We start from the raw sequence: 115,343 nt of genomic DNA, 5'->3' as shown, positions 1-115,343 counted from the left end.
CAGTTAGATTAGAAATTTGAGTAGTATTTGATGTGGGGCTGCTGATTGTTGGTGTATTTGGGCCGCTTACGAATGTCCATAATCCGCCTTGTCCATTTAATCCGCATCCGCCATATGTACCACTTAAATTGGTACTTTGAGTAGTAGTATAACAATTGCTTAATGTTTGGTCTGGTCCTGCCGAAATAGGCTTAACACCGCCATAGTTGGTTACGGTAATTTGTGAGGTAGTTCTGCAACGAATTCCAGGAGCAAGTTCTGGACCTTCAATGACCCATTGTAAGGTAGTTACCCCGCAGCTTGTTGCAGGCAGATTTATGGTCGAAGTAGGTAAATCGGGAAAATTGATTACAACACCTGCATTATTATTGCCTACAATTTCCCAGTAACCATTTTCTCCTGTATTCTGAGGTGTGTTTGCCGTAATAGTTAATGTTCCTGCACTGTTAGGGCAGCTTGCTACGTCTCCGCCAGCTTGTGCTCGAGTGATAGGAGCAACATTAACGACCTTATCTTGATAGGTTGAGATACCATCTCCGCAGACTGCGCTGTATCTAAAAACATAAGTATTTCCTCCTGTATAACCAGATACAGTAGTACTCGTATTTTCTGGAGAGTTTATAACAACCGCAGGGCCTGAAATTTGAGACCACATAACAGTACCTATAATTGGTGAAGGTGTGCTTCCTTCTAAAACTAATGCATCAGTTTCACAAATTGTGACATTTAAAACTCCAGCGTTAACGGTACAGTTTTGAGCGTATGAATTTATAGTGTGAGAAAGAACTATAAATAATGCCAAAATGAGTTTTTTGAAATACTTCTTAGTTTGTAAAGATTGTCCCATAGGCTTCGAGATTGCAAAGTGGATACGAACAATTTATAACCACATTAAATTAAAATTTATGCTGTTCGTTAGTTTCGAAAAGGAATGATTGGTATTTGTAAACAGAGGGTACTCAAATTTATGAAAAGTTAGCTTTAAGAGGCTTTTTTATATGTTGCAAGTTAGAATTTGCAACAAGAAAACAGAATCATTTAAGTTTTATAAAAGATTATTTTGAGTGTAAATACTTACGATTAATACAATTTTGTGTTTTGTAACGTGTTGATATTGTGATATTTGGTATTTTGTGTTTTTAGAGTTAGATATAAAGCTGCTTTATCAATCGATTTGTCGTAAATATTTGATTAAAGTTTTTTTCTTGAATTAAGAAACTGGTTGCATATTATAATTTGAAACGTTGTTGTGAAGTATTTCCTTATGAACGCTCTTAATATTATTTAAATTTGAGAATCAATCTTAAGCTGATAATCTTCAGCAGACAATTAAAAAGTACTTCCATACAATTTCATTTATAAATTCTAATCCTTAAAATTTTAAACTATGAAAAAAAATGCCTTACGAATATTTTTTGCGTGTTTGTTCAGCATAGCTTCGATAGGAGTAATTAATGCACAAACTAAAAAGAAGCCAAATATCATTATGGTAATTTCTGATGATACAGGCTGGGGAGATTTAGGAGTTTATGGCGGTGGTGTCGGCCGCGGAATGCCGACTCCAAATTTGGACAGAATGGCTAAAGAAGGTATGCAGTTTTGGTCGTTTTACGGACAGCCAAGTTGTACTCCGGGAAGAGCGGCCATGATTACGGGCAGAATTCCAAACCGAAGCGGTATGACGACTGTTGCTTTTCAAGGTGAAGGAGGCGGACTTCCTGCTGCTGAATGGACATTGGCATCTATTTTGAAAAAGGCAAATTATAAAACTTACTTTTCTGGAAAATGGCATTTGGGTGAAGCAGATTATGCGATGCCAATTGCACATGGATTTGATAAAATGCAAAATGTGGTACTATATCACTTAAATGCGTATACCTATTGTTTTCCTTCATGGAATCCTGATATGGCACCAGAAATATCTGATTTCATTAAAAAAGCGACTAAAGGTATTCTTGAAGGAGAAGCAGGAAAACCAGCACGTGATACAGGTCCTGTAACAGAAGAAAATATTGCCGAATTAGATATTAATATGGTAGATAATAATCTAAAACAGCTTGATGAATATGGAAAATCAAAAGATCCATTTTTTATGTGTATCAATTTTGCCAAAAATCACCAGCCAAATTTACCTTCAAAACAATTTAAAGGAAAATCGCCAGCTAAAAGCAAATATGGTGATGCAGTTGTAGAAATGGATTATAACGTTGGACGAATTATGGATAAAATTCGTCAGCTTGGAATTGCAGATAATACTATTGTAATTTATACAGTTGATAACGGAGCATGGCAAGACGTTCACCCTGATTCTGGATATACGCCATTTAGAGGATCAAAAGGAACAGATAGAGAAGGAGGAAGCCGAGTTCCAGCTATTGCTTGGTGGCCGGGTCAAATTGAAGCAGGAAGCCAAAGTCATGATATCGTGGGAGGTTTAGATTTGATGGCAACTTTTGCAAGTCTTGCAGGAGTTGAACTGCCTAAAAATGATAGAGAAGGTAAACCAATGGTTTTTGACAGTTATGATATGTCGAATGTATTATTCAAAAAAGGAAAACCACTTCGTGACAGATGGTTTTATTTTACAGAAAATGAGCTATCTCCTGGAGCCGCACGTATAGGAAAATGGAAGGCAGTATTTAATACACGTGGTGATAATGGTGCGCAGGCAGGAAGTGATACACCAGGACAGCAATTGGGTTGGAGAGGTGATCAAACTTATGTAGCAACTGTTCCCGCTGTATATGATTTATGGCAGGATCCACAAGAACGCTATGATCTTTTCATGAACAGCTTTACAGAAAAGACTTGGACAATGGTAATTTTTGATCAAGTTATTCTTGAACTGATGAAGACTTATGCAGCAGTACCGCCAAGACCACAACAAAGTGGTTCTTATGGAGGACCTATGGAAATTGGCAGATACAGAACCATTGAGCAGGCTAAACAGTTACTAAATAGCAAGCAGTTGTCGATGCCGGCTTTGAGTGTCGATCCAAAAAACTAAATAATTCTATCTTACTTTATACCATTAAGCCCGATTTGCGTCGGGCTTTTTTTATGGAATAAAATCAATTGTATTGACAATATATAAAAAAGAAAGCCTTTAAAGTTGTAGCTAAAAAGGCTTTTCTCTTCTTCAAAAAATCAATTTAATTGTAGTTTTCTTAGGTGTTTTTCTTTCTGTCGATAGAAAGACTGGTATACAATCCTATTATTACAAAGATTACACCAAAAAGGGTATACAAAGTAAGCGGTTCATTTACCATAAAATAGGCAATTAAAAACCCAAAAATTGGACATAGAAAAAGCCAATAAGAGGCTTTTATTGGATTAATCTTTAATAAATACAACCAAAACTGAACTGCTCCGATAGAAACAGCAATGGCAAGCCACGAGGTCGAAAACCAGAAATCACTGTTAAAAACATTTTGATCAGATTGATAGGTAATCCATAATACTGGAATCAGAAACACAGCCCCAATAATGGTTTGCCACCCATTTATGGTAAGAATGTGTAATCCGTTCCAGTTTTGTTTAGAATAATAAATAGTGCCTAACGAATAGGCGATCATGCTTGCAACCAAAATAAGTATGCCGCCGGGAGTTGCAAAACTGCTTTGCAATAAAGGATATGCCGCTAAAAACACACCAATAAAACAAAGAAACAGACTAATTATGTTTTTAATTTTAATTTTATGAGATAACCAAATCGCCGAGATCAAAACAATAAAAACAGGATTAGTCGCAACAGCCAAACTCCCTAAACCGGCAGATACTTTTTGCATAGCAACAACATATAAGCCTAAATAAAAAGTAATATTAAACAAACCGTAAATACTAATTTGAATCCACTCTTTTTTTTGAGGCAGTCGTTTTGCCATTAAAATATGAGAAATTAAAAGCATAATGCTTCCGGCTATTACAAACCTAAAAATAGAAATCACAAAAGGCTGCGCAGCATGAAGACCTATTTTGGTAGCAGTCGATGCTGATGCCCATAAAAAGGCAAATAATATTCCAGCAAAAATGATTTTAAATTCTTTGATTTTGGCAGTAATCGGAAGCAGCTTTTCTTTAATCATTTTATAAAACTGCTGTTGAGGTTTTAGAAAAATGAAGCGTTTCGATATGTGATAAATCAGCATTGAATTGAACAAAACTTGCAGGAAAACCTGTTTTTATTTTTCCAAATTTCTCTCCTAAACCAATCGCATTTGCAACACGTGTTGTTCCCATTTTTACCGCTTCATCTGCAGAAACATTCAAATGATTATAAGCATTTTGAACCGCTTCTAACATAGAGATTGTGGCTCCAGCCAAATTGCCTTCGTCATTTCTATAAAAGCCATTTACAAGATGAGCATCAAAATTATCCCATTTAAAACTTTCTACTTTTCGCCCTAAAAATGTGGCATCACTGATCAAAAAGAATTTGTCTTGTTTTAGTTTATAAGCCAACCTTGCGGCTGCATAATCACAATGTGCTCCATCTAAAATTACGGGAGCATAAACATTTTCATTTTCAAAAACAGCACCAACTAATCCTGGTTCACGATGACCAAATTGAGTCATAGCATTAAACAAATGTGTTACAAGGTTTATGCCTTTTGAAAAATAATGCTGTGCCTCTTTATAACCTATTGTAGAATGTCCTGCCGAAATTGTAATACCGCTTTCTAAAAGCATATTTAATTGCTCGTCAGTAAAACATTCAGGTGCGATTGTAATTACTTTTATCACATCTTTTCCGTATCTAATAATTTCTTCAAGTTCACTATTTGTTGGTTTGCGAACCTGATCGATACTGTGAGCGCCTCGTTTTAAAGGATTTAAGAACGGACCTTCTAAATGCATTCCAATTACACCATTATTGTGTTTTTGGATGTAATTTTTAGTCGCTTCAATTCCTTGCAGAATTGTTTCATTAGACGATGAAATTAAACAAGGTAAAACATGAGTTGTACCATATTTTAAACTTGAATCATAAATATCCTGAATCGTTTCTTCAGTAGGCGTCTGGCTAAAATAAAGTTTTTCACCTCCATTTATCTGAATATCTATAAATCCTGCTGCTATATGCTTTCCTTTTAAATCGAGTTGAGGTAGATCATTTGGAACCTCTTTTTGAACCGAAAGAACAGCTCCATTTTCTACGATAATCACTCCGTTATCAATTATCTCATCACCTGTATGCACAATAGCATTGACAATAGCTTGTTTCATTGTTTTTGTTATGTAAATTAAACTATCCAGTAAACTTTGAATCTACATTGGTTTAAGCCGTTTTTTATTTCTTTGATTTTCCTTTTTGAGAAGGTTTCTTATAATTGTCCTTCCCGTCTGTAAGCCATTTTAATGAAAAGCTTACGAAAGTATTTTGAGTATAGTCGTCTTTTTCAAAAAACACTCCAATATCTCCATTCTCAAGTATTGTAAGAGACGAATAAGCCGATCCGCCGCCATATATAGTTTTTCCTTCCGTCCATGTTTTTCCTTCATCATAACTAATACGAACTGTTAGATTCATTCTATCCTTTTCCATTTTAGCATTCGAAAACAGAATTCTATTCTTATCATAACCATCAGCTTTAGCTGTGTATCGAATAATTTCAGCATTACAGCCTGGATCTATCAATTTAGGTTCTGGTTTAGTGCTCCAAGTTTTTCCCTCATCAGTAGAAGTATGTACATATCGCATTCCGCCTTTGTTTACCCTTGCATTAACCATCCAGCTTCCGTCAGCCAATTCAATAATTTTTGATTCGTCCGCAGGTTTTATAGGTGTGTCAATAAAGAACCATGTTTTTCCATGATCATTACTTCCAAAAATATACAAGCCGCTCGTTAAATTTACTAAAGTATGCAACAACTTTCCGTTTTTTGTTTGTATTCCGCGTCCAGAAGTTATAAACTTAAAATCTTTATGCCATTCCGGTTTCGCAATTTGGCTCGTAATATCTTGAGCTTTACTCCAAGTTTTACCATTGTCACTGCTTTTTACAACATGCAAATAATAAACATCTTTTTCCTTATCCAAGTCCATAAAATTATAGAACAAAAAGATTTCATTAGTTTGTTTGTCAACAATCATCGAAGGATCTGACGCAGATTGCCCAAAAGGAAAATCGGCTACCTTTTCAATCTCTGACCATGTTTTTCCATTATCAGCGCTTCTGCGAATAACAATATTAATGTCTTTGCTCCATTTTAAATCACCGCACGAAGGAACACGTTCATCGATAGCAGCAATCAAATCGCCATTTGGAGCCGTTACTATAGACGGAATCCTAAAACAGGAAACATCTTTAACCATCGATTTATTAAATAAATCCTGACTAGTAATTACGCCATCTGCGATTTTATAAGTTTCCTTCTGTGCATAAATCATTGTCGCAGAAGTTAATAATAGTAGTGTGAAATATTTTTTCATAATTAGAATAAAAATAGATTTTTGAATTTTATGTTTCAGAAACACTTAATCAAATTCGAATAGTTGTTGCTAATATATTTAAATTAACTCGTTGAGTGTAATTAATTTTAACACATAGTCCCCATAGCTTTCGGGATTTACTTTTGCTTCTTAAAAAAGGCGTTTCACTTAATTAAAATACATAAAGCATATCTATGTGAAAGAAATGGGTTTCTTTTTGTATTCTTTTTAGGTATACAATCTATGTTTCTATGTGTTTAAATTTAATATTTTAACCCAGTTAATTATTGGTTTAAAGTTTCATTTAGAAGCTGCAGGCAGTACCATTCTTGGCGTGGTAAATGAAAAGGTCCTTTATAAAGATTTCCTTTTGCAGTTTGTGCAACGCTTCCGTCTCGATGCAGATAACCAAACCATTCTCCGTTTTCTTTATCATGAAACTTACTGTAAGAGTAGTCATGAATCATTTTGTGCCATTTTGCATATTTTTCATTTCCAGTCATCGTGTAGGCGAGAAGTGTCGCAATAATTACTTCATTATGAGGCCACCAAAATTTCATGTCCTGCCAATATTCCTGTACAGGATTTCCGTATACATCAAGAAAATACAAAATTCCTCCATGTTCTTTATCCCAGCCGCGTTCCCACATATAATCGAGCATTTTGCACCCCAATTCAATTAAATGCGGATCATTATTTCTATATTTTGCCTCATGCAAGATAAACCATGCACCTTCAATTGCATGTCCGGGATTCAAAGTTCGTCCGTCGATATGATCAATTATAGAACCGTCTGGCGCAACCTGTTCCATTACACATTCAATATCATGTTTAACAAAATCATTTTCGATTTCAGCAATCCATTTAGTAATCCATTCATCACATCTAGGATCACCAATAGTTTCTCTTATCTGTTGTGCAGTGTTAATCATAATCATTGGAGAACCAATTCCTTTTGCCGGACGTACAGCAGTATATTTTGGTTCTAACAATCCTGGTGTAGTCGCATATTTAATACATTCTCCAAATAAATGACGCGCTTGTTCAGCGACCTTTTCGTCACCGCTTGCTTTAGCATAAGCACTCATTGCGATAACAGCGAAAGTCTCAGAAAAATAATAACGGCGTTTACGAATAGGACTTCCATCGCGCGTTACATGAAAAAACATTCTTCCATCCGTATCAAAACAATGTTTGTTTATAAAATCGATACCAGATTTTGCGCCGTCCAGCCATTCTTGTTTAGGTTCAATTGTATTATAAAGTGTTGAAAGAAGCCATGCTGTACGTCCTTGAAACCAAACCGATTTATCATCATCTATTAATTCACCTGTTTGATTTCGCATTAACAAATAACCGCCATGAACAGTGTCAATAGAGCGAGGAAACCAGAAAGGAATGGTGTTTTTAAGTAATTGCTTCTGATAAAAATCTTTTAAATCTATCAGGTCTGTCGTTGTATAACTCATTTTTTAAGTATTTTTTTATACCTACCAATATCGTTAGGCTTTGATTTACTATGTTTTACTTTTTGTATCGTATTTTCAATGCGTAAAAGTTTTATATGTTTTTTGGGAGATGTATTCTAATTTGTGCTTGAAGAAATTATTTCTGTTTGAAAAGTCGAGCAAGGCAGATTTTCCTCATTTACCAAATTGGCTTTCGTATAAGGTTTCCAAGCATAAAAGACCGTTTTAATCTTTTCGGTTTTCGGAATAGTAATTTTGACTTGATTATTGACTATTTCAGCTTTACATTCCATTCTGTTTCCTTTTTCGGTTACTAATTCAAAACCGATTAACTCTTTTTTATCTGCAGTTTGTAATTGTTTTGCATTTGAAAAAGAAACTAGAATTGCATCTCCTTTTTGTATCGCTTTTAAAACAGCTGGACCGTTTGCGGTTATATTTTTGCCATAAGTATATTTTAAGGCTAGAAGAGCCAGTCTGTCTCCAATTTGTTTTTTCCTTATCGGATGTACATTTGTCGAATCGCCAAGATCCATACTAACTGCCATACCGCTGTTTGGAATTTCTTTCTGGATTCTGTTTTGCATAGCTCTAAATGAGGGCCAAGACGGACGATCGATACTCGATAATTGCACGTAGTAAAAAGGAAGGGAAGCTCCCCAAGCTTTTCGCCAGCTTTGAACCATTACAGGCATTAAATGTTCGTATAATTCAATATTGTGTGCATTGCTTTCGCCTTGATACCACAGAAATCCTTTTATGGGAAATTCTGTAAAATGTGCAACTCCTGCCTCATAGTTGTAGCTTGGTGCGTACGGATGACGTTGTTTTGGGTTTACAGCATTTTTTAAATTTTCATCTGAACGTGATCTTACCCAAGGCATTATAAAATCAGATTTTCGCCAATTCGTCAAAACATCTACAACTTTATCGTCGTGTTCTAAAGTATATCTGTCTATCCAGGATTCGATCGGAGATCCGCCAACAGCAACTTCTATTAAGCCAATAGGTACATTTTCTTCTCTAGTAATATTTTGACCAAAATAAAAGGCAATTGCCGAAAAGTTTTTGGCACTTATAGAATCGCAGACTTTCCATTTTCCTGAAAAGTATTGTAATTGATTGGTTTTTTCTAAAACTGTAGAGTCCCAAGCTTTTTCATCTGTTTCCTGAAGAACTTCAAAATTAAAAAGACGTAATGTTGTATTGCTTTGCGCGTTTTTAATGACCGAAGTCCCGTTTTCGGCATTTTTCAGTGGAAATGCCATATTCGATTGTCCCGAGCAAAACCATATATCTCCAATTAAAATATTCTTTAAAACAATGCTTTTTTTGTCAGATGAAATTTTAATTTGATGTGTTCCGCCAGATTTCATTGCAGGAAAAATGGTTTTCCATTTTCCATATTCATTTGTGGTTACGATTTCTTTTTGATTGGCAAAAAGTACTTCAACTTTACTGCCTCCATTTGCATTTCCGTAAATTACAATTGGCTGTTCACGCTGAAGTATCATATTATCGCTGAAAACGGCGCCAAGTTTTAAACCTCCAAAATTTTGAGAAATATTTTCGTAAACAGTCTGCGCTAGGATCGCTGCACCTTCTTTTATTGGATGTAAAGCATCTGGAAAAAGATCTGGACGATTGTATAATTTTTCATGAAGATCAATGAGTTTTACATCATTTGCCGCTGCAATTTCAGAGATATGCTTCTGAATCTGCCAAAACCAATCGCGTGTTCCCGATTTAAAACGATTGTGTTCGTTAAAAATGGGTGTCATGCGGCAGATGTATATTTTTACTTTTGGATTTTGCTTTTTTAAAGTATCGATAATCCAAGAATAATCAGCATTAAAATCTTCTCTATAATTTGGCCAGTTTCTAGGATCAGTATCGTTTAAACCTAAATGAATAATTGCAATATCTGGTTTATAGGCAATAGCTTTGGCACATTCTTCTGTTTTATAATAAGGCTTACTTCCTTTTTTTAAGAGTGTTGCACCGCTGTGCCCAAAATTTTGAACTTCAAATTTATTACCCAGTAAAATTTGCAGCTGCGAAGGATATGATTCTGTTTTTGAATTGGCTAGAAGATATCCAGCTGTCACAGAATCTCCGATACAGGCAACTTTTACGGTGTTTTGCTGCGCATTTATTTTAGTGTGAACGAGCACAAAAATAAGCAAGGCGAGCAGAAGTAAATTTCGATTCAGTATTCTCATTTTCTAATTAAATTTTTAAAACTTAATACATTATAAGCTGGGCAGAGCGCAAGGCTCCGCCCTGACTTATAAAACCAAAAGCCAACTAATTAATTTTCAGGATAAATAAATTAAGGGATTACGCTACGCTTTATGCATCGGCAAAATCATTTACTTTAGGACGTAAAAAGCTGATTTGAGCGATCAATGCAATCAGAACGACACCAGCCATTAAGGAAAAACCATAACCTAAGCTGCCGGTATCGGCTGATTTACCAAGCAAAGAAGTGACTAATGCACCGCAGGCAACGCCTGTCATATTCAAAACGCCGTATGCGGTGGCTCTGTGTTTTGAAGAAACAAACTGACAGATAATGGGCATATTATTGGCATCAAACATTCCGTATCCTATACCAAAACATAAAACTGCACCAACCACGTGCCATAATGAATGTCCAAAACCAATTAACATTAATGCGGGAATTGTTAAGCTTAAACCTATTGCACTGGTATAAACTCTTCCTCTTATATTTTTTTGAACCCATTTGTCTGATAAAATACCTCCAAATAGAACTCCTAATAATGATGAAAATGAAATGGTGATTGTTGCTAAAGGTCCAGCCTGATCCATTGAAATACCCAAGTTGTCCGAGAATAGGGTAGGAAGCCAGTTTTTAGTTGCCCAGCCCGGTAAACTTATGATAGCAAAATAAAACAGAATTACCCAAAATGAAATATTGGTAAATAGTAACGCCAGACCTTTGAACAATGGATCTTTTTCATGCGTTTTATTAAATTCAGAATCTATAGTTTTAGTTTCGACTTTTTTCTCACTTAATAAGAAAACTAAAATGAATGAATATACAATACCCACAATACCAAAATGATGAAAAGTAGTATGCCAAGAAAATTTAGCCGCAATCGTAGCGCCAAAACCACCCAATGCCGAACCTACATATAAACCGGTCATATGAATACCAATGGCAAGTGATCTCGTTTTTTGCTGATGAAAATCGGCAATTAAAGATAAACCAGCTGGAATATATAAAGCCTCACTCACACCCATAACAGCTCGAAGCCAATAAATTTGATTATACGTTGTGGCGTAGCCCATTGCATAAGTAACCGCAGACCAAACAAACAAACTGCCTATAATAAGCCATTTTCTATTTAACTTATCGGCAATAATCCCTGATATGGGACTCATTAAAGCATAAATCCAAAGAAAAATAGCCATTAAACGTCCAAAGTTTTCACCTGACACTAATTCTGGAATATCATTTTCCATCGATGGTCTCATAGTAGCAAGCATTTGCCTGTCCATGTAATTTAGTAACGCTACAATCCAAAGTAAGGCGACTACTAACCAAGGATAATATTTAGAGTTTTTCATTTTATTTGATGTGGTTTTTTTTTGATTGTGTTTTGGTAGATCTAGCAGTTTTTAAAAACGTATTAGATTTTAAGCTTAAAATATATTATTTGATACTTCCTATCATAACATTTGGCGTACGTATTCCGGGTTTGATTTCTCCATTCGATAAAACAATTTTATTGTTCCATAACACTGCCGGTGTCGTTACATGCGCAAGAAAGGGAAGTTCTCCAATTTTTGACCATTTATTTGTTTGTGTGTTGTAAAGTAAAACAGCATTGTAAAAACCTTTATGCGTTGTATTTAATATGTTTTTCTCTGCAATAAGCTTTGATTTTTCTTCTTCCGAAGAAGCTTTTGAAATTTGCGATAAATACGTTTCGATTTTATGAAAAGTAGTTCCGTTATCTCCGCCGGTAATCAAAATGTATTGATTTCCTAAAGCGACACCTGCACCAGCAGAAAAATTAGTCGTGTTTTTACCGTCAGTAATTATAGCTTTACTTTCCCAAGTTTGACTTTTTAAATTAAAAGCCAATGTAGTATTGTGTAAATCACTTATTCCTGATGGTGTTTTTGTTCTTCCGCCAATGATATAAATATTGGTTTCGTTTTTATCTTTCTGAATTACTGCAACTGAATTCGCCAAAGCAAATGGCAATTTAGGAAGTGATTTCCATTCAGATTCAGCAGCATTTAAATCAATACTAAAAACCAAATCAGATGATTTTGCAGCTTCGTCTCCGCCAATCGCATATACTATATTATTTAAACTAGTCAAGGCAATATTGGTAACGGCGATTGGAAAATCGGGCAGTGATTGTAGTTCGATTTCATTTAGCTTGCTGTTCCATTTTAAAAGATATGCTTTTTTAGAAAGTCCGTTTTCATTTTCTCCTCCCACATATACAATTCCAAGACTTGTCGATGTACTTCCTGAATAAGCAATAGGTTCTGGCAATGAAAAAGAATTTTTCTTATTCCATTGATATTGGTCTTTGATTTTTTCTAAAACATGAATTTCTTTCGAATAGTGTTTTTTTCCTCCTTCCCAAGGCATTTTATCTGGAAAATTTGCTCCGCCTGCCGTAATAAAAACGTCATTATAAACTCCGTTAATCGGACCTGCAAAACCTAAAGACAGGCTTCCGTCTTCATTTTGTAATTGCGCGGCTTTTTGCCATTCGACGCTTTTTATAGTTGTTTTTTGCGCTGAACCTATTGTTGTCGACATCATAAAAAAGGTAAAAATTAAAGAAGAAAATACAGTATTCATAAAGGCTTGTTTTAGAAAAACGAACTTAATTATTTTGATTTAAATTCATCAAAATTTAAACCTTCAACATCTTTTTTGAATAACTCAAATTGTGCCGCGCTCATGTTTTTAACTGGTAATCTAAATTCGCCTAAATCATGTCCAACCAATTTCATGTAGGCTTTTCCAACAGAAATTCCGCCGTATTTCCCTAAGAAACGAATCATATCAATAGATTTTTGCTGCAGTTTACGTGCCTTCACCAAATCGTTTGCATTAAAAGCGTCGATTAAATCATAGTACAATGGAGCAGCGTAGTTAAACGTACTTCCTACAGCACCTTTTGCGCCTAAAACTAATGCAGAAAGCATATTTTCGTCACGTCCCCAAAGCATATCAAACTTTCCATCAGCATAACTCATGCAGCTTTGAAAATCCATGAAATCTTCATGTGTATATTTCACGCCTGCGAAGTTTGGCAGTTTTCCGTCTAATGCTCTAACTAAATCATACATTGCAATATTTACTCCTGTTAATACTGGAATATGATAATAGTACAAAGGCATATTTGGAACACTTTCTCCAACTTTAATACAAATTTCTGCCAATGTATCAACGCTTGATGGTTTGAAATAAAATGGTGCAGTTATAGAAACGGCATATAAACCAATTTCATAAGAGTGTTTTGCTAATTCGATGCAGTCAGTAAGCGAAGTTCCTCCAAGAAAAACCATTACTTTAAAATCGGCATCGTGATTAGAGCAATCAGCCCAAGCCTGTGCTACAGCTTTCTTTTCTTCAAGCGAAATAGAAACACCTTCTCCAGTTGAACCAATAATGAATGCACCGGTAACTCCGTTTCTTTTTAAGAAAGCGTAATAAGGAGGAATCAAGCTTAAATCTAATTTTCCGCTGCTGTCGAATGGAGTAAAAGGGGCAGAGATAAGACCTTGTAAATGTTCAATTTTCATGATTGTATTTTTTTATTATTGATGTATTTTGTTTGAATCAGACTGAGAACATTTTAGATTCTCAGCCTGATTTTAAACTTATATTTTTTAAATTTTATTTGCTAAGCGGATTTTGAACAATTTTTGGATTGAAATTGATTGTATTCTGAGAGATTGGGAACAAAACTTCTTTGCCAGCTGTCATAGATGATACTAGGTTTGTTTTGTTGAAACGAACTAAATCCCACCATGATTTACCTTCAAAAGCCAATTCTTTTAAACGTTCTTTTAAAATAAGATCATCATTTGCTGTTTGTGAACCATTTGTAAAAGAGGCTGTTACATCGGCTCTTTTCATAACCAAATTCATTTCTGTTGATGGATCTTGACCTAATGCATTTTTAATTTCAGCTTTCATTAATAAAACATCAGCCCAGCGGTAAATGATAATATCACTTACAAATCGTCTAATTGTACCGTCAACAGTTCCGTTGTATTTCACTAATCCTGTAACAACAGGAGTTGCACCATTGTATAAAGTTAAATAAGTTGCTGCTTTTCTAGTATCTGTAGAAGCAAAATTAAATTTGGTAATATCTGGCTGTACTCTCGAAATACCTGCATTTCCAGATCCTGTTCCCAGTGTTCCAAAAACTGCAGTTGCCTGCGCAGCTGTTAATGGAGCAAAATCACTTGGACCAACAAACATAAATTGATTCCAGTTGTCTAACAATGAAGACGGTAAATCTGCAAGTGAATAACGAACTGCAAAAAGTACTTCGGCATTTCCTTTTTTGTCATAAGCAAAAACATCTTTAAAGTTAGGCAATAAAGTTGGAGTTCCTGGTATGGCATTCACAGAAGCTAAAGCAGTGTTTAAATCTGCTGTTCCGCCGCTTAATTGTTTTGCTGTCCATAAATAGACATCCGCTTTTAAGGCTTGTACGGATGGAAGCGCTAATTGAGTTGTATTATTTGCTGTATCAGGGAAGTTTGCAATTGCTTTATCAATGTCTGATTTAATAAAAGCAAATGTTTCTTCGATTGTGTTACGCGGAATAATATACTGTGATTGATTTGTGTTTTCTGTAGGTTCTGTTACAATTGGAACACCTCCCCACGAACGCGCCATGATAAAGTAGCATAAAGCACGCATTGTATACGCTTGTGCAATGTATCTTTTTTGCTCTTTTACCGTACTTGGACTAAATGGAATTTGCGGTACATACTTTAAAATCAAATTTGCCTGATGTATTGTAGTGTACAATCCAGCCCAATCAACATCGATGTTTTGGGGTGTAAGGTTGTTATTGTAATAATTTGCTAATGTTAATGGAGATTGAACTCCTCCAGTTATTTCGGCACTTCTTGCACCTCCAAGAAGATAATAGTTTTGCTGTGTTTGGATTCTGAAGTTAACATACATACCGTTTACACCAGCCTTTGCGTCGTCTTCTGTTTTCCAAAAACTATCTGAGGTAATGACACTATCAGATGTTAATTCTAGTTCGTCCTGACAAGAGGTGAATAGAGAGAAACCAGCAAATAGTATAGAATATAAAAGAAATTTCTTTTTCATGATTTTAGTATTAAAAATTTACAAACCGATATTTAAACCAAGTATAATGTTTCTAGGTACTGGATATGTACCAGTAGATCCTGCAGCGTTTAATCCTAAACTAGATCCTCCGTCGATACCTTGCACTTCAGGGCTTAATCCTTTGTATTTAGTAAAGTAGTATAAATTGCTTCCGGTTACGTACAAACGAAATGATGTTAATCTTGCTTTTTCGACTAACGATTTTGGAAAGTTGTAACTGAATGTGATTTCTCTAATACATAAGTAATCTCCGCTTTCGTAGTAACGGCTGTTACCTTGAAACATATTGGTGTTGTAAGCAGCACCGCTTGCTTCTGATCTAAATAAGTTATTTTGATTCGTTTGATCTGCCCAACGGTAACGAGGAACATCAGTAATATCACCTTCTTTTTGCCAAGCTTGTGCACTTTCGGCTAATAAGCCATAGTTTCCTTGAAACTGACCTAAGAAACGTGCTCTTGCTTCGTTGTAAATTGTAGCTCCTAACGAATAATCTGTTCTAACTGTTAAAGAGAATCCTTTGTAAGCAGCATCAAAATTAAAACCTCCCACAAATGTTGGGAACATATTCCCCATATATTGTCTGTCTCGGCTGTCGATTACACCATTATTATCAGTATCTTCAAATACGGCATCTCCAGCGAATTTTTTACCAGTTGGGTTTCCACCGTTTGCAGCTGTTTTTGTTACGTACGTATCTTTAACTTTTAAGTTGTATGCATCGGCTTCAGCTTGAGTAGAAAGAATGTATAGTTGTTTGTGCGCATAGAAATCTCCAATTTTTTGACCTTCCTGCAATCCGCCTACATATTTATAAGTTCCGCTTTTTACATCGTAAATTTCAGTTCCGCCAATTCTGTTATTTGTGTTTCCATTAAATGGAAGTTTTTCAACCGTGTTTGTATTGTGCGAAACGTTTGCTCCAACATTGATTTTCCAATCGTTTTGATTGTAAACATTTGCTTGTACTTCAAGCTCAAAACCTTTACTTCTTAATCCTCCTAAATTGGTTAAAACGGTAGAGAAACCACTATTTGAAGGTAAAGTCAAATTCGTTAATAAATCTGAAGTTAACTTGTTGTAGAAATCTCCAATAATTCTAATCTTATCACCATTAAATCCGATATCAAAACCACCGTTGATTGTTTCAGATTGTTCCCATTTTAAACCTGGATTTGCAATTTGAGAATTAATAATTGCCGATTGTCCGTTGTAGCTGTTCGGAAGTCCGTTTGTTGTACCAGCATACAATCCGCCAGCCTGAAAATCTCCCAGAGTTCCTAAGTTACCATTTACTCCATAACTACCGCGAAGTTTAAGAGATGAGAAGAATTTAGGCATTACATTTGCCCAGAATTTTTCTTCCTGCATATTCCATCCTGCAGATATTCCAGGGAAAAATCCATATCTATTATCTGGACCTAAACTTGATGAACCGTCATAACGGAAAGAAGCTGTAGCAAAATATCTGTTTTTGTAATCATAGTTTAAACGGCCAAATACACTGTTTAAAACTAATTTAGTATTGTTGCTGTAAACCGAAACAGGAACTGGAGACGAATCTAAAGTTTGTGCTAAATCAGAAGGACTTCCTTTTCCTGAAGCATTAAAAGCTTTAATTGTTCTGTCGTATTTTGAAGCTCCTAATTTTGCATCAAAATCACCAATCGCATCCCATCCTTTTTTATAAGCAAAAACTCCTTCGTATTGTACTTGATAAATTTGATTGCTTAATCGAGTTGCTGTACGTGTATTATCTACCAATCCGCTGCTGCCGCTTAAAAAAGCCTGTTGAAAAGTATTGTCATTTTCGTTTTCGCTGTAAAGAGACATAGAAGGAGTGAAGGTAAAGTCTGTTGCCAGTTTTAATTCACCGTCTACACTCATTTGCAGTTTATTGTTTTCGTTGATTCCTTTTACTTTACCCATTTGATATAATGGATTTCCGTTGATGTTGTTTTGACCTGGAGCCAATGAACCATCTTCTAAATACATTTTTGTTGTAGGGGAGTTTCCTAAATATCTGTTGAAAACAACACTATTAGCAACAACTTGATTATTACTCGATTTAGAAAATAACACACGTCCGTTTAAAGTAAAATTATCAGCAACTTTTAATGATGCATTCAATTTACTTGTAAATCTTTGATACCCTGTAAAAATGGTAATTCCATCGCCTTTTAAATAACCAAGGCTCAAATCGAATACGCCGGTATCAGTACCTCCGCTGAAACCAAGATTATGATTTTGCGTTACAGCACTCTGAAATAAAACATCGTTCCAATCCGTACTTTTGTAGATAATGGTATTACTTGGATTTAATGGATCTGCGATTTCCTGCCAGCCTTTTGCCTGTAGTTGACTAACGGTATCTGCAGATAAATTAGACTTTAGTAAGGTTGCAAAAGGAGTATTACTTTGTAAATTATTTCCTGTTCCTGCTGGCGTAGCACCAGTTAATTGTCCTAATCTCGCAATACCAGTAGTTGTTGAAAGTCCAGCAAGTTCTGCAGCATTATACAAACCTTGACGTTGAAATTTAATATAATCTCCGCCATCCATAAAGTTATATTTTTTTGCAACATGACTGATTTGCGTAGAGGCATTATAAGTAACTTTTAGTTTACCTGCTTTTCCTGTTGTAGTAGTAATGATAATTACACCATTTGAAGCTCTTGCACCGTAAATAGAAGTAGCAGCAGCATCTTTTAAAACTTGAAGAGAAGCTATATCAGCTGAATTTATATCATCAATCTGCGTACGAATTACACCGTCAACAATATATAAAGGTGTTGCTCCAGAAGGGTTGTCGATAGATGTACCTCCTCGGACTATCACATTGGATGCTTTTCCGGGCTGACCAGATGAAGTTTTAACCACCAAACCAGTTACACTTCCTTGCAATGACTGCGTTACGTTCGAATATGGAACATTTTCTAAAACTTTTTTGTCCAGTTTAGAAACGGCAGTACTCAAAGTTCTTCTGTTTTGAGAACCATATCCTACTACAATTACCTCATTCATCTGCTGTCCAATTTCTTTCAAAACAATGTTAAGAGAACCTCCTGTTATTGTTACTTCCTGATCTTGTAAACCTATATAGGTAACAATTAAAGTTGTAGCATTATCTGGAACTTCAAAAGCAAAGTTTCCGTCAAAATCTGTTTGTGTGCTTACATTAGTTCCTTTAGCAACGATATTTACACCCGGCAGTGATTCTCCTTTTTCATTGGTCACTTTTCCGGTTACTTTCTTTTGAATAGGGTCGTTCTTTTTTACATTTTTATCTGTAAAAACAATACTTCTTTCCGTTTTTGCATCTGCTAACTGCATAGTAAAAACTAAAAGTAACGTAGATGTTAATTTAATAACTTTTACGTGTTTAGGAATAAACCTATAATTTTTAGGTTTACTTTTAGGCAATAATTTCATACTTTTGTAATGGTTTGGTTAATAATAACTTTGTTAAAGGTCTATATGTTTATTCTCCAATCATTGTTCCTTACAGGAACTTGCCAGCTATGTTTCCAGCATTAGCTGGCTTTTTTATGACTAGAAAATAAATGGGGTATGCAATTGGTTCTATTGATAATTCTCTATGATCTTTAATTCTATTGTTACGTATAAAAATTTGTATTCTCCTTTTTCTCCTTCCTGTTTTTGTTTTTTTTGAGGATTTTGTAAACCTCTAGTTTAATGAATTGTTTATGCTGCGCGCTTCATAACAATAAAATCAATATTCATTTTTTTTAGTTATTATAGATTGATTAAATTTTAACAGCTTAATCAAGGTTATGATAACTTTATGAATAAATTATTTTATTATTATGAAGTAAAGATATAAAATATTTTAATATAACAACTTTAGTTATTAAAATATTTTAATAATTAAGAAGAAAAACTAAAAATTAGTTGTTGATTAGAGGAAATAACATCTTTTCCTTTATAACGCAGCAAGCGCCAATAACGCCTGCACGACGGCCTAAAGTAGACTTTTTAAGCTTCATATCACGGTTAACTAAACCTAATGAATATTTTTTTAATGCAGACTGAATAGGCAGTAAAGAATAGTCGCCTAACTGTGCGAAATCTCCTCCAATTACCAGTAGATCAGGATTGAAGATGTTAAGCAGAATAGATAAATAACGTCCCATTTTTTCGCTTTGCTGTGTTACAAGGTCAACACAAAGCGTATCTTCTAGATTTATGGCTCCTTTTATAATAGTGTGATGCTGCAGTTCTGATGAAGAATCGTCAAGAACTACTTTAGATTGTTTGCCTTCTTTTACGGCTTCTTTAAATTGGTTTACAAGTGACCAACCCGATATTTCGGTTTCTAAACAACCTAATTTTCCGCATTTGCACATGATTTCATTATTAAAAATAGTACTATGTCCAAACTCTCCAGAATAGCCTGATTTACCATAATAAAGTTTTCCATCTGTAATCATCCCAATAGCAACTCCCCAGCTGTAATTTACAAAGATTATGTTTTGCTCATCGTCGACAACACCCTCACAATATTCACCAAACGCCATTGCACGAGTATCATTTTCTAAATGAACGGGAAGATCTAATTGTTCAGATATTATCTCTGTTAAAGGTCTATTTTCACTAAAGAAGTAATTATAACTAAAACCTTCCATTGAATTGATTCGGCCAGAAAAGTTGATGCAGACTCCTACAATCAATTTTTTCTCAACAGAGCTGTCCTCGATAAAAGAATTGATAAGATTGCAAAATTGTAATAAAGATTCTTGCGTGTTTTCTAAAGTAAAAGAGGTGCCAAGTTCTATACTTACTAACTCATTTTTAATATTTTGAAGTCCGATCGACATACTTGTCAATCCTACTTCAACCCCAAGAAAATAAGCACAAGTTGGATTAATGCTAAACAATGAAGGTCGCCTTCCGCCGCTGTTTGTAATTTTACCCATATCAACAACATAACCTTCAGCCAATAATTCGTTAACAGCTTTAGTCACCGTTGGAACGCTCGATTGTATTTCAGCACTTAATTCGGCAATGGTTGCATTTCCGCCAGTAAGTAAACGTTTAGTGATAAATTGTCTTAACATATGCCACTTTTGTTCTGACAGACTTTTGTCTTTACTATTGTCTAATAAATCTTTTAAACTCATTGCTTTGTGTTTTATGGGTTGACACAAATTTAATTTATTTTTTAAATTAGAATTAAAAAACAGCAGACAATATTAAATTTATTTAAAATAGCGTATAGGGATTTTAAATTTCTAACTTTTTTAATAAAATAGGAAGAACTCATAAGATGACGTTTTCAAATTGTCAATTAATTTGTAAATTTATAGAATGAGGTGTTATTGCTGCTGTTTCTGATTTTTTGTTTCTAATAAATAATGAAGGATCAGCTGCAAAAGAAGCTAATAAAAATGAAGACTATAATTATAAAAAGGGTTTATGATAATAAAACAAGTGACGGAACGTACCGAATACTTGTTGACCGATTATGGCCGCGAGGACTTAGTAAAACAGATTTAAGTTTTGATGAATGGGATATAGAAATTACACCATCGACAGAATTACGTAAATGGTTTGCTCATAAGGAGGAACGTTACGCAGAATTTAGTAAACGTTACATTCAAGAATTGAATCTAAAAAGTGAAGAAACGATGCGTTTAAGAAATATGGCAGAAAAGAAATCTTTGACATTATTATATGCCGCAAAAGATCCTGCAATAAATCATGCAGTAATTTTGAGAGATTTTTTGCTCAACAATAAATAACCTGAGTTTTGATTATAGATAGAAAGAGTATTTGCTTTACTGTTATATACAACGGTGCAATTCGTACAATTGAAACTTATGTACACGAATATCCCAATTTGATGTTTTTGCTTCGAGATAAGCTTTTTTTAGATGATTTTGGCGAATGCGGCGGCGTTGGCAGATGTGCCACTTGCATCATCAAATTAAATGGTGTTGAAGGAAATGCGTTAAAAAAAGATCGAAACGAACCAGCGACATTATCTAAACTTGGACATACGGCGGAGAATATTCGGCTTTCCTGTCAATTGTACGTTACAAGTGATATTGATGGTTCGCAGATCGAAATTCTGGAATTGTAATTTGTAAAAGTTAGTTAGCAGAATTTAAAATTCTTTGTTTTACATGCTCCATATACGATCTGCCAATTACATATCTCAAGCCTTCGATTTCTACACTGTTTCCTTCAACAGCGTCGATTTTATCAATGGCAACAGTATACGATCTATGTATTCTTAGAAAATTTCTTTCAGGAAGTAAATCGGTAAAGTCAGATAAGGTGCTGTGTATAATGTATTTCCCCGTTAAGGTGCTTATTTTTAAATAATCTTTTAAGCTTTCGATAACCAAAATCTCATTCAGGAAAATCTTCTTCATTCTTTTCTTATCTATTTTGATAAAAATAAAAGGATTTTCAGCAGAATTTTCAGGAGTCGGATTGGTTTTACTTTCCAGTCTTTTACTGATTTTATTCAACGCTTTCATTAACCTCGGAAACTCGATAGGTTTTACTAAGAAATCCAATACATCAAGTTCGTAAGTTTCTATTGCAAATTGACTGTACGCACTTGTAATAATAAGCAAAGGCGGATCTTCCAGGCTTTTTATAAAATTAATACCATCAAGAACTGGCATATTAATGTCTAGAAAAATGACATCAACTTTGTTGTTTTTTACAAAATTTAAACCTTCTATTGGGTTACTAAAAGTATTTATGACCTCAAAATTTTCAAGTGGTTCTAAATAATTTTTAATAACATTAATAGCCAACGGCTCATCATCTATAATCAAACAATTTATTTTCATTTCTCTATTATTACTTTTTAAGCAAAATAATGCAGCGTATAAAATTTAATATAAGAAAAGTCGTCTTAAGTGACTTTAATTACAAGCTTTACGACAAAAATATTCTTTTTCTTCTTAAATGAAAGGTTATACTCGTTTTTATTATAACCCAGTTCTAACCTTTTTTTGACATTCTCGATACCTATACCGCTTGATACATTAAAATTGTCTTCAAGAGCAGTGATTTCAGGCTGTGGGTTTGAAACTGTAAAATGCAGGAAATTACCTTTTACCTTAAAATTTATATCAATTACAACCTTTCCAGTGTTCTTGTTTACGCCATGTTTAAAAGCATTTTCGATAAAAGTCAATAATATAATAGGTGCAATTTCTTTGTCATGAATATCGCCAGAAACAGACATGTTTATTACCAATCGATCGTCATTTCTAATTCGTTCCAGATCAAGATAATTCTGAATACATAATATTTCATTCTCCAGCGATTGTCGAGTGTTTTTTGTGTCATACAACATATAACGCATTAACTCTGAAAGCTTAAGAACAATTTTAGGTGCTTTGTTTGACTTTTCGACAGACAGCGAATAAATATTGTTAAGTGTATTGAAGAGAAAATGCGGCGATATTTGAGATTTCAAAAACAATAATTCTGTTTCTAATTGTGATTTTTCAAGATCAGTTACACGTTTTTGCTCCTTCATGAAATCTAATGTAATCTTAATAGCCGTAACAAAAGTGATTACATACAATTCGCCAATCATCATATCAATCGTGTAGTTGAGCGAAAGTTTATCGATAGTTTCTGGTCCTTCCGGCCAAACATCATGATTTATTAATAAATACGTAAGGTTGAACTTTATGATAACCATTATAAATATCGAAGACAATACCGCAAGGATATACAAAAGATACTTTTTTCGATAAACCAAATAAGGCATGAAGACAAGAATATTCAAGTAACACAAGGTCATGTGAATAGGAAAGCCCAGTAAATTAGTCTTGAAAGAGTAGCCGTAATCATTAAAATAAATTCCCCAGCGAAAAGTATTAAACAAGAAATAAGTAAGCCAAAAAAGGATATGATATTGTAATGGTATTCGATATAATTTGCTTGTACTAAAATTCATAATTCAAAGTATATTTTGCGGCCTTTTTTGATGTTTGTCTTTGTTTAGATGTCGTTTGTCTAAAATAATTTAAGTAAAATTCAATTTTGTATAAATTTAAAGTTAAATTATTATTTTTTTTAATGAATGGCTTTACTTGTAGGTTTTGTTTTCAATTCTAATAGTAAGCTGTAAAATAAAGCAAATTAAAAATAATAGTCAACAAGCTTTCTTTGTAAAACAAACAGTAATTAGTGATTTGAGAAATTTTTTATTTAAAACCGCTGGAAAAAAACTTGATTTTACCACAAAGAAAGCCACTCAACTTTATAAAATATCAAGTCATGCTTACAAAAGATCAATACCGTGTTATTACCAAGTTTTTCTTAAAGATTCTAAAATCTATGTAGGATCAACATCTTCAAATCCTGAGGCTTTACATGGCAGTCCATGTCGTAAAAGCCAGAACAATAGATCAACGTTATTGGTCTAAAATTACCACGAATAAAAACTGAAAACCAACATAAATTTAACTAACCCCAAAAATCAATATTATAATTAATGAATATCATTGACATATCAATCATCATAGCATACATTGTGCTATCAGTAGGAATAGGAATCTGGATTTCCAGAAAAGCTTCAAAAGGTTTAGATGATTATTTCCTTGGCGGAAAAACAATCAAATGGTATTTTTTAGGTTTAAGCAACGGATCAGGAATGTTTGATGTTTCAGGAACTTCCTGGATGATTGGAGTACTGTTTTTATACGGCGTAAAAAGTTTTATGTTTATGTGGCTTTGGCCAATTTGGAATCAGATTTTTGTAATGATGTTTCTCGCCGTTTGGATACGAAGGTCAAAAGTAATGACGGGTTCTGAATGGATTTTAACTCGTTTTGGAAATGATAAAGCCGGAAAAGCATCTCATATTATTGTCGCAATTTTTGCTATTATTTCTACAATAGGTTTCATTGCCTACTTTTTTGAAGGAATTGGGAAATTTATAACCATTATTCTTCCTTGGGATTTAACGCTTCATTCTGGCGATTTAATTCTACTAACTTCTGAGCGATCTTATGCTTTAATAATCATATTTTTAACTACAATTTATACTGTAAAAGGTGGGATGTTCTCTGTCGTTGCAACTGAAGTTGTGCAATATTTAATTATGATTATTGCCAGTGTTTTAATTGCAGGTTACGCTTTTGTAAATTACACCGATATTCAAATAAACTCCGTAATTACCGAAGAATGGAAAAACGTCTTCTTTGGATGGCAGTTTGAAACGCAGTGGAGCGAAAAGTTTCAAACCTTCAATAATTTAATTGATTCTGAAGGTTATAAAATGTTTGGCGCTTTTATCGGAATGACATTGTTTAAAGGTTTCTTCGCTAGTGTTGCGGGACCAACGCCAAGTTACGATTTACAAAGAATCTTGTCTACAAAATCTGTAAAAGAAGCTGCTTATATGAGTGGTTTTACCAACTTGATTTTATTTATTCCAAGATATTTATTAATTACAGGAATTGTTGTAATCGCCTTGATAAATTTAGCGCCGGAATTAAATGCTAATTTAAATTTAACTGGAGCCGATTTAGAATTATTAATGCCAAAAGTGGTTAATTTATATCTTCCAGTAGGTATTAAAGGACTTTTATTAGCAGGTTTATTAGCTGCTTTTATGTCTGGATTCTCTGCTTTTGTAAATGCGGGACCAGCTTATATTGTAAATGATATTTATAAAAAATACTTCAAGCCTGTTGCATCAAATGCACATTATATAAAAGTAAGTCAGATATCTTCTTTCGTAGTCGTTGGTTTGGGAGTTTTTATGGGATTCTTCGCAGAATCGATAAATTCGTTAACCTTATGGATTACAAGTGCATTGTACGGCGGTTATGTGGCGGCAAATTTCCTAAAATGGATTTGGTGGCGTTTTAACGGTTGGGGATATTTCTGGGGAATGTTTGCAGGTTTAATTGTGGCTTCTTTACAGTTTGTTCTAGGACAGTATAAAGGGACATTTGCAGAAGGAACATTTTTGTATGATTTATCACAAGTACAGGCAATTTACTTATTTCCAGCAATATTTGGATTCTCAATTTTAGGCTGTCTTTTAGGAACGTTTTTAAGTAAACCTACAGATATGGAAGTTTTAAGATCTTTCTATACCAATGTTAGACCTTGGGGATGGTGGGGACCAGTTTATAAAACATTAAAAGCAGAAGATCAAAAATTCGAAAAGAACAACGATTTCTGGAAAGATATGCTAAATTGTGTAATCGGAATTGTGTGGCAGTCAAGTATGATTTTACTTCCAATTTATTTTGTTATCAGAGATTATCCAAAAGCCTTTGTTGCGTTATTGGTATTTTTAGTAACAATGATAATTTTAAAATTCACATGGCTGGATAAAGTTCGAAAAATAACAGATTAAGAAAAATAGTAAACACAATAGAAACATAGATTTTTACGATTAGAAAAGAAAAATTACAAAAGATAAGGTTCCACACATATAGCTGCATCTTTTGAACTAACCAAAACCACTTTTTAAATTTTAAAAACTATGTTTCTATGTGTTTAAAAATAGAAAACTTTGCGCCGCAGTTTGTCATTCCGTGGAACGAGGAATCACACTCGGGAATTAACAAAGATTGACGATTTTGATAACGGAGCTTCTATTGTGATTTTCTCTTTCAGTCGAAGGGACAAAATTGAGCGTAACAAGAAGAACCAAGTCTTTACAACAAACAACAGAAAAAAACAATAAACAAAAAATATAAAAATGAGCACTATTCCTTGGCAAGACAGACCTGAAAACAGTAATGATGTAATGTGGAGATACACTGAAAATCCAATTATTGAAAGATATGCTATTCCATCATCAAACAGTATTTTTAATAGTGCTGTTGTTCCTTTTGAAGATGGGTTTGCGGGAGTTTTCCGATGTGATAATAAAGCAGTTCAAATGAACATTTTTGCCGGTTTTAGTAAAAACGGAATCGACTGGGAAATTAATCACGAACCAATCGAAATGAAAGCAGGTAATACAGATATGATCGAATCTGCTTATAAATATGATCCACGTGTTGTTTTTATCGAAGATCGTTACTGGATTACTTGGTGTAATGGTTACAACGGACCAACGATTGGTATTGGATATACATTTGATTTTAAAGAGTTTTTTCAATGCGAAAATGCTTATTTACCATTCAATAGAAATGGTGTTTTGTTCCCGCAAAAAATTAACGGAAAATATGCTATGTTAAGCCGTCCAAGTGATAACGGACATACACCTTTTGGAGATATTTGGATTAGTTACAGTCCGGATATGAAATACTGGGGAGAACACCGTTTGGTAATGAAACCAACTCCTTTTGAAGATAGTGCTTGGCAGTGTACCAAAATTGGAGCAGGACCAATTCCAATTCTTACGAACGAAGGCTGGCTGATGATCTACCACGGAGTTATTAATACTTGCAACGGTTTCCGTTATGCAATGGGTTCAGCACTTTTAGATGTTGATTCTCCAGACAAAGTTAAATACAGAACACAACCTTATTTATTAGGACCTGCAGAACTTTATGAAATGGTTGGAGATGTACCAAACGTAGTTTTCCCATGTGCAGCTTTGCATGACACAGAAGAAGATAAATTAGCCGTTTATTACGGTGCAGCTGATACAGTAGTTGCAATTGCATTTGGTAAATTAAGTGAAGTAGTTCAGTTTACAAAAGATAACAGTTTATAAAAAAGAGATGGTTTTAAAACTTAAATGGCTTGCTGTTGCTTTAGGCTTGATTTCGATAACTGCGTATTCGCAGTCAAAGAAACCAGTTATTCCTAAAACGTATGTTGCGGCAAAAACAACCAAACCAATCGTAATTGACGGAGACGAATCTGATGCTTCGTGGAGTAAAGCAGATTGGACAGATCTTTTTGAAGATATTGAAAATGGTGTTAAACCAAAGTATGCAACCAAAGTAAAAATGCTTTGGGATGAAACCAATTTCTATATATTAGCAAAAATGGAAGAACCGCACGTTTGGGCAAATTTAAAACAACGCGATACCATTATTTTTTACAACAATGATTTTGAAGTTTTTGTTGATCCAGACAGTGATACTTTTAACTATTACGAATTAGAAATAAACGCTTTAAATACAGCTTGGGATTTGTTCCTGACAAAACCTTATAGAGAAAGCGATATTGTCGTGGCAAACGATTGGAATATTCCAGGTTTAAAGTCCGCAGTAAAAGTTAACGGAACACTTAATAATCCAAATGATACAGATGAAGGCTGGGTTTTAGAAATGGCCATTCCGTGGGCAGCTTACAAAACCACATTCTTTGATCAAAACGTTCCAGTAGATAAATTTTGGAGAGTCAATTTTTCGAGAGTCAACTGGCAGCACAGTGTTAAAAATGGAACTTATGAGCGAAAGAAAGATGCCGAAGGAAAATTTTTGCCTGAGTACAACTGGGTTTGGTCGCCAATGGGTGTAATCAACATGCATGAGCCAGAAAAATGGGGTTATGTTTATTTCTCCTCTAAAGAAGGAAAAGATAGCTTTACAATTCCGCAAGACGAAAAAGTAAGATGGGAATTGTATTCTTTATACCGTGCTCAAAAAGGATATTTTGAAAAACATAAAACTTGGGCAAAGTCTATCGCAGATCTTACCACAAAAAGCATTAGTGTTGATGGCAAAATTTTAAAACCAACAATAGAAAATCACTCATCAGGATATAATATTTTAGTAAAAAGTCCATTCACCAATACAACATTTGTAATAAGGCAGGATGGAAAAATAATCACAAAATAAACCACTATGAAACTACCAAAACTATTACTTTTTTTATTAGCATTTAGTATTTTTTCATGTACTAAAAAAGAAGAACAAACCACTTTTAAATTTGGAGTATGGACTACAGCCGATGCCAAAAAATCGGATGCAGATTATACTAAAGAGTTTAAAAAATACAAAGATGGAGGAATTGATGAAGTACTGATAAACACTTCGACAGATCCAAAGCTTTTAAGCCGCTTAGTGCCTTTAGCTACAAAAGAAGGTTTAAAAGTACATGCTTGGATTATGGCAATGAACAGACCTGGAGACTCAATTGCATTGCAGCATCCAGAATGGTATCAAGTAAGCAAAGAAGGTAAATCCTGCTTTGATACACGCCCTTATGTAGATTATTACCAATGGTTATGCCCAACTAGAAAAGAATCTAGAGAGCACGTTTTAAAATTAGTTGAAGAATTAGCAAAAGTTGACGGAATCGAAAGTGTTCACTTAGATTATATTCGTTTTCCAGACATCTTTTTACCAATTAGTTTATTGCCAAAATATAACTTAGTTCAAGATGTAGAATTACCTCAATTTGACTTTTGTTACTGTGATGAATGTGTAAAAGCATTCGAAAAAATTCACCATAAAAACCCGAAAGAAAGCCACAACACTTCAATCGATATGGAGTGGAAAAACTTTAGATTAAATGCTATTCAAGCTGTGGTTAATGATGCTTATGATATTGTGCATAAACACAACAAAAACCTTACGGCAGCAGTATTTCCTTATCCAGAAATGGCAGATCATATGGTACGCCAGCGTTGGGACAAATGGAATATCGATCAAGTGTATCCAATGATTTACAACAGTTTTTATGATGAAGAAATTGACTGGGTTGGTTATGCTACAAAACAAGGTGTTGCGGACTTAAAAGATAAAAAAACAAAAATCAACACAGGAATTTATGTTCCAGGCTTAAAGACAGATAAAGAACTGAAAGAAGCTATTTTATATGCAAAAGAAAATGGAGCAGTAGGAGTTTCTTTCTTTGATGGAAATGCTTTGTCTGAAAGTAACTTTAAAACAATTAAAGAAACAAAAGCAAGTTTAAAATAATCAAAACTTTATTTAGAACAAAAGCATAGTATCATTACAAATTACTTCAATAATAGCTGCGAGCGTATACCAAACGTTTTGACAGAATTATAAAATAAAGGAATATAATAGGGAGCCCATAAATGCTTCCTATTATGTTTTTTAAGAATGCTGCAATGACACAGAAAAATGTATAACGTTTTCTAAAAAAGAGTATCTTTTGAAGGATAAAAAAATATACCAGTTTAAAATCATATCCTAATTAAAATAATAATTATGAGAACATTAAAACCCTTATTCACCTTACTATTTTTAGCCGTTTTAAGTTCGGGTTACAGTCAAAAAGTTTTTACAGAAAAAGACATTCAAATCATTCCAAAACCTAATCAGCTGGTTTTACAATCAGGATCATTTGAGTTTTCTAAGAATACCGTATTTGTTGCTGCAACAGATTTTCAAAAAGACATTTCAAACGCTTTAATAAACAAATTTGGAGCTGCAGCTGGCTGGCGCCCAATTATTGGAACAAAAGCACCAAAGAACAATTACATACAGTTTAAAGTTGATTCAAACCTTCATAACGAAGCCTATAAATTAGAAATCAATAACAATACAATTACTGTTACAGCAAAAGGTAACGCAGGTTTTATCTACGGATTAGAAACGATTAGACAATTACTTCCAACTGCAATCGAAAGTAAAAATGCTGTAACTCTTGTAAAATGGGAAATTCCGAATGTAACGATTACTGACGAACCTCGTTTTCAATGGAGAGGATTAATGTTGGATTTATCACGTCATTTCTTTGATAAAAATTATATTCTGGCAACAATCGATCGTTTGGCAATGCACAAAATGAACGTTTTACATTTGCATTTAGTAGACGATCAAGGCTGGAGAATTGAAATTAAAAAATACCCAAAACTAACAGAAGTTGGTTCGTGGAGAGTCGATCAGGAAAATTTAGCATGGAATGCAAGATTGCTTACAAACCCTGACCAAAAAGGTACTTACGGCGGATTTTTAACACAAGAAGAATTAAAAGAAATCGTAAAATATGCTGCTGCAAAAAATGTAGAAGTTGTTCCAGAAATCGAAATGCCGGCACACGTAAGCAGTGCAATTGCTGCGTACCCAGAATTGGCTTGTTTTGATCAGCGTATTGGAGTGCCGTCTGGTGGATTATGGCCTATAACGGATATTTACTGTGCAGGAAAAGAATCTACATTTGAGTTTCTTCAGAACGTAATTGATGAAGTAATTACAATATTCCCTTCAAAATATATTCATATCGGCGGTGATGAGGCAACAAAAACAAATTGGGAAAAATGTCCGCATTGCCAAAAAAGAATGAAAGAACACGGCTTAAAAAATGTTCATGAACTGCAAAGTTATTTTGTAAAAAGAATGGAGAAATACATCAATTCTAAAGGCAAAAAACTTATTGGCTGGGATGAAATTTTAGAAGGCGGATTAGCTCCAGAAGCTACAGTAATGAGCTGGAGAGGAACTAAAGGAGGAACAGAAGCAGCACAGCAAGGTCATGATGTTATTATGACTCCAGAATCTCCTTGTTATTTTAATTTCTACCAAGGTCCTCAAAATGAAGAACCATTAGCTTTTGATGCTTACAATCCTTTAAATAAAGTTTACGAGTTTGATCCTGTTGTATCTGGAATGACACCGCAAGAAGCGGCACATGTTTTGGGCGGGCAAGCTAATTTATGGGCCGAATTCCTTTCGGCACCAAAAGACTCGGAGTATATGATTTTTCCAAGATTAGCTGCTTTATCCGAAGTTTTATGGAGTTCTAAAGAAAGTCGTAATTGGAATGACTTTACAACCAGACTAGCACCGTTATTAAAACGATACGATTATTTGGGAATCAATTATGCAAAAAGTGCTTATTTAGTTACAGCAGTTTCAAGTGCAGATATAGTGAAGAAACAAATTAATGTGACTTTAAAAAATGAATTTCCAAATCCAGATATTCGATATGTATTAGGTAATAAAACGTTGGATATAAACGCTCTGAAATATACAAATCCAATTCAGTTTAATCAAACAACAGTTTTAAAAGCTTCTTTATTTCAGAATGACAAACCGGTTGGAAAAACCTTTATAGACACTATTGTATTCCACAAAGCAGTAGCGCATAAAGTCAATTACTTAACACCATTTAACAACAGTTATAAAGGTGACGGTCCTTTTACAATGGTAAATACAATTCGCGGATCTAAGAATTTTCATGATGGACAATGGCAGGCTTGGCTTGTTAACGACATGGAACTTGTTATTGATCTAGAGAAGCAGGAAAGTGTACAAGAAGTGATTATTGGAACTTTAGAAAGTCAAGGTGCAGGTATCTTTTTTCCAGTACAAGTAAAAGTTTTAGTTTCAAACGATGGCATCAAATACAAAGAAGCAGGTAAAGTATCGCGTCCTTATGCCTCTAATCCTACTTCAGAGTTAAAAGATTTTAAAATCAATTTTGAAAAAACCAATGTTCGATTCATAAAAATAATTGCGTCAAATTTAAAGAAAAGTCCAAGAGGCGAAAGTTCTTGGTTGTTTGTTGATGAAATTCTAGTGAATTAAATAATAAGAAATAAACTATGTCAAAGTTTTAAACCAAAGATGTAAGGAACTTTGATAAAAGCTTAAGATTGAAGTTAGTTTGCGCATTTTTGTCATTTCGACGAAGGAGAAATCTTCGCGAGTAGCTCTACAAAGATTGTCGCTTTTGATTGTGGAGTTTCTTTCTAAGATTTCTCCTTCGTCGAAATGACAATGATCGTGGTTATTTAGTGTAAAACTAAAGTTCCTTGCAATCTAAGTTCAAATTTTTGCAGTAAAACCAAACCAAAAAAAAACAAACCAAAGATGAAAAAAGTAATAGTATTAATCGCAGTATTATTTTCTGTACAAATGTTCTCTCAGGCTATTTATGAAGACGAACGTTACGTGCCGGAAACAGATCCATTAGTTTTAAAAAATCTAGAGCAATGGCAAGGTAAAAAGTTTGGATTGTTGATGCACTGGGGAACATATAGTCAATGGGGAATTGTAGAATCATGGTCAATTTGTCCTGAAGATTATGGATGGTGTGAACGTAAAAAAGGAAGCAATCCGGGTAATTACAGTCAATATGTAAAAGAATACGAAGGTTTAAAGAAAACCTTTAATCCAACAAAGTTTGATCCTGTAAAATGGGCAAAAGCAGCAAAAGGAGCGGGAATGAAATACATGGTTTTTACCACGAAACATCATGACGGATTTTCGATGTATGATTCTAAATATACTGATTATAAAGTAACTGATAAAGAATGCGCTTTCAGCAGTAACCCAAAAGCGGATATTTTGAAAGAGGTTTTTAATGCTTTTAGAAATGAAAGTATTTCTACAGGAGCCTATTTCTCTAAGCCGGACTGGCACAACGAAAACTACTGGGATCCTTATTTTCCTCCATTTGACAGAAACGTAAATTATGATCCAGCGTTATATCCTGAAAAATGGCAGAAATATGTTGATTTCACCCATAATCAAATTTTAGAAATTTTAACCAATTATGGAAAAGTTGATATTTTATGGCTTGATGGCGGCTGGGTAGAAAAAGGAGATCAGAAAAGTATAAATGAATATTATAAATCAAAGTTTTTAGAAAACACTTCTAAAAACGGATTTATAAAACATAGAGTGGTAAGCCAAGATGTTAAAATGGATGAATTGGTTGTAAAAGCGCGTCAGAAACAGCCTGGTTTAATAGTGGTTGACAGAGCTGTTCACGGCAAAAATCAAAACTACTTAACACCTGAAAATCGTGTTCCTGAAAAAACACTTCCTTATCCTTGGGAATCTTGTATTACTTCTGGCGGCGGATGGTCATACACGCCTGATGCAAAATATATGACAGGCAGACAAGGAATTCATATGCTTATTGATGTCGTTGCAAAAGGCGGGAATTTATTGTTGAATGTTGCTCCAAGTCCAGAAGGAGAATGGCAGCAGGGCGCTTATGATTTGTTAGCTTCTTTTGGAGACTGGATGAAAGTTAACAGCTCTGCAATTTATGATACAAAACCTATCGCACCTTATAAAGAAGATAATATTTGCATGACACAAAATAAAGCCGGAAACGTTTTCTTGTTTTATTTAGCCAAAGAAGGAGAACAGAAAATTCCTTCAGAAGTTGTTGTAAAATCTATAAATCCAAAAAAAGGTACAAAAATCTCGATGTTAGGTTTTAATAAACCATTAAAATGGACGAAATTAGCGGACGGATTTAAAGTTGCAATTCCAGAAAGTTTAAGTACTAATTTACCGTGTAAAGAAGCGTGGACTTTAAAGATTGAAGCGATTAACAAATAAGAATATGTTTTTAAGAAAAAAGAGAATAACACAAGCAGCATGCTTTTTTAGTATGCTGTTTTTTAGCATAAATACTTTTGCACAGCAACCTGCAGATTTTGTAAATCCGCTTATTGGAACTTCCAATTATGGAGCTACTTTTCCTGGGCCTATTGCGCCAAGAGGAATGGCTAGTATCAGCCCGTTTAATGTGGCAGGATCTCAAAATCCGTTAGAAAAGGACAGTCAATGGTTGTCGAATCCTTATGTAAATGAGAATACATTTTTAACAGGATTTAGTCAAGTAAACTTAAGTGGTGTAGGCTGTCCAGATTTGGGTGTTATTATGTTAATGCCAACAACAGGAGCAGTAGAAACCAATCATTTAAAATACGGTTCAACGTATTCTAAAGAAGTGGCGAAAACAGCATACTATAGTGTAAACTTAGACAAATATAATGTTAAGGGGGAATTTACGGCTTCAAAAAGAGTGGGAGTAAGCAAATTCACTTTCCCAAAAGGGCAATCTAATATTTTGTTGAATCTAGGTTTAGGATTGACAAATGAAGAAGGTGCAATGGTCAAAGTAGTTTCATCGACAGAAATTGAAGGAATGCGTTCTGTTGGATCATTTTGTTATAATAGTCCTGAAGATGCTTATCCGGTTTATTTCGTAGCTAAATTTTCTAAGCCAGCAGACCATTTTGGTGTTTGGAAAAATACAACAAAATACAAAGGTGTCGAAGCGCAATGGATGGGATATAATGGTAAAACCCGAATAATGAAAAATACAGTTAAGACCGTTGTTGGAGACAGCATTGGAACTTATTTTTCGTATAATTTTGACAAAACTGAAACAGTCGAAGTTAAAATTGGAATTTCTTATGTAAGTGTTGCAAATGCCCGCGAGAATCTGGAAAAAGAAACAGCGTATAAATCATTTGATGATGTTTATAAAGAAACATTTAACGATTGGAACGAAGAACTTTCTAAAATTTTGGTAGAAGGCGGTTCGTATCAGGATAAAGTTATTTTTTACAGCGCATTATATCATACTTTAATTCATCCAAATACATTAAATGATATTAATGGCGAGTATCCCAAAATAAAAAGAACAAAGGTTGGAAGAACCAATGATACACGTTATACAGTGTTTTCGTTATGGGATACCTATCGAAATATGCATCCGTTAACTTCATTAGTTTATCCAAAACAGCAATCTGATATGATAAAGAGCATGCTGCAGATGTATGATGAAAATGGATGGCTGCCTAAATGGGAATTAAACTCGACAGAAACATTTACAATGGTTGGAGATCCAGCTAGTATTGTTATAGCAGATGCTTGTTTAAAAGGTATTCAGGATTTTGATATTTACAAAGCATATCACGCCATGCTGAAAGGAGCAGATCAAATTGAAGAAAATCCGCTGCGACCTGGGCTTAAAGAATACATTCAAAAAGGATATTTGTCTACAAATTATCATGGATCAGTTTCTACAACAGAAGAATATAATGTTTCAGATTATGCGATTGCACTTATGGCAAAAGCTTTAGGAGAAAAAGAAGATTATAAGCGTTTTTATAAACGATCATTATCGTACCAAAAGTTATATGATAAAGACTTAAAATTACTTCGACCAAGAACACCAGACGGAAAATGGTACGAACCTTTTGATCCTAACGCAGGAGCTAATTTTCAGGAAAATGTTGGCTTCATAGAAGGTAACGCGTGGCAATATGCTTTTATGGTGCCGCATGATATAAGGGGACTTATTAAATTAATGGGCGGAGATAAAGTTTTTTCGGAACAATTGCAAAAAGTGTTTGACATAAAGCAATTTGATATGGCAAACGAACCAGATATCGCATATCCTTATTTGTTTAACTATGTAAAAGGTGAGGAGTGGAAGAGTCAGGAAATGGTTAAGAAATTGGTCAGAGAATATTTTAAAAATGAACCAAAAGGATTACCTGGAAATGACGATACAGGAACTATGTCAGCTTGGCTGGTTTATTCTATGATGGGAATTTATCCAATATCACCAGGAGATCCAATTTACACTATTACAACACCAATGTTTGATAAAGTAACAATTAAACTAGATTCAAGGTATTATAAAAAAGATAATGTTGTAATTGAAAGGGTAATGAATACAGATGGAAAAATCAAAGAAATTCAGTTAAACGGAAAAACATTAAATAGCTTTTTTATGAATCACGATGATTTTGTAAACGGAACAACATTAAAAGTAATTCAGGAATAAGAGGAATAAAAAGTTTAATTAACCCATTGAGTGTAATTGTTAGAAAAGCAATCTAAGACATAGAAATACCGTTCCAATCTCGAATAGGATTATGTATAAAAAGAAGACAAAAACATGTTTCTTTCAGGTAGCATAATCTCGAAGCCCAATGTCATTAAGAGAGGCTTTTTTGAGTATTAAATTAATTGAATAGCCTCCGGCTTTAGCTGGAGTTGCTTAATATCATAAAAATAAGGCTTTAGCCAAATCACGCATTTTGGCTAAAGCCTTTCTGGTTGATTTTATATAAACTCCAGCTAAAGCTGGAGCCAATTCAGGAAATGTAATTACAATTAAAAAAAAGGACTTTCAATTTTGAAAGTCCTTTTTTGGTTCTATTAATTTATGTAAAAGAAAACTGGATTATTTCGTTTTTACACCAATTTCAGCAACAGTAATATATCTGCCGTCTACAGTTGTTTTTCCTGTAAATTTAATATATCTGGCTTTGGCTGATGCTTTTAAAGTAATGTTTTGCTCAACAAGATTGCTTTTGATATTAGCAAATTCACCTTCAGCAATGGTAGTCCAATTTGTATTGTCGCTGCTTAGTTGCCATTGGTAATCTTTCACAATTCCGCCAGTTCCGTTTTGGCGAGGTAAATACGATAAAGATTTGATTTCCAATTCTTGTCCCATATCAATAACTATGAATTGCGGCAGAGGCATTAACGATGTGTTGTCTGCGGTACTCCAAATAGTTTCTGCATTTTCATCAATAGCATTTGATGTTTGTTCATTTTCGAAAGAAGCTGTAACTATTTTCCAGTCCTTTTTACAAACATTAAAGGATTGAATTGCAGTTTCACCAGATTTCATATCTATTCCGAAAGATTTGGCTTTAATATCGCCAGAAGTTAAAAACGGAAAAGCTTCTTTATAAATTGGTGAATGCATAGTAGGTTCAGTTCCGTCAGTTGTATAATGAATTTGGTGTACAGCAGATTCTGTTGCAATCGAAACCATTCCGTCTCTGCTTCTTTTAATTTTTGGTACAGCCAGCTGTTCAGGTTCTTTAAATACACCAATATCACTTAAAGTAATGCAAACAGGAGATTCTACAATGCGAATTCTCAATTTTAAAGTTGAGATATAATTAGGTAAACGCACCAGTCTGTTAGCACCAATACTTGTAGCTTCGCTTATTTTTTTCCATTTTCCATTGACAAAAGCGTCAATTTCGATTTTTTCAATACGTTGTCCAAGTTTAATATTTTCTCTTAGACGAATGATATTAAAAGTTTGTTCTTTATCCCATTCTAAAATTACAGAAGCTTTTTTTACATCATCACTTGTAGCCCAATACGAATAACGATCGTTATCAGTAAGATTTTTAGGTCCGTAAAATATTTGATTGTCACCTCGAATTTCCGAAGGAGTAACTACAGCAGATTGTGCAAGGTTATTAGAAAATGTCTGCTTTAAGAAATCTCCAAAATCTTTTAATGCTTTAACATCATTTGGATGCAATATGCCTTCTGTAGTTGGCGCAAGACCAATATCCATACCAGCACCACGACCTACAGATTTACAATAAATCTCAAACAACTCCGAAACTGATTTTACGTGATTATCTTCGTTAGCATGATAAAACCAGCCATTCCTAAGCGGTACATCACACTCAGCAGGTTTCCAATACTTACCATTTCGAGTTCCAGTTGGTGCTTTCTCGTAATTAGTTTCTCCAGGAACAGCCACTGTTTTTCCAGCTATTGGTTCTGGAGTAAAAGTGGCCCATGAAGTTTCATCTGCAAAACCTCTTTCGTTTCCTACCCAGCGTACTTCGCCGTTATCAGAGAAGATAACAGCTTCTGGCTGCAATTCTTTAGAAATCGCCCATGTTTTATCCCAATCATAATAAGTAGCACGGTCGATACTTCGGCTTTCTTTTTTGCCTCCGTAATAACCGTCGCCGCCATTTGCACCATCGAACCAAGTGATGAATAACTTACCGTAGTTCGTGTATAATTCTCTTAACTGATTTCGGTATTTAGTAACATACTCAGGTTTTCCATAATCTTCATTATTTCTGTCCCAAGGCGAGCAATAAAGTCCGAATTTCATTCCTGCATTACGTGTTGCCGTTTCAAATTCTTTTACCATGTCGCCTTTTCCATTACGAAACGGACTTGCACTAATGTTGTAAGCAGTTGTTTTTGTCGGCCATAAACAAAATCCATCATGATGTTTAGCCACAAAAATAACGCCCTTAAAACCACCAGATTTTGCTGCGTTTACAATTTGACTGGCATCAAATTTTGTTGGATTAAATATTTTAGGATCAGCGTCTCCATAACCCCATTCTTTATTTTGGAAAGTTGTGGGTGTAAAATGGACTAAAACATATTGTTCTATTTCATGCCAGCGCAGTTGCGGTTCGCTTGGCAGCGCGCCGTAAGGTGCTGGAGCACTTACTTTTTGAGCTGTCACAGATAAAAAGGCAAGACATCCCAAAATTGTTATTAATTGTTTTTTCATCTTTAGAATTTAATAAATTTAACCCATTGGGCGTTATTGTTTTTAACACATGGTCCCGATGCTTCGGGATAGATTTGTTACTTTAAAAAAATGCATTTCGGTAATTTAAATGACATATAGGCATCTATATGGGAGAAACGTGTTTCTTTTTTGTATTCTTTGGTCGAAACCTAATATCTATGTTTCTATGTGTTAAATAAAATTATAATGAATTATAAGTATTTATATGTTTAGCTGTTAAATCACTTTAATTACAACAGCTTCTTGTGCTGCTAAAGAAGTTCTAAGTTCTTGCGGAATTGTAACTTCAATACCGCCGTTTACTTTTTTACCAGTCAGTTTTTGTTTAGAACCCAATAAAGAGACTTTTAAACCGCCTTTTTTATCCGTTTTAATAGTGATTGATGCTGGCAGTTCTTTTTCCTCTTTTGCTGGCATATAAATACCGTAAACAGCATTTCCTTTTTGCGTATATCCAACTTTTCCATCTAGGTAAGGTGCAACAGGTTTAGTATCGTAAATAGCTTCGCCGTTTGCAGTTAACCATTTTCCAACATTAGCTAAAGTAGTTTCAATTTTTGGATCAAATTCTCCTTTGGCATCTGGACCAACGCCTAATAATAAATTTCCGCCTTTAACAACAATGCTCGTCATTAATTGAACTACTTCTTTTGAAGATTTATAATGATCATTTGGCACCCATCCCCAAGCTCCGCCAAGTGTAATACAGCTTTCCCAAGGCACGCTTAATGGTTTTTCAGGTGTTTTTTGTTCGGGCGTTAAATAGTTTTCATATTCACTCGGAACCCAGCGGTCTACCACTAACATTCCCGGTTGTTTCTTGCGGGCTGTTTCTGAGACTAGTTTCATATCAATATCCATATCATAAGGATATTTGCAAAACTCTTCTACTTTTTTATTTATAGTTGAAAGCGGTCGAACCCAGCAGCCGTCAAGCCATAGTATATCAACTTTACCATAATTTGTGGTCAATTCGTTCAGCTGATTTTGGGTGTATTGTACATAACTTTTCCATCTTTCTGGAAATTTAGTAATGTCATAAGTTGGGTTTCTGTCTTTTGGCGGATAATAAGGCCACCAAAAAGTTTCAGTTGTCCAGTCAGGCTTAGAGAAATAAACACCAACAGCCAAACCTTCTTTTCTTGAAGCATCTAAAACATCTTTCAGCACATCGGCTTTTGCGTTTTTGCTATAAGGCAATTCTGGATTTGTGATTTTAAAATCAGTAAATTTCGAATCATACATACAAAATCCATCATGATGTTTGGAGGTAAATATCATATATTTTGCCCCGGCATTCTTGAACATTTTAGCCCACTTTTCTGAATTTAGATTCGTAGGATTCAGTTTGTATTTTGTGTTTCTATAATCAGTTGCATATTTGTAGTAATCGTTGTAACCATCTCTAGTTACCCAGTCTTCTGGAGCTAATCCCCAAGATTCAACCGTTCCTAACTGAGTGTAAAGTCCCATGTGGATTAATACACCAAATTTGTAACCCTGCCATTTGTCAAGATTGGCTTTTACCAATGGATCTTTTGGTGCAATATAACCTGCTTCTTCAGATTTGTTTGCTTCCATACTGAAATCACCTTGGGCATGCAGAGAAAAAGCGCTGGCACAGACTAATGCTGTAAATAATAACTGGAATTTATTTTTCATTGTGGTTGTTTGTTTTATCTATATTTGGTTAGATAGCTTTTTATTTAATACTCGTTGGATGTTATTAATTTCAACACATAGTTCTGAAGTTTCGGGACTATGTGTTGAAGAAATTTATAGTATGCAGAAGAGATACTTAGAAACGAATCAATAACAAGTAGTATGTTATTTAAGATAAAAATCAGGATCGATTAAGCGATTCCCGGTTTCGTCATAAACGGCGTAGTTAAAACCGCTTTGAACGCAGTATGAACCGTAATCTCCTTTTTTATTCAAGGCAATAAAACCAACCTGAATATCTTTTAGATTTTTATTTCGGTTTTTCATCAATTTTACAACTCTTGAAACAGCTTCTTCACAAGCTTTTTGTGGTGATCTTCCTTGGCGCATTAATTCAACAACCAAGTGGCAGCCTGAAATTCTAATTACTTCTTCGCCATGACCAGTTGCTGTTGCGGCACCAATTTCATTATCGACATATAAACCAGCACCAATAATAGGAGAGTCGCCTAAACGTCCGTGCATTTTAAATGCCATACCGCTTGTCGTGCAGGCACCTGAAAGATTTCCTGCTGCATCGAGTGCAATCATACCAATAGTATCGTGATTTTCGATATTTGCAATTGGTTTATATTCGGATGTTTTTAACCATTCTTTCCATTCACGTTCTGAATCTGGAAGTAATAAATTTTCTTTAGGGAAACCTTGAGACAATGCAAATTGAAGCGCTCCATCGCCAACAAGCATAACGTGAGGTGTTTTTTCCATCACAGCACGAGCAACAGAAATAGGATGTTTTATATACTCAAGACAACCCACAGAGCCAATATTAGACATTTCATCCATAATACAAGCATCGAGAGTTACACGTCCGTCACGATCAGGTCTTCCGCCGTAACCAACACTTCTTTCTTTTGGATCAGCTTCAGGAACTTTTACACCTGCTTCTACGGCATCTAAAGCGCGTCCTCCTTTTTTCAACACTTCCCAAGCAGCTTCATTGGCCTGCAGACCAAAACGCCAAGTCGAAAGCACAATTGGCTTTCTTACTTTTCCGTCAGTAACTTCATTTTGTTCCTCAAGTTCTCCCGCTCTTCCAGCAAAAGAACCAAATGCAACAGCCGCAGATGCCATTGCCGTTTTTTTTAGAAAATTTCTACGATTTGTCATTATTATCTATTTTTTGAATCTGATTGTTGAAAATCAGAAATGGGTTTATTTTTAAGCTTCATAAAGTAAGCTTGCAGCTCCTAATAAAGCGGTAGTTTCATTATCTGTCGAAATAACCAGTTCAATTTCAATTCCTGATTCTTCTAATTTTTCTCTAAGAACATTTAAAAACAAGTCTCCTGCATTTGCAATTTTCCCTCCAATAACCAACATACTAACGTTAAAACTTTTCAACCACGGAATTATAATTTCGGCAAGATCCTCACCAAATTCAGTAAAAGCCTGAATCGCTTTTTGATCTCCATCAACAGCCAAAAGATACAAGTCCAATCCGCTATTAACATGTACACCGGTCAAATTATGATAGCCGGAAAGTAATGCTCTTAAAGAAACAGCATCTTCCGCCATTCCGTTTTTATAAGCAAGATTCCATATTTCTCCATTTGGCGGTACTTTTTGACCAGTGCTTACAATTTTTCCTTTTTTTATAAAACAGGCACCAAGACCAGTTCCTAAAGTAACTGCCATAACATTTTTAGGCAGGTTTTCCATGTTTTTGTAAACTTCTCCTTTGCCAAAGCTTTTAGCATCATTTTCAAAAACAATAGGAAGGTTTTGATCAAAATCAAAACGTTCTCTCAAAAGGTCTTTTATATTTAGACCATAAAAGTTTTCATATTTATCTTGGTCTTTAATCCAGCAGGTTCCTTCTTCATAATCAAACGGACCAGGAATTGCCATGGCTATTCCAGATAAATTCTCTAGTTGTGGTTTTTCTAAAACTGCACGAATGGCATTTTCCCAGAAATCCATTACTTCATTGGTAGGCAGATTTGAATCAAAAGAAACCTTAAAAAGGGATTCTTTAAAAACTTTCATCTCATTAAGATCAACAACTGCAGAAGTAATATGTGAACCGCCGACATCCATCGCTATTGCAAATCTTTTTTCCATTTTTTTAGTTTTGTTCTATGTTATTTTTCGTTTTAGTTTTTATACTCAAAAAGTATTGGCATCCTAGAAATTGTTTATTCTTTTTTTGAATACTAATTTGCAGTTCATGCATTGCAAACTAATTAACAGGGTTGCCAAAAGGTTGTTTATTCTGTGTTAAACGATTACCGTTTGTTTTGTATTCTTTAATTTTTCGTTAAAAGTAATTGTTTTTTGTCGAAATACTAAATCGTATTAGTAAATAAATACCAGTCTTTCTTTTTTGAGTCTAAAATCATGATTTTGCGGTTTTTAAATTGCTGTTTGCTGTTTATTTTTGAAAAAATTCAAGCGTTTTCGCAGACCAGTCATTGTCGAAGAAACCGCTTACTTTCATATTAGGTAAACCATTCAAAAGTAAATCAGTTTTAAAGATCATTACATCAGGAAAACCAGTAATTCCAGAAATATAATTATTTGCCCAAGTTGCTTTCATTCCTTTTTCTGAAGTTCCAGCCACAACACCGATCATAGCAGTTTTACTGTCATTTCTAGGTACCACAAAATAAGCAGCTAAATCGGATCCTTTCAATACTTTACTGCCTATTTTTACCTGCTGATTGTCAATTTGAATAGGAGCGTTTTTTAGTACTAATTTCCAAGCGCTATTATTAGAAGCATTACCATAAATAATTACGTTTCTATCTTTGTATTTATCCAATGAAAACTCGCGGTCGGCAATCACATCAATACTTCCGTTTCCTCTATAATAAAAAGTTTCGGCATCAAAACGAGCTCTGTTTAAGTACCATTCGCGTTCAGAAGCTGATCCGCCTGTAGCATAAACAAAAACCACATTGTTATTAAAAGCAAATTTGAAACCGCCTTGACGATCACCATATTTTTGATTCGTATTGATTTCGTTAATCAAAGACCATTTCTCATCTTTTAAAGCCAGAATTGCTTTCTTGTCAGTTGCTGCTTTTAAGATTTGATCGTTGATGTTGATTGTGATTTCACCTTTTAAATCTAACGAAACCAAGTCAAGTTCCATTATAGAAACATTTTTCGTTTTAATCGCAATTTGATCTTTTTCTATTTTTGCATTAATATTAGAAAAATCAAACGGAAGAATCTGCTGTTGCAGTTTTATCCAATAATCAGTCGAAGAAACAGCAGGAGAAGCGGTATGAAAATCAATTTCTTTAACTTCTTTATTTGCTGGAATTGTTTGACGTTTGAAAAACTCGAAAATAGGGAACCAATCTACAGAATGATCTCCATACCAGTGTTCTCCGCCTGGATATTCATAATAACAAAAGTTGGGATGGAAAGTTCCTAGAATTTCTCGCATTTCTCGCACTTGCGAAATCGGAACAGTCGAATCGGCATCGCCATGCAGCATATAAACACCAGATTGTTTTAAGTTTTGAACAAGACTTCTAACGCGACCTGAGTTAGCAGAACGTTTGATAGGTTCATATGCTTTAAACATATCATGCATTTCATCGCCTTTATCAAAACCATAAGTTGCGATATCAGGATAAGAAGCACAAGGCGCAATTGCGGCAAATTTACTTGGATATGTAGTTCCTAGAAACCAAGTTCCGTGACCACCCATTGAGTGACCTGTTAAGTAAGTTTGAGCTGGAATAGTATTGAATACTTTTTTAGCTTCGGCCAAAACTTCCATTGCATCGATTCTTCCCCAATCTTCCCAGTTAAAACCAAACGGACGACGGTTTGTTGCAGCAACAATATGCGCCCAGTCTTTTTGTTTGTAAGCTCTTGCTTGATTTCTAGCTTCAACAGAAGCGCCATGAACCGAAAGTATTAAAGCTTTTGGACCGCTTTCTAGTGCAGGAGCGATACTGTAATATTGTACGCTGTTGTCGACCTTACTTACAAAAGTACGCTCATGGTGCACCGTTGCAGATCGCTGTTGAATCGGGAATTCGGTTTTATCGATTACTTTTCCGCTTTTATCTGTAAGTGTTAATTCGATTTTTAATTCGCCCGTAAAATTGGCTTTTGCGGCAGGAACTTTAAACTTGACTTTTCTAACAAACAAAGGCATAATAGCATCTGTTGCATAATTTGCAGTTTCGCCGCTTGATAATTTTGCTTTGATAACAAGGTTTTTTAACTCTTTTTCCGTTGCATTTATAACACGTACAGAAGCCCATTTTTCGTCATTTTCACCATTAATAACATCCGGAAGAGTTAAGTCACGTTTGGTAAATTGTATGCTTTTTGAAGGTACTACAAGTTTTGATTTCACGCGTCCAAATCGACCTTTTGTGTACACAAATTCATTTATGCCTTTACGAAGTTTAAACGGAATCAATGTATAACCAAAATCGTAATGATCACCTTCATGCGGGAAACCATTTATATAAGTACGCGTGCCGCCGGTTGTTTCGAGCAGTACGATTTGTTCTTTTGGAGAATTATATTCCGTAAATAAAAATGCCGATCTCATATCCTTGCCGCTAAAAACGCCGGAAGAATCAACTTTAATAGGCTGCCAATCTCCTTTTTGTTTGTTCGGATTTACAAATTTTCCAACCGAATACTGCCAAGCTACAGGATCTTGTCCGTTAAAAAGTGTTCCTGATTTTTTATCAGCGGGAAGCGTAAAACCAGTACTGAAATTATATAGAACGTTCCCCTCAGCGGTTGTAACAATTTTTTCTTTTCCAAAATATTCAACAACGTTACCAGTAGTTTTGGTTTGTGCGACAGCGTTTGCACTCAAACCAATAAGGAAAATCACGAGGGCTTTTTTCATTTTTTTTAGTTTTAGTTTTTTCAATTTTACTCCAAAATCACTTCAAAAGAAATTTTACCTAAAAAATTAAATTTGAGGAGTAAAAAACGATGAATTGTATGGTATTAATGAAAGGTTTTGTTTTAAAAGAAAGCCTTTCTTTAATTTATTTTTTTAGTTTTTTTTGTGTTTTTGAGAAATCTCTGCCTAATTATTAACTCCATTTTTTTTATATAATCACCTCTATTTTATCTTTGATTATTTGCATAATCTGCCAATAGATCAAGGTAAAGCATAGAAAAAATAGTGCTGTTTTTTTGTAATAAATGAAAATTAATTACTCATTTTCATCTTTAATTTTTATATTTTTCAAACTTAGTAAATCGATTTAGTATTCTCGTATGAATTTTTTATTATTTTTGTTTTTTGGGAAATTTAAAATTATATCTAAAAAAAATAAGTGATTAATTCGATTTTATCCTTATTTAATTATTAATTATCATTACTATTCTGAAAATGAAAATTGTAAAGACTAACATTGCTTCTTATACCAATACATCGCTGTCTGTATTCTCGCGTGAAGAATCTTTTTTTCAGTCACCTTTTCATTCACATCCAGAATTTGAGTTGGTATATATTTTAGAAAGCCACGGGAAAAGAATTATCGGAAATTCTGTTGAATCGTTTGAATCTGGCGATATGGTTTTTTTGGGAGATGATATTCCGCACGTTTGGCTTAATGATGAAATTTTCTATAAAGGAATTAATAGTTTAAAGGCGAAAGCGATTGTAATCTATTTTAGTAGAGATCTTTTTGGAACGTCTTTTTATGAACTTCCCGAAGCGCAGGAAATTAAGAAGTTTTTTTCGCAAGCAATAAAAGGAGTTTCAATTACTGGACAAACAAACGCTGTTGTTTCTAAAAAGTTAGAGAAACTGCTTAAGAAAAAAGGCTTTGAAGTGGTTATGGGACTAATCGAGATTATTTTTCTTTTGTCAAAAAGTAAAGATTTAAGATTTATCAATGACAGTTCGTATGTTTCGGTAAGCGATGATAATAAAAATGACCGCCTGGCGGAGGTTTTTAAATACGTAAAATCGAATTTTAAAGAAGAAATATCACTCGACGAAATTTCTAAAATTGCCAATTTAACGCCTACATCGTTTTGTAGAATGTTTAAGGCTAAAACTAAAAAACCTTTTGTAGAATATCTTAATGAAATTCGAGTTTCTAATGCTTGCAAATATTTAATCGAAACAGATTTAGGCGTTTCTGAAATTGCCTATGAGTGCGGTTATAAAACAGCTTCAAACTTCAATAAGCTGTTTAAAAAATTAATTGGTACAACGCCAAAGGAATATAGAAAAAAGGCATTAGTCTAGTTTTAAGATTCTACAATTTGTAAATACGGGCAAAATTTATCTAGTTCTTAAAAAGAAAAAGGTAAATGCATTCTTTTTTATTAAAGCTGTTTTATTTCTGCAAGAAAATAGAAACAAACAGTTTGAATTTATAAAGAATAAAAAGCAAATATTCTTTTAAAAGGCTAAAAAAATCTTGATTGCATTATTTTTTCTTTCTTTTTTTATGAAATTAATTGTAAAGATAATAAATGCTTAATTAATGATAATTTTGGAGTAATATAAGACTTAATAATACGATAATTTTATTTTTTTGAGATTGCATCAAAAAAGAGTGTCAAAATATATAAAACGATTTAGTAAATAAGTTAGTTTTTGCTTCAAAGAAAGACACTCTGTTTTATAATAAGGTATAAGTTTAGAAAGAGGTATAATTCGTTTGGATGCAGCTTTTTATTTTAACACATAGTCTGGATAACTGTCAGGATAGATTTATATATATAAGAAGAAGTACAAAGAGAAACACATTTTTTTTACATAGGTGTATTCTGTGTATTTTGATTATGTGAAACGCCTTTTTTAAAGAATTAGAGTCTATGTTTTTATGTGTTAAATTAATTGCACTCAATTGGTAAAAATATAATTATAGAATATGAAAAGCAGATTAAAACTAGTATTATCCGTTTGTTGTTTTGCCGTAGGAACTTTGTCTCAGGCGCAAGGAGATATTATGCCGGAAAATGAAAAAACACCTGCAGATACTTATATTGCTCCAAAGGATAAAGCTGTAAAAGAAAACTTGGCCAAATGGCAGGATTATAAGTTTGGAGTGCTTATTCATATGGGATTATACAGTCAGCTTGGAATTTGCGAATCGTGGGGATTGGCTCCAGAAGATTGGGTGACCCGTAACGGTTATGATGATTATGATTCTTTTGCTTCAGATTATCGCGGAGCACGATTTAGCTTGAATCCTGTAAATCTAGATTCGGAGAAATGGGCAAAAATGTTTAAAAGTGCCGGTGCAAAATATTTGATTTTTACATCAAAACACCACGATGGATTTTGTATGTACGATTCAAAATTTACCGATTTTAAGATCACAAATCCGAATTTGCCAAATGCTAAGAATGCAAAACCAGACGTATTAAGAAATGTTTTGGATGCTTCTAGAAAAGAGGGATTGTCGGTTGGAATTTATTTTTCGAAACCAGACTGGACTTCACAAGATTTTTGGTGGAAGTATTATCCGCCAAAAGATCGAAATCCAAACTATGATATAAAAGCGCATCCTGAAAGATGGCAGAACTTTGTAAAATATACCCAAAATCAGTTAAACGAATTAACAACAGATTATGGTAAAGTTGATATTCTTTGGCTTGACGGAGGCTGGGTTCGTCCAGCAAAACAAATTGAAGGAAAAAAGAACCGTCAGAACTTAGATATCGATATGAAATTAATTGCCGAAACGGCACGTAAAAAACAGCCGGGACTTATTGTTGTTGATCGCTGGGTGCCGGGTGAATATGAAGATTATCTAACTCCTGAACGCAAAGTACTCGAAAAACCAATTGCGGTTCCATGGGAAAGCTGTGTAACACTTGGCAATGATTGGGGCTGGGTGCCAAATGATAAATATAAATCAGGAACAGAAGTAATTCAATTACTAACAGGAATTGTGGCTAAAGGCGGTAATTTACTGCTTGGTGTTGGTCCTGACGGAAAAGGCGATTTTGAGCCTAAAGTACAAAAGGCATTAGCCGAAGTTGGAAAATGGCTGGATGTAAACGGCGAGGCGATTTATGCTACAAAACCAATCGCCCCTTATTCGGAAGGTAATTTGTATTATACTTCAAAAGGAGAAAAGACAGTTTTTGGAATTTATCTTCCATCAGCAAATGAAAAAGAAATCCCTTCTGAAATTATTATCAAGAATGATTTAAAAGGCAAATTAAATGTTGTGCTTTTAGGAAGTAAAACAAAGTTAAGTTATAAAAAAGTAAGCGGTGGAATCAGCGTTTCGGTTCCTAAATCGCAGCGTGCAGAATTAGCAAAACAAGCTGGTATTGTTATTAAAGTAAGCGCTTAATAAGTAGTTTTATTTTAATTGTTTTTAATTGAAAATAAATGAATTTAGATGTTTTATCTAAAGTTTTAAATAAAGTATATGGTAACTCAAAAATATTGTCTCGCATTAGATTTAACTGAAGATCCGATTTTAATGGCAGAATACAAAAAGTATCACGAAAAAATCTGGCCGGAAATTACAGAAAGCATCACCAATTCTGGTATTGAGAATCTGGATATTTATTGTGTTGGCAACAGGATGTTTATGATTATTGAGGCGAATGAAACTTTTACTTTTGAAAGAAAAGGAGAAATGGATGCTAATAATCCTGTAGTGCAAAAATGGGAAGAATTGATGTGGAAATATCAAAAAGCACTGCCTTGGGCAAAAGAGGGTGAAAAATGGATGTTGATGGATAAAATATTCGATTTGCATGAAAATAGATAGTCATCAGCATTTTTGGAAATACCATCCTATAAAAGACGCTTGGATTACTGACGATATGAAAGTGATCCAGCAGGATTTTATGCCTTCAGATTTGGAACCTTTATTGATAAAAAATCAGTTCGAGGGCTGTGTGGCAGTTCAGGCAGATCAAAGTGAAGAGGAAACACGTTTTCTTTTAGATCTTGCTAAAGAAAATGTTTTTATAAAAGGTGTTGTTGGCTGGGTGGATTTATGTGCTGAAAAGATTGATGAACGTTTAGAATATTATACTCAGTATGAAAAATTAAAGGGATTCAGACACATTGTTCAAGCTGAAGCGGATCTTGATTTTATGCTTCAGGAAAAATTTCAAAACGGAATTTCGAAATTGATAAAACACAATTTCACTTATGATATTTTGATTTTTCCTAAACATTTGGAGAATGCTGCAAAATTAGTTGAGAAGTTTCCAAAACAAAAATTTGTTATCGATCATTTGGCTAAACCAGATTTCAAAAATAAAGAGTTCAACGAGTGGGAGAAAGGAATTCGAGCAATTGCAAAATTTCCTAATGTAATGTGTAAGGTTTCAGGTTTGGTAACTGAGGCTGACTGGAGTAATTGGACGCGTGAGGATTTTACATATTGCTTAGATGTAGTTACTGAAGTATTTGGAATTGATCGCTTGATGTTTGGCAGTGACTGGCCTGTGAGTTTGCTTGCGGCTTCGTATTCGTCTTCCTGCGATATTGTTGAAGATTATTTTTCGAAGTTTTCGAGAGCAGATCAAGATAAATTTTGGAGCAGTAACGCTATTAACTTTTATCAGTTACAAAAATAATGTAAGACTCGGATGAAAATATTTAACACATAGAAACATAGTCCCTATCCCGAACCGTCGGGACGGGATGCGTTTTAAAAAGTGAAACGCTTTTTTGTGTAGAGCTCAAAAACTATCCCGATAGCTATTGGAACTATGTGTTTAAATTGAAATTCTGATTAAAGGGTTTCGCAAAAACAACAACAAAAACTAACTACCTAACTAACCAAAATAAAGAATAAATGAACCTTAATCTAAAAGACAAAATAATTATCGTAACCGGCGGGGCAAAAGGAATTGGACTAGGAATCTGCAAGGTTCTGGCTGGTGAGGGAGCTATTCCTGTGATAATTGGAAGAGATGATGACGACAATCAAGCTGCTATAAGACAAATAGAAGCGGAGAACGGAAAAGCCTTGTCTGTAGTAGCAGAATTAACTAATCCAGAGGCTTGTAAAACGGCTATAGATCAAATTATTGCTTTATACGGCCGCATTGATGGATTGGTGAATAATGCAGGTGTAAATGATGGCGTTGGTTTAGAAAGCGGTAATTATGAAAAGTTTATTGCCTCAATTCACAAAAACCTAACGCATTATTATTTGATTGCGCAGCACGCTTTGCCGGAATTGAAAAAAACAAAAGGGGCAATTGTAAATATAGGTTCAAAAACTGCCGATACTGGACAGGGAAATACATCGGCTTACGCGGCTTCAAATGGCGGTCGTAATGCTTTGACTCGTGAATGGGCGGTTGAATTATTAAAATATGGAATACGTGTTAACTCGGTTATTGTGGCTGAATGTTATACGCCATTATACGAAACATGGATTAATACGCTTGAAAATCCAGAGCAAAAATTAAAAGAAATCACAGCCAAAATTCCGTTAGAAAACAGAATGACAACTGCAGAAGAAATTGCAAATATGACCGTATTCTTATTGTCTGATAAATCAAGTCATACAACAGGGCAGCTTATTTATGTTGACGGTGGATATACACATTTAGACCGTTCCTTGTAGCGAAGCAAATTTGCTTTAACAACAAGAATTTTTGCATATGCAAGCAAACAATATTGCCTTAACAATACCAAAAAAACTGAATAACTAAATAAACCAAACATGAACAAAAAGATGTTTTCGATAAGCAGAAGCCTAGTAGTAGTGCTTTGTTTAATCATGGGATCGTCTGTGTTTTCGCAGCAAGCAGCCATAAAGAGAATGGGATCAACGGATACACAGTCTTTTGATGACAATTGGCTTTTTTCAAGATACGGATCTCTAGCGGATGGATTAGTAAAAGAAGAACCTAAAAATTTAGAAGCTGTTTCTTTAAACGAATCTAATTGGGAAAAATTAAATCTGCCGCACGATTGGGCTATAAAAGGACCTTTTAGAATTGAATTAAGAGGCGAAACTGGAAAATTGCCTTGGAAAGGAATTGGCTGGTATCGTAAGCATTTTACGGTTCCTGCTTCAGATTCTGGAAAACAAATTTTTGTTGATTTTGACGGTGCAATGGCTAATGCTAAAATTTATTTAAACGGAAATTATGTAGGAACTTGGCCGTTTGGTTATAATTCATTTCGTATGAATTTGACTCCGTTTTTAAAATTTGGTCAAGAGAACATTCTAGCTGTTCGTTTAGATACTGAAAATTGGGATTCTCGCTGGTATCCAGGTGCCGGAATTTATCGTCATGTCTGGTTGGTAAAAACAAGTCCAGTGCATGTTGCACATTGGGGAACTTTTGTGACAACTCCTAATATTACCAAAGAAGCGGCTGATATCAAAGTATTGGTAAACGTACAAAACGCTTCAAATAAAGCTGTAAAAGCTGTTGTTACAACTGATTTGTACGAAATAGATATCAATGATAACCTGAAAGCAAAAGTAGGTTCATTAATCACTTCAACACTTGATATTAAGGCAAAAGGAAGTGAAGAAGCCGAAACACATTCGGTTTTGAACAATCCTAAATTATGGGATTTAAAAACGCCAAATCGTTATGTTGCGCAAACTAAAATCAGCGTTGATGGGAAAGTAGTTGATACTTATAACACTCCTTTTGGTATTAGAACGATAGAATTTACACCAAGAAACGGGTTTTTATTAAATGGTAAAAGAGTTGAAATATTTGGAACCTGTAACCATCATGACTTAGGGGCGCTGGGAGCTGCTATCAATACATCGGCATTAAAAAGACAATTAGTAATGTTGAAAGAAATGGGTTGTAATTCATTAAGAACTTCTCATAATCCACCTGCTCCAGAATTGTTAGAATTGGCTGATAAAATGGGATTCTTAGTTTGGGATGAAGCTTTTGACGCTTGGAGAATCGGAAAAAAGAAATTTGATTACAATGTAATTTTCGACGAATGGCATGAGAGAGATTTAATGGCATTGGTTCGCAGAGACAGAAACAATCCGTCGGTATTTATTTGGTCAATTGGAAACGAAGTTCCAGATCAGCAAAACGTAAAATTAACCAAAGAACTGGCTGATATTATGCGTAGAGAAGATCCAACACGCCCAATTTCTAACGGTTACAATGATCCTGACGGCGGTAGAGGTTCAGGTGCAGCTATGGCACTTGACATTATGGGAGTAAATTACTTTTTTGACCAGCAGCCAAAATGGGATGTTGATCCGAGATATGCAAATAAACCAACGCTTGGAAGTGAAACTGCTTCAACTGTAAGTTCAAGAGGAGAATATTTCTTTGATGATAAATTCGATAAAAAATCTTGGCAGATTTCCTCTTATGATGATGCTTTTCCAGGATGGGGATGTTCGCCAGATACACAATTTCGTACCAACGCAAAATATCCGCATTTATTAGGAGAATATGTTTGGACAGGTTTTGATTATTTGGGAGAACCAACGCCATACAATTCAGATGAAACAAATTTGTTGAATTTTAGAACGGATCCTTCTAAACAAAAGGAACTGGAAGCAAAATTAGCAGAATTGCAAAAAAGTAATCCGCCGTCAAGAAGCAGTTATTTTGGAATTATCGATTTGGCTGGATTTCCAAAAGACCGCTATTACAGCTACAAATCACATTGGAGACCAGACGTTCCTACTGCGCACATTCTGCCTCATTGGAATTGGAGTGAAAGAGTTGGGAAAGTTGTTCCTGTACACGTTTATACTTCTGGAAATGAAGGCGAATTATTCTTAAATGGAGAAAGTCTTGGAAGAAAGAAAATGGAAACTGGAAAAGACTTCCGTTTAACTTGGGATGATGTTGTTTATACACCTGGTGAGCTGAAAGTGGTTTGTTATAAAAACGGTAAAGTATGGGCTACAGATATTGTTAAAACTACTGGAACTGAAGCAAAATTAAAAATGGCCGCAGATAGAACAGAAGTTCTTGCAGATGATGTTGATCTGGTTTTTGTAACGGTTGATGTTACAGATAATAATGGTTTAGTAGTTCCGCGTTCAAATCCATTAGTGAAATTTTCAATTGAAGGAGCTGGAGAAATTGTAGCCACAGATAATGGTGATGCAACTAGTTTTGTGCCATTTCAAAGTACAGAAAGACCTGCTTTTAATGGAAAAGTGTTAGTAATTGTTAAAGCTAAAAAAGGGCAGAAAGGACAATTTACAGTAAAAGCAGAAAGTGCAGGATTACAAGGTGCTTCTACAACAATTAGAATTAAATAATAAACAATCCGTAGAGTGTGTTAAAAAAGATATTAAACACATAGAAACATAGATTTTGTTTTAAAAAGACTGTAAAAAAAGAAACTCATTTCTTTCACATAGCTAGAGCTATGTGTGTTCGAAAAAAGTGAAACGCCTTCTTTTACACGTACAAAAGCTATGTTCCTATGTGTTAGAATTAATTACAAACAGTTTAATAAATAATAAAAAATAGAGATGATTAAAAAGATAATCTTAACCGCTTTGTTCGTAGGAACATCTATTGCGGGCAGTGCGCAGAACAAAATTGCTGCAAAAGATATTGCCGAAAAAATGAAATGGTTTGAAGATGCTAAGCTTGGAATTTTTATTCATGCAGGAATTTATTCGGTTGCTGATGTTTCTGAATCTTGGAGTTTTCACAATGGAAAAATTTCGGTAGAAGATTATATGAAACAGCAAAAAAGCTACACTTTGAGTAAATACGATCCTGCAGCTTGGGCTGATATGATCAAAGATTCAGGTGCTAAGTACGCTGTAATTACAACAAAACACCACGATGGTGTGGCAATGTACGATACTAAATTGGGTAAGTTGAGTTCAGTAAAAACTACTCCTGCCAAAAAAGATATGATTAAACCATTCTTTGAAGAATTGCGTAAAAGAGACATTAAATGCGGTGCTTATTTTTCATTAATCGATTGGACACACAACGATTATCCAGGTTTCTTGAAGGATAAAGCACGTTACGATATTAAAAAAGAACCAGCTCGCTGGGAGCGTTTTCAGAAATTCTTTCAAGGGCAAATTAAAGAAATTTCAGATTGGTACAACCCAGATTTATGGTGGTTTGACGGTGATTGGGAACATAGTGCTGATGAATGGCAGGCTGAGAAAACTCGTAAAATGATGTTAGATAGAAATCCAAACACAATCATTAACGGACGTTTGCAGGGTTATGGCGATTATGATACTCCAGAACAAAACTTTCCAGTTGTGCGTCCAGCATTCAAATGGTGGGAATTATGTATGACTATGAATGAAAACTGGGGATATCGTGTGAGCGATAACAATTGGAAAACGCCTTACGAGATCATTACTATTTTTGTTGATGCAGTTTCAAACGGAGGAAATTTATTACTTGACATAGGACCAAAACCTGATGGAACATATCCAGATACAGTTGTTTCGACATTGAAAGAACTTGGAGATTGGAACAGAAGAAATGGTGAAGGTATTTTTGGAACTATTCCAGGAATTCCGTTAGGACATTTTTACGGACCAACTACGCTTTCTAAAGATTCAAAAACACTTTACTTATTTGTACACGGAAAAACTTCGGGACAATTGATGTTAAAAGGTCTTGATAACAAAATTCAAGATATTACAGTTTTGGGATCAAATGTAAAATTAACGCACAAAGTAGTAGGGAAAATTTCTTGGAGCGCAGTTCCAGGATTGGTTTATATCGATTTACCAGAGAATACAGCAGATAAATATGTGACTTGTATTAAAGTAACATTAGATGCGCCAATAAAATTATACAGAGGTCAAGGAGGTTTCTTGACAAATTAATAAAGACAATAAAAATGTCATCTTCATCTTTTTGAGGATGGCATTTTTTATAAAGAATACATTCAATCCATTCAGCATAACAGCAGTAATAGATTTTTTAAAAATAACCTGTATTAAGTAGAAAAAATATTTAACACATAGGAACATAGATTTTCGATATAGGAAAGAAATACTAAAAGAAACATATTTCTTTCGCATAGTAGAGTATGTGTGTTTTAAATAAGTGAAAAGCCTTTTTTAGTTTGCAATTCCTATTCCGATAGCTGTCGGGACTATGTGTTTAAAATTATTACAATAAACAGGGTTACTTATAATATAATTTACGATTTAGCAGCAATACAAAGTATAATCATGAACAAAAAAGCACTTTTAATAGTTTTATTTCTTGGAGCTCAAACCATTTTTTCACAAAATACTCCAAAGTATAAAAATCCAAAATTACCCGTAGACGAACGCGTTCAGGATTTATTATCCCGAATGACAGTTGAGGAAAAATTTTGGCAGATGTTTATGATTCCCGGCGATTTGTCTGATGGAGCACAGAATTATAAAAACGGAATTTTTGGCTTTCAAGTAAGTGCTAAAGGAAGCACCGATGCAAGCAATCAAATTTTAGATTACAGTGCAGCAAGCAACGCAAAAGAAACCGTAAAATTAATCAACAAAATGCAGAAGTATTTTGTCGAAAAAACACGTTTAGGAATTCCTATTATTGCTTTTGATGAAGCATTACACGGATTAGTAAGAGATGGAGCAACAGCATTCCCACAATCTATTTCATTGGCAGCAACATTTGATCCCGGATTAATGAAAAGAGTTTCGACTGCTATTGCATTAGAATCAAAAAGCCGCGGAATTCGTCAGATTTTATCGCCTGTAGTAAATTTAGCTTCAGATGTTCGCTGGGGAAGAGTAGAGGAAACGTATGGTGAAGATCCTTTTCTTTCTTCAAAAATGGGAGTCGCTTATGTGTCGTCTTTTGAGGAAAGAGGAGTAATCACAACTCCAAAACATTTCCTTGCAAACAGCGGAGACGGCGGCCGAGATAGTTATCCAATTGATTATAATGAGCGTTATTTAGAAGAATACCAGTTTCCTCCATTCCGTGCCTGCTTTAATGAAGGCGGAAGTCGAAGCGTTATGACTTCATATAATACAATAAACGGAAGTCCTTGTACAGCAAATGACTGGCTGTTGAATAAGAAACTAAAGGGCGAAATGAATTTTAAAGGATTCATTATTTCAGATGCAAATGCTGTTGGAGGCGGAAATGTATTGCATTATACAGCAAAAGATTATCCGGAATCAAGTGCAAATGCGATCAATAATGGTTTAGATGTTATTTTTCAAACTGCTTACGATCACTATAAATTATTCCAGCCGCCTTTCTTAGATGGAAGAATAGATATGAAAAATATTGACGAAGCTGTAACGAGAGTTTTGAGATTAAAATTTGAGTTAGGATTGTTCGAGAATCCATATGCTGATGAAAGGGAAACTAATAAATGGAATGGAAATCCTGCTCATAAATTATTAGCAAGGGAAGCTGCCGAAAAAGGAATGGTTTTGTTGAAAAATGAGAATAATGTACTGCCTCTTAAAAAATCAATACAATCAATTGCTTTAATAGGAAATGATATTACCGAGGCACGTTTAGGCGGTTACAGCGGACCAGGAAATGGAAAAGTCAGCATGCTTGATGGCATAAAAGCAAAGCTAGGTTCGTCGGCAGTGATTAATTTGGCTGAAGGCTGTGCAAGAAGAAATAAAGAATATACTGTTGTTCCGTCTGCTAATTTATTCAGCGTTGAAAATGGGAAAACCGTAAACGGATTATCTGCAGAATATTTCAACAATGTGCAATTAAGCGGAAAACCTGCTTTAACAAGATTAGACAATGCAATTAGTTTTGATTGGACATTATATTCTCCAGATCAAGAAAAAATAAATTATGATTTTTATTCTGCAAAATGGACGGGAAAAATCAAATCGCCATCATCAGGAACTTATAAAATTGGTTTTGAAGGCAATGATGGTTATCGTTTGTATTTGAACGGAAAACTAATTATTGACAACTGGAAAAGCCAAACGTATTCGACAAAATTGGTTGATTTTAATTTTGAGAAAGATAAAGAATATGATATCAAAATTGAGTTTTTTGAATCGCAGGGTTATGCTAAATTCAAATTAGTTTGGAATGTAGGAATTGATAATGATTGGCAAAAGAAGATTGAAGAAGCTGTTGCAGCTGCTAAAAAATCTGATGTTGCCGTAATTGCTGCGGGAATTGAAGAAGGAGAATTTAATGATAGAGCTTATTTAGGTTTGCTGGGACATCAGGAAGAATTAATCAATGCCGTTGCTGCAACAGGAAAACCAGTTGTTGTAGTTTTAGTAGGCGGGAGTGCCATTACAATGGATAAATGGATCAATAATGTGCCTTCGATTTTAGATGTTTGGTATCCTGGTGAAGATGGTGGTCATGCCGTTGCCAATATTTTGTTTGGAGATAAAAATCCTGCAGGACGTTTACCAATTACTTTCCCTGTTTTTGAAGGGCAATTGCCATTAGTTTATAATCATAAGCCAACAGGACGTTCTGATGATTATACAAATTTGAACGGAGCGCCTTTATTTCCATTTGGCTTCGGACTAAGTTATTCGACTTTTGAATACAGTAATTTACGATTCGACAAAAAACAAATAGGAAAATCGGAAACTACAAAAGTGTATTGCACGATAAAAAATACGAGTAAAGTTGATGGTGACGAAGTGGTTCAGTTGTATGTAAGAGATCTTTTATCATCAATTGCACAGCCAATAAAACAAATGAAAGGCTTTAAGAGAATTTCGCTTAAAGCAGGAGAATCAAAAGAAGTTTCGTTTGAGATTAACAAAGAAGTATTACAAATGTTAAACGAAGATATGAAATGGGTTGTTGAACCAGGAGATTTCAGAATTATGATTGGCGCATCTTCTAGAGATATTCGATTAAGAGAAATTATTACAGTTACCCAATAATTAAGGATTTTTAGTTAAGAGGATTTAGACCTCTGAATAAAAAAGGCGATAAAAAGAATACAAAAGAAATTTATAGAATATGAAAAAAATAATTTTTGCAATACTGTTAAGTACATTACTATTTAGTAATCATGTTACAGGGCAAAAACTTGAAATTTTTAATCAGGTAAGAGTACAGCATGATGATAAATGCAAAGATTTTTCGACTGATGCAAATGGGAATGTTTATTATGGCGGAGGACAATACGTTTTTAAAAAGCTGACTTTTCCAAAGCAAAAAGTAAATACTAAATACGAAATTAATGTAAGTGTTATTTCGGGCGGCGATCGTTACGATAGAGCAGGGTCAATTTTTGTTCTTCCAGTTGATAAAAATAATTCACTAGAAGAAGTTGTGAAAGGAAAAAAGTTTGCTTCTAATGAGTATACTAAAATAAAAATGATAGTCCCAGAAGGTAATTTTGCACCAACGGTAGAATTAATGCGTTTTATGACCACTTTTGGTATTGGCTTTTTTAGTAATGATTCATTACAGCGCAAACCAGTTTATATTCCGTATTGGGAAAAAGAAGTTAGATGGAAAGAAGATATTTCACAATTTTCAACCTTGCTTCAAGGTGAAGTTTGGGTTGGCGTTCATATAGGGAATTATACTAAAGGAGGACATATTGTAAACGCATCTATTAATCTTACTCCAAGCGAATTAAGCTGTGATTTGCCTAAGAATAAAATGGTTGTTCCAATTTTGAACACAGAACCATTTGGAACAAATCAAGGTAACGATGAATTATTTGCTTACAAAGATTTTCAAGCAGAGTTCAATCTGCCAAAAGGAGCAAAGAACCTAAAACTATATTATATCACAACAGGTCATGGTGGTCATGGCGAAGGTGATGAATTTGTTAAGAAACAGAATATTGTAAAAATAGATGGAAAAAAAGTAATTGATTTTATTCCGTGGAGAGATGATTGCGCTAGTTTTCGTCGATTCAATCCAGGAACAGGAGTTTGGCTGAAGAAAAGAAAAGCGCCTTATATTCAGGATGATAAAGGAACTTATGCCGTAAAAGAAATTGAAGAACCAATTGCAAGCAGTGATTTAAGCCGTTCAAATTGGTGTCCCGGAAGTAATGTTCCTCCTATGATTGTTCCATTAGAATTAAATGAAGGAAAACATACAGCCGTTTTTAGTATTCCAGAAGCTCAAAAAAATGCTAACGGAACTTCAAATCATTGGATGGTAAGTGCTTATGTTGTTTACGAACTTTAGTAATAAAAGCTAAAACTAGCCTTTTTTTATGCTGAAAACAAGAAAATTACAATGAAAAAAGGCTGTATTTTATGAGAAAAAAATCACTCCATAAAACAAATGCAAATAAAAGCTTACAACTTTTAAAATTGAAGAAATTGAGACTGTAAACTTTTAAATGGAAGTAATCGTTTTTTGATGAAGCAGATAAAATAATGAAAATGAAATCTTCAAAAAAAATTACATTTATTACATAATAGGAATTTGTTAAGCAGAATTTGGATTAACATATATTTATGTTAAATAATTCACAATAACACTGATTTTTTTCTTCATTTTTTTGAAGTTTTAATTTTTCTCAAATTTTGATGTTTTTTAAGTGTTTGTCAGAAAAATAATATTCATTTAATCTATTGTGTTTGTTTTATTTGAGGGCAATTAGGAGTAAAATTAAGTTATACTTTTTTTAAATGTTAAAAAAGTCATTTTGCTGCAAAAAAAAATACTAAAACGTTTTTGTAAATCGTTTTATTAAAATATATTTGTTTTAATAAATTAACTAAGGTTTAAGATAAACTTAACGTTTTATGAAAAAAAAGATCACTATCAAAGATATCGCTAAGGCGGCAAATGTATCGGTAACTACGGTTTCATTTGTTCTTAATGATAAAGGTGAGAAGATGGGGATAAGCAAAGAAGTGATCAAAAAAGTTATTAAGGTTAGTGAAGAAATGAAATTTAAACTCAATATGATCGCCAGCAGTTTGAGAACTGGTAAAACAAGATCGATTGGGCTTATTGTAGAAGATATTTCAAATCAGTTTTTTTCTGATTTAGCAAGAGTAATAGAGAGAGAAGCAATAGATTTAAATTATAGAGTTTTTTATTGCAGTACAGGTGGGAATGATGAACGTGCGGTTGAATTGGTTAATAGTTTATTGCAGGCAAATGTTGACGGTTTTATTATCACACCAACCGAGAATATGAAATCTACTATAGATAGATTGTTAGAATTACAATGTCCGGTGGTTTTGGTCGATCGTTATTTTGAAGAGCAGGATGTGAGCCATGTAGTACTTGATAATTTTGAAGGAGCAGAGACGGCAACGCATTATCTATTAAAAAAAGGATTTAGAAAAATTGCATTTGTAACCAATTCTTCGCAATTGATTCAGATGAGTTTGAGAAAGCAAGGTTATACCAAAGCATTAAAAGAAGTAGGATTATATGATGAATCTAAAATTCTAGACTTAGAGTATCATATTAGTGAAGAAGAACGAATTGAAAAGATCTCAGATTTTTTGAGTAATACAAGTGAAATTGATGCTGTTTTGTTTGGAGCAAATTATCTGCTTCTTGCTGGATTACAGTCATTAAGTAAGCTTGGATTGAAAATTCCTGTTGATAAAGCAGTTATTAGTTTTGATGATCATGACAGTTTTAGACTTCATTCTCCATCAATTACTGTTTTATCACAGCCAATTGAAGAGATGGGAAAAAAAACAATCAAATTGTTGATGAAGCAAATGAGTGACGGCAGCAATTATAAGGTTGTAAAAGAAAAGAAAAAAGGAAGTTTGACAATAAGGGAATCGGTTTAAAAATTGCACCCTTTTTTTTAAAGAATATCACTAAAACGATATAGTTGAATTAGTAAGCAACTCAAGAGAGCTAAACAAATTATTAAATAAAAAAAAGACGCTTATGATGTAAAAGAAATAGAAAAATGTTATTCAGGAAACTTAAATTATTACTAAATGCTGAAAGGGTAAATTAAGTAATATAGAATTAAAGGTTTTAGTATTTACTATTTTTTTAAAATTCGGAACCTTTCAATTTAAACAAAAATTAAAACCAAACCAAACTAATATTAATTATGAGAAAACTGTTATACAAATCACTGTTAGTTTTTCTAATGGTATTGTGCTACGAAGGAGTTAGTGCACAAAATAAAACAATCTCCGGTGTAATTACAGACAACGCAAATCTTCCTATTCCTTCTGTTATTGTTAAGGAAAAAGGAACGAAACAAGAAACGCTTACTGATGAGAATGGAGCATTCAAGATTTCAGTAAAAGAAGGTGCCACAATCATCGTAAGTTCGATTGGGTTTAAAACAACAGAATTAAAGGCTGTTGACGGAATGCAAGTTAAGCTGGCAAGCGCAACAAATGAACTTGAAGGAGTTACAGTTACCGCTTTAGGGCAGACTAAAAAGAATAAAGCAATTGGTTATGCAACAAGTATAATTAAAGCTGATGCGATCACAAAAACAGCATCTCCAACGATTGCTAACTCTTTATATGGTAAAGCGCCGGGTGTTCGTATTACATCTACACCGGGAGGAGCTGGAGCAATCAATATCCAGATTCGTGGAATCAACTCTATTACAGGTAGAAATCAGCCGCTTATCATTTTAGATGGTGTGCCTATTCGTGATGGTGAGGTTAATAACAATGACTACTGGAATCAACAACGTATAAAAAATAATGGTTTAGCAGATATTAACCCTGAAGATATTGAAAATATCTCTATTCTTAAAGGTGCATCTGCAGCTGCATTATACGGTTCTGAAGCTGTAAATGGTGTTGTATTGATTACTTCTAAAACTGGTAAAGGAAAAAAAGGATTAGGTGTTGATTTTAATACTAGTTATTCTGGTAATGAAATTGCATACTTACCAAGATTTCAATATGAAAGAGGTCCAGGATGGGCAAATCCGAGTTTTTCTTCAGGATATTTAGCACCGGACGGTTTTGCTCATTATCCAGATTCAACTGTTAGAGGAGTTTCTAATAGTGGTAATAATTACGGTCCTTGGTTTGATGGTCAGCCTGTTTTGAGCTGGGATGGTGTTGTACGTCCATATTCTGCCCAGAAAGATGGATACAAAAATATGTTCCAAAACGCTTGGGATGCCACAACAAACATTGCGCTTACAAATAATACTGAAAATAGCAGTACTCGTTTTTCTTACACACATATTGAATCAGAAGGTTTGAGTATGGGAAATAACAATAAGAAAAACAACTTTAACTTAAATGCATCATTCAAAACTGGTAAATTGAAAACGGATGTTATTGTAAGTTATATGAATCAAAATATTACGAACCGTACTTTTGCTATGGATCGTTTGGTTAATAATTTTACTGGTATGCTTAGTCCATTTGATAATGGAGATTGGTATAAAGCTAAATATAAAACAAGTTTAGGGTATAAATATGTTACGGGTGAAAAAACTCAAAGTTTAACTCCAGGCGAAAATATTTATCGTAATGGTTTCAGATCTGATATTGCTGATTATTTTTGGAATACAAATGCTAAAAGACAAACTGAGGTTACAAATCGTTTGATTGCTAGTGTTACTGAAACGCTTTCTATTACTAAAGATTTATCATTACGTGGTCGTATTTCGACTGATTTAAGTTCTGTAAATATTGAAAACAAAAATCCGGTAGAAATACCTTTGATTTATGAATTTGGGAACGAAGGAGATCGTTCAGGTTCTTTTGCGATGGAGGGACAAGATTATAATATTCTTTATGGTGATTTATTGGCGACCTACAATAAAAAAATTAATGAGGATTTTGGTGTAAATGCTGTTCTTGGTTATTCTGGTTCAAGAGAAACTTATAGAATGTTATCTCGCTATACAGATGGAGGTTTAAGTGTTGAAGGATGGTATGATCCCAAATCATCTATAGGTATAGCTAAAAGCGATTCAAGAAGGGAAGAGACTGTAAAAGACGCTATATTTGGAACCTTGAGCGGTAGCTTTAGAAATTATTTGTTCATTGAAGGAACAATCAGAAGAGACCGTACTTCTACAATGAACCCAGACAACAATGCCTTTACTTATCCTTCGGTAAACACAAGTTTTGTATTGTCTGATGCAGTTACATTACCAGAATTTATCAGTTATGCAAAAATGCGTGGTTCTTGGGGTATTGTGGGTAACTACCCAGATCGTTATCGAGCAAACGTTGCTTTCGATCAAAATACTTTAGGGACGCAAGGAACTCCAAAACCAGTATTAATTACAACTTCTCAGTTTGATAAATATGGAAATGAAGGAATTAAGCCTGAAATGAAAAACGAGTTTGAGGTTGGTTTTGAAACTAAGTTCTTTGACAGAAGATTAGGGTTAGACTTTTCTTATTACAATGCAAAAATCAAAGATCAAATTCTTGATATGACTTTAGCGCCAACCACTGGAGCAAGTAAGATATTAGCAAACGTTGGAGAGTTGAGTAACAAAGGATTTGAAATTGCTTTAACAGGTTCTCCTTTCAGAACTCAAGATTTTTCTTGGGACGTAACTTTAAACTGGGCTAAAAACATCAATAAAATTGTAAAATTAGCTAATGGTGCAAGTGAATTATTACATGCTGATTATGATGGATCTGCAGCTCAATTAAAATCTGTTGTAGGTGATCCAATGGGAGGTATTTATGCGCACCCAATCAAAACAGATGCAAGTGGTAAAAAAATGGTAGACTCTGATGGTTATTATATGCTTGATGGTGACAAATGGGAAAAATACGGATCAGCAATGGCTAAAGGTGTTGGAGGTTTGTTAAATTCATTTACGTACAAAAACTTCACATTAGATGTAAATATTGATTATTCTTACGGAGGTTATTTGATGCCGACAGGTATTAATTGGATGACCGCTAGAGGTTTAACAGAGGAATCGTTGAATTATAGTACAAATGAACGTGGAGGTTTAACTTACTACAATGTTTTTGATAGTAACGGTAATAGAACTGGAGGAGTTCAGGTTCCAAATTCTGCAACTACAGGTCCTGCTGGGCAAACATTATACCGTGATGGTATGTTAATGGATGGTGTAACTGCAGATGGTACGCAAAATTCGAATGTAGTTTCTCAGGCAGGTTATTATGCTTTAACTTATAACTGGGGTGGTCCGCAATACAGCAGCTCTCGTTATGAATTGTATATTCAAAAGAATGATTATGTGAAGTTAAGAGAGTTATCTCTTGGGTTTAATGTGCCAGCTAGTTATGCAAGTAAAATTGGAGCTACTAAATTAAGTTTGTCTTTCTTCGGACGTAATTTATTTTATATCTACAGAACCATTAAAGATATGGATGCTGAAGCAACTACTTCTGCATCTAGATGGGATAAAAACGTAAACAATGCAGGATTGACTCCGTCAACCAGAAGTTACGGAGTAATGTTGAGAGCATCTTTCTAATGCATAACTTATAATTAAAAAACAGACAACATGAGAAAATTATTATATATATCATTAACAACAGCAGCGATTTTCTTGGGCTCTTGTTCAGACAGTGATTTTGAAAATGCATACAGAGATCCATCTACAGTGACAACGACAACTGTACCAAAGCAATTTGCTGGATTCATGAAAATTAACTTTGAGGATGTTATCCCATCGTATTGGAACTACTTTACAGTAATTAGAACTACTTCTTTAAGTTATACTCAGGCTCACGCCGTTATTAATGGAACTGGCCGTTATGTTCCAGGGCCTGCCGTAAACGACAGATGGGTGAGGTATTACAAATTTATTGCCCAATATAGGGAGTTAGAAAAAGTAATGGCATCTTTACCTGCAGCTGAGCAAGCAGCAAATAGGATTTACAAAGTTACTTCTACTATTTATTTGTACGATCATACTTCAAAAATGATCGATAATTTTGGAGATATTCCTTTTTCTGAAGCAGGTAAGATTAGTTTGACTGGTGGTGATTATGACGCTGCTTTAGCTAAATATGATAACCAGACAGAGCTTTACATTAAGATGTTGGATGAATTGAAAGGTTTTTCTACTGAACTGAATACAATTACCTTGGCTGCTGGAATCGAAACGACATTTAAAAACCAAGATTTGATTAACAAAGGAAATCTGGTAATGTGGAAGAATTATTGTAACTCTTTACGTTTGAAATTGTTAAACAGAGTTTCTGCTGTTCCAGCATTTACAGCTAGAGCTAATTCAGAAATTGCAGAAATCATTGCAGAAGCAAAAATTGTTGATGAAAATTCAGAGAATATTGCCTTTAGAGTTTATAATCAAGATACTGATTTGGATACTTCGGGCTTCTTTGATGCTTTAGAGTCAGGAAATAATAATGTTGCTCCAAAACCAATGATCGATCATATGAATACAAACAATGATCCACGTAAGCCTTGGTTATTTGAAAAAGGAGCAAGTGCAACAACTTATGTAGGTCTTGATCCAATGTTGGCATCAGGAGCTCAAGATCAACTAATTTCTACTACGCAAATTGCAATTTACAATAGATCTGTGATCAGTAAAAACAAATGGTTACCTGGAACATTGATTAATGCTGCCGAAGTAAACTTGCTTCTTGCTGAGTACTATTCAAGAAATGGAAACGGTGCTGTAGCAAAAACGTACTTCGAAAAAGCGATTAGACAATCAGTTGAATACTATGTAAGATTAGGAGATAAAGCTGATGTTTTGACTTGGAAACCAACTACAGAACCTACAGCAGCTGAAGTTGATGCTTACATTACAAAAATTAATTTTGCAGGAGCAACAACAGCAGCAGATCAATTGAAGTTAATTGCTTTCCAAAAGTACATTCACTACAACATCATGCAGGCCGATGAATCTTGGGCTGAACAAAGAAGATTAAAACTTCCAGCACTTAGTTTCATGGAAGATGAAACAAGTACGATCAGAAAGACACCTCCAACTCGTTGGACATATCCAAACTCTGAGCGTGTTTATAATACAACAAATTACAATACTGTTAAAGACAAAGATAATTTAAGTACCAAAATTTTCTGGGACGTAAAATAATTTCATTTTTAATGTTTGGTTAGTAATTGGTAAACCCCAGATTCAGTGCAATACTGAAGCTGGGGTTTTTGTTTGAGGGAAATAGTGTTAAGCTATTGTTTGAAACTTAGAGAATAATATTGATAAAAAAATCATTGCTTTTAGAGACTATGTTTTTTTAACTATTAAATTCTTTTTTGAAATTTATTAAGTCCTAAACATGATTTGTTAATCTATTGGTTTGTAGTAAGATGATTTTTTTTAATGTAAGAATAGTTTTCTTTTTGTTTTTTTTATACAGAAAAGTTTTTTATCTTAGTTATGGATATTTTATTAACTAAAAACTTATTAAATTATGAAGTTATTTGCAAAATTTAAAGGATTAATGTTGTTTTTATTGTTGAGTTTTACATCAGTTTTTGCCTCTCCTCCTTCACCAAAAAATAGTAGGGACAAGGTAGAAAAAACGCCAATGAGTGTAATTGTTAAATTAGTCGATCTGGCTTATAATGACTCAATTAGTAAATTGTTGTTTGAGTATGAAGTTAAAAGAGTACAATCTGAGTTCGATACAAGTACTTCAGAAAGAGAAAATAGAATAAAAAACTTTCTCGAATTATCGAAAAAAGAAAAACTATCAGATGATGATATAAAGTATGTAGCTACCGAATTAGGTTTTAGTAATGTTGAAGAGTATACAAAATATTTAGATTTAGCTGCTGAACTGATTGCTAAATATGAAATAATGAAATTAGATAAAGAGAGCCAATTGGTTTTTTGTGAATTATTTTTTCACAAGCTAGTTGAAGAAATGAAAGGAAAAGGAAGTATTGTTTTCATTAAATTCAATAAAAACATGGAAGCTATAGAAAGATTATTCCCACCAGCATGTAAGAAATGTGCTTGGGATTATGGGGAATGTATGAAAGGTTCTACATATAGCTTAAATACAAGTTTTTCTTTTTCTCAGGCAAGGACCATGGGAAGTATTATTAGTAGTGGAGATCAGCTTACTACTACTGCAACCTCGACAACTCAAGGTATTTTTTTATATACGAGTTGGTCGTCATCAGCCTGTAGTGGTCTTTATCATAATTGCTTAGCAGGCTGTGACTACAACAACTAGACCTAAATAAACAATAGAGTTTTTAAATAGAGATGATTCAGCGGTTACAAGTTATTCTTGTCGCCGCTTTTTTGTTTTTAAAAACAGTATGATAATCTATTACATTAATTAAGTATGCTATTATTTAGAAATACATTTTAAACTAAATTTGTTTAATGTCAAAAAAATCTGATGAGAAAAAAAAAACATTTTATTTTACGTAATCTAAAGATTAAAAGTATAGATTATAAAAAAAATTAATTCTGCTTAATAAAAGTTAAAGGCTGTTCGTAATTTGCAATCGAAACCAGCGCATTATAAATGTATTTAGAAACTAAAGCGCCGCCTTCGCTGTTAATTAAAGCAGTATCGTCTTCTGGTGTGTGATATTGTGGATGCCCGCCTGTATGTAAACCTACAGCCGAAATATCATTTTTGTAGAATGTAACATGATCAGAACCGCCAACATCACCGGCAAAGACAACTGGATTTAGTCCGCTGCCTTCACCTAGTTTTTTCATCAATTCAACTCCATCAGGAAAAGTTCCTGCACCGCCCATATAGAGTTCTTTTTTATCGTTTAATCTTCCAACCATATCCATGTTGATCATTACTTTAACAGCATTTTTAGCTACAGGTAAGTGATTTACAAAGTATTTTGAGCCCAATAAACCTTCTTCTTCAGCGCTGAAAGAAATAAAAATAATACTTCTTTTAGGAGCAGTTTTACTATGGTGAAATTCTTCTAATATCGACAAAAGTGCCGAAACACCAGAAGCATTATCATCAGCTCCATTGTGAATCGCCAGCGTATCTTTTTTCTTGCTGCCAGAACCTTTTCCGCCCCATCCCCAATGGTCGTAGTGCGCACCAATAACGATATATTCGTTCTTCAAATTTTCATCTGAACCTTCAAGATATCCAACAACATTTTGTGTAGATACACTGTCTGATTTTATTTTATTAATATCAGGTTTCATGAATATCTTAAAAGGCTGATAATAGCTGTTATTGAATTTTTTTAATCCAAATTTTTTGAAATACTTTTTAATGTAAGCTGCAGCTTCGTTGTTGCCTTTTGTTCCTGCAAGACGACCTTCCAGTTTATCTGAAGCCAAATAAGTATCGTGCTTAAGAAATTTCTCAGCAGAAAATGTAGATTGTGCAGTTCCTTTTTCAGCCGCTATAAAAGCAACTGCAGTAAAGAGAATAACTTTTTTAAACATGTTTGTAATAATTAATTTTTATGATATTGAAAATAAGCCCATAAAATTCAATGATCTTATGAGCTTATCGAATTATTGTATCTGTATTTCGATTATAGTATCAATTGCATCGATTTTTACACCATTTAAATACACAAATGTTCCTTCAGGTTGCTGTTTGAATTTCAGTTCTTTTTTGCTGTCCATCAAATAACACTTTTTAATTTTTTGCTTCATTTCAGGAATAAAAATATAATCAGCTTGATTAGGAGCTTTGATAATGTGTGCAAACCAAGTTTTATCTTTCGCAGTAAATACACCCCAATCCTGTGGCTTCATTACGTTGCCTCTCGTTCCGTAAATTGTATGTCCGTTTTTACTCATCCAAACTCCAATTTCTTTTAATGTTTCTACGAATTCAGGCTGAATAGTTCCATCTGCCATTGGTCCAACATTCAAAAGGAAATTAGCATTCAAACTAGCAGCATTGATTAAGTAGTGAATCAAATCTTTAGTCGATTTGTATTTTCGGTCATTGATATTAAATCCCCAAGAATTATTCATCGTTTCGCAAGTTTCCAAAGGTAATTGAGAAACGGATTGTCCGCCAAATCCTGTCGAATTTCCACCTGGTAAATCTTTCTCAAAAGCTTGAAAATCTTCGCCCTGAATAGGCGTAAGATGATGATTGTTTGAAATTAAACAATTAGGCTGCAAAGTATGAATCAGTTTGTAAATATCGTCGTAATGCCAGTTTACTTTCGATTGTAATGTTTTATCAGTATCATTATCCAATTGATCCCAATGACCATCAAACCAAATACCGCCAATTTCTCCATAATTAGTCAGCAATTCTGTTAATTGACCTTTCATAAAGCGAATATAGCTTTCCCAATCACTTTTTTGAGTTCTGCCTGTTCCTTTTCCTGTTTTTCCTGTTTCGTATTGATAATCAGATCTAGTCCAGTCTAAAAGCGAATAATAGCAAAATAATTTGATTCCTTCCTTATGGCACTCATCTGCCAGTTCTTTTAATAAATCTCTTTTAAAATGCGTATTTGTAATTTTCCAATCCGATAATTTAGTGTCAAAATTGCTAAAACCATCGTGGTGACGCGTAGTAAAAGTAATGTATTTCATTCCCGCACTTTTCGCAATGCCCACCCATTTTTTGGCATCAAAATCCTGTGGATTAAAAACATTAACCAACCTTCCGTATTCAGTTACTTTGATATTTTGATTGTTCATAATCCATTCGCCGTTGCCCAAAACGCTGTATGGACCAAAGTGAATAAACATACCAAATTTATCGTCCTGAAATTCTTTCCTGTTTTTTAGATTTCCTTCAGTAGGAGTGTAGGTTTGAGCCATTATTGGCGTTAAGCTCATCGAGAAAAACAGCAGACAAAGTGTGATTTTTTTCATGTTTTTTGAAGTTAGGTGGTTTGATAGTAAAGTTTTAATAGTAAAAAATAGAATTAACTCGTTTGGCGTAATTGTTTTAACACATAGAAACATAGTTTTGGAGTACTTAAAAAAGGCGTTTCACTTATTTAAAATGCACATAGTTGTTCTATGTGAAAGAAATGTATTTCTTTTTTGTCACCTCTTGTAGATATAAAATCTATGTTTCTATGTGTTTAATTTTTTAGGAGTTACATCCAACGAGTTAATTTTAATTTCTTTAAGTTTAAATATAGAAAGACTTCCCTTTAATCAGTAAGTCGATATTATCTAAGTTTAACTATCAATTACCTCTCTCCAACCAAAAATCCCGAAACATTCCATGCGCTGCTGCTCGTTCCTTCTGGTTTTCCCATCGGAATAGAAACACGAATAGTGTGTTTTCCAGGTGTAAGATTTCCTAAATCAATTAAATTCGGATTAGTTGTTGTTCCCGGACACCAGTTAGAACGGCTTAAATCTGATGATGATAAACCATTGCCAAAATTACCCGAAGCAGGATTACTCAATCGGTAAGAGCCACAATCGGTACGCCAAGGTGTGAATGCAAACACTTCTTTGCCATCAATAAAAATAGAGTTCTTTTTCTGTAAAAACTCATCACCGTTTTCCCAACCGCCATGACCAGTTGTGGTGTAACTTAATTTAAAGTTTTTATATCCTTGCGGAACTTCAAATGACATTTCGAGACCTTTTTCAGTATCAAACATAGTAGCATAATCTTGTCCAGCCATTTCCATCACATTAAGTGTATTGAATAAAGGCAGGATAAAATCGCCTTTTTCATTATTATCTTCTCCCTCATGAATCGAAATATTCAAACTCGCTTTGTGTCCGCCCGCATCATAATTACCAATAAACATTCCAATGTAAACCTCCTGATTGCTCAATTTTGGCTGTAATAATGAAATGTCTTGACGATAGAAAACACTGTCTTGCCAAACCTTATTTTTAAGCTGCAAATAGTTGAAGTGTTTGACACCAAACGGAGTAAAAAAGCGCATCAATTCTAGCAATGGCGCATATTCATCTGTAGCTGCAACACCTTGGTATTTTTTACCATTTCCGTTTTCATAAACTGGCAGCGTTTTAGCGCCATTCTTTAATCCGTCAAGAAAAGAACTTTTTTTATCCATTGGAATCATAAAAACAGAGCCGGTTCTGTCGTAAGCATCACCATTAGATTGCTGTGTTACATCAACAAAAATGGCGCTTCCGTTTTTTATTTCTGGAAATTTTACTTTTCGAACAATAATAGTACCGCTTGCAAATCGGAGAATGCTGTCATTTGATTTTGAATCAGACGAAAAGTTTATTTGCTCTTTTTCGAAAACTGGAATATTAGTAAAGCGGCTTTTCCATAATAAGTCTTTATATGTCAGCTGATCAACAGTTTGTACAGCTGGTATTTTTAAAATAGCAGGAACAGTTTTTAGAATCTCGATTTTTGAAGCTGTAACAATAGAATTACCGTTACGATTAGTTTCTAGAACCAAACCTAAATCCTGTCCAAGAACACTTGGTCCGCCTTTTAAACCTAATTCATTCGTATACCAAATTTCTATTTTATTTGAGTTTACAGATGTTGTAGCTTTTTTGCACGTATAATTCAGGATTTTTTTAGTTTCATTGCTAAACTCAAATTTTTGTTTTCCCAACGCTTCACTGTCTTGACCAAGAATTGATTTATTTGCTTTAAGCTGCGCCCATTGCAAAATAGTTTTAGAATTGAAATTTACAAAAGTCTGCTCAAAAGGTAAATCTGCTTTTTGCTGCGTAATCTTATCAGATGTTACTAAACTTAAGTCTTTAGAAGCAAACAAAAGTAAAGCATCTTGGTTTTCGCTGATTTTTCCGTTATAGCTTCTTTGGTAAGTAACTTTAATTGCTTTGGCTGTTTTTTGAGCAAAAGACATAGTGGTTGTACAAAAGATAAAGAGAGCAAATAATGTTTTTTTCATGTTATGGTTTGTTTGGTTTATTTGTGCTTCTGGTTTAATCCTGAGGAACTGAAATGGTTAGTTTAAAAATGAAATAAAGGACAGTTTACTAAATCGATTTAATGAAAATCACAAATAGATAATGAAAACAGGAGTGAAATTGTAGTTTCATTGTGTGTTGTGAAAGTGGAAAATAGAGAAGTATAACTGAACTTATATCGTTTTTTGCAAGAAGCTAAGATAGAAAATTTTAGGTTCTAATAGGAACATACTAACTTTTTTTAGTAAAAAAATGTTCAAATTTAGATTCATTACTTGATAATCAGTGAATTTGCTATATCGTTTTAGGAGAAAAGACTTTTTACTAAAAATGTTTAGTAATCAATTAATTACATTTTTTAGAAAATAATTTTGTTCGTAATAAAAAACTATTACATTTGTCATATGTATGAACATATGAACAAAATACCGTTATTAGATCACGACAGTAAAATTCCGTTGCACAAACAAGTGGAAGAACTGCTTCGCGAATTGATCAAACATCCCGATTTTAAAGATGGAGAGTTATTTCCAAAAGAAGTGGATTTGGCTAAACGCTGGGGGATTTCTCGTAATACGCTTCGTCAGGCAATTGCAATTTTGGTAAATGAAAAGCTGTTAGTGCGAAAAAAAGGCTCAGGAACGCGAGTTTCTCAAAATCGAATCACCACCAATCTAAACAACTGGATGAGTTTTACTCACGAGATGGAGGATATGGGATTAGAGTTTAAGAATCTTTCTTTGAATGTAGAGATGGTTAAAGCTACTGCCAAAGTTGCTAAATATCTGCAAATTAATGAAGGTGACGAAGTCTTGCTATTACAGCGTACAAGAAGTATTGATGATAGTCCGATGGTTTATTTCGAATCTTATTTTCATCCAAGAATTGGACTTTCTGTTGATGAGAATTTTGAAACGCCATTATACGAGATATTAGGTAATAAGTACAATGTAGTTCCTGTGTATTCGCAAGAAGAATTAAAAGCTATTGCGGCAAGTAAACGTATTGCAAGTCTATTAAAAATTGAGAAAAATCAGCCTGTTTTAGAAAGAAAGAGAGCTGTTCTTGACACTGCCAGAAAACCAATTGAGTACAACATTTGTTACTACCGAAACGACTGGTTTACCTATACAATAGAAATCAAACGTACGATTTAAGACAGAATGAAGCAGATAGGAATTGATGTAGGCGGAAGTCATGTTACAGTAAGCGTTATCGATAAGAGTATTGTTAACGAACAAACGCAGACTTTAATTAGAAAGGAAATCAATTCAAAAGAAAATGCATCCAGTATTATTTCTGTGCTTAGCAGTTCGATAGAAGAAGCTTTGATTGAATCCAATAATATTGATACGATTGGAATTGCTTTTCCAGGACCTTTTAATTATGAAAAAGGGGTGAGCGAAGTTTTGGGAGTTGGCGGAAAGTTTGAAACCACTTTTGGAATCCATATTCAGCAGGCACTAAAAAATAGTACAGGTTTAAAAAATGTTCCTTTTGTTTTTGCAAACGATGCAGATTGTTTTGCCGAAGGTGCTTATTTCCGTCACAACTTAAGCAGCGCAAGAACTGTTTTTGTGACTTTAGGAACTGGATTTGGTTCTGCTATAATGTTAGATGGCGAGCTAATTAAAAAACATGCTGACATTCCAGAAGGCGGCGCTTTTTATAATCAGCCTTTTTTAGAACAAAAAGCCGATGATTATTTCTCAGTCCGCTGGCTTTTGGCAGAATACAAAAGACTTTCTGGCGAAAATATCAAATCGGTAAAAGCAATTGCAAATTTAAATACTGAAATTTCAAAAACAGTTTTTGCCAATTTCGGTCGAAATATGGGAACATTTCTTTTTCCTTGGTTTGAAAAATTTCGATGCGAAGAACTGGTAATCGGCGGTAATATTTCTAAAGCAAAAGCACTATTTATGCCCGCTTTAGAAGAAGCCTTTAAAGAATTAAAAATAAAAGTAAATATTATTTTCTGTGATGATGCCGAACTGAGTATTCTTAGAGGAGCGACAATTATTGCAGATAAGAAAAATAAAATACAAATGGAAAAATCTATTCAATCTAAAAGAAAAACCACACAACCTTTATTGCCTGTACAAGCTGTTATAAAAGAAAATGGAGAATACAATGTTTTTCCTTCTTTCCCTTCAAAATCTGAAGTTTTTGTTGGATTTGAGAGTTTGGCGAATCAAATAGCAGGACAAAAGATTGTTGTTATTGATGGATTTGGCGGCGTTCTTTGGGAAAATTTCAGACATCATTTAAATTCGGCTTTGATCGAAAAACAGAAAAATGTGCTTTGGTACGATATTGATTCCTGCTTAAAATCAAGTGAAGAAATTAATAAAATGATTGAGCCAAACCTTAATGGAAATGATCCTGTTTTTGGAAAAAAATATTTGGGAGAACTTTCTGATTTCTTCGAAGCCGAAAAATTAAATAAACTAAAGCCAGACACAAGTGCTGATATATGTATAGTTTACGGAACTGGAGCTTCATTGTCAAATTGGGAAGGACAGCTGATTTATGTTGACGTTCCAAAAAATGAAATTCAGTATCGAATGAGAGCGGGTTCTGCAAAAAATATTGGCAATAACGACACTTTAGCTTATTCTCAGATTTATAAAAGAATGTATTTTATAGAATGGCCTGTTTTGAATATTCACAAAGAACATTTACTTCCAAAAATCGACATTATTATTGACGAACAACGTATTGATGAAATCACTTGGATGAAAGGAAGTGATTTTAGAAACGCATTGAATCTAATGCTCGAAAGTCCGCTTCGTGCGCGTCCGTGGTTCGAAGCAGGAGTTTGGGGCGGCGATTGGATGAAAAAGAATATTACTGATCTAAATCAGGACGAAGTAAATTATGCGTGGTCTTTTGAATTAATTAGTCCAGAAAACGGAATTGTGTTTGAGGGAAACAACCATTTGTTAGAAGTTTCTTTTGATTTTTTACTGTTTCAGGACAATAAAAAAGTGTTAGGAAAAGCCGCTGACCGTTTTGGGAATTATTTCCCCATTCGTTTCGATTATCTAGACACTTTCGATGGTGGGAATCTTTCTGTACAATGTCATCCGCGTCCAGAATACATTAAAGAAAATTTTGGAGAAGAATTTACACAGGACGAAACTTATTATATTTTGGATTGTGAAGATGATGCCGAAGTGTATTTGGGTTTTCAAGAAGATATTAATCCAGACGAATTTAAACAAGCATTAATAGAATCTCAAGAAAAAGCAGAAGAAATTGATATTGTAAAATACGTGCAAAAATTCAAAGCGCAAAAGCACGATTTATATTTAATTCCGAACGGAACTATTCATGCTTCGGGCAAGAATAATATGGTATTAGAAATAAGCAGTACGCCTTATATTTTCACCTTTAAAATGTACGATTGGGTTCGTCCCGGTTTAGACGGAAAACCTCGTCCGATCAATGTAGAACACGGATTCAAAAACGTTTATTTTGATAGAAAAGGAGAAAGAGTTGAAAGAGAGTTTATTTCGAAACCAACTGTAAGTAAAGAATTTCCGAATGGCAAAAAAGTAAGTCTGCCTACTCACGAAGAACATTTTTATGCTGTTGACCGCTACGAATTTACAGGAGAAATAGAAATCGAAACTTTAGGACAGTGTCATATTTGTATGCTTGTAGAAGGTGATATTGCTGAAGTAAGCGCAGGACAAAACAGCCAAAAATTCAAATATGCCGAAACTTTTGTCATTCCGGCAAATGTTCCAAAATACAAAATCAATCATATAAGCAGTAAAAAAGCTTTTGTAGTGGTTTCGTATGTAAAAGATAACTGGTGTTAACACAATTGGCTTTGTGAATTGTCACCCTGAGCGAAGTCGAAGGGCGTTCTAATTGGCACGTGGGCTTCGACTCCGCTCAGCCTGACAATGACTTCGCCTGACAAATGAATATCTAAAATCTATGTTTCTATGTGTTTAAAATTTATTTGTTGAATTAAGAACTCAACATCAACTATAACTACTATCAAAGAACCAAAACTATTATGAAAACCAAAGGAACCAATTATTTCATATCGCTCATAACGCTCATTGCAGCATTAGGAGGTTTTTTATTCGGTTTTGATATGGCCGTTGTCAGCGGAATTATCGAACCATTAAAAATGCAGTACAACTTATCATCAGCACAAGAAGGATTGTTTGTTTCCTGTGCTTTATTAGGTTGTATTGTCGGCGTGGCTTTTTCAGGTTATTTAAGTGACAAAATTGGAAGAAAAAAAGTATTGTTCGTTTCAGCCATATTGTTTTTAATCAGTGCAGTAGGCTTTGCATTTTCAGAAGAATATCCAATATTAATTTTATTTCGTGTTCTTGCCGGAATGGGCGTAGGAGTAGCCTCGAATGTTTCACCGCTTTATATTTCAGAAGTAGCTCCTTCTCATAAACGCGGACAATTGGTTGTATTTTATCAACTAGCCATAACCGTTGGAGTTTTAGCAGCATATATCAGCAATTTTTTCCTTCAAAAGTATGCAGTCTCACATTCCGCAGAAGGTCATGGTTTACTTCATTGGTTGTTTGTTGAAAATGTCTGGCGCGGAATGTTTATTGTTGGTGTAATTCCTGCCGGAGCATTTTGCTTGTTATTACTTATAGTTCCAGAAAGCCCGCGCTGGTTGGTGCAATTCGGACTCGATGAAGAGGCTTTTAAAATACTAAATAAAATAAATGGAAACGAAAAGGCTCAATTAGAACTGCATTCTATTAAAGAAATGGCCAGTCAAAAATCTGGAGGTTACAAAGAATTACTGCGGCTGCCTTTGCGTAAATTATTGGTTTTGGCGATGGTGCTTACAGCGTTATCACAATTTAGCGGTATTAACGGAGTAATTTTTTACGGGCCTACAATTTTAAAATCAGCTGGAATTGTAACTAGTGATGCATTGTTTTACCAAGTAATATTAGGGTCGGCGAATGTACTTTTTACATTTGTAGCCATTTTTAAAGTCGACAGCTGGGGACGAAGACCGTTGTATATTGTTGGTTCATTGTGTGCTGCCTTTGCATTGGCTTTAACAGGTTTTTGCTTTATGATGAATATTACAGGATGGTTTATGCTGTTTTGTATCATCTTATTTCTTTTGTTTTTTGCCTTCTCTCTTGGACCATTAAAATTTGTAATCTCAACCGAAATTTTTCCAACACATATTAGAGGAACAGCCTTGTCAATATGTATTATGACGATGTGGGTTTCTGACTGGATTGTAAATCTGTTGTTTCCTATAATGAGAGACGGATTGGGTATAGCAGCAACATTTTTTATCTTCTCATTCTTCTGTATTCTTTCTTTCGCTTATGCAAAAAAGAAACTATTTGAAACCAAAGGAAAAAGCCTAGAAGAAATTGAAAAATCTTGGAATTTAGATGTAAAAGCAGAAGGGCTCAAAGAAATTGAGAAAGCATAAATTGTATTTAGAAAAATATTAAACACATAGAGATATAGATTCTATGTATAAAAAGGGGGGACAAAGAAAAAAACATTTCTTTCACATAGTCACCAGCTATGTATGTTTTTAATAAGTGAAACGCCTTTTTTAAGTAATCAATCCCGATAGCTATCGGGAATGTCTCTATGTGTTTAGAAGAATTGCACGCAACGGGTTAAATCAATAATTTACTATTTACAGTCTCATTTTATACTTTAAATATTATGAAAAAGAACGTACTACTATTTATACTTTTAGTTTTTAACCTTACAACTTGGGCGCAGCAAAAGCCCAACATAATTGTAATTTATGCAGACGATTTGGGTTATGGTGATTTAAGCTGCTACGGCATGTCGAAAATCAGCACTCCAAATATTGATAAACTGGCAAAACAAGGATTGCAATTTTCTAATGCACATTCGACTTCAGCAACTTGTACACCTTCTAGATTTGGATTGCTTACAGGCAAATATCCGTGGAAACAAAAAGGAACTGGAATAGCTCCAGGAGACGCTTCATTAATTATTCCCACGAATAAAGCGACTCTTCCCTCAATGCTTCAAAAGGCAGGTTATACTACGGCTGTAATTGGTAAATGGCATTTAGGATTGGGAAAGAACGGAATTGATTGGAATAAAGAAATTAAACCCGGACCAAAAGAAGTTGGTTTTGATTACTCGTTTATTATGCCTGCTACTTTAGATAGAGTTCCGTGTGTTTACGTAGAAAACGGAAGAGTAGTAAATCTTGATCCAAAAGATCCAATAACGGTTAGCTATAAAGAAAAAGTTGGCAATGATCCAACAGGTAAAGAAAACCCAGAACAATTGCGAATGAAACCTTATCCAAATCAAGGACATAACGAAACAATCGTAGACAGTATTAGCCGAATTGGATATATGAGCGGCGGTCATAGTGCATACTGGAAAGATGCTGATATTGCTGGTGATATTACAAAAAAGGCAATCAGTTTTATATCAAAAAATGCTTCAAATCCTTTTTTCCTGTATTTCGCAACCGGCGATATACATGTACCTCGTTATCCTCATAGTATGTTTCGCGGTAAAAGCGGAATGGGACTTAGAGGTGATGCCATATTACAACTGGATTGGACAGTAGGCGAAATAGTGAAGGCATTAGAAAGTTTGAAACTTACCCAAAATACGCTGATAATTTTCAGCAGTGATAACGGACCTGTAGTAAATGACGGTTATATGGATAAAGCGGTTGAAATGTTAGGAAGTCATAAACCTGCAGGACCATTACGCGGAGGAAAATACAGTGCGTTTGAAGCAGGAACTACAGTTCCGTTTATCGTAAAATGGCCTGAAAATGTACAGGCTGATAAAAAGACATCTGTATTGTTAAGTCATGTAGATCTATTTTCTTCGTTAGCAAAACTCACAGGACAACCATTGCAAAACGATGATGCTCCAGATAGTTTTGATATGTTGACACAACTAACAGGGAAATCTAAAAAAAATCGATCTTATTTAATTGAACAAGGAGGGCCGTTATCGATCATTCAAGGAAAGTGGAAGTATATCGAACCTTCAAAAGGACCTCGTGTTGATCATGATGTAAATATTGAATTAGGCAATGATCCACTGCCTCAGTTGTATGATTTGAGTAAAGATAAAGGAGAGAATAACAATCTTGTATCTCAATATCCTGATGTGGCGGCAAATCTTTCGGCGTTACTAAAATCCAGTAAAGAATTGGAAATAACAAGACCATAATTGATTAAAACATATGAATTTTAGAAAACAAAATAGCAGTAAATTATTCCTTTACCTTTCACTGATTTTCGCCGCGCAATCTCTTTTTGCTCAAAAAGAAGTTCCTTTTTTTGGAAAAATTAATTGGGTTAATGGTTTTGCAAAAGAAATTACAGGAGAGAATATTACGTATAATTCGGCTTTTCAAGATTATGCAACTGTTGCACTTTTAACGAGAACGACAGACGGAAATAAAACAATAGAATGGGAAACAGCTTCTGCTCCAAAAGTTATAAAAGACGATTACGTATATTTCAGCTGGGTGGCAGGACATTCGTCAGGATCAAGCAGCGGAGACAGAAATTTTGATTTGTACGTGGACGGAAAAAAGATTCTGACTTTTACAACGTTACCTAAAAATCAAAAGACAAACTGGATTTTTAAAGCAGATGATGGATCGGCATTAGCATTTCAACAAATAAAATTAGATGGTGCAAGCGATTCTCAAGGATATGCATTCTTGCGTCTTCCTGTCAATAAAGTAAAACCTGGACAATCTGTTCGAATAAAAATTGTTGGTCAAAAGCAAAACAGCAACGATTGGTTTATGACTTTCAAATTTGCATTTGAAGAAAATGTAAAAGTTACTCCAATGCCTTTTCTTCTAAAAAATGGCACACAAACGCTTGCTTTAAGTGTCTTGCATTTTGGTAAAGACGAAACTGTAAATGTAAAAATCAACGAAAGAGAAAACTATACCTATACGGCAAAAGACGGAATGAACAATTTTGATATTCCGATTGCGGCAGTTACAAAAGGCGAAAATATAAAAGTTCAGGTAAAGCTTGCAGGCAAAACTTTTATAGATGACTTTTTTGTTGTTAAACCTATTGTTTACAGAGAATTTCACTTACTGCATCATTCACATACTGATATTGGTTATTCGCATTTACAGCCTGAGATTGTAAAAGTGCACAATAAAAATATTGATGATGCACTCGAAATGATCGAAAAAACAAAATCATATCCAGAAGAAGCAAAATTTAAATGGAATATTGAATCAATTTGGGCAGTCGAAAATTATTTGAAAATTGCGACACCGCTTCAAAAAGAGAAATTTACAGCGGCTGTAAAAAATGGCGACATTCTGCTTTCGGCATTATATGTAAATATGCTTACCGGAATGAGTCAGGCCGAAGAAATGTTTCATTACACAGATTATGCGGCTAAACTTCGTAAAGACTTTGGTTTTACGATAAACAGCGCAATGATTTCTGATGTACCTGGATTTGCTTGGTCAACCGTAACGGCACTTTCAAAAGGAGGCGTAAAATATTTCTCTATAGGTTCGAATTTTATGGGATTAGATCATCCGTATAGAGGAGACAGAGCGGGTCATTTTCTTAAAAACTGGGGAGACAAACCTGTTTGGTGGACGTCGCCTTCTGGACAAGATAAAGTATTGTTTTGGGCTGGAGCCAAAGGATATTCGTCATGGCACGGTATGCAGCCGGGCGATATTTATGAAAGAGGAGCCAAGAAAATTGCAGATTACTTAAATGAATTAACCGCCAATAATTATCCATACGATATGGTGCAATGGCGTTTTAATATTATTGCAGACAATGCTCCAATCGAACCTAATGCTTCTGATTTTGTAAAGAAATGGAATGAAAAATATGCTTCTCCAAAACTAATTCTCAACACTGCCGATAAAATGTTTGAAGCATTTGAGAAAAAATACGGCGATAAAATACCAACTGTAAAAGGTGATTTGACGCCTTATTGGGAAGATGGAGCACTTTCGACCGCTGAGGAAGAAGGAAAAAACAGAATCAACAGTTTACGTTTGCAGCAGTTAACGACGCTTTATACCATGTTGCGGCCTAAAAAGTACGATCAACAGAGTTTTTATGAAGCTTGGAGAAATATTATAATGTTTCACGAACATACTTGGGGAGCACACAATAGTATATCTGACCCAGATTCTCACTTTGTAACCGAACAATGGCGTATAAAAAAACAATTTATGCTTGACGCAGATGCAGAGATCAATGCATTAGAGAAAAACTTGTTTGAAACCATAAGCAATTCAAAATCCAAGAAAATTGCAGTTTTCAATTCATCATCTTGGAAAAGAACAGGATTAGTGCTTATTGAAACAACTGTAAAAGGAAAATCTGTAAAAGATGCAAACGGAAAAATTACACCATTACAGCAATTAAGCAACGGAAAATATGCTTTTATTGCTAGTGATGTTCCAGCTTTAGGAACTGCATTTTATGAAATTACAGATAAAACAAAATCGGACTTCATCAATCAATTTATTTTAGGAGATCATTCTTTGTCTAACGGAAAAATTGAGTTTGGCTGGGATAAAACCAACGGAAGTATTACAAATTTAAAAACGATTTCAGATTATAACTATGCGGGAGATTTCAATAAACAAGGTTTAAATAGTTACTGGTACGTTCCTGGTTTAAATCCAGAAGAAGTTCAAACAAATACAAATGTTCAGGTTAAAACGTTGGAAAACGGACCTGTAGTAACATCAGTTTCGATTACTTCTGATGCACCTGGAGCTAATAAATTGGAACGAATTATTTCGCTTTACAGCGGAAGTAATCAAGTATTAATACATAATATTTTAGACAAGAAAGCAATTCGTACCAAAGAAGGCGTTCATTTTGGATATCCATTCAATGCGCAATTGACAAAAACTACGCTTGATGCTGGTTACGGAACAATTGAGTTTTTGAAAGATCAATTGGCAGGATCAAATATGGATTTTCTTTATGGAAGAAGATGGCTGGATGTTTCTTCAGGAGATAAAGGAGTGCAATGGATGCTTTTAGAATCTCCTTTGGTCGAACCAAACAGTATGGTTGACGAACGAAAAGAGGTTGTTCCTAATTATAAAGAATGGAAAAAGACGGAGAAACCAACTTCTACATGGTTTTCATATGTAATGAATAATTATTGGCACACCAATTATAAAGCTGATCAAAGCGGCATTGTAAACTTTAAATACGCACTTCGACCTCATGAAACGACAGATAGAGCAGTAATGGAAAAAGAAGCGTCAGAGTTTACACAGCCATTGATTGCCATGACTGTAAAAGAAGATGTAAAACTGCCTGCAAATTTATTCGAGTTAACCAATTCTAGAATAGTAGTTACCAGTTTAACACCAAATCAAGATGGCACAATATTGATGCGTTTGTTCAATCCAGAACAATCAGAACAGCAAACCAAGTTTGTATGGAAATCTTTGCAGCCAAAAACAATAATAGATAAAACAACTGGTGAAGAAAAAGCAAATTCAGTTGAAATTAAAATGACTGGAAGCGGAGTTTCAGAGTTTATAGTGAAGATATAAAATTAACCCGCTGGGTTTAATTGCAAAAAAAATAATAATCCAACACATAGAAACATAGATTTTATGTCTAAAAAGGGAGATGAAAAGAAACATGTTTCTTTCACATAATTGGCTTTGTGAATTGTCACCCTGAGCGAAGTCGAAGGGCTTTCCAATTGGCACATGGGCTTCTCTCGAAGCCTCGGGATCGCTCAGCCTGACAAATGGTTATAAAAAACTATGTTTCTATGTGTTGGAAATAATTGCACACAACAGGTTAAAATCAGTTTAAACCAGCGTCTTTGCGACAGCGAATCCGCTTAATCCGTGTCAAAAATTAACCGTTGCAATTAAAAAAAATGCCTTGATATTAAATTTAAGATATATGAAAACAATTTCAAAGACAATACTATTGTTCGCAATGGTCATTTCGCTTTTTTCTTGCTCGGAGAAAAAGGATGATTTTAATGCAACAGCTTGGGTCGATCCGCAGATTGGTTCCGTGCACGGACGTTGGTTTTTTTATACGCCGGCTTCTCTGCCTTTTGGAATGGCGAAATTGGCTCCGCATACTAATGCGTATGGAAGCGGCGGAAGCTGGGCACCTTGCGGTTATGACGATAGACATAATTCGATTGAAGGATTTGGACATTTTCATGAGTTTCAAATTGGCGGTTTGGTGGCAATGCCAATAACTGGAAAATTACAGACTACGCCGGGAACTTTAGAAAAACCAGAAACAGGATATCGATCATTATTTGATAAAGAAGAAGAATATGCAGAACCGGGATATTATTCTGTTTTCTTAAAAGAATATGGAATAAAAGCAGAGTTGACAGCGACAGAAAGAGTTGGTTTTCACCGCTACACTTTCCCAGAATCTGCGGCATCACATATTATTTTTGATATTGGACATCGTCAAGGTGAAAGCAGCGGTGTTACCGAAGCCACGATGAAACTTTCTGGAAAAAATACATTAGAAGGAACAATAGAAACTTTTCCCGAGTATTTGAAATTCTGCGATCCTGAAAAGCGTGTAAAAATGTATTTTGTAATTCAGCTTAATAAAACGCCGCAGTCTTATGGTTCATTTGTAGAAGATAAAACGTTTGACGGTCAAAAGGAAACTAAGGGAATTGGAAACGGAATGTATATCAATTTCGCTACTAAAAAAGGAGAAGTTGTCGAGATGCAAGTGGGACTTTCGTACACAAGTATCGAAAATGCAAAATTGAATTTGAAAGCCGAAGCAACAGAACAAACTTTTGATGCCGTAAAAGAAACGGCTCACGAAAAATGGAATGAAAAGTTAGGTCGAATTAAAGTAGAAACGAAAGACAGTATTAATAAAGTAAAATTCTACACAGGTTTATATCACGCTCTTCTAGGACGTGGATTAGCTAGTGATGCTAACGGAAGTTATCCGAGACATGATGGCAAAATTGGTAAAATTCCGCTAGATGGAAACGGAAAACCAAAATACAATCATTACAACACAGACGGAATCTGGGGCGGATTCTGGAATTTAGGACAGCTTTGGGCATTGGCATATCCAGATTATTTGAGTGAATATCTTCAATCGAATATTGATTTCGCAAAAGAAACAGGTTGGTTACACGACGGAACAGCAGCTGGAGCGCACGCAAATGGCGTACAAACAAATTGTTTTGGTTTGATGATTGCGGCAGCTTATAATAGCGGAATTCGAGATTTTGATGTAGAAGAAGCTTATAAAATTGCCTATAAAAACGAAACAGGTTACAGCAAACGTCCTTTTGGTTCAGGAAAATACGACTTGGCTTATTTTGTAAAAGACGGATATATTCCTGCAAAAGATACCACACTTGCAAATGGCTGGGTGTTTAATTTTGGTGCCTCTCACACATTGGAATTTGCGTACACTTCTTACGGAGTTTCTCAATTTGCAAAAGCTCTAGGTAAGACCGAAGATTATAAAAAACTAACAAAACAAGCAGGAAACTGGAAGAATATTTTTGATCCTGAAACCAAGTTTATTCGTCCAAAGTATGAAAACGGAAAATTCATTGAAAACTTCAATCCAATGCAGGCTTGGAGAGGATTTCAAGAAGCAAATGCCTATCAATATACTTGGTATGTACCACAAGATCCTGCAGGATTAATCAAGGTTTTAGGTTTAGATTTGTTCAACAAACGTTTGGAAACTACGTTTAACGAAAGTCAAAAATCGACTTTTGGCGGAGGAAACGGAATTGATAGTTTTTCAGGATTAGAAATGCTTTACAATCACGGAAATCAGCCTTGTCTGCATCATTCATTTCTATTTAATTATTCAGGTAAACCTTGGCTTACACAAAAATGGTCACGCGCCATTTGCGAAGAATTTTATGGCGCTGAACCACTTCACGGTTACGGATTTGGACAAGATGAAGATCAAGGACAATTAGGAGCTTGGTTTGTAATGGCTTCAATGGGATTGTTTGATGTTCAGGGACATGCGGCAATGAATCCCACGTTTCAGTTTGGAAGTCCATTATTTGATAAAGTGACCATTAAACTCGATTCAAAATATTATAAAGGCGAAGAACTGATAATAGAAACAAAAAATAATTCGAAGAAAAACAAATATATCCAGTCAGCATCTTTCAACGGAGAGAAAATAGAAAATGCTTGGATTGATCGCAAAAAACTAACAGACGGCGGAACCTTATTTTTTGAAATGGGAGCAAAACCAAATACTAAATGGGGAACTATGACACCGCCGCCGTCAATGAATACAAGTGAATTTGGATCATAATTTTTTTTAAACACATAGAAACATAGTTTCTTTTTGGTTGTGTAAAGAAGGATACAAAAAGAAGCATGTTTCTAACAGATAGTACCGAAGCTTCGGGATCGCTCAGGGTGACAATTCACAAAGCAATTATGTAAAAAATATGTGTTTCTTTTTGTACACTTTATTTACAATTAAAATCTATCCTGAAGCGTCGGGACTATGTGTTAAAAAAAACGAATCGCAACGAACTAAAAACAATAAACAATAATTCCAATTTAAATAAACATGAAAAAAATACTTTCGTCAGCAGCGGCACTTGCTTTTATGCTGACTCTTACAGCACAGCCAAAAATGCCGATTGACAAAAAAATGTCGGAGAAAATCAAGAACGATCAAAATATGGCGTTCGTAAAAAAGAAAGCTTTAGAAGTAATTAAAACTGGTGTAAATGCTGGTGATGGTTACCGTGAAGTGTGGATTCGTGATTATAATACTTTTGTTGAATTAGCAGCACAAGTCACTAAAAAAGAAGATATAAAAGAGAATCTGTTAGTGTTTTTTAGAATGCAGGGCGATGACGGAAACATTATTGACGGCTATACTCCTAAAGAGCAAATTGGAGCTGGAGAAACAGATTTCTCTTATTCAAAATTAGAACCAAGATATGCAGCACATAAAAACACTGTTGAAACAGATCAAGAAACTTCATTGGTGCAAGCCGTTTACAAGTATATTCAATTAACAGGTGATAAATCAATTTTAGCAGAAAAAGTAGGTGATAAAACCGTTGCAAAAAGGTTAGAATGGTCTATGGACTTTTTAATGAAAAACCGCTATACCACAAAATACGGCTTAATTACAGGTGCAACAACAGCAGATTGGGGCGATGTGCAGCCAGAAGATGGTTACGGAGTTGATCTTGATGGAAATACGCATATGGCTTGCGATATTTATGACAATGCTATGTTTATTGTGGCGTTGAATAATTTAATGGAAATGATTCCGTCAACAAAAAACAAATGGCAGAAAATTAAAACAGACGTTGCTAAAAACACAAGAACATATCTTTGGGATACTAAAAATCAAAAATATATTCCGCATTTATATTTAAATGGATCACCTTTTCCTGCAGATTTTGATGAGAATAATATTTACTATTTCGGAGGAACAACAGTTGCAATGGAAGCTGGATTATTGAGTAAAGCAGAAGTAAAAGCTTCGCTTGACGAAATGGTAAAAAGAGTAAAAGAAGCTGGAGCGCCATCTATAGGCTTAACGCTTTATCCGCCATATCCAAATGGTTATTTTGTAAACAAAATTATGAATCCAATTTACAGTTATCAAAACGGCGGCGATTGGACTTGGTTTGGAGCACGAACAATTCAGCAATTAATTAAATACGGATATGTAGAAGAAGCATATAGAGAAGTACAGCCAATGCTTAAACGAGTAAAAGACAATAACGGTTTCTACGAATGGTATTCGATAAAAAATGAGCCAAGAGGATCGGGAACTTTTAGAGGTGAGGCAGGAGTTTTATACACTGCAATCGTAATGTTCGAAAATCTGAATAAATAAGAAAATCCACAGAAGGGTGAAGCAGATAAGGTAATTATCAACTTCACCTTTTTTATGGAGTAGGTTTTTATATAACCTTAACTTAAGACTGCGTTTATGTAAGTGAGATATTTCGGAAGAAATATCTCTTTTTTATTTTTTAACTTAAAGTATGGGCAATTGTAAATTAAATTTAGATAAAATCGGAGTATTATTTAATCAAAAAGATATTCTATCTTTAAATTTCTGAAATATTTCAAATAAAGTAGTAAAGAAGAATGTTTATTCTTTGAAGTAAAGTAAGTTATGGTTTTTTAAAACAATTGGCTTAACTGAATTATACAGTCATTTGCTTTAATTGATAAAACGATTTAGTAAAAAAGAAACTCGATAATAAAATTTAAAATCTCAATAATGAATTGCTTAAAAAATTACCGATTTGTACTGTTTTTTTGTTTCTGTGTCGGAATTACTTCTGCACAGCAAAAAACATATCCTTATAAAAATCCAAACTTATCAATAGATAAAAGAGTAGACGATTTACTAAAACAATTGACGATTGAAGAGAAAATTTCTTTATTAGGATTCGAAAGCAAAGCCGTTAAACGATTAGATATTCCGCAGTATAATTGGTGGAACGAATCATTGCACGGAGTAGCACGAGCAGGAAAAGCAACCGTTTTTCCGCAAGCTTTAGGAATGGCAGCCTCTTTTAATGATAACTTATTAAATGAAGTGGCAAATGCAATCTCAACCGAAGCCAGAGCTAAAAATAATATGGCTGTAGCCAAAGATCGTCGTTTACAATATATGGGACTAAATTTCTGGTCGCCAAACATCAATATTTTCAGAGACCCGCGTTGGGGAAGAGGACAAGAAACGTACGGTGAAGATCCGTTTTTAACTGGAAAAATGGGAACGGCTTATGTAAAAGGTTTACAAGGAACAGATCCTAAATATATGAAAGCGGCAGCTTGTGCCAAACATTTTGCGGTGCATAGCGGTCCTGAAAAAAACAGACATTCGATTGATGTGATTGTAGATGAAAAAGATTTGAGAGAAACTTATTTATACGCTTTCAAAAAATTAGTTGATGCAAAAGTAGAAACGGTAATGTGCGCTTATAATCGTGTAAATTCTGAGCCATGTTGTACAGGTAAAACATTATTAAAAGATATTTTACGAAATGAATGGAAGTTTGGCGGTCACGTTGTTACCGATTGTTGGGCACTTCAGGATATTTACGAAAGCCATAAAACCCTGCCAAACAGCATAACTGTTGCTGCAGAAGCAATTAAAGCGGGAGTAAATATGGATTGCAGCGGATTATTGCAAAAAGACGCTATCAATGCACTAAATCAAAAATTAATTACTCAAAAAGATATTGACAATGCGTTAGCACCAACATTGCGTACACAGTTTAAACTTGGATTTTACGACAAAGCAGAAGATAATCCGTATAGAAAATATGGAATAGACAGTATTGCAAATACGTATCACAGAAATCTAAGCCGAAAAATGGCTGAGCAAAGCATGGTTTTGTTGAAGAATGGTGAAGTGGGAGAAAAGAAAACAAAATTGCTTCCGCTGAAAAAAGACGATTATAAATCGATGGTTGTGGTTGGGCCAAATGCAGCTTCACTAGATGCTTTGTTAGGTAATTATCACGGAATTACAGATAAAGCTGTAAATTTTGTAGAAGGTATTGCGGGAGCTGTTGATCCTGATACTCGTGTAGAATATGATATGGGATGCGACTTTACCGATACAAAGAATTTTGGTGGTGTTTGGGCAGCTTCTATGGCTGATTTGACGATCGCCGTAATTGGTTTCACTCCAGTTTATGAAGGTGAAGAAGGTGATGCTTTTCTAGCAGATGGAAAAGGAGACAGAAAAAACATGGATTTACCGGCTTCTCATATTGCGTACATAAAAGCGCTTCGTAAAGGAACTAAATCACCTCTTATAGCAGTAGTAACAGGCGGAAGTGCGGTTGATATTTCGGCAATTGAGCCTTATGTAGATGCAATTGTTTTTGCGTGGTATCCTGGAGAGCAAGGCGGAACTGCTTTGGCAAATCTTCTTTTTGGAAAAGTATCTCCATCAGGACATTTACCGGTTAGCTTTTACAAATCGTTCAGCGATTTACCAGATTATAACAGTTATGCAATGGCAGGAAGAACGTATCGCTATTCTGATAAAGAGGTACAATATCCGTTTGGTTTTGGATTAAGTTACAGCACTTTTGGCTACAATTGGGTTAAACGACCTACGAGAGTCACAATGAGTTCAGACGAAATTTCAATGCAAATCGAAATTTTTAATACAGGTCAATATGATGCTGATGAAGTAGCTCAGGTATATGTAGAATATCCAAACGTTGATAGAATGCCGTTGAAAGAACTGAAAGCTTTTAAACGTGTTTCGTTGGTTAAAGGAAAATCAAAAACAATCACATTGCAAATTCCATTGAAAGAGCTTCAAAAATGGGACGAGACTACAAAACAATTTAAGATCTATGAAGGAAACTACACATTGAAAATCGGATCGAATTCAAGAGATACAATGTTGGAAGGTAGTTTTGAGATTGTGAAGTAGAGATAAGTAAGAAGAAAGAGTGTAGATGAAAGAGTATAGATGAAAGAGTGTAGAGGAAAGAGTGTAGAAGAAAGAGTGTAGAAGAAAGAGTGTAGAGGAAAGAGTGTAGAGGAAAGAGTGTAGAGGAAAGAGTAAAGATTATAGAGTAAAGATTATAGTGTAAAGATTATAGTGTAAAGATTATAGAGTAAAGATTATAGAGTAAAGAAGCTCAGGTTTGCTCCGCTAGAGATTAGTGAAAATTCGTGTAATTCGTGGCAAAAAAACTTTTCAGATTACAATAGATATATCAAATTAAAAAAAAATATGAATAAAAATTTAAAATCAACATTTTTTGCAATTTTAGGACTTTGCTGCCTGCAAATGCAAAGCCAGATTGGGAAACAAAATTTGACACAATATGTAGATCCGTTTATTGGAACGGGATTTCATGGACACGTTTTTATGGGAGCAAATGTTCCTTTTGGAGCAGTTCAGTTAGGACCGGTTAATATCTCACAAGGTTGGGATTGGTGTTCTGGTTATCATTATTCTGATCCAACAATTATTGGGTTTTCACACACACATTTAAGCGGAACTGGAATTGGTGATCTTGGGGATTTACTTTTTATGCCTGCGGTTGGTAAAATCAATCTGAAAAAAGGAACTGCCAAAGACATGGAAAACGGTTATATCTCAGGTTTCGATCATAAAGATGAAGTTGCAAAACCGGGTTATTACTCTGTTGTTTTAAAGAAAAATGGAATCAAAGCGGAAATGACGGCTTCGGAGCGAGTTGGATTTCAAAAATATACTTTTCCTGCTTCAGATAAATCACATATCGTTCTAGATTTAGTTGAAGGAATTGGCTGGGACAAAGCAGTAGATACTTATATCAGAGTAAAAAATGATACATTGATTGAAGGATATCGTTTTTCGAAAGGCTGGGCGCCGGATCAACGTATTTATTTTGCAGCAATTTTGTCAAAACCTGCTAAGAAAATCCAATTGTACAACAATACTAAAGAGATGATCAATAAAGTGGTTTTAGGAGATAGTGCCAAAGCAGTGCTTCAGTTTTCAACTTTAAAAGATGAAGTGATTAAAATTAAAGTGGGAATTTCGGCAGTAAGTACAGAAAACGCTTTAATGAATATTAAAAAAGAAATTTCAGGCTGGAACTTTGAAAAAGTTGCTGTTCAAGCAGATGAAAAATGGAATAAAGAGTTGAATAAAATTGAGGTAAAATCGAAAGATATTGCTAAAATGAGAACATTTTATACAGCATTATATCACACCATGATTGCGCCGTCGACTTACAACGACAGTAATGGCGATTATTACGGTTCAGACAAACAAGTGCATAGAGCGGCAGGATTTACCAATTTAACTACATTTTCGTTGTGGGATACTTACAGAGGGGCAAATCCTTTGCTTACGCTAACACAAACGGATAAAGTTTCGGATATTATTAATTCGATGCTGGCGATTTATAAAGAAACAGGGCATCTTCCAGTTTGGCATTTAATGGGGAATGAAACCTATTGTATGCCCGGAAACAGTGCAATTCAGATTGTTGTTGATGCGTATTTAAAAGGAATAAAAGGAATTGACGGAGAATTAGCTTTTGAAGCTGTAAAAGCTACAGCAATGCAAGACGACCGCGGACTGAATTTCGTGAAAAAAATAGGCTACATTCCTGCAGATAGTTTAAGAGAATCAGTAGCTATTGGTATGGAGTATTCTATCTCAGATGGAGCAATTGCAATGATGGCAAAAAAAATGGGCAAAACTGAAGATTATAATTATTTCATTAATCGCTCAAAAGCCTACAAAAAATATTACGATCCTTCGACAACTTTTGTACGTGGAAAAGTAAGTGATACGCAATGGAGAACACCTTTTGATCCGTTTAAATCAGCACATATGAAAGATGATTTTGCCGAAGGAAATGCATGGCAGTATACTTGGTTAGTTCCTCACGATGTAGAAGGATTAATTGCTATGCTTGGCGGTGAAAAATCATTCACTAAAAAATTAGATACTTTGTTTACAATTACCGGCGATATGGGAGCAGAAGCTTCTAGTGATATTACAGGTTTGATTGGGCAGTATGCGCACGGAAACGAGCCAAGCCATCATATTACATACCTTTATAATTTCGTAGGACAACCTTGGAAAACAGCCGAAAAAGTACGTTACATTGTTGATAATCTATACAGTGATAAACCAGATGGATTGTGTGGAAATGAAGATGTCGGACAAATGTCGGCTTGGTATATTTGGAGCGCAATGGGAATGTATTCTGTAAATCCATTCAACGGAATTTATGTTTTCGGAAGCCCAAGTATGGACGAATCAACATTGAATTTAGCAGATGGAAAAAGTTTTACAGTAAAAGCGTTAAACAACAATGCAAAGAATATCTACATTCAAAAAGCAACTTTAAACGGAAAGGCTTATACTCAAAGTTATATTCTTCATTCGGATATTATGAAAGGCGGCGAGTTAATTTTTACAATGGGAGATAAACCTTCTAAAACTTGGGGAGTTGCGGCAAAAGATAGACCTTATTCTGTGAAATAGTTCATCCGAATCAAAAGTTGAAGTTTATAGTTTTTCTAATCAGACACGGATTATACAGATTCGCTAACGCGAAGACGCGGATTAAAACGGATTTTATTTATGTAAAAATTTAAGTTGATAATCTGTCTTAATCTGCGTTTTTACGAAGTAAATCCGTTTTATCCGCGTCATAAATGTGTTTTATTAGATCATTAGTTCGAGTAACGGATAGTTATAATATTAAATTGTAAAATGAAAAGAAGAGATTTATTAAAATATATTGGTTTAACTGCCGGAACTGTAGCCTTAACAGGTTCAACTTCTATTATTGCTGCAGCAGAGAAAAGTACTAAGTCCAAAAGAGTTTTGCGAATTGCGCATATTACAGATGTGCATATTCGACCTGAAGAAAATGCTCCAGATCGATTTATAAAATGCTTAGAAGAAATCAAGAAACACAAAGTCGATTTTTTTCTCAATGGCGGAGATTCCATTTTTGCAGCAGACTATGATAATATTACTCGCGAAAGAGTAAATGAACTATGGAAAATTTGGAGCGACACAACAAAAGGAATCAGCGGTTTTGAATTGCACAGCTGCCTCGGAAATCATGATATGTGGTGGGCAGCGCCAAACAAACAAGATACTATGTATGGGAAAGACTATGTAGTAAAACAATTAGGAATCCCAAACCGCTATTACAGCTTCGATAAAAAAGGATGGCACTTTGTAATATTAGACAGTAATAACGGCGGCGGTTCATTAGATGATGAACAGCGTTTATGGCTCGAAAAAGATTTACAAAGTATACCTGCTGGTACGCCAGTTGTGTGTATGAGTCATTTTCCTATTCTTGCTGTCTGTACGCATGTTGACGGAGGAAACCACACCGATTCAAAATACATCAGCGATCTTTTTTATAAACATAAAGATAAAAAGATCACGTGTTTAAGTGGACACATTCATTTAAAAGATGAAGCCGTTTACAACAATGTACATTATTATTGTAATGGTGCTTTGAGCGGTTTTTGGTGGGAACCGGGAGACAAAGACTCGGCAGGGAAAACTTTTTACAAACAAACACCTCCAGGATACGCCATTATTGATCTGTTTGAAGATGGATCAGTTGTAAATCAATATTACCCGCATTCCTTTTAAATGCATCTTTTTTGTTTAAAATTATCATAATAGACAATTAATAATTAAACAAGGGTAATATTGAATTAATAATTATACTTTAAGTATTATATTTTTATAATCGTAAAAAAGTATAATTTTAATAAAAAGCATATGGCATTAATAACACAGTTGGATGTTCAAAAAGAGACTGGTACAAAAGAAAATAAGAAATGGCTTTTTCCTTTTATATTAGTTACCAGTTTATTCTTTTTCTGGGGTTTTGTACACAATCTAGATCCAATACTAATTCCACATTTACGAAAAGCATTTAATCTAACAGACTTAGAATCGTCTTTAATAGACTCTTCAGTTTTTATTGCCTATTTTGTTATGGCTTTGCCTGCGGGATATATCATGCGAAAGTACGGTTATAAGTCAGGTATTATGATTGGATTGGTTCTATTTGGTATTGGTTCCATTTTGTTTGTTCCAGCCGCCAATTCACTGCAATACATTTACTTTTTGGGCGCTTTATTTGTTATCGCCTGCGGACTTACTTTTTTGGAAACAGCGGCAAATCCATATGTAACTATTCTAGGACCAGCAGAAACAGCTACAAAAAGATTAAATTTCTCTCAATCATTCAACGGGTTAGCTGCTTTTATTGCTCCAGCTTATATTGGCCCAATGATCTTATCAGGTAAAAATCTAACTCAAGCTCAAATGGACGCTATGGCTCCTGCCGAATTGCACGCTTATGTTTTAGAAGAAGCAGCAAGTGTAAAAATGCCGTATTTAGTTTTAGGACTAATTATTCTGGCAGTTGCAGTTTTGTTTTATTTTACCAATATGCCAGATGTAAAAGACGAAGATAAAGAAGGAGCAGACGGAGCAAGTTTTGCCGGAGCCTTAAAGTCAATGCGTTTGCGTTGGGGAATATTAGCACAGTTTTTTTATGTAGGAGCACAAGTTTGCGTGGGAAGTTTTTTTATTAAAATGGCGACTACTTCTGCAGGACTTGAAGAAGGCGTTGCAGCAAAGTATTTAGGATTTTTTGGACTAGCATTTATGCTTGGACGTTTCGCTGGTACGTTCTTCATGCAATACATAGAACCAAGAAAATTATTAATCATTTATGCCATTATTAATATTGGCTTATCCATATTAGCCATAACAGGAACAGGAATGTTAGTGGTTTATACTTTAATAGCAATAGCATTTTTTATGAGTATCATGTTCCCAACGATTTTTTCAATGGGAATTGAGGGACTTGGACATAACACAAAAATTGGTTCCTCATTAATCGTAATGTCAATTGTTGGAGGTGCATTGCTTCCTCCAGTTTTAGGATTGATTTCGGATATCACGGGAAGTATTCAATATGGTTATGTTGTTCCATTGACATGTTTCTCGGTAATTCTATTGTTTGCATTTAACGGACATAAAACAAATAAAGCATAAATTCTATTTATATAATATGTTAGAAAACGGAAGTAAAAGATTGGTTATAAAAATGCACCCAGATGATAATGTACTGGTGGCTTTAACAGATTTGTCTAAAGGAGAAAGTGTAGTTTTTGAGAATGAAACTTTCCTATTACAGGACACAATCAAGGCAAAGCATAAGTTTTATACAACCAATTTGAGAGCGGGAGATGAAATTATTATGTACGGCGTTTTGGTTGGAAAAGTACAATTTGATGTTGCTAAAGGAAGTCTAATGACGACTGAAAACCTTAAACATGCAGCTGAGCCTTATAAATATCGTGAAGTTGATTTTGAATGGCAGGCGCCAGATGTTTCAAAATATAAAGACAGAACTTTTAATGGATATAAAAGAAATGACGGTCGAGTAGGAACTGCTAATTATTGGTTATTTGTACCAACAGTATTTTGCGAAAATAGAAATTTGGATGTAATACGTGAAGCTTTACATAATGAGTTAGGATATTCTGTAAGTGATAAATACACTCAGTATACTCATGCTTTACTTGAAGCTTATAAAAATGGAAAAAGTCTGGATTCAATTGACGTTCAGTTGGCTCCAGAGCCTTATACAAACAAAGTTTTTAAAAACGTAGACGGCATAAAATTTTTAAATCATCAAGGAGGCTGCGGAGGTACGCGCCAAGATTCGGCTACCTTAAGTGCCTTATTAGCATCTTATGCAAATCATCCAAATGTTGCTGGAATAACAGTACTTAGTTTAGGATGTCAGCATTTGCAAGTACAGGATTTTACAAACGATGTCAAAAAACAAAATCCATCTTTTGATAAACCGTTATTCATTTTTGAGCAGCAGCAATCAAAAAGTGAAGAACAATTAATTGCAGATGCCATTAAAAAAACATTCGAAGGATTAATCGAAATAAACAAACAAGAACGAACTCCGGCGCCTTTAAGCGAATTATGTTTAGGAGTTAAATGCGGAGGAAGCGATGGTTTCAGCGGTGTTTCGGCAAATCCAGCAGTAGGTTATACATCAGATTTGCTGGTGGCTTTGGGCGGTAAAGTATTATTAGCTGAATTTCCAGAATTGTGCGGTGTCGAGCAAAATCTTATTGATCGTTGTACATCAGAAGAAACAGCAAAAAAGTTCATTGATTTAATGCAGTCTTATGATGCTTTAGCACATAAAGTAGGTTCGGGATTTCATATGAATCCTTCGCCGGGAAACATTAAAGACGGCTTAATAACAGACGCTATAAAAAGTGCCGGAGCAGCTAAGAAAGGTGGAACAGCTCCTGTAATTGATGTATTGGATTATACAGAACCAGCCACAAAAGCAGGTTTAAGTTTAGTTTGTACACCAGGAAATGATGTCGAAGCAACAACAGGAAAAGCAGCATCTGGAGCAACATTAATATTGTTTACAACAGGATTAGGAACTCCAACAGGAAATCCAGTTTGTCCAGTAATCAAAGTAGCTACAAATTCGGTTTTAGCAAAAAAAATGAGCGACATTATAGATATTGACTGCGGTCCAATTATCAGCGGAGAGAAAACCATTGAAGAAATGGGAGAAGATATTTTAGAATATTGTATCAAAGCAGCCAGCGGTGAAATTATTCCAAAAGCAGTATTGTTAAATCAAGACGATTTTATTCCGTGGAAACGAGGAGTATCATTGTAAAAGAGTAAAAAAAGTATAAACTAAATTGTTTGGGTATAATTAAAAAAAATCTAACGCATAGGAACATAGATTTTAATGATCAATAAAAGAATACAAAAAAAGAAATTTGTTTCTTTCACATAATTGGCTTTGTGAATTGTCACCCTGAGCGAAGTCGAAGGGCGCTCCAATTGGTGCGTGGGCTTCGACTCCGCTCAGCCTGACAACGACTTCGCTCAGCCTGACAAAAAGTTATAAAAATCTATGTTTCTATGTGTTAAATTGATTAAAGCCAACGAATCAAATATTAAATCATATGTTTTCATTACAAAACAAAAAAGCAGTTGTTACCGGTGGCGGAAGCGGAATAGGAAAAGCCATTTCGGTTTTATTTGCAAAGCAAGGAGCTGAAGTTCATATTGTTGAATTAACAGAAGAAAGTGCTAAAAGCGCTGTCGATGAAATAAAAGCTAATGGAGGAAAAGTATTCTCACACGCTTGTAATGTTGCCAGCCAACAAGAAGTAACAGCAACATTTGAGAAAATAGGAAATATCAATATTTTGGTAAACAATGCAGGAATTGCTCACGTAGGTAAAGTAGACACAACTCCCGAAGCCGATTTTGACCGAGTGATGAGTGTGAATGTAAAAGGCGTATACAACTGTTTACATACTTCAATACCACAATTTAGAAATTCTGGCGGAGGTGTTATTGTAAATATGGCTTCTATTGCAGCGTGGGTAGGAATCTCAGATCGATTTGCATATTCTACAGCCAAAGGTGCCGTAATGGCAATGACCTTGTCAATAGCCAGAGATTATATGAGCGAAAATATACGTTGTAATTCTATTTCACCTGCACGCGTGCATACACCATTTGTAGACGGATTTATTGCCAAAAACTATCCGGGTCAAGAAGTAGAAATGTTCGAAAAATTATCAAAATCTCAGCCTATCGGACGTATGGCAAAACCGGATGAAGTTGCAGCTTTAGCTTTGTTTTTATGCAGCGATGAATCTGGTTTTGTTACCGGTTGCGATTATCCTATAGACGGAGGTTTTATAAAACTAAATAATTAAATTATAATGAAAGTTGCCTTATTCATACCCTGCTATATAGATCAGTTTTACCCCAATGTGGGTATTGCTGCTTTGCAACTATTAGAAAAGCTGGGGTGTGATGTTACTTTTCCTTTGGAACAAACCTGCTGCGGTCAGCCAATGGCTAATAGTGGTTTTGCCAGTTTAAGTAAAGGCTGTGATAAGAATTTTGTTAAAAATTTTGCAGGATTCGATTATATAGTAGCTCCATCAGGAAGTTGTGTTTTACATGTAAAAGAACATTTGCAGGATTCAGAAAATCCGCAAACCGCATTACACATTCGTAATTCGGTTTATGAACTTACAGAGTTTTTAACAGATGTTCTAAAAGTAGAAAGCATTAATGCCAATTTTCCTTTTAAAGTGGGATTACACAATAGCTGTCACGGACAAAGAGGATTACATCTTTCGTCAATGACAGAAAGAGTTTTACCTGAATTTTCGAAACCAGAGCAATTATTGAAAATGGTAAACGGAATTACGTTAAGTAAGCCAAAACGAAATGATGAATGTTGTGGTTTTGGAGGTACTTTTTGCGTATTTGAAGAGGCAGTTAGTGTGAAAATGGGGAAAGACAGAGTAAAAGAACACGAAGACAATAAGGTAGATTACATTACTGGAGGAGACACCAGCTGTTTAATGCATTTAGATGGTATTTTGAAAAGAAACGGAAGTAAAGTAAAAACCATTCATATCGCCGAAATATTGAATAATAGTTTATAGTAAGAGATTAGAAAATTTCTTCGACTTAAATCGAGGGAGTAAATGATATATTCATCATTAATTGCATATTCAAAATAATGAATAAAATTAAATTATTTACGCTTTTAGTACTTGTATTATTTGTTGATTCCGTTTGTCTGGCACAGAAGAATCATCCCATAAAACTATGGTATAAACAGCCGGCTGTGAAATGGTCTGCTGAAGCTTTACCTATTGGCAATGGGCGGTTGGGAGCTATGTTTTTTGGTGGAGTACAACGAGAAGTTATTCAGTTTAACGAACAAAGCCTTTGGTCGGGTGATAACAACTGGGATGGAGAATATGAAACAGGTGATCATGGATTTGGTTCATATCGCAATTTTGGAGAAATCACAATTGATTTTACAGACAAAAGTGCTTTCTCTAATTATTCTCGCTCACTTGATATTTCGAATGGAATCCATCAAACTGAATTTATTCAGAATAAAATAAAAGTTAGTCGGGAAGGTTTTGCAAGTTATCCAGATCAAGTGATGGTTTTTGAATATAAAGCTAATGCGAAAAATGGTTTTTCAGGAACTATTTCTCTTAGTTCAGCTCAAGGAGCAATAAGCAAAGCTTCGATGAGCAGTATAAGTTTTATAGGAGAAATGCCAAATAATCTAAAATATGCAGCCAAACTTTTAGTGCAAAATAAAGGAGGGAAAATACGTTATGAAGGACCAAATTTGATCTTTGAGAACTGTAATTCATTGACATTGATTTTGGACGCCCGAACAAATTATAAACCCGATTATAAATCAAATTGGCGAGGAGAAGATCCGATGCCGCTTATTGAAAAAGAATTATCAGCTGCAAAAAGCAAAGGTTATGAAAAACTTAGAGCAGCTCATTTAAAAGATTTGAGTTCGATACTAACGCGCGTTTACCTCAATATAGGAAGCACTGATGCAGTTACTTCAACTTTGCCAACAGATGAACGATTAAAAAAATATGCAGCTGGTGGAGTTGATCCCGATTTAGAAGAAACGATGTTCCAATATGGGCGCTATTTATTAGCAAGCAGTTCTCGTCGTGGAGGCTTGCCAGCTAATTTGCAAGGTTTATGGAATGATAGTAATACACCTGCTTGGGCAAGTGATTATCACAATAACATTAATGTGCAAATGAATTATTGGGGAGTCGAATCGACTAATTTATCAGAATGTCATTTGCCATTGATTGATTTTATCGTTGCAGCTCAAGAACCTTGTCGTATTGCTACTCGCAAAGCTTTTGGAGAAAAAACACGCGGCTGGACAGCTCGAACCAGTCAAAATATATTTGGCGGAAATGGCTGGGAATGGAATATACCTGCAAGTGCTTGGTATGCGCAACATGTATATGAACATTGGGCATTTACGAAGGATAATGAGTATTTACGTCGTACGGCGTATCCTATTATTAAAGAAGTTTGCGAATATTGGGAAGACAATTTAAAAACGATGCCAAATGGACAATTAATGGTTCCAAATGGATGGTCGCCTGAGCATGGTCCGCGTGAAGATGGAGTAATGATGGATCAGCAGTTGGTTTGGGATTTGTTCCAAAACTATCTGGACGCAGCCAAAGCACTTAGCATTGATAATGATTATCAAAAGAAAGTAGCGGATATGCAAGTCCGTTTAGCTCCAAATAAAATTGGAAAATGGGGACAATTGCAGGAATGGCAAGCAGATCGTGATGATCCAAATGACGAGCATCGCCATACATCGCATCTTTTTGCGGTATATCCAGGACGTCAAATTAGTATTTCTACTACGCCGGAACTGGCCAATGGAGCTATTCTTTCATTGCGCAGCAGAAGTGGAAATTTTGGAAAAAATGAAAACACACCTTTTACAGTTGAATCTACTGTTGGTGACAGCCGCCGCTCATGGACTTGGCCTTGGCGTTGCGCAATTTGGGCGCGTTTAGGCGAAGGCGATCGTGCAGCCATTATGATTCGCGGATTACTGACATACAATACATTGCCAAATTTGTTTTGCAATCATCCGCCGTTTCAACTAGACGGTAATTTTGGAATTACTGCTGCTATGGCTGAAATGCTTATTCAAAGCCAAACAGATAAAATTCAGTTACTTCCAGCACTTCCAAAGACTTGGGAAAAAGGAGAAGTAAAAGGTTTATGTGCTAGAGGCGGGTTTGAAGTAGATATGAAATGGGACGAAGGTAAGTTGGTGAGTACAAAAGTACTTTCAAAAGTTGGCGGAGTTTGTAAAGTGCAAAGCGGTAATAACAATATTGAAATCACGACACAGCCTGGTAAAAGTTATACGTTTAATGCAGAATTGAAAGAGATTAGTAAAAAGTAATTATGAAAGCAACCCATGCTGATTTAGCAGAAAAGTTTATAGCAGACGAGCCAAGAACCGATTGGCACGACGAAACTTTATGGTTTGTTCGTGAAAAACGAGACAAAGCTGCGCATGGTTTGCCCGAATGGGAGCAGCTGCGCGAATGGGGATCTCAGATTAAGAACGCAACACTTTCTAATCTTTCCAATTATTTAAAAGAATTTGAAGAAAAAGCCACTGCAAATGGTATAAAAGTTCATTGGGCGTCAGATGCCAAAGAACACAATGAAATTGTTCATAAAATCATCAAAAAGCACGGTATTCAGAAAATTGTGAAGAGCAAGAGCATGCTTACCGAAGAATGTCATTTGAATGAATATTTGCAGCATAACGGAATAGAAGTAGTGGATACAGATCTTGGAGAACGTATTGTTCAATTCAGGAAAGAACCGCCAAGTCATATTGTACTGCCGGCAATTCACTTAAAAAAAGAAGATGTAAGCGCCACTTTTCATGAGCATTTACAAACAGAAAAAGGAAATAATGATCCGCAATATTTAACCGAGGCAGCGAGGCAACACTTGCGAAATAAGTTTGTAGAATCGGAACTGGCGATTACCGGCGTTAATTTTGCTATTGCAGAGACAGGCGGTTTTGTAGTTTGCACCAATGAAGGAAATGCCGATATGGGAGCACACACAGCACCTGTACACATTGCCTGCATGGGCTTTGAGAAATTAATTCCAAAAGCAGAGCATCTGTCTGTGTTTTTGAGATTACTAGCCAGAAGCGCCACAGGTCAGCCTATTACAACGTATTCAAGCCACTTTCATAAACCAAGACCCAATCAGGAAATGCACATTGTCATTGTAGATAATGGCCGCAGTAAACAACTGGGAAGAGATGATTTTAGAAATTCCTTAAAATGCATTCGCTGCGCTGCATGTTTCAACACTTGTCCCGTATATCGCAGAAGCGGCGGACATAGTTACCATACAGCTGTTGCAGGACCTATTGGTTCTATTCTGAATCCAAATTTAGATATGAAAGCCAATGCCGATCTGCCTTTTGCTTCAACTTTATGCGGAAGCTGCACTAACGTATGCCCGGTAAAAATCAATATTCATGAACAGTTATGGAAATGGAGACAAGTGATTGTTTCCGAAGGTTATGCTGCGACAAGTAAAAAAATAAGCATGAAAGGAATGAATTTCCTGTTTTCAAATCCTAAAATCTATCGTTTGATGGGAAAAGTTGGGAGAAAGAGTATGCAGCTATTCCCTTTTATGGTAAATAATAAACTAAATGTTTGGTTCAAGCAAAGAGAAATGCCAGTTCCTCCAAAGGAATCTTTTAGAGATTGGTATTTAAAGAATAAGAAAAGCCAAAATTAAAATATCAGATAACAAAGAAATGAACGCAAGAGAAAACATATTGAATGCTATAGCAATGAATCAGCCTGAATTTATTGAGATTCCTGTTGTTGACAGCAGCGTTGTAATTCAGTATGATGATGTATATGCGCAGTTTAAAACAGTTTTAGAAAGTATTGGCGGGAAAACCGAATTGATTACAGATATTACAATGCTGAAAGATCAATTAAAAGCTGATAAGCAGAATGGAATTTTTGTTATAAATACAATCGCTGCACTTGGTGAAGTAGATGAACAAGCCGCTTTTTTAGCAGCATCTGAATTAGAGAAAGTAGAAAAAGCTTATGTTAAAGGAACAATTGGAGTTGCCGAAAATGGAGCTGTATGGATTTATGAAAGTCAAATGATAAACAGACTAGTTCCTTTTATTTGTCAGCATTTGGTTTTAGTAATCGAGAGAAAAAATATTGTTGACACTTTACATCAAGCTTATGAGAAAATAGATGTATCAAAAGAAGGATTCGGTGCTTTTATAGCAGGACCATCTAAAACAGCCGACATTGAACAATCATTGGTAATAGGAGCGCATGGAGCTAGAAGTGCTGTGATTTATGTAATTGAATAAACGGCAAGAATAATTTTTGAACAAATAAGACAAAGTATAATATATTAAATAAGAATAAAATGAAACTAATACGATTTGGAGAAACCGGTAAAGAAAAACCAGGTATTTTAATAGATGAAAAGAGATTTGATGTATCTTCAATAGTAACAGATTATAATGAAGCATTTTTTGAAGAAAACGGACTAGAGAAATTAAAAAAAGCATTAGAAAATAACCCTGTTTTACCAGAAGTAGATTCAAATGTACGTTTAGGTTCTCCAGTAGCACGACCTTCAAAAATAATTTGTATTGGATTAAATTATGTAGATCATTGTTTAGAAACCAATGCACCGATTCCGGCAGAGCCAATTATCTTTTTTAAATCTACAACTTCACTGTGCGGACCAAATGATAATTTGATTATTCCAAAGAACAGCGAAAAAACGGATTGGGAAATTGAGCTGGCTTTTGTAGTGGGTAAAAAAGCAAGTTATGTTGAAGAGGCTGATGCTTTAGATTATGTTGCAGGTTATGCTTTATTGAATGATTACAGCGAAAGAGCTTTTCAGATTGAAAGAGGCGGACAATGGGCAAAAGGAAAAGGAAGCGATACATTTGCGCCGCTTGGACCTTTTTTGGCAACTCAGGACGAAATTGCAGATGTGAATAATATACCAATGTGGCTAACTGTAAACGGGAAAAAGTTCCAAAACAGTAATACCTCAAATTTGGTATTCAAAATTCCGTTTTTAGTGCATTATTTAAGCCAGTTTATGACATTGCTTCCTGGTGATATTATCAGTACAGGAACTCCTCCAGGTGTAGGTTTAGGAATTAAACCAGAACCTATTTACATCAAAGCAGGAGATGTGATTGAATTAGGAATGGATGGTTTAGGCAGCAGTAAACAACATGCTGTAGCTTACACGAAATAGAGTAACGCAGCTTGTTAATTATAACACTTAGTCCCGAAGCTTAAAGCTTCGGGAACAAAGTTTAAACACAATATTGTCATTTCTCCTTCGTCGAAATGACAAAAATTAGCTGACCAGTTTTGGTCTAAAATTTATTCCTTCCCGATTTTTCGAGATCGGGATTATAATAATTAGATAAATTTATTATGATTTGCTTAAAAAGTGTTATCGTACACATAGAGAATTTATAGTTTTAAAATAATTAAAAAATAGTAAATATGGTTAAGTCATTTCTCTTTTCGCTTCTGTTATGCTGCACACTGTCGTTTGCACAAGAAGTAAATATTATTCCGCAACCAGTAAAAGTTGTTAAAAACACTGGAAGTTTTGTGATTAATGCACAAACAAGTTTGGTCGCTGCCAATAAAGAAGATAATGCTTCGGCAGCTTTTTTAAATGGTTATTTATCTGATTACTATGGTTTTGTATTGCCAGTAGTTAAAAAAGCAACCAAGAATTATATCAAATTAACAAGTCTTAAGAATATTCAAGGTCTTAAAGGTGAAGGATATAGTTTGAAATCTGATAAAAATGGTGTCGAAATTACAGGAAATTCGCCTATTGGAACTTTCTACGGAATTCAAACCCTTATTCAGTTACTGCCAGCAGAAAAAAGCAGTAATCTTGCTATTGCATCAGTAAATGTACAAGACGAACCACGTTTTGCTTACAGAGGCGCTATGCTGGATGTTGGACGCCATTTTTTCTCAGTGGCATTCGTTAAAAAATACATTGACTATTTAGCATTGCATAAATTGAATTATTTTCATTGGCATTTAACCGAAGATCAAGGTTGGAGAATTGAAATTAAAAAGTATCCTAAACTTACTGAAATTGGTTCAAAAAGAAACGGAAGTATTGTTGGCAGATATCCAGGTAAAGGAAGTGATAATACACCAGAAGGAGGTTTTTACACACAAGAAGAAGTAAAAGATATTGTAAAATATGCTTCAGATAGATTTATTACAGTAATTCCAGAAATTGAAATGCCGGGACACAGCAGTGCCGCAATTGCTGCTTATCCTGAGTTGAGCTGTTTTCCAAATGAGAAAACCAATCTTCCTGCTAATATGATTTCAGATAAGAGTAAGCAAGAAATGGCCAACGGAAGAAATAAGATCGTTCAAGAAACTTGGGGCGTACATGCTGATATTTTTGTTCCGACAGAAAACACGTTTAAATTCCTAGAAGATGTGTTGGATGAAGTAATCGCGTTATTCCCTTCAAAATACATTCATATAGGCGGTGATGAAGCTCCAAAAGACGCTTGGAAAAAAAGCGAATTTTGCCAGCAGATGATAAAAGAAAAAGGTTTAAAAGATGAACACGGTCTTCAGAGTTATTTTATTCAACGTATCGAAAAATATGTGAACGGAAAAGGAAGAACTATAATTGGCTGGGATGAAATTTTAGAAGGAGGTTTAGCTCCAAATGCTATCGTTATGAGCTGGCAGGGAGAAGCTGGCGGAATTGCTGCAGCAAAAGAAAATCATCAGGTTATTATGACTCCGGGAAGCCACGTTTATTTAGATCATTCGCAAACTAAAAACGAAAAAGAAGTTACCATTGGAGGTTTCTTGCCATTAGAAAAAGTATACAGCTACGAGCCAATTCCTAAAGAGTTGAATGAGCAGCAGGCAAAATACGTTATGGGAGCGCAAGGAAATGTGTGGACAGAATATATGGCAAATCCTGCCAAAGTAGAATACATGATATTTCCACGTTTGAGTGCCTTAAGTGAAGTTTTATGGTCTCCAAAAGATAAAAAAGATTGGACTCAATTTCAAACAAAAATTGAAACCATGAAAAAACGTTATACCATGTGGGGAGCAAATTATTTTAAAGAGCAATAATAACATGCAATAAATAAAAAGACAGCTCAATTTGGGCTGTCTTTTGTCATTTGTCCAACTTCGAAGATCAAAACGAAATTTGATTTTCAAAAATTAACTTTTAGCTAATTATATCAAGTAATGAAAACCAAAAAAATAACCACAAACTTAATTTTAGCAATTGTATTGAGCTTTTCAATGCATTTGCAGGCGCAGGAGTCCGTTCATATAATACCACAGCCCATAAGTTTAGAAATCAAACAAGGCAGCTTTTCCTTTGATAATTCTACTTTTATAAAAGTTGATAAGAAAGATGCAGCAGCCGAAAAAGTAGTTCACTTTTTTAAAGAATATGTAAAACGAGTTACAGGATTTGAATTAAACAGTACTAAAACAAGTGGAAAAGAGATTGTTTTTAGTATCGAAAAAATCAAAGAAATTGGAGACGAAGGATATTTACTTTCTGTAAATCCAAAAGTAATTCACATCAAAGCCAATACATCCAAAGGATTATTTTACGGCGTACAATCTTTACTGCAAACACTGCCTTTTAGCCGTACAAATGATTTGGTTCAAATTCCAAGTATGGAAATAAAAGATTATCCACGCTTTCAGTGGAGAGGTATGATGCTTGATGTCAGTCGTCATTTTGCTTCTCCAGAATTGGTAAAAGAATTTATTGATTTACTGGCAGCTTACAAAATGAATGTTTTTCATTGGCACTTAGTCGATGGAGCAGGTTGGCGTTTAGAAATTAAAAAGTATCCTAAACTTACCCAACAAGCCGCTTGGAGAGTTGATGATTGGGGAAAATCATGGAATTGGGCTGAAATAGAGTTTAATGCTGACAGACGCAAATCGACTTACGGCGGTTATTATACTCAAGAACAAGCCAAAGAAATTGTAGCTTATGCTAAAACAAGAAATATTACAGTTGTGCCAGAGATTGAAATGCCTGGTCACTCAGAAGCTGCAATGGCGGCATATCCAGAACTTTCGTGTAATTCTAAGAATAATTTTGCACAATCAGGTAATTTCTTAGCCAGTAAAGTCGAAAGTAACTATTGTGCAGGAAACGATCAGGCTTTTACTTTCTTGCAAGATGTATTAACAGAAGTAATGGCAATTTTCCCTTCAAAATATATTCATATTGGAGGAGATGAAGTAGACAAAACGAGCTGGAAACATTGTGCTAAATGTCAAGCCAGAATGAAAACGGAACAATTGAAAGACGAAAAAGAATTACAAAGCTATTTCATTCGCAGAATGGAAAAATTCTTGGTTTCGAATAACAGAAAAATGATTGGTTGGGATGAAATTCTTGAAGGCGGATTGGCTCCAGAAGCTACTGTTATGAGCTGGCGCGGAGAGGCAGGCGGAATCGAAGCAGCAAAAATGGGACATGATGTAGTGATGACACCAGGTTCTCCATATTATTTTGACCATTATCAAGGTGATCCTGAAACAGAACCTCTTGCAATTGGCGGATTTAATACGCTGAAAAAAGTATATAATTATGACCCAATTCCTGTAGAATTAACTACCGAAGAAGCTAAACGTGTTTTGGGTGCACAAGCCAATTTATGGACAGAATACATAAGTACTGCAGAACATGTTAAATATATGATTCTGCCTCGTATGCTTGCATTAGCTGAAGTGTTGTGGTCTAAAAAAGAGCAGCGTGATTGGAAAAATTTTGCTGAACGTTTGCAACCTCATTTAGTAGGTTTTGAGCAAAGAGGAATCCGTTATTCAAAAGGAAATTTCAAAGTAGATATTAAACCTGTAGTCGAAAACAATAAACTTTTTATAGCACTTGATACAGATCAAATAGAGGCTGTAATTTATTATACAACTGACGGAAGCGCACCGTCTACAAACAGCATTAAATATGAAAAACCATTTGTAGTAAATAGTTCTATGACGGTAAAAGCAATCACGGTTATAAATAATAAAGTAGTGAGTGCAAAACCTGCAGAACAATCTTTTACCTTCAATAAAGCAACTGGAAAAACAATAAGTTACACAAATGCCAACAGCAGTCATTATCGTGCTAACGGAGTTAATACATTAATTGATGGTTTTAGAGGAACAAAAGATATTGGCAAACAATGGCATGGTTTCAATGAAAATGATCTAATAGCTACCATAGATTTGGGAGCAAGTACATCAATAAGCAGTATTACTTTGGGATGTATTCAAAATTGGAGCCAATGGATATTCCTGCCGCAATATGTGAAATTTGAAGTATCTCAGGATGGCGTTACTTTTAAAGAAGTAAAAACAGAGACGAACTCTATTGCAGCTTCTGAAAAGGACATTCAAATAAAAGATTTTACAGCTAAGTTTGCAGAGCAAAAAGCTAAGTTTGTCCGCGTTACAGCCAAGAATTTAGGGCAGTGTCCTAAAGGTCATCCAGGCGAAGGACAATCGGCTTGGCTGTTTGTTGATGAAATTATGGTAGAGTAAGTGATAGGAACTAAGTCGAAAGTTTTAAAGTCGTAATGTCAAAAGGTCAATAATAATTAAAATCGAAGCATTGCTCATTTTCTCTAATTTTAAAACACGACATTATAATGTGATTATTACTTATAAAAAGTAGAAATACTTTTATATTTGAATGATGTATAAAAAAGAGGTCAGTTTCGCAAGCCGCGAAATTTGACCTCTTTTTTGTTTTATTTGATTTAATCCTTTGTTGGAGTTTTCTCAGTTTCGCTGATTTTCTGCCCAGTTTTCTATATTTCCTTTGTCAATCGATCCATTTCTTTCAACAGAGTCGGAATCCTAAATTCACCTGCCATACTTTCGACTTTTTCGAAAGCATCTTCTAAGTCAATACCAATGGCTGTAACGTATAATGGCTTTTTGCTATCACCTCTTACCAAAGCTTTTTTATCATTTTCAATAGAAGCAAAATTAGTTTTGGCAACGCCGATAATTGGAATCTCTCTATTTAGTTTTTCATATAAATGTCCACCTAAACCATACTTTTTATCATCATCTAGATAAACAAAACCGTCTACAATAATTACTTGAACCGTTTTTAAATCAATTTTATCTAACAAACTAAGAATGCAAGGTAATTCTCTGCGGTAAAATTCTCCGGGAATATAGTCTTCTACATTTTCGATTATTTCTGTGTGAACTTTATAATTTTCACTTTCATTCCAGTTTAAAAATTCAAGACAAACGGTTTTGGCTTTTCCATCAAAATAATAAGTATCAAAAGCCAGTATTTTAGATTTGTGGGTCATAGTTTTTTTTGGGGTTGTGGTAGTATTTTTATTTTAGTTTTGAAGATAAACAATCCGTTATTGTGTAATGTTTCATTGGTTTTATAAATGCGAATATAGAATTAATTTTAGGTTCAGAAATAAATTATTCAAACACTATTTAAGATTCTGAGAATAAGATTTTTTTCAATTTGATTTAGAACAGAATAGGTAAACCCAAAAGCAAAAAAGAGATTAATGTATTATAACAACTACAAAAAAATATTTCGAAATTGATAATATTTTATAATTTTACAAATTATGCTGGTATAAATTAAATTTCTATTAGTGAATTCTTATAAAATGGTAAAACTTTCTTAGATCTTACTTAAGGTTAAGGATTATTTTATCACATAGCCTAAATTTGTGTGGTGCGAAAAATCATAGTCTACATATTCATCTTTCTCATTGTATCCAATATTGGGTTCTTTCAGCAGTTTTATAAATTGCCCATATTGATTGAACATTACAATGAACATCAGCAAAGACACAATGTAAGTTTTATTGATTTTCTAGAAATGCATTATTGGGGAGAAGACATCAACGATAATGATTCTGACCGCGATATGCAGCTTCCGTTTAAGCATATTTCGAGCGCTTCGTTTCAGCTTGTATTTGTTCCCGCAGAAAAACACATTTTTGATATTCCTTTTAATGCTGATTTTTCAGCGTCAGATATAATTCCGTTTACTTCAAACTTATATTCTAATCCTGCATTATTTGCAGTATTTAGACCTCCTTTGGCATAATTTAATTTTCTAAAATTTTATTGTGGTTAAGACATTTTGATGTTTTAACCATGACATTATTATTTCTAAAAAATTAAATCAAATTATGCTCAATAAGATCATTCAATTTTCAGTTAAAAATAAACTGGTAATTGGTGTCTTCACCTTGCTGTGGATTATCTACGGTGTTTTTGAAGTTACCCGATTACCAATTGATGCCGTTCCTGACATTACCAATAATCAGGTTCAAATTATTACAACCGCTCCGTCTTTGGGCGCAGAAGATGTAGAACGTTTAATCACTTTTCCGATTGAACAGGCGATCAGCAACATTCCGCAGCTAAAAGAAAGCCGCAGTATTTCCCGTTTCGGACTTTCGCTTGTAACTATTGTTTTTGCTGATGATACCGATGTGTATTGGGCGCGTCAGCAAGTGGCAGAACGTTTGCAAAAAGTAGAAATTGCAGAGAATGCCAGCATTCCCGAAATGGCTCCCGCAACAACAGGTTTGGGCGAAATTTACCAATATGTTTTAAAACCGCAACCTGGATATGAAACCAAATACTCACTTGAAGATTTGCGTACTATTCAAGACTGGACAATTAGAAGACAGCTTTTGGGAACTCCCGGAATTGCTGATGTAGCTACTTTTGGAGGAAAGCTGAAACAATACGAAATTGCCGTAAATCCGTCGAGATTAAAAGCACAAAACCTGACAATAAAAGAAGTTTTTACCGCCTTAAGCAGTAATAACGAAAATACAGGTGGAGCTTATATCGAAAAAGGACCAACGGTATTGTATATCCGAAGTGTTGGATTGAAGCGAAATATTAAAGACATTCAAAATATTATTGTCAAAAATACGCAGGCAGGAACTCCAATTTTAATCAAAGATATTGCCGAAGTAAAAATGTCCTCAGCGATACGCTACGGCGCTTTAACAACAGATGATATAGGTGAATCTGTTGGTGGAATTGTGATGATGCTGAAAGGCGAAAATGCCAATAATGTTATCGTTAATGTAAAAAAACGTGTTGCCGAAATTGAAAAGATTCTGCCAAAAGGTTTAAAAATAGAACCTTTTTTAGATCGTACCAAAATGGTTGACAATGCGATTGGTACAGTGGAGAAAAACCTGATCGAAGGTGCTTTGATTGTGGTTTTAGTTCTGGTACTTTTTCTAGGAAATTTACGAGCTGGATTTATCGTAGCTTCTGTGATTCCGTTAGCCATGCTGTTTGCCATTATTATGATGAACACCTTTGGCGTAAGCGGAAATTTAATGAGCCTTGGTGCGCTCGATTTTGGTTTAATTGTCGATGGTGCCGTGATTATTGTTGAAGCGATTTTACATCATATTCATAGTGCCAAAAAATACAAAGGAATCGATACCATTTCGCAGGAAGAAATGGATAAAGAAGTCACAGGTTCTGCAGGACGAATGATGAATGCTGCAGTATTTGGACAAATCATTATTCTGATTGTATATCTCCCAATATTATCTCTTGAAGGAATTGAAGGTAAAATGTTTAAACCAATGGCACAAACTGTAGCTTTTGCCATTTTGGGAGCATTTATTCTTTCGCTTACTTACGTTCCAATGGTAAGTGCTTTATTCATTAGCAAAAAGGTTAGTCATAAACCCAATCTTTCTGACCGAATTATGACAAAATTGGAAGGACTTTATGAAAATTGGCTGACGAAAGCTTTAAAGATGAAAAAAGGAATTGTCATCTCGGCTTTTGTTTTGTTTGGAATTGCTTTACTGCTTTTCAGCCGAATGGGAGGAGAATTTATTCCGCAGTTAGAAGAAGGAGATTTTGCAGTAGAAACCCGATTGCTGCTAGGAACTAATCTTTCAACGACAACAGAAACGATTCAGAAAATTTCAAATACACTTAAAAAAGAATATCCTGAAGTTGAAAAAGTAGTTTCGAGAATAGGAAGTGCGGAGATTCCAACAGATCCAATGCCAATTGAAGGTGGAGATATGATTATTGTGTTAAAAGATAAATCAGAATGGACAAGCGCTTCTTCATTTCCTGAACTGGCAGATAAAATGACCGAAACTGTAAAACAAACAGCTCCGGGTGTTACAACTGGTTTTCAGTTTCCCGTGCAAATGCGTTTTAATGAATTAATGACTGGAGCTAAACAAGATTTGGTTTGTAAAATTTACGGAGAAGATTTAAACAAGCTTGCCGAATATGCGGAGAAATTAGGTTCAATCAGTAAAACGGTCGAAGGTGCAACAGATTTGTATGTCGAAAAAGTAACTGGAATGCCTCAAATCGTAATTGATTATGATTGGGCAGAAATGGCGAAATACGGAATTTATGTTTCCGATATCAATCAAACCGTAAATGCTGCGTTTGCAGGTGCTGTAGCGGGAAGCATTTACGAAGGCGAAAAACGTTTTGATATGGTGGTAAGAGTTGAAGCGAGCGGACGAAAAGACATTTCGGATGTTAGAAATCTATTAATTTCTACGCGTTCCGGAATGCAGATTCCGCTGTATCAAGTGGCTTCTGTAAAAGAAGTAGAAGGACCTAACCAAATTCAGCGTGAAGATGCTAAAAGAAGAATTATTGTTGGGTTTAATGTAAGAGGCCGTGATGTAGAATCGATTGTAGAAGAATTACAGAAAAAAGTCAACAGCCAGATCAAATTTGATCCCGGATATTACATTACATATGGCGGAACTTTCGAGAATTTGCAACAAGCAAAATCACGTTTAGGAGTTGCGGTTCCGGCAGCTTTGTTTATGATTTTGACTTTATTGTATTTTGCTTTCAGATCGTTTAAAGAAGGAATTATCATTTTTACCGCAATTCCGTTGTCGGCAATTGGTGGTGTTTTTGGTTTGGCTTTGCGTGATATGCCTTTTAGTATTTCGGCGGGAGTTGGTTTTATTGCGCTTTTCGGAGTGGCAGTTTTAAACGGAATTGTTTTAATATCTGAATTTAACCGAATACAGAAACAGGGTGAAATTACAGATCCGTTTGATATTATCATTACCGGAACCAAAAACAGATTACGTCCTGTATTAATGACGGCTGCGGTAGCTTCTTTAGGGTTTCTGCCAATGGCTCTAAGTAATGGAGCAGGAGCAGAGGTTCAACGCCCATTAGCAACAGTAGTTATTGGCGGATTGATAACGGCAACTTTGCTGACTCTTTTTGTACTTCCGGCCATTTATTTAATGACGTATCACACTAAAGTATTTTCGAAAAAAATCAAAAAAAACAAAATGGATAAACTGACTTTATTACTTGTCGCTTTATTGGTTACAGCTTCAGTACAATCGCAGCAAAAGCCCGTTTCTCTCGACGAATCTTTGTCGATTGCGCTTCAGAATAATAGAAGAGTTAAATCGGCTCAGCTTAACGAAAAGTCGAAAGAACAGTTGCAAAAATCAGCTTATGATATTCCAAAATTGGCTTTAGATGCTGATTATGGTCAGTTTAACAGTGCTGTTAATGATTCCCGTTTTGGTGTGAGTCAGACTTTTGCTTTCCCTACTTTATACAGCAATCAGAAAAAAGCGCTGCAAGAAAATTATAATGCTGCCAAAGCAACTTCGCAATTGACTTCGCAACAGATTAAATCGAATGTGAGAAATTTGTTTTATTACTATATCTGGCTCAATAGTAAAAAAGAATTATTGGCTTACGCCGATTCTATTTACAGATTAATGGAGCAAAAATCAGATTTACGTTATAAAGCAGGAGAAACTAATGTATTAGAAAAAAGCGCTTCTCAATCGGCAAGGCAGTTTTACACGAATCAGCTTACGATGGTCAATAAAGATATTGCGATTACGCTGAAATCTTTTAATACAATCTTGCAGGATAGTGTAGTGCATGTTCCTATTTCGGCAAATATCAAACATGATTTTACTATTTCATTAAACGAAAAAATAAATACAGCTGAACTTCCACAAATTCAACTTTCGAATCATGAAGCCGAAGCTGCAAAATGGAAATGGAAAGCAGAACAGGCTAAGCTAATGCCAGATATTACGGTAGGTTATAATAATTTAAGCATTATTGGCACGCAAACCAGTAATGCAGGACAGGAAGTTTATTATGACAGCAGTCACAGGTTTAGTTATGTGAATTTGGGAGTTTCGATTCCGTTATTCTTTTCGAGTCAGTCTTCACGCAATAAAGCGGCAAAAATTGAATATGAAAATTACAAGATGATGGCAGAATCGGTAAAAGTTGAAATGACAACAGAAATCGCTAACGCAGTTAGTGAAGCCGAAAAGTATAAAGAAAGTCTTAATTATTACGAGAATGAAGGACTTAAAAATGCGACTGTTATTATTGATGCTGCAAACAGCCAACTGGAAAATGGAGATATTGATTATTTACAATGGGTTTTGGTCGTAAATCAGGCGATTACCATCAAGAATGAATATCTAGACAGAATCAACGATTACAATAAAGCGATCATAAATCTTCAAACTCTCACTAATTTATAATATAATGAAAACATATATCATCACGATTTTTGGTCTTTTGTTGCTGGTTTCTTGTAACAGTGATAAAAAGAATCAAGAGAAGGAAACAGTACAAAAACAAGAAAATACCATTCAGTTAAGCAGCGAACAGATTAAAAATGCGGGACTTGTTGTTGGAAATCCAGAAGAAAGAACGGTAAAAGGAATATTACAGCTTCAGGGAACTGTGACGGTTCCGCCAAAAAGTGTTGTTTCGGTTAGTATTCCGCTTGGCGGCTATATTAAAAAAACAGATTTAATGGCAGGAATGCACGTTCGAAAAGGGCAATTATTAGCGGTTGTCGAAGATATGCAGTACATACAACTGCAACAGGATTATCTTACGGCCAAAGAAAAGTTTCAGTTGGCTAAAAGCGAGTACGACCGACAAAAAGAACTAAATGCGAAGAAGGCAAGCAGTGATAAATTGTACGAACAAACGGCTACAGAAATGCATACACAGCGTATTTATATGTCGTCATTGGCACAAAAATTATCTTTATTAGGGATTAATGTCAAAACGCTTTCAGCTTCAAATATCAGTAAAACGGTTTCAATTGTTTCGCCAATAAATGGTGTCGTATCTAAGATAAATGTAAATGTGGGTAAATATATTGCTCCAACAGATATGCTTTTTGAATTGATGGAAATGAGTGATATTGTATTGGTGATGAATGCTTTTGAGAAAGATATTCATTTGCTTTCAGTAGGACAAACGGTAAGTGCTTTTACGAATGCCAATCCTACAAAGAAATTCCCTGCAAAAATCGCGTATATAAATCGCAGTCTTAACGATGATCGTGCGGCCGAAGTTATTTGTAAAGTAAACCAATATGATAGCGCATTAATTCCAGGGCTTTTTATTAATGCTGAAGCAGAATTTGAAAACGAAAAAGCGATTACAGTTCCAGAAGATGCAGTGGTAAGATGGCAGGGCAAGTTTTTTGTTTTCGCTTTAAGCGGAAATAATCAATACAAGATGGCTGCGGTAGAACCAGGAACTACGACTGATGGTTTCCGTCAGATTAAATCTTCGGCTATTGATAAATCATCAAAAATTGTGATTAAGAATGCTTACACACTTTTAATGACTTTTATGAATGGCGGAGATGAGTAAGTAAGGAGAAAGTTTGAAAGTCAAAAAGTCATAAAGATTGTTATTGATTAAAAGAGTTATTTAGTTAATTGTTGGTAAGAGGGCAGTCCAGATTTGGGCTGCTCTTTTCTTTTAAGTAGTTTGAACACCAAAAATATATCCTACAAGTGCCGACATTACCATTGCAAAAGTTCCCCAAATACAAATACGAAGTACTGCTTTTAATATGTTTGAACCTCCTGCCTTAGCGGCCAAAATTCCTGAGAAAGCAAGAAAGAGTATCGAAAAGGCATATTGATAAAATACCATATCGTGTATGGGAGCAAAAATTGCTACTAAAACTGGAAGTAATCCTCCAACAATAAAGGAAACTGCCGATGCAAAAGCGGCCATTAATGGATTTGCCTGTGTGATTTCGTTTATTCCCAGCTCATCTCTGGCGTGAGCTTCGAGAGCATCATAAGCTGTTAGTTCCATTGCAACTTGGTGTGCTAAAGGTCTGCTTAATCCTCTTTGTACATAAATATCGGTTAGTTCTTCAAGTTCAATTTCGGGCATGGTTTTTAGAGCATGACTTTCTCTTTTTAAATCGGCTGCTTCAACATCAGATTGCGAGCTTACAGAAACATATTCTCCTGCTGCCATAGAAAGGGCTCCAGCTACTAATCCTGCTATTGCAGCAAGTAAAATAGGCTCTCGTGTGGTAGTAGCGGCGGCAACACCAATAACTAAACTGGTTGTAGATAAAATTCCGTCGTTTGCACCTAAAACAGCTGCTCTAAGCCAGCCGCTTCTGTTGATATAATGATTTTCAGCTTCCATATAGCACGCCTTTAGTTATTTCATTATGAAGTTACTTCAAAAAGCGTTTGGTAAATAGATAAAAGCTATTAGAATGATTCTAAATTTTATAAATTTTGTTTGGGGTAATTAACTATATATTTAAACTTCGATGATTTAGAATCGTACATCTGAATTATCTAAAAAGGAATGTTTTTTTATAAGCTTCAGAGAAGTGAAATATTTATAGCAAAGAATAAAGCTTTGCAATATAAAGCTCCATAGGAGCGGAA

70 protein-coding genes (1 of these 70 running past the window's edge) are annotated in these 115,343 nt (G+C 34.7%); 46 read left to right on the top strand and 24 right to left on the bottom strand.

The window, feature by feature from the left end:
• Positions 1–802, bottom strand: partial view of a PKD domain-containing protein gene (locus tag B0A81_RS01685; RefSeq protein ID WP_244281219.1) — the beginning only. The gene continues 9,155 nt to the left of window position 1, outside the view; the window shows 802 of its 9,957 coding nt (coding positions 1–802); its start codon is at positions 800–802; its stop codon lies off the left edge, out of view.
• A gap of 585 nt (positions 803–1,387) precedes the next feature.
• Here B0A81_RS01685 and B0A81_RS01680 point away from each other — a divergent pair.
• Positions 1,388–3,007: an arylsulfatase gene (locus B0A81_RS01680; RefSeq protein WP_089056395.1), complete on the top strand. Its 1,620-nt coding sequence runs from the start codon at positions 1,388–1,390 to the stop codon at positions 3,005–3,007.
• A 160-nt stretch (positions 3,008–3,167) separates the two neighbouring features.
• Here B0A81_RS01680 and B0A81_RS01675 read toward each other — a convergent pair whose 3' ends face one another.
• From B0A81_RS01675 to B0A81_RS01625, 11 genes are all read right to left on the bottom strand, one after another.
• The gene (locus tag B0A81_RS01675) at positions 3,168–4,085 is read right to left on the bottom strand and encodes a DMT family transporter (RefSeq protein ID WP_089056394.1); all 918 of its coding nucleotides are present in this window, start codon (positions 4,083–4,085) and stop codon (positions 3,168–3,170) included.
• A gap of 1 nt (position 4,086) precedes the next feature.
• Positions 4,087–5,226, bottom strand: coding sequence for an N-acetylglucosamine-6-phosphate deacetylase (gene nagA, locus B0A81_RS01670; RefSeq protein ID WP_089056393.1), 1,140 nt, complete (start codon positions 5,224–5,226; stop codon positions 4,087–4,089).
• Positions 5,227–5,290: 64 nt separating this feature from the next.
• The gene (locus B0A81_RS01665) at positions 5,291–6,433 is read right to left on the bottom strand and encodes a sialidase family protein (RefSeq protein WP_089056392.1); all 1,143 of its coding nucleotides are present in this window, start codon (positions 6,431–6,433) and stop codon (positions 5,291–5,293) included.
• Positions 6,434–6,717: 284 nt separating this feature from the next.
• Positions 6,718–7,902: an AGE family epimerase/isomerase gene (locus tag B0A81_RS01660; protein ID WP_089056391.1), complete on the bottom strand. Its 1,185-nt coding sequence runs from the start codon at positions 7,900–7,902 to the stop codon at positions 6,718–6,720.
• A gap of 116 nt (positions 7,903–8,018) precedes the next feature.
• The gene (locus tag B0A81_RS01655) at positions 8,019–10,124 is read right to left on the bottom strand and encodes a GDSL-type esterase/lipase family protein (protein ID WP_244281217.1); all 2,106 of its coding nucleotides are present in this window, start codon (positions 10,122–10,124) and stop codon (positions 8,019–8,021) included.
• Positions 10,125–10,254: 130 nt separating this feature from the next.
• On the bottom strand, positions 10,255–11,496 hold the full coding sequence (locus B0A81_RS01650) for an MFS transporter (protein WP_089056390.1): 1,242 nt from the start codon (positions 11,494–11,496) through the stop codon (positions 10,255–10,257).
• 85 nt (positions 11,497–11,581) lie between these two features.
• Positions 11,582–12,754: a galactose oxidase gene (locus B0A81_RS01645; protein WP_089056389.1), complete on the bottom strand. Its 1,173-nt coding sequence runs from the start codon at positions 12,752–12,754 to the stop codon at positions 11,582–11,584.
• A 29-nt stretch (positions 12,755–12,783) separates the two neighbouring features.
• A complete protein-coding gene (locus B0A81_RS01640) occupies positions 12,784–13,704 on the bottom strand; it encodes a dihydrodipicolinate synthase family protein (RefSeq protein WP_089056388.1) in 921 nt (306 codons plus the stop codon).
• Positions 13,705–13,798: 94 nt separating this feature from the next.
• Positions 13,799–15,262 carry a RagB/SusD family nutrient uptake outer membrane protein gene (locus tag B0A81_RS01635; protein WP_089056387.1) on the bottom strand — a complete coding sequence of 488 codons (1,464 nt, stop codon included), beginning with the start codon at positions 15,260–15,262 and terminating at the stop codon, positions 13,799–13,801.
• An 18-nt stretch (positions 15,263–15,280) separates the two neighbouring features.
• Positions 15,281–18,715, bottom strand: a complete 3,435-nt coding sequence (locus tag B0A81_RS01630; RefSeq protein ID WP_089056386.1) for a SusC/RagA family TonB-linked outer membrane protein — start codon at positions 18,713–18,715, stop codon at positions 15,281–15,283.
• A gap of 476 nt (positions 18,716–19,191) precedes the next feature.
• Positions 19,192–20,424 (bottom strand): ROK family transcriptional regulator, encoded by a 1,233-nt coding sequence (locus B0A81_RS01625; protein ID WP_089056385.1) that lies wholly within the window; start codon positions 20,422–20,424, stop codon positions 19,192–19,194.
• 267 nt (positions 20,425–20,691) lie between these two features.
• Here B0A81_RS01625 and B0A81_RS01620 point away from each other — a divergent pair, with 267 nt between their 5' ends.
• A complete protein-coding gene (locus B0A81_RS01620; RefSeq protein WP_089056486.1) occupies positions 20,692–21,045 on the top strand; it encodes a DUF488 domain-containing protein in 354 nt (117 codons plus the stop codon).
• 8 nt (positions 21,046–21,053) lie between these two features.
• Positions 21,054–21,386 carry a 2Fe-2S iron-sulfur cluster-binding family protein gene (locus B0A81_RS01615; protein WP_089056384.1) on the top strand — a complete coding sequence of 111 codons (333 nt, stop codon included), beginning with the start codon at positions 21,054–21,056 and terminating at the stop codon, positions 21,384–21,386.
• A gap of 10 nt (positions 21,387–21,396) precedes the next feature.
• Here B0A81_RS01615 and B0A81_RS01610 read toward each other — a convergent pair whose 3' ends face one another.
• Both B0A81_RS01610 and B0A81_RS01605 read right to left on the bottom strand, forming a co-directional pair.
• Positions 21,397–22,110 carry a LytR/AlgR family response regulator transcription factor gene (locus B0A81_RS01610; RefSeq protein WP_089056383.1) on the bottom strand — a complete coding sequence of 238 codons (714 nt, stop codon included), beginning with the start codon at positions 22,108–22,110 and terminating at the stop codon, positions 21,397–21,399.
• A gap of 65 nt (positions 22,111–22,175) precedes the next feature.
• Positions 22,176–23,234, bottom strand: coding sequence for a sensor histidine kinase (locus tag B0A81_RS01605; protein ID WP_089056382.1), 1,059 nt, complete (start codon positions 23,232–23,234; stop codon positions 22,176–22,178).
• Positions 23,235–23,774: 540 nt separating this feature from the next.
• Here B0A81_RS01605 and B0A81_RS01595 point away from each other — a divergent pair.
• The 7 genes from B0A81_RS01595 (at position 23,775) to B0A81_RS01565 (ending at position 35,719) form a co-directional block, all read left to right on the top strand.
• Positions 23,775–25,652 carry a sodium:solute symporter family protein gene (locus B0A81_RS01595; RefSeq protein WP_089056380.1) on the top strand — a complete coding sequence of 626 codons (1,878 nt, stop codon included), beginning with the start codon at positions 23,775–23,777 and terminating at the stop codon, positions 25,650–25,652.
• Between the two features lie 348 nt (positions 25,653–26,000).
• The gene (locus tag B0A81_RS01590) at positions 26,001–26,966 is read left to right on the top strand and encodes a glycoside hydrolase family 130 protein (RefSeq protein WP_089056379.1); all 966 of its coding nucleotides are present in this window, start codon (positions 26,001–26,003) and stop codon (positions 26,964–26,966) included.
• 7 nt (positions 26,967–26,973) lie between these two features.
• Entirely contained in the window at positions 26,974–28,041 is a 1,068-nt protein-coding gene (locus B0A81_RS01585) for a carbohydrate-binding family 9-like protein (protein WP_089056378.1), read from the top strand.
• Positions 28,042–28,047: 6 nt separating this feature from the next.
• Complete coding sequence (locus B0A81_RS01580; protein ID WP_089056377.1) at positions 28,048–29,127, top strand: putative glycoside hydrolase; 1,080 nt, start codon at positions 28,048–28,050, stop codon at positions 29,125–29,127.
• A gap of 255 nt (positions 29,128–29,382) precedes the next feature.
• Positions 29,383–31,704, top strand: coding sequence for a glycoside hydrolase family 20 protein (locus B0A81_RS01575; RefSeq protein ID WP_089056376.1), 2,322 nt, complete (start codon positions 29,383–29,385; stop codon positions 31,702–31,704).
• A 285-nt stretch (positions 31,705–31,989) separates the two neighbouring features.
• Positions 31,990–33,474, top strand: coding sequence for an alpha-L-fucosidase (locus B0A81_RS01570; protein WP_089056375.1), 1,485 nt, complete (start codon positions 31,990–31,992; stop codon positions 33,472–33,474).
• Positions 33,475–33,478: 4 nt separating this feature from the next.
• Positions 33,479–35,719, top strand: coding sequence for a GH92 family glycosyl hydrolase (locus tag B0A81_RS01565; protein ID WP_089056374.1), 2,241 nt, complete (start codon positions 33,479–33,481; stop codon positions 35,717–35,719).
• Between the two features lie 402 nt (positions 35,720–36,121).
• On the opposite strand, the gene B0A81_RS01560 is transcribed toward B0A81_RS01565, so the two are convergent.
• From B0A81_RS01560 to B0A81_RS01540, 5 genes are all read right to left on the bottom strand, one after another.
• Entirely contained in the window at positions 36,122–38,236 is a 2,115-nt protein-coding gene (locus B0A81_RS01560) for an alpha-L-fucosidase (RefSeq protein ID WP_089056373.1), read from the bottom strand.
• A 237-nt stretch (positions 38,237–38,473) separates the two neighbouring features.
• The gene (locus tag B0A81_RS01555) at positions 38,474–39,919 is read right to left on the bottom strand and encodes an alpha-L-fucosidase (protein WP_089056372.1); all 1,446 of its coding nucleotides are present in this window, start codon (positions 39,917–39,919) and stop codon (positions 38,474–38,476) included.
• 165 nt (positions 39,920–40,084) lie between these two features.
• On the bottom strand, positions 40,085–41,089 hold the full coding sequence (locus B0A81_RS01550) for an isoaspartyl peptidase/L-asparaginase (protein ID WP_199170228.1): 1,005 nt from the start codon (positions 41,087–41,089) through the stop codon (positions 40,085–40,087).
• 51 nt (positions 41,090–41,140) lie between these two features.
• Positions 41,141–42,043: an ROK family protein gene (locus B0A81_RS01545; protein ID WP_089056370.1), complete on the bottom strand. Its 903-nt coding sequence runs from the start codon at positions 42,041–42,043 to the stop codon at positions 41,141–41,143.
• A gap of 310 nt (positions 42,044–42,353) precedes the next feature.
• Positions 42,354–44,813 carry a prolyl oligopeptidase family serine peptidase gene (locus tag B0A81_RS01540; protein ID WP_089056485.1) on the bottom strand — a complete coding sequence of 820 codons (2,460 nt, stop codon included), beginning with the start codon at positions 44,811–44,813 and terminating at the stop codon, positions 42,354–42,356.
• A gap of 495 nt (positions 44,814–45,308) precedes the next feature.
• On the opposite strand from B0A81_RS01540, the gene B0A81_RS01535 reads away from it, so the two are divergent.
• The 13 genes from B0A81_RS01535 (at position 45,309) to B0A81_RS01475 (ending at position 66,882) form a co-directional block, all read left to right on the top strand.
• Positions 45,309–46,175 carry an AraC family transcriptional regulator gene (locus B0A81_RS01535; protein ID WP_089056369.1) on the top strand — a complete coding sequence of 289 codons (867 nt, stop codon included), beginning with the start codon at positions 45,309–45,311 and terminating at the stop codon, positions 46,173–46,175.
• 631 nt (positions 46,176–46,806) lie between these two features.
• The gene (locus tag B0A81_RS01530; RefSeq protein ID WP_089056368.1) at positions 46,807–48,243 is read left to right on the top strand and encodes an alpha-L-fucosidase; all 1,437 of its coding nucleotides are present in this window, start codon (positions 46,807–46,809) and stop codon (positions 48,241–48,243) included.
• 78 nt (positions 48,244–48,321) lie between these two features.
• On the top strand, positions 48,322–48,669 hold the full coding sequence (locus tag B0A81_RS01525; RefSeq protein ID WP_089056367.1) for an L-rhamnose mutarotase: 348 nt from the start codon (positions 48,322–48,324) through the stop codon (positions 48,667–48,669).
• The gene (locus B0A81_RS01520) at positions 48,656–49,489 is read left to right on the top strand and encodes an amidohydrolase family protein (RefSeq protein WP_089056366.1); all 834 of its coding nucleotides are present in this window, start codon (positions 48,656–48,658) and stop codon (positions 49,487–49,489) included. The genes B0A81_RS01525 and B0A81_RS01520 overlap by 14 nt, the downstream gene beginning before the upstream one ends.
• Before the next feature lie 221 nt (positions 49,490–49,710).
• Positions 49,711–50,490 (top strand): L-fucose dehydrogenase, encoded by a 780-nt coding sequence (locus B0A81_RS01515; protein ID WP_089056365.1) that lies wholly within the window; start codon positions 49,711–49,713, stop codon positions 50,488–50,490.
• 99 nt (positions 50,491–50,589) lie between these two features.
• The gene (gene galB, locus B0A81_RS01510; RefSeq protein ID WP_208861295.1) at positions 50,590–53,139 is read left to right on the top strand and encodes a beta-galactosidase GalB; all 2,550 of its coding nucleotides are present in this window, start codon (positions 50,590–50,592) and stop codon (positions 53,137–53,139) included.
• Between the two features lie 216 nt (positions 53,140–53,355).
• Entirely contained in the window at positions 53,356–54,693 is a 1,338-nt protein-coding gene (locus tag B0A81_RS01505) for an alpha-L-fucosidase (protein ID WP_089056364.1), read from the top strand.
• Between the two features lie 351 nt (positions 54,694–55,044).
• The gene (locus tag B0A81_RS01500; protein WP_089056363.1) at positions 55,045–57,714 is read left to right on the top strand and encodes a glycoside hydrolase family 3 protein; all 2,670 of its coding nucleotides are present in this window, start codon (positions 55,045–55,047) and stop codon (positions 57,712–57,714) included.
• 79 nt (positions 57,715–57,793) lie between these two features.
• A complete protein-coding gene (locus tag B0A81_RS01495; RefSeq protein ID WP_089056362.1) occupies positions 57,794–58,984 on the top strand; it encodes a peptide-N-glycosidase F-related protein in 1,191 nt (396 codons plus the stop codon).
• A gap of 566 nt (positions 58,985–59,550) precedes the next feature.
• Positions 59,551–60,564, top strand: coding sequence for a LacI family DNA-binding transcriptional regulator (locus B0A81_RS01490; RefSeq protein WP_089056361.1), 1,014 nt, complete (start codon positions 59,551–59,553; stop codon positions 60,562–60,564).
• Positions 60,565–60,839: 275 nt separating this feature from the next.
• Positions 60,840–64,181, top strand: coding sequence for a SusC/RagA family TonB-linked outer membrane protein (locus B0A81_RS01485; protein WP_089056360.1), 3,342 nt, complete (start codon positions 60,840–60,842; stop codon positions 64,179–64,181).
• A gap of 30 nt (positions 64,182–64,211) precedes the next feature.
• Positions 64,212–65,777, top strand: a complete 1,566-nt coding sequence (locus B0A81_RS01480; RefSeq protein WP_089056359.1) for a SusD/RagB family nutrient-binding outer membrane lipoprotein — start codon at positions 64,212–64,214, stop codon at positions 65,775–65,777.
• Between the two features lie 334 nt (positions 65,778–66,111).
• On the top strand, positions 66,112–66,882 hold the full coding sequence (locus B0A81_RS01475) for a hypothetical protein (RefSeq protein ID WP_089056358.1): 771 nt from the start codon (positions 66,112–66,114) through the stop codon (positions 66,880–66,882).
• A gap of 236 nt (positions 66,883–67,118) precedes the next feature.
• Here the strand turns inward: B0A81_RS01475 and B0A81_RS01470 are convergent, their stop codons facing one another.
• The 3 genes from B0A81_RS01470 to B0A81_RS01460 all read right to left on the bottom strand — a co-directional run bounded on the left by B0A81_RS01470 (position 67,119) and on the right by B0A81_RS01460 (position 71,491).
• A complete protein-coding gene (locus B0A81_RS01470; protein WP_089056357.1) occupies positions 67,119–68,087 on the bottom strand; it encodes a M20/M25/M40 family metallo-hydrolase in 969 nt (322 codons plus the stop codon).
• A 72-nt stretch (positions 68,088–68,159) separates the two neighbouring features.
• Positions 68,160–69,491, bottom strand: a complete 1,332-nt coding sequence (locus B0A81_RS01465; RefSeq protein WP_089056356.1) for an alpha-L-fucosidase — start codon at positions 69,489–69,491, stop codon at positions 68,160–68,162.
• Positions 69,492–69,817: 326 nt separating this feature from the next.
• Positions 69,818–71,491, bottom strand: coding sequence for a GLPGLI family protein (locus B0A81_RS01460; protein WP_089056355.1), 1,674 nt, complete (start codon positions 71,489–71,491; stop codon positions 69,818–69,820).
• A 435-nt stretch (positions 71,492–71,926) separates the two neighbouring features.
• Between B0A81_RS01460 and B0A81_RS01455 the strand changes: the two genes are divergently transcribed.
• The 20 genes from B0A81_RS01455 (at position 71,927) to B0A81_RS01360 (ending at position 107,136) form a co-directional block, all read left to right on the top strand.
• A complete protein-coding gene (locus B0A81_RS01455; RefSeq protein ID WP_089056483.1) occupies positions 71,927–72,667 on the top strand; it encodes a GntR family transcriptional regulator in 741 nt (246 codons plus the stop codon).
• 6 nt (positions 72,668–72,673) lie between these two features.
• Positions 72,674–75,340 carry an ROK family protein gene (locus tag B0A81_RS01450; protein ID WP_089056354.1) on the top strand — a complete coding sequence of 889 codons (2,667 nt, stop codon included), beginning with the start codon at positions 72,674–72,676 and terminating at the stop codon, positions 75,338–75,340.
• Positions 75,341–75,543: 203 nt separating this feature from the next.
• Positions 75,544–76,962, top strand: coding sequence for a sugar porter family MFS transporter (locus B0A81_RS01445; protein WP_089056353.1), 1,419 nt, complete (start codon positions 75,544–75,546; stop codon positions 76,960–76,962).
• A gap of 245 nt (positions 76,963–77,207) precedes the next feature.
• On the top strand, positions 77,208–78,722 hold the full coding sequence (locus B0A81_RS01440) for a sulfatase family protein (protein ID WP_089056352.1): 1,515 nt from the start codon (positions 77,208–77,210) through the stop codon (positions 78,720–78,722).
• Positions 78,723–78,735: 13 nt separating this feature from the next.
• Positions 78,736–82,080, top strand: a complete 3,345-nt coding sequence (locus B0A81_RS01435; protein WP_089056351.1) for a glycoside hydrolase family 38 N-terminal domain-containing protein — start codon at positions 78,736–78,738, stop codon at positions 82,078–82,080.
• A 364-nt stretch (positions 82,081–82,444) separates the two neighbouring features.
• Positions 82,445–84,835 carry a GH92 family glycosyl hydrolase gene (locus tag B0A81_RS01430; protein WP_089056350.1) on the top strand — a complete coding sequence of 797 codons (2,391 nt, stop codon included), beginning with the start codon at positions 82,445–82,447 and terminating at the stop codon, positions 84,833–84,835.
• 264 nt (positions 84,836–85,099) lie between these two features.
• On the top strand, positions 85,100–86,392 hold the full coding sequence (locus B0A81_RS01425) for a glucosidase family protein (RefSeq protein ID WP_089056349.1): 1,293 nt from the start codon (positions 85,100–85,102) through the stop codon (positions 86,390–86,392).
• 393 nt (positions 86,393–86,785) lie between these two features.
• Positions 86,786–88,969 (top strand): glycoside hydrolase family 3 N-terminal domain-containing protein, encoded by a 2,184-nt coding sequence (locus B0A81_RS01420; RefSeq protein WP_089056348.1) that lies wholly within the window; start codon positions 86,786–86,788, stop codon positions 88,967–88,969.
• Between the two features lie 306 nt (positions 88,970–89,275).
• Positions 89,276–91,534, top strand: a complete 2,259-nt coding sequence (locus tag B0A81_RS01415) for a GH92 family glycosyl hydrolase (protein WP_089056347.1) — start codon at positions 89,276–89,278, stop codon at positions 91,532–91,534.
• Positions 91,535–91,765: 231 nt separating this feature from the next.
• A complete protein-coding gene (locus B0A81_RS01410; RefSeq protein ID WP_089056346.1) occupies positions 91,766–92,671 on the top strand; it encodes a metallophosphoesterase family protein in 906 nt (301 codons plus the stop codon).
• A gap of 132 nt (positions 92,672–92,803) precedes the next feature.
• On the top strand, positions 92,804–94,093 hold the full coding sequence (gene fucP, locus B0A81_RS01405) for an L-fucose:H+ symporter permease (RefSeq protein ID WP_089056345.1): 1,290 nt from the start codon (positions 92,804–92,806) through the stop codon (positions 94,091–94,093).
• A 16-nt stretch (positions 94,094–94,109) separates the two neighbouring features.
• Positions 94,110–95,765 carry a UxaA family hydrolase gene (locus tag B0A81_RS01400; RefSeq protein ID WP_089056344.1) on the top strand — a complete coding sequence of 552 codons (1,656 nt, stop codon included), beginning with the start codon at positions 94,110–94,112 and terminating at the stop codon, positions 95,763–95,765.
• A gap of 295 nt (positions 95,766–96,060) precedes the next feature.
• On the top strand, positions 96,061–96,825 hold the full coding sequence (locus B0A81_RS01395) for an SDR family NAD(P)-dependent oxidoreductase (protein ID WP_089056343.1): 765 nt from the start codon (positions 96,061–96,063) through the stop codon (positions 96,823–96,825).
• 6 nt (positions 96,826–96,831) lie between these two features.
• Positions 96,832–97,569, top strand: coding sequence for a (Fe-S)-binding protein (locus B0A81_RS01390; RefSeq protein ID WP_089056342.1), 738 nt, complete (start codon positions 96,832–96,834; stop codon positions 97,567–97,569).
• A gap of 77 nt (positions 97,570–97,646) precedes the next feature.
• Positions 97,647–99,902 (top strand): glycoside hydrolase family 95 protein, encoded by a 2,256-nt coding sequence (locus tag B0A81_RS01385; protein ID WP_089056341.1) that lies wholly within the window; start codon positions 97,647–97,649, stop codon positions 99,900–99,902.
• Positions 99,903–99,904: 2 nt separating this feature from the next.
• Complete coding sequence (locus B0A81_RS01380; protein WP_089056340.1) at positions 99,905–101,278, top strand: lactate utilization protein B; 1,374 nt, start codon at positions 99,905–99,907, stop codon at positions 101,276–101,278.
• Positions 101,279–101,297: 19 nt separating this feature from the next.
• Entirely contained in the window at positions 101,298–101,882 is a 585-nt protein-coding gene (locus B0A81_RS01375) for a LutC/YkgG family protein (RefSeq protein WP_089056339.1), read from the top strand.
• A 59-nt stretch (positions 101,883–101,941) separates the two neighbouring features.
• Positions 101,942–102,796 carry a fumarylacetoacetate hydrolase family protein gene (locus B0A81_RS01370; protein WP_089056338.1) on the top strand — a complete coding sequence of 285 codons (855 nt, stop codon included), beginning with the start codon at positions 101,942–101,944 and terminating at the stop codon, positions 102,794–102,796.
• Positions 102,797–103,053: 257 nt separating this feature from the next.
• A complete protein-coding gene (locus B0A81_RS01365) occupies positions 103,054–104,688 on the top strand; it encodes a beta-N-acetylhexosaminidase (RefSeq protein WP_089056337.1) in 1,635 nt (544 codons plus the stop codon).
• Positions 104,689–104,808: 120 nt separating this feature from the next.
• Positions 104,809–107,136 (top strand): glycoside hydrolase family 20 protein, encoded by a 2,328-nt coding sequence (locus B0A81_RS01360; protein WP_089056336.1) that lies wholly within the window; start codon positions 104,809–104,811, stop codon positions 107,134–107,136.
• A 269-nt stretch (positions 107,137–107,405) separates the two neighbouring features.
• On the opposite strand, the gene B0A81_RS01355 is transcribed toward B0A81_RS01360, so the two are convergent.
• Positions 107,406–107,924, bottom strand: coding sequence for an endonuclease V (locus B0A81_RS01355; protein WP_089056335.1), 519 nt, complete (start codon positions 107,922–107,924; stop codon positions 107,406–107,408).
• 473 nt (positions 107,925–108,397) lie between these two features.
• Between B0A81_RS01355 and B0A81_RS01350 the strand changes: the two genes are divergently transcribed.
• The 3 genes from B0A81_RS01350 to B0A81_RS01340 all read left to right on the top strand — a co-directional run bounded on the left by B0A81_RS01350 (position 108,398) and on the right by B0A81_RS01340 (position 114,291).
• Positions 108,398–108,691, top strand: a complete 294-nt coding sequence (locus B0A81_RS01350) for a hypothetical protein (protein ID WP_244281205.1) — start codon at positions 108,398–108,400, stop codon at positions 108,689–108,691.
• Positions 108,692–108,776: 85 nt separating this feature from the next.
• Complete coding sequence (locus tag B0A81_RS01345) at positions 108,777–113,156, top strand: CusA/CzcA family heavy metal efflux RND transporter (protein ID WP_089056333.1); 4,380 nt, start codon at positions 108,777–108,779, stop codon at positions 113,154–113,156.
• Between the two features lie 4 nt (positions 113,157–113,160).
• Positions 113,161–114,291, top strand: a complete 1,131-nt coding sequence (locus tag B0A81_RS01340) for an efflux RND transporter periplasmic adaptor subunit (protein ID WP_089056332.1) — start codon at positions 113,161–113,163, stop codon at positions 114,289–114,291.
• Between the two features lie 111 nt (positions 114,292–114,402).
• Here the strand turns inward: B0A81_RS01340 and B0A81_RS01335 are convergent, their stop codons facing one another.
• On the bottom strand, positions 114,403–115,092 hold the full coding sequence (locus B0A81_RS01335) for a VIT1/CCC1 transporter family protein (RefSeq protein WP_089056331.1): 690 nt from the start codon (positions 115,090–115,092) through the stop codon (positions 114,403–114,405).
• Positions 115,093–115,343: the final 251 nt, after the last annotated feature.

Source organism: Flavobacterium plurextorum, assembly GCF_002217395.1.
GTDB classification, from domain to species: domain Bacteria; phylum Bacteroidota; class Bacteroidia; order Flavobacteriales; family Flavobacteriaceae; genus Flavobacterium; species Flavobacterium plurextorum.
This window is presented reverse-complemented; position numbering and strand designations above follow the sequence as displayed.

Bases quoted from the DNA above. Each gene is read 5' to 3' on its own strand.
- B0A81_RS01680 (WP_089056395.1), top strand. From the start codon at position 1,388: ATGAAAAAAAATGCCTTACGAATATTTTTTGCGTGTTTGTTCAGCATA.
- B0A81_RS01675 (WP_089056394.1), bottom strand. From the start codon at position 4,085: ATGATTAAAGAAAAGCTGCTTCCGATTACTGCCAAAATCAAAGAATTT.
- nagA (WP_089056393.1), bottom strand. From the start codon at position 5,226: ATGAAACAAGCTATTGTCAATGCTATTGTGCATACAGGTGATGAGATA.
- B0A81_RS01665 (WP_089056392.1), bottom strand. From the start codon at position 6,433: ATGAAAAAATATTTCACACTACTATTATTAACTTCTGCGACAATGATT.
- B0A81_RS01660 (WP_089056391.1), bottom strand. From the start codon at position 7,902: ATGAGTTATACAACGACAGACCTGATAGATTTAAAAGATTTTTATCAG.
- B0A81_RS01655 (WP_244281217.1), bottom strand. From the start codon at position 10,124: ATGAGAATACTGAATCGAAATTTACTTCTGCTCGCCTTGCTTATTTTT.
- B0A81_RS01650 (WP_089056390.1), bottom strand. From the start codon at position 11,496: ATGAAAAACTCTAAATATTATCCTTGGTTAGTAGTCGCCTTACTTTGG.
- B0A81_RS01645 (WP_089056389.1), bottom strand. From the start codon at position 12,754: ATGAATACTGTATTTTCTTCTTTAATTTTTACCTTTTTTATGATGTCG.
- B0A81_RS01640 (WP_089056388.1), bottom strand. From the start codon at position 13,704: ATGAAAATTGAACATTTACAAGGTCTTATCTCTGCCCCTTTTACTCCA.
- B0A81_RS01635 (WP_089056387.1), bottom strand. From the start codon at position 15,262: ATGAAAAAGAAATTTCTTTTATATTCTATACTATTTGCTGGTTTCTCT.
- B0A81_RS01630 (WP_089056386.1), bottom strand. From the start codon at position 18,715: ATGAAATTATTGCCTAAAAGTAAACCTAAAAATTATAGGTTTATTCCT.
- B0A81_RS01625 (WP_089056385.1), bottom strand. From the start codon at position 20,424: ATGAGTTTAAAAGATTTATTAGACAATAGTAAAGACAAAAGTCTGTCA.
- B0A81_RS01620 (WP_089056486.1), top strand. From the start codon at position 20,692: ATGAAGACTATAATTATAAAAAGGGTTTATGATAATAAAACAAGTGAC.
- B0A81_RS01610 (WP_089056383.1), bottom strand. From the start codon at position 22,110: ATGAAAATAAATTGTTTGATTATAGATGATGAGCCGTTGGCTATTAAT.
- B0A81_RS01605 (WP_089056382.1), bottom strand. From the start codon at position 23,234: ATGAATTTTAGTACAAGCAAATTATATCGAATACCATTACAATATCAT.
- B0A81_RS01595 (WP_089056380.1), top strand. From the start codon at position 23,775: ATGAATATCATTGACATATCAATCATCATAGCATACATTGTGCTATCA.
- B0A81_RS01590 (WP_089056379.1), top strand. From the start codon at position 26,001: ATGAGCACTATTCCTTGGCAAGACAGACCTGAAAACAGTAATGATGTA.
- B0A81_RS01585 (WP_089056378.1), top strand. From the start codon at position 26,974: ATGGTTTTAAAACTTAAATGGCTTGCTGTTGCTTTAGGCTTGATTTCG.
- B0A81_RS01580 (WP_089056377.1), top strand. From the start codon at position 28,048: ATGAAACTACCAAAACTATTACTTTTTTTATTAGCATTTAGTATTTTT.
- B0A81_RS01575 (WP_089056376.1), top strand. From the start codon at position 29,383: ATGAGAACATTAAAACCCTTATTCACCTTACTATTTTTAGCCGTTTTA.
- B0A81_RS01570 (WP_089056375.1), top strand. From the start codon at position 31,990: ATGAAAAAAGTAATAGTATTAATCGCAGTATTATTTTCTGTACAAATG.
- B0A81_RS01565 (WP_089056374.1), top strand. From the start codon at position 33,479: ATGTTTTTAAGAAAAAAGAGAATAACACAAGCAGCATGCTTTTTTAGT.
- B0A81_RS01560 (WP_089056373.1), bottom strand. From the start codon at position 38,236: ATGAAAAAACAATTAATAACAATTTTGGGATGTCTTGCCTTTTTATCT.
- B0A81_RS01555 (WP_089056372.1), bottom strand. From the start codon at position 39,919: ATGAAAAATAAATTCCAGTTATTATTTACAGCATTAGTCTGTGCCAGC.
- B0A81_RS01550 (WP_199170228.1), bottom strand. From the start codon at position 41,089: ATGACAAATCGTAGAAATTTTCTAAAAAAAACGGCAATGGCATCTGCG.
- B0A81_RS01545 (WP_089056370.1), bottom strand. From the start codon at position 42,043: ATGGAAAAAAGATTTGCAATAGCGATGGATGTCGGCGGTTCACATATT.
- B0A81_RS01540 (WP_089056485.1), bottom strand. From the start codon at position 44,813: ATGAAAAAAGCCCTCGTGATTTTCCTTATTGGTTTGAGTGCAAACGCT.
- B0A81_RS01535 (WP_089056369.1), top strand. From the start codon at position 45,309: ATGAAAATTGTAAAGACTAACATTGCTTCTTATACCAATACATCGCTG.
- B0A81_RS01530 (WP_089056368.1), top strand. From the start codon at position 46,807: ATGAAAAGCAGATTAAAACTAGTATTATCCGTTTGTTGTTTTGCCGTA.
- B0A81_RS01525 (WP_089056367.1), top strand. From the start codon at position 48,322: ATGGTAACTCAAAAATATTGTCTCGCATTAGATTTAACTGAAGATCCG.
- B0A81_RS01520 (WP_089056366.1), top strand. From the start codon at position 48,656: ATGAAAATAGATAGTCATCAGCATTTTTGGAAATACCATCCTATAAAA.
- B0A81_RS01515 (WP_089056365.1), top strand. From the start codon at position 49,711: ATGAACCTTAATCTAAAAGACAAAATAATTATCGTAACCGGCGGGGCA.
- galB (WP_208861295.1), top strand. From the start codon at position 50,590: ATGAACAAAAAGATGTTTTCGATAAGCAGAAGCCTAGTAGTAGTGCTT.
- B0A81_RS01505 (WP_089056364.1), top strand. From the start codon at position 53,356: ATGATTAAAAAGATAATCTTAACCGCTTTGTTCGTAGGAACATCTATT.
- B0A81_RS01500 (WP_089056363.1), top strand. From the start codon at position 55,045: ATGAACAAAAAAGCACTTTTAATAGTTTTATTTCTTGGAGCTCAAACC.
- B0A81_RS01495 (WP_089056362.1), top strand. From the start codon at position 57,794: ATGAAAAAAATAATTTTTGCAATACTGTTAAGTACATTACTATTTAGT.
- B0A81_RS01490 (WP_089056361.1), top strand. From the start codon at position 59,551: ATGAAAAAAAAGATCACTATCAAAGATATCGCTAAGGCGGCAAATGTA.
- B0A81_RS01485 (WP_089056360.1), top strand. From the start codon at position 60,840: ATGAGAAAACTGTTATACAAATCACTGTTAGTTTTTCTAATGGTATTG.
- B0A81_RS01480 (WP_089056359.1), top strand. From the start codon at position 64,212: ATGAGAAAATTATTATATATATCATTAACAACAGCAGCGATTTTCTTG.
- B0A81_RS01475 (WP_089056358.1), top strand. From the start codon at position 66,112: ATGAAGTTATTTGCAAAATTTAAAGGATTAATGTTGTTTTTATTGTTG.
- B0A81_RS01470 (WP_089056357.1), bottom strand. From the start codon at position 68,087: ATGTTTAAAAAAGTTATTCTCTTTACTGCAGTTGCTTTTATAGCGGCT.
- B0A81_RS01465 (WP_089056356.1), bottom strand. From the start codon at position 69,491: ATGAAAAAAATCACACTTTGTCTGCTGTTTTTCTCGATGAGCTTAACG.
- B0A81_RS01460 (WP_089056355.1), bottom strand. From the start codon at position 71,491: ATGAAAAAAACATTATTTGCTCTCTTTATCTTTTGTACAACCACTATG.
- B0A81_RS01455 (WP_089056483.1), top strand. From the start codon at position 71,927: ATGAACAAAATACCGTTATTAGATCACGACAGTAAAATTCCGTTGCAC.
- B0A81_RS01450 (WP_089056354.1), top strand. From the start codon at position 72,674: ATGAAGCAGATAGGAATTGATGTAGGCGGAAGTCATGTTACAGTAAGC.
- B0A81_RS01445 (WP_089056353.1), top strand. From the start codon at position 75,544: ATGAAAACCAAAGGAACCAATTATTTCATATCGCTCATAACGCTCATT.
- B0A81_RS01440 (WP_089056352.1), top strand. From the start codon at position 77,208: ATGAAAAAGAACGTACTACTATTTATACTTTTAGTTTTTAACCTTACA.
- B0A81_RS01435 (WP_089056351.1), top strand. From the start codon at position 78,736: ATGAATTTTAGAAAACAAAATAGCAGTAAATTATTCCTTTACCTTTCA.
- B0A81_RS01430 (WP_089056350.1), top strand. From the start codon at position 82,445: ATGAAAACAATTTCAAAGACAATACTATTGTTCGCAATGGTCATTTCG.
- B0A81_RS01425 (WP_089056349.1), top strand. From the start codon at position 85,100: ATGAAAAAAATACTTTCGTCAGCAGCGGCACTTGCTTTTATGCTGACT.
- B0A81_RS01420 (WP_089056348.1), top strand. From the start codon at position 86,786: ATGAATTGCTTAAAAAATTACCGATTTGTACTGTTTTTTTGTTTCTGT.
- B0A81_RS01415 (WP_089056347.1), top strand. From the start codon at position 89,276: ATGAATAAAAATTTAAAATCAACATTTTTTGCAATTTTAGGACTTTGC.
- B0A81_RS01410 (WP_089056346.1), top strand. From the start codon at position 91,766: ATGAAAAGAAGAGATTTATTAAAATATATTGGTTTAACTGCCGGAACT.
- fucP (WP_089056345.1), top strand. From the start codon at position 92,804: ATGGCATTAATAACACAGTTGGATGTTCAAAAAGAGACTGGTACAAAA.
- B0A81_RS01400 (WP_089056344.1), top strand. From the start codon at position 94,110: ATGTTAGAAAACGGAAGTAAAAGATTGGTTATAAAAATGCACCCAGAT.
- B0A81_RS01395 (WP_089056343.1), top strand. From the start codon at position 96,061: ATGTTTTCATTACAAAACAAAAAAGCAGTTGTTACCGGTGGCGGAAGC.
- B0A81_RS01390 (WP_089056342.1), top strand. From the start codon at position 96,832: ATGAAAGTTGCCTTATTCATACCCTGCTATATAGATCAGTTTTACCCC.
- B0A81_RS01385 (WP_089056341.1), top strand. From the start codon at position 97,647: ATGAATAAAATTAAATTATTTACGCTTTTAGTACTTGTATTATTTGTT.
- B0A81_RS01380 (WP_089056340.1), top strand. From the start codon at position 99,905: ATGAAAGCAACCCATGCTGATTTAGCAGAAAAGTTTATAGCAGACGAG.
- B0A81_RS01375 (WP_089056339.1), top strand. From the start codon at position 101,298: ATGAACGCAAGAGAAAACATATTGAATGCTATAGCAATGAATCAGCCT.
- B0A81_RS01370 (WP_089056338.1), top strand. From the start codon at position 101,942: ATGAAACTAATACGATTTGGAGAAACCGGTAAAGAAAAACCAGGTATT.
- B0A81_RS01365 (WP_089056337.1), top strand. From the start codon at position 103,054: ATGGTTAAGTCATTTCTCTTTTCGCTTCTGTTATGCTGCACACTGTCG.
- B0A81_RS01360 (WP_089056336.1), top strand. From the start codon at position 104,809: ATGAAAACCAAAAAAATAACCACAAACTTAATTTTAGCAATTGTATTG.
- B0A81_RS01355 (WP_089056335.1), bottom strand. From the start codon at position 107,924: ATGACCCACAAATCTAAAATACTGGCTTTTGATACTTATTATTTTGAT.
- B0A81_RS01345 (WP_089056333.1), top strand. From the start codon at position 108,777: ATGCTCAATAAGATCATTCAATTTTCAGTTAAAAATAAACTGGTAATT.
- B0A81_RS01340 (WP_089056332.1), top strand. From the start codon at position 113,161: ATGAAAACATATATCATCACGATTTTTGGTCTTTTGTTGCTGGTTTCT.
- B0A81_RS01335 (WP_089056331.1), bottom strand. From the start codon at position 115,092: ATGGAAGCTGAAAATCATTATATCAACAGAAGCGGCTGGCTTAGAGCA.